This is a genomic window from Ochrobactrum sp. Q0168 (assembly GCF_016427605.1).
Classification (GTDB): domain Bacteria; phylum Pseudomonadota; class Alphaproteobacteria; order Rhizobiales; family Rhizobiaceae; genus Brucella.
On record NZ_JAELXQ010000002.1, the window covers coordinates 288358 to 403233 of the forward strand.

Consider the following 114876-nt stretch of genomic DNA (forward strand, 5'->3'; position numbering starts at 1 on the left):
GCCCAGCGCAAAGGTCACGGTCAGCTGCATGGTGCCGCTGCCAAGGCTCGAGGACTGCATGTAAAGCATGTTCTCGACGCCGTTGATCTGCTGTTCCAGCGGAGCAGCGACCGTCTGCGTCACTGTTTCCGCGCTTGCGCCCGGATAGGTCGCCGTGACCACCACCTGGGGCGGCGTCAGCTCCGGATATTGAGCGATCGGCAGGATGCGGATGCAGATAAGCCCCGCAAGCACAAGCACAATGGATATGACCGCCGCAAAAACGGGGCGGTCTACGAAAAACTTGTTCATTTGTTGCCTGCCGCCTGTTCCTTGCCAGCTTCAGCCGACGATGCTTCCTTGTTGCCGGTCGCCGCCGCGTCGACAGGCTGCACCTTGGCGCCCGGATGCGCCTTGATGACGCCTTCCGTCACAACGCGGTCACCTTCCTTGAGGCCATCGGAGATCAGCCATTCGTCGGCGAGTTCACGCGCAACCGTGACCGGACGCACCTCCACGACATCGTCCTTGTTGACGACATAGACGAATTGCAGCTGCGGGCCCTGCATCAAAGCAGCCTTCGGGATCGTGACAGCGTTTTTCACCTGGATGCCGAGAATGACGGCGCGCACGAACTGGCCTGGGATAAGGCGGCGATCCGGGTTCTGGACCACGGCACGAGCGCCGAGCGTTCCCGTTTCCGTATCCAGCGACGACGAGGTGAAGTCGATTGTGCCTTCATGATCATAGGGCTGGCCGTCGCCGAACAGGATCTTGATCTTGAGACGGTCGGCATCTTCGCCTGTGGCACCACGTTCGGCGCGCAGTTTCTGGATTTCGGCAGATTCCGTGTCGGTGAATGAGAAGTTCACATAGACCGGATCGAGCTGCGTGATCGACGTCAGCAGGCTCGACGCCGCATCCGTACCGATCAAGCTGCCCTCGGAGACCTGTTCCTGGCTTGTGATGCCGCTGATCGGCGCAGTTACCTTGGTATAGCTGAGATTGAGCTCGGCGGTGCGCAATTGGGCCTGGGCGGCTGCGACCGCAGCTTTGTTCAGATCGCGGGTCGCAAATGCGGTATCGCGAACTGCCGTGCTCTGCACCTTTTGCTGGACCAGCTGGTCGGCGCGTTCCGCATCGCGGATGGATTGCTGATACTGCGCCTGGGCCTGGGCAACCTGAGCCTGTGCCTTTTCAAGCTCGGCCTGATAGGGCGCCGGGTCGATTTCGAACAGCACTTCGCCGGCCTTCACCTCGGTGCCCTCGACGAAATTGCGGTGCAGGAGAATGCCGCCAACACGGGCGCGAACCTGCACATTGCGATAGGCGCTGATGCGCGCTGCATATTCATAGGTGACGGGCACGTCATGCGGCCTGATCGTCACGACTGCAACCTGCGCAGGCGGTGCGCCTGCCGGTGCCTGTGCAAAAACAGGCTGCCCTGCAAAAACAAGAAAAGCGGCCCCTGCCGCAAAAAGCCGAATAGAACGATGGATGGTCATAGTGGGTGTTGCCCTTGTTGTCGCCCCGGTGATGCCCATTAAGCGATGCCTATTAGGTGCGGCCAATTAAACATACATATCTGTTTGTAAACACGATTTGCGATGCTATAGTCAATAAGCTCAAAGGTAGATCACGAATGATTTATCCACGGTACAGCCGAAAAAGCAAGGAAATCCAGTCTTTTCCGGCAGATCGAGACAAAAATGCGCCGAACCAAAGCCGAAGCCGCCGAAACGCGGGAAGCCATATTGTTAGCCGCCGAACAGATGTTTCTCGAACGCGGCGTTAATCAGTCATCGCTCATGGAAATTGCATCCCATGCGGGGGTGACCCGCGGGGCAATCTATTTCCACTTTCATGACAAGCTCGACATCTTTCAGGCCATCATCGGACAGGCGCGGTTTCCGCAAGAAGAGATCATGCTGCAGGCGGCACGCGTCGACCATCCCAACCCGCTCAATGTCCTCGAACAATCCATTCTTTCGGCGCTGGAGCTGTTCGTGACGAATGAGCGTCAGCAGGTCATTTTCACCATCATCAACCAGCGCTGCGAATATGTGGGCGAAATGGCCCCCGTGGTGGAGCGCATCAAGGAAGCACGCGACAATGTGCTGTCGCTTTTCACCGGCCTTCTGGACGTTGCGGAACGGCGCGGCGAACTTTCGCCGGAATGGACGGCCAGCACCGCAGCCCCGATCTTGCTCGCAATTGTCAGCGGGCTGCTCAATGAATGGCTGCGCAGCGAAAAGAATTTCGATCTGGTGACCGGCGGCAGCAAGGCGGTCAGGACGCATATTCAGTCTTTACGAAGAAACGATTGAGACCGGCCAGACGCGAAAACGCTGCGTTTCGGCTCTCAGTATCGGCATTTTCGGGGTTGCCGACCGTGTTTTCGATACCGACGGGCAATCATAATCCAGCCATCGCTAAAGTTTTTCAGGAAGACTCGACACTGCAATATTTTACGTTTACGTCAATGTAAGCCTTGCGAAGATGTGGAAACTCGACCACATTATTCGCGAGGAAGCGACCCGGGAGGACGGGTGAGCTTGGGCGATGGGCGGGGAGCAAACCGCCAGCTACAACGGACGGAGCGATCCGGGGAGAAAAGATGGCAAAAAAAGCGACAGGGAAAAGCGCATCTGCAACCGAAGCCGTCATGGCGCAGCAAGCCGATGCTGGAACCGGACAATTGAACCGCTACTGGCTGCAATCCTATCCGGCTGGCGTCCCCTATGAAATCGAACTCAACCGCTCAACGTCCATCGGCGACATGATCACAACCGCCTGCCGCCAGTTTCCTGCCAATCCTGCCTTCGCCTGCATGGGCAAGGACCTGACCTATAAAGAGCTTGATGAGAATGCGCGGGCGCTCGCCGCATTCCTGCAATCACGCGGTCTGGTCAAGGGCGACCGAGTCGCCATCATGATGCCGAACGTGCTGCAATATCCCATTGCGATTGCCGCCGTGCTGCGCGCCGGTTTCGTGGTGGTGAATGTCAATCCGCTCTATACGCCGCGCGAACTGGAGCACCAGCTCAACGATTCCGGTGCGAAGGCACTGATCGTGCTGGAGAATTTCGCTGCGACCGTTGAGAAGACCCTGCCCTCCGTCAAGCTGTCGACCATCATCGTGGCGACCATGGGCGACATGCTGGGGCTCAAGGGCCACATCGTCAATCTGGTTGTACGCAAGGTCAAGAAGATGGTTCCGGCCTGGAACCTTCCGGGCCATGTCAGCTTCAGGGATGCGCTGGCGCAAGGCAAGTCGAAGCCCTTCAATCCGGTTCCCGTCGAGGGATCGGACCTTGCCTTCCTGCAATATACGGGCGGCACGACGGGCATTTCCAAGGGGGCGATGCTCACCCACAGCAACATCCTTGCCAATGTCGAGCAGATGGGACTTTGGACCGAAGTGGCCTTCCGCATCAAGGGCCGGCCCAAGGCGATCAACTATGTCTGCGCGCTGCCGCTCTATCACATCTTCGCGCTGACCGTGAATGCGATGCTGGGCATGAAGCTTGGCGCGCGCAACATCCTGATCCCCAATCCGCGCGACATTCCGGGCTTCGTCAAGGAACTGAAGAAATATCCGTTCCACATTTTCCCCGGCCTCAACACGCTGTTCAACGGCCTGATGAACAATCCCGATTTCAAAACGCTGGATTTCAAGCCGATGATCCTGACGCTCGGCGGCGGCATGGCGGTGCAGCGCCCGGTGGCCGAACGCTGGCAGGAAATGACTGGCTGCCTGATCACCGAAGGCTATGGCCTTTCGGAAACCTCTCCGGTCGCCAGCGCCAATGCGCTGGACGCAACCGAGTTCAGCGGCACCATCGGCCTGCCGATGCCATCGACCGATATCACCATCCGCGATGACGATGGCAATGATCTTCCGCTGGGCGAAGTCGGTGAAATCTGCGTGCGCGGCCCGCAGGTGATGAAAGGCTACTGGAACCGGCCCGACGAAACCGCGCGCGCCATCATGCCGGACGGTTTTTTTCGCACCGGCGACATGGGTTTCATGGATGAGCGCGGCTATACGAAGATCGTCGATCGCAAGAAGGATATGATCCTCGTTTCCGGTTTCAACGTCTATCCGAACGAGATCGAGGAAGTTGCGGCGGAGCATCCGGGCATTGTGGAATCAGCTGCCATCGGCGTTCCCAACGAACATTCGGGCGAAGTGGTGAAGCTCTATGTGGTGCGCCGCGATCCGAACCTGACGGCAGATGAGGTCAAGGCCTTCTGCGCCGAACGGCTGACCAACTACAAGCGCCCGCGCGAAGTGGAATTCCGCGAAAGCCTGCCGAAAAGCAATGTGGGTAAAATCCTGCGGCGCGAATTGCGCGACTGATCGCCCAAATCAACAGCCGGGGTTTTGCCCCGGCTGTTCTCTTTAGAGCGGTTCCGGTTAAAACGGAATCGTCGGAACCGCTCTAAGTCTTTATTCTTACGCATTTCCGGACACAAAACCGCTTCGCACTTTTGCTGGAAATGCTCTGGGTCACGCCGATGGCGGAGCGAGCGGCTGCACGATTTCCTGAAAGGGTGCAAGCGCCTCGCAACGCCCGGCGAGCGTTGCCAGCGCCGGATATCTCGCTGTGTCGAAGAGACGTCCATGGGCCTCGCCAAGGAAACGCAGCGCACAGGCAACCGCTATATCCGCGTGGCCGATATCGACTCCGAACCAGTAGGACGAACCCCGAGCCGAAAGCTCCTCCTCCAGACCATCGAGCACCCGCCCGATCTGCGTTTCGCAGCGCTCCACCCAGACCGGCGATTGTTCGCTGCGAAGCAAGCCCTCATAGAGAAGGCTCACCGCCTTGTCGGCAAGCCCGGTCGCCAGCGCGCAAATCTTCAGCGCCTGACGCCGCTCAATGCCGTGACCAGCAATCAGCGGCTTTCCGGCATCGGCAATCTCGTCGAGATAATCAAGGATCGCCGCGCTTTCGATCAGCACCTCGCCATCGTCGAGCAACAGGGTCGGCACGCGGCTGAGCGGGTTATATTCCGCGAGCCTGTCGCGGTCGCCGAATGTGGACCACGGCCAATGCTCGAATGGCAGGCCGTAAAGGCGCATGGCGATTGCGACCCGCCGCACGAAAGGGGAATCATATTGGCCGATAAGGATCATGGGATATAAACTCGGGTTGGATTGTAACCCGGCCATGCTACCGCAGGACCCCGCTTCCGCAAGGGTCGCCGCGGTGAATTCTTCTGAACGAAAGATCAGAAAATGGGAAGCGTTACGTTATAGCTTTCAGCAGTTGCGGCAGACCGGCAACGGAATGAAGTACCACATCGGCATGCGGTTCCAGCGCTTCGCGCGGGCTGTTGCCTGACAGGACGCCGACCGCAAGCCCCGCATCCGCCGCATGGGCGGTTTCGAGATCGTGCAGATTATCCCCCACCATGGCGATTTCGCGCGGCTGAAGCCCGAGCTTCTGTGCGAAATGCAGCAAGGGATCGGGATAGGGTTTTGGCCGCGCCGCCGTGTCATAACCGATGATCACGTCGAAGAAGCCCTCAATGCCAAGCGCCTTGGCGGTCGCATGGGCGCCCGCCTCGGAATCATTCGTCGCAATGCCCAGCCGATAGCCCATGGCGCGCAGCGCTTCCAGCGTTTCGCGCAGGCCTTCGATGGCGACCGCCGAACGCGCGCCCTCCGCCACCGCATAGCGGTCATATTCGCCAATCAGATTGCGCCGGTCACCGTCGTTGAGTTCGGGATGCCAGAGCGAAACCATGTCTTCCACCGTGCCCGCCGCAATCACCGAATTGGCGCGAAAGCGCTTTGCCGTCCAGTCATAGCCACCGGCATCGAGCAGAGAGCGCGCATGCGGTTCATCGCCCTTCGCAGAACGCTGCGCCAATGTCCATGACACTGAAAACCACGTGCGGTCGAAATCGATCAGCGTGCCGTCCTTATCGAAAAGAACGGCACGGATATCTTTCAGGCGGTCGGCGAGAAGCGTCGCGCTCATGCTTCGAGTGCGCCTGCACGCTTCTTGACAGCTGACGGCTTTGCGCCGAGCAGCTTCAGAAGATCGTCGCCGCGACGCACATAGCGCAGCGAGCGGCGCGTCAGGATGCGGCCGGCCTGCGGTGCGGTCATGACAATATCGTGCTCGGGTTCGCCCGGCACGGTGACAATCGTCACAAGCTTCGCGCCTGCTTCCACCTGATCGCCCGGCTCGACATGGAAGAACACCATGCCGCCTTGCGGCGCGCGGACCATTTCGACATGCGAGAGCGGCGAGATGAGGCCCTTATAATCAAGGTCGAGCCTGACGCTCTCCTCGCGGATGACGCCGCGATGCACGAGGAATTTGTAGAGACCTTCCGCGTCGCCCTTGCCCATATCGGCATAAACATCGGTCAGGCCGCGGAATTCCACCGTGGTCACGGCGCGGCGCTTCATGTCGCGCTTGTCCTTCGGCAGTTGCAGAACGGGATGCGCACAGGCTTCCTCGAAGGCGGCGTCCGCTGTCGTGTCCCAGGCAAGGATTGCCGTGGAATTGAGCGCGACCGCCAGATCCTTCATGTCTTCCACGAATTCATCGGCGATATAGACATAGTTTTCGCTCTCGTCGTCGCAATGCAGATCGAGCACGATATCGTTCGGCAGAGCGAGTTTCAAAAGCGTCGCCTTGAGACGCTTGGCCAGCGCTTCCGGCGCATCGGGACCAGGCAATTCCGACGTGTCGAAATCCGGCAGCAGCGGGAAAGCGCGATTGAAGTTCACCGCCGAGAACATCTCGAAACGGCCCTGATGCTGATAGGTCTGCCACTGGTTCGAACCGATCGGATTGGCCTGCGGCACCACGGTGATGTCGCCCAGAATGCGGCCTTCTTCACCAGCCTTTTTCAGCATCGGGATGAGGAAATGAAGTGCCGCCTGCCCCGGCAGTTCCGAACCGTGCAGCGAGGATTGCAGATAAGCGGTCGGCGCATCGCCACCCTTGCCCGCAAAGCGCAGCACGCGCAGTTCGATGGCATTGCCCGGTACGTCGCCCGCAAATTTGATGATCTCGGTCTTCATGTCTCGTCCCATTTCACTTTATACGAATGGAGCCGGGTCTGGTACAAACCCGGCTCCACATCATTTCTATTACGCAGGATTATGCCGTCAAGCTTTGCGTCGCGCGTGCAGATGCGCGACAAGTCCTTGCGTGGAGGCGTCGCGGGTGCCAGCCGATTCCGTGCCGGAAACCACCGGCAGCAATTCGGTCGCAAGTTCCTTGCCCAGTTCCACGCCCCACTGGTCGAAAGCATTGATGCCGAAAATCTGCGCTTCCACGAACACGCGGTGTTCATAAAGCGCGACGAGGCGACCCAGCGCATAGGGGGTGAGCATGTCGTGAACCAGCGTCAGCGACGGGCGGTTGCCGGAGAAGACGCGATGCGGCGCAATGCGTTCGACATCGGCTTGCGGCATTTTCTTCGCCTGCAACTGGGCGCGGGCTTCGTCCAGCGTGCGACCCTTCATCAGTGCTTCCGACTGCGCGAGGCAGTTGGCCAGAAGCATTTCATGCTGATGATCGAGTTCAGGCTCATGCCCCTTGGCGGCCACGATGAATTCCAGCGGAATGGTATCCGTGCCCTGATGCAGAAGCTGGAAGAAAGCGTGCTGGCCATTGGTGCCGGGCTCGCCCCAGACAACCGGACCTGTGGGGCCGGAAACCGGCTTGCCGTCAACGGTCACGCTCTTGCCGTTCGATTCCATGTCGAGCTGCTGGAAATAGGCGGCAAGGCGCGAAAGGCGCTGATCATAAGGAATGATCGCGCGGCTGCCATAGCCGCAGATCGCCCGGTGCCAATAGCCGATCAGGCCAAGCCAAAGGGGCAGGTTCTTCTCCATCGGCGCATCGCGGAAATGCACATCCATGGCGTGCGCACCGGCGAGGAACTTGCGGAAATTATCCGGGCCGACGGCGATCATCACCGGCAGGCCAATGGCCGACCATACCGAATAGCGACCGCCGACCCAATCCCAGAAACCGAACACGCGCTCTTCGGCAATGCCGAAAGCCGCAACCTTGTCGAGCGCCGTGGATACGGCGGCGAAATGCGCACCCACCGCAGCTTCGCCCAGCGCATCGGCAATCCATTTGCGCGCCGTCTGCGCATTGGTCATGGTTTCGATGGTCGTGAAGGTCTTCGAGGCGATGATGATCAGCGTCGTCGCCGGATCGAGCGGGGCCAGCGTATCGGCAATATGCGCGCCGTCGATGTTGGACACGAAATGCGCGCGCGGACCGTCATGATAAGGCGCCAGCGCCAGCGTCGCCATCACCGGGCCGAGATCGGAACCGCCAATGCCGATATTGACGATATCGGTGATCTTCTTGCCCGTCGCACCCTTCAGCGCGCCCGAACGGATGCCGTCCGCAAAGGCCGCCATGCGATCCAGAACCTGTTTCACGTCCGGCAGCACATTGTGGCCGTCAACGAGCACTTCCCTGGACGAGGTGTCGCGCAAGGCCACATGCAGCACGGCGCGGTCTTCGGTGTTGTTGATGTGCTCGCCTGCGAACATGGCGGCGCGGCGGCCTTCCACGTCGGCGGCCAGCGCCAGTTCCTTCAAAAGCGCAATGGTCTCGTCATTGACCCGACATTTCGACCAGTCGAACAAGAGATCGTCCAGCGAGAGTGAATAACGCTCGAACCGGCCCGGATCGGATTGAAATGCCGCGCGCATGTCCTGCGGGGCATTCTCCGTCCAATGCTTTTTCAGCTTGGCGACCGTTGCTTCAAGCTTCGTCGCGTCTCTTGCCATGATGCTACTCCCGAATCAAATCGATTTAATTCCGCATATTAGGGCATATTCAGAAAGAATGCGGCGATTAAATAACCGAAACTTCCTATTTGGATAGATTGCCATATACATCTTATCAATCAAATTACATTGATAGCGGCGCGTCTGGAGCAAAGCATGGACCTGACAGGTGAAGAACGTATTGCAGCGCCAAGACAGGCGGTTTGGGATGCGCTGAATGACATCGAGACGCTGAAAGACTGCATTCCCGGCTGCGAAGATATTGAGCGTCTGTCGCCAACCGAAATCCGCGCAGCGCTGAAAGTCAATCTTGGCATTGTCAAAGTCCGGTTTCACGGCATGCTGGAATTGTCCAACATGAACCCGCCCGCCTCCTATACGATTTCCGGCCATGGCGAAGGTTCGATTGCCGGTTTCGCCCATGGCGTGACCGATGTGACACTGACCGAAGATGGCAACGAAACCATCCTCTCCTATGCCATACGCGGCGATGCGGGCGGCAAGATCGCCCAGCTCGGCACCAGGCTGCTCGGCTCGGTCGCGCGCAAGGTCGCAGACCGCTTCTTCGCCAATATTGCCGAAGCCGCATCCGAAGCCTCTGCGAAAACAGCATAATTTCAAACGACTATTCAGCTTCGACCGACGTGCCTTGCAGCACCGGATTCTTGACGTCTAGTTTCATAAATTGACCAGATGATAAAAAATTTGACCTTCTGAAAAAATCTGTCATCCTACCTTAACCGGCGTAGGCAACAGCAAGATTGCAGGCCGGGCATGAGCGGCATTGCGCAAAGGGAACCCGCATGTCGCATAGAGCGCCAAGGCCTCCTCAGGGACGCACAAGGTCGCTCTGAAGCATTTCTACGCATCGTGATTTCCAAAGGTCTATCCGGACTTTTGGGCCAATACTGTAGATAAAAATGGGAGATGCGATCCATGAATCCTTCCACGAGGGGATCCGCAGGCAGTTCATCCATTGATGCAGAAGCGGGCCACACGCCTGACATTCACGGCGCGCGCCTTGCCGCCGGTGAATATGCGCATGTGTTTGACGATCTGCATCCGCCGCTGACGCGGCACGAAGCCATTGTCGAATCCGACCGTTGCTATTTCTGCTATGACGCGCCGTGCATGAATGCCTGCCCGACGGGCATCGACATTCCGCTGTTCATCCGGCAGATCAATGCGGGCAATCCGGTTGGCGCGGCCAAAACCATCCTGAGCGAAAACATTCTCGGCGGCATGTGCGCCCGCGTCTGCCCCACCGAAACGCTGTGCGAAGAAGTCTGCGTGCGCGAAACGGCAGAAGGCAAACCGGTCAAGATCGGCAATCTGCAACGCTACGCCACCGATGTTCTGATGGCCGAAGGCAAGCAGCCCTTCAAGCGCGGACCGGAAACCGGCAAGCATATCGCCGTAGTCGGCGCTGGCCCTGCCGGTCTTTCGGCAGCGCATCGTCTGGCCATGAAGGGCCATCAGGTGACGATCTTCGAAGCGCGGCCCAAGGGCGGCGGCCTCAATGAATATGGTATCGCGGCCTATAAGACCGTCAATAATTTCGCCCAGCGCGAACTGGAATTCGTGCTGGAAATCGGCGGTATCACCGTCGAATACAACCAGACACTCGGCCAGGACATCACCATCGAAGCGCTGAAGGCGGGGCATGATGCGGTGTTTCTCGGCATGGGCCTGCCCGGCGTGAACGATCTTGGCCTTGCCGGCGAAGATGCGCCCAATGTGCTCGACGCGGTCGATTACATCGCCAATCTGCGTCAGGCCAAGGACCTCTCCGCCCTCCCCGTCGGTCGCAATGTGGTCGTCATCGGCGGCGGCATGACGGCCATCGACGTCGCCATCCAGACCAAGAAGCTTGGTGCGGAAAATGTCACCGTCGTCTATCGGCGTGGTCAGGAAAGCATGAATGCCAGCGCCTATGAACAGGAACTGGCGCAGATCCACGGCGTCGTGATCCGGCACTGGCTGCAACCCCATGCGCTGGAACGCAGCGGCGACGGCACCGTTCATGCGGTGACCTTTGAATATACCGGCAATCAGGACGGCAAATTGGTCGGCATGGGCGAATATCTGACGCTGGAAGCCGATCAGGTGTTCAAGGCCATCGGCCAGACATTCGATCCAGAACCGCTGCGCGGCTCCGGCATCGGCATGGCCAAGGGCCGGATCAGCGCGGATGCGGAAGGCCGGACCACGGTTGAAGGCATATGGGCGGGGGGCGACTGCGTTGCAGGCGGCAAGGACCTGACGGTCGCATCGGTCGAGGCCGGCAAGGTTGCCGCCGAATCGATCCATGCCACGCTCATGCGGCGTCCGCAGGCCGTAGAAGGCTTTGCGGAAGCCGTGCTTTCCGGCGGTGCGCATCACACGACTGCATCCTCGCGGGACAGAAACGTCCCGTCCGATCATTGGGCAACGACCCAGCTTGGCAACGAGCAAGGCTGAGGAGGTTCAAGACATGGCTGATCTTTCAACGAATTTTCTCGGCATCAAATCACCCAATCCTTTCTGGCTGGCATCGGCCCCGCCGACCGACAAGGCCTATAATGTCGAGCGGGCCTTCAAGGCGGGCTGGGGCGGCGTCGTGTGGAAGACGCTGGGTGCCGAAGGCCCACCGGTGGTCAATGTCAACGGCCCGCGCTATGGCGCGATCCATGGCGCAGACCGGCGGCTTCTCGGCCTCAACAATATCGAGCTGATTACCGATCGCCCGCTGGAGGTCAATCTGCGCGAGATGAAAGAGGTGAAGATGCGCTGGCCCGACCGCGCGCTGATCGCCTCGATCATGGTGCCTTGCGAGGAGGAAGCTTGGAAAGCGATCCTGCCTCTGGTCGAGGAAACCGGCGCGGACGGCATCGAGCTGAACTTCGGCTGCCCGCATGGCATGAGCGAACGCGGCATGGGTGCGGCTGTCGGTCAGGTGCCGGAATATGTCGCGATGGTCGTCAAATGGTGCAAGCAGTATAGCCGCATGCCGGTGATCACCAAGCTGACGCCCAATATCACCGACATTCGCAAACCGGCCCGCGGCGCTCACGCTGCGGGTACGGATGCCGTGTCGCTGATCAACACGATCAACTCCATCGTCTCGGTCGATCTCGACCGCATGTCGCCGGTGCCCTCCATTGACGGGCGCGGCAGCCATGGCGGCTATTGCGGCCCGGCGGTGAAGCCGATCGCGCTCAACATGGTGGCGGAAATCGCCCGCGATCCAGAAACCCACGGCCTGCCGATTTCAGGCATTGGCGGCATCACGACCTGGCGCGATGCGGCGGAGTTCATCGCGCTCGGCTGCGGCACGGTGCAGGTCTGCACCGCGGCCATGACCTATGGGTTCAAGGTCGTGCAGGAAATGATCGACGGCCTGTCGGACTGGATGGATTCGAAGGGCTATGAAACGCTCGACGATTTCCGCGGCATGGCCGTGCCGCAGGTTTCCGACTGGCAGTATCTGAACCTGAACTATGTCACCAAGGCGCGCATCGATCAGGATCTCTGCATCAAATGCGGCCGCTGTCACATTGCCTGTGAGGACACCTCGCATCAGGCGATCACCAATCTCGTCAATGGCGCGCGCCATTTCGAGGTGATCGACGAGGAATGCGTCGGCTGCAATCTCTGCGTCAATGTCTGCCCGGTCGAGAACTGCATCACCATGGAGCAGATCGGCGGCGTCGATCCACGCACCAAGGCGCCGATTGCACCGGACTATGCCAACTGGACCACGCATCCGAACAATCCGATGGCGGTCAAGGAAGCGGCGGAATAAACGCTATCCAGCAAAGACAAAGCGCCGGGCAAGACCCGGCGCTTTTTTCAAGAATTAAGCCTGTTCCTGAAACTGGTCCCATGCACGCATGGCATCGGCGGCATACATCAAAGCTGGGCCGCCGCCCATGTAAACGCACATGCCCATGACTTCCGCAATCTCCTGACGCGTCGCGCCCAAATCCTTCAGCGCCTTGACGTGAAAGCCGATGCAGCCGTCGCAACGCTGGGTTACGCCAATGGCCAGCGCGATAAATTCTTTTGTCTTCTTGTTGATCTCACCATCGGCACTGGCGCTCTTTGCCAAACCGTAAAAGCCCTGCATCGTATCGGGAACCGCCTTGCGCAGCTCTGCCGTATAAGCGGAGATGTCCTTTGTTATATTGCGGTAATCCTTCGTCATGATCTCTTCCTTAATTGCGCCTTGCCTAAGGCTGATTATCAGTTTATATTTATCTCATATCATAATTTTATGAATTGTAAAGAAGGTAAAATGAACCCGAATGATCGCATGCGGTCCAAGGTCGACGATGTCGCCGGATTTCTCAAAGGTCTGGCGAGCGCGCACCGGCTGTTGATTCTGTGCTCGCTGGCCGATGGCGAAAAAAACGTCACCGCGCTGATCGAGGAAACCGGCCTCGCTCAGACGTCGATGTCGCAGCACCTGGCAAAACTAAAGGAAGAAGGCATCGTGCAGCATAGGCGTGATCACCGCACACTTTATTATTCCATCGCGCATCCGGCGGTGACGGAATTAATGTCGGTTCTCTACGATCATTTCTGCAAGGAAGACGTGGAAAAACGCGCCTGAATGCTCTGTGACAGCAGCGCCACCGGGCGCGTCAGATCGCCGGGCGGGTTCCACAGCAGTTCCTCAATCTCGCTGGATGCCACCGGCACCTGACCGTCCTTCAGGGTCAGATGGAAAAGCTCCGCTTCCACGATCGCGTCCACCTCATTGGCTGCAGGGGCCGACATCTTCGCCGCATAGCGCAACTGGCTGGCGTCGATAGGGATGCCAAGCTCTTCCTCGATCTCGCGGACAAGTGCTGCTTCGGGCTGTTCGCCCGCATCGATCTTGCCGCCGGGCTGGAAGAATATGGTGCTGCCGCGCTTGCGCACGAGCAGGAACCGGCCTGCCTCGTCGCGAATGATGGCTGCTGCAATGCGAATCGTTTTCATGATGCGGCAGATTCGTCCCGCAGGCGAATTCCGTCAAGGATGATGGCGCTGACCGCTGCCGCCGTTTCGTCGTAAAAGCCGGGCTTCTGGGTCCGGTCACCGAGAATGGCCGAAATCTGCACGGAGAAATCCGAATAATGCTGCGTCACCGCCCAGATCGTGAAGATAAGGTGGTAGGGGTCGACAGGCACGATGCGCTTTTCGGCGATCCAGCGATGAATGACGGCAGCCTTTTCATCGACGAGCTGCTTCAGATGTCCTTTCAGGAAATCGGAAATGGCAGGCGCGCCGTGCAGGATTTCATTGGCGAACAGCCGCGAGGCTTCGGGCTTTTTGGCCGAGATTTCCAGCTTCACCGCAATATAGCGGCGCAATTCATCGAGCGGATCGCCCTCCGGGTCGATATTCTCGAAAGGTTCCAGCCAGGTGGCGAGCGTGTCTTCCAGAACGGTCACATAGATGTTCTGCTTGCGTGGAAAATAATAAAGCAGGTTCGGCTTCGACATGCCCGCCTTCTCGGCGATCTGGTCGATGGTCGAACCGCGAAATCCGTAATTTGAAAACACTTCCAGCGCCGCGTCGAGAATGAGCCGACGATTGATGCCCTGAATGCGCGTCGCACCTTCCGTCTTTTCGGGAGCAGTTGGGTCTGAAGACGGGGGCGCGGATGGGGCTGTGGCCATTTGACACCTTTCGGCAGTGTAGAATTTTTCAAAAGCGCTTGACCGTCTTCGAACGCTCTTCTAGCCTGCATTTTGACCAACTAGTCAAGTTTTTGCAAATCAGCAAAAATATTGTGGCCAAAGAGCCGGGTCGCGGGAACATTATAAGCGGGTGGATACGAGCCATAGGCAGAATTGGCGCGGTATCCAACGCATCCATACAATGAGGAGGTCGAGCGCATGGTGCTCACCAGCAATCTCAGAGTCAATGGCGACCGCCTGTGGGACAGCCTGATGGACATGGCCAAGATTGGCCCGGGGCTGCGCGGCGGCAATAATCGCCAGACGCTGACCGATGAAGACGGCGAAGGCCGCAAGCTTTTCCAGTCCTGGTGCGAAAAGGCCGGACTGTCGATGACCGTCGACAGCATGGGCAACATGTTCTTCCTGCGCCCCGGCGAAGATGCCGATGCCGACCCCGTCTATATGGGCAGCCATCTCGATACGCAGCCGACCGGCGGCAAATATGACGGCGTTCTGGGTGTTTTGGGTGGCCTCGAAGTCATGCGCACGCTCAACGACATGAATATCCGCACCAAGCGTCCCATCGTGGTCACCAACTGGACCAATGAGGAAGGCACCCGTTTCGCGCCCGCCATGCTCGCATCTGGCGTCTTCGCAGGCGTTCTGGATCAGGATTGGGCCTATCAGCGCACCGACGCGAAGGGCAAGAAATTCGGCGATGAGCTGGAGCGCATCGGCTGGAAAGGCGACGAGCCCGTCGGCCAGGGGAAAATTCACGCCATGTTCGAATTGCATATCGAACAGGGACCCATCCTTGAGGCGGAAAACAAGGATATCGGCGTCGTCACCCATGGTCAGGGCCTGTGGTGGCTGCAGGTGACGCTGACGGGCAAGGAAGCGCATACCGGCTCCACGCCGATGAAAATGCGCAAGAATGCCAGCCTCGGCCTTGGCAAGATGCTGCAACTCGTCAACGACATCGCCATGGCGCATCAGCCGGATGCGGTTGGCGGCGTCGGCCATATCGACGTCTCGCCCAATTCGCGCAATGTCCTGCCGGGCACAGTTGTGTTCACGGTGGATTTCCGTTCGCCCAATCAGGCTGTGCTCGACGGCATGAAGGCGCGCTTTGAAAAGGAAGCGCCGAAGATCGCCGAGGAACTGGGCATCGGCATCGAGATCGAAGTGGCTGGCCATTTCGATCCCGTCACCTTCGACAAGGGCTGCGTGGAAGCCATCCGCAACGCGGCCGAACGGCTTGGCTACAGCCATCGCGATCTTGTTTCCGGTGCGGGCCACGATGCCTGCTGGGTCAATCGCGTCGCACCGACGGCAATGGTCATGTGCCCCTGCGTCGACGGATTGAGCCACAATGAAGATGAGGAAATCTCGAAGGAATGGGCGTCGGCTGGAACCGACGTGCTTCTGCATGCCGTATTGGAGACTGCTGAAATTGTAAGCTGATTTCACGGCCATCCAATAAGGCTTCTGTTTCGCAACAAAACCAAAAAGGGGAACGAACAGTGGCAAGTAAAGTGATCAAGGGCGGCACCGTCATCACCGCCGACCGCACCTTTAAAGCCGACGTTCTCATCGAAGGCGAGAAGATTGCTGCCGTTGGCGACAATCTGACCGGCGATGAAATTATCGACGCCACCGGCTGTTATATCATGCCAGGCGGCATCGATCCGCATACCCATCTGCAAATGCCCTTCATGGGCACCTATTCGTCCGATGATTTCGACACCGGCACGGCGGCGGCCCTTGCGGGCGGCACGACCATGGTGGTCGATTTCGTGCTGCCGGATTCCGAAGGCAATCTGCTCGACGCGCTTCAGGAATGGTTCCAGAAGGCGGGCAAGGCGCGCACCGATTATTCCTTCCACATGGCCATCACCGGCTGGAACGAGCGCACCTTCAACGAGATGGCCGAAGTGGTGAAGCGCGGCATCAACACCTTCAAGCATTTCATGGCCTATAAGGGCGCGCTGATGGTGAATGACGACGAGATGTTCGCCTCGTTCCAGCGCTGCGCGGAACTGGGCGCCATGCCGCTCGTTCACGCTGAAAACGGTGATGTCGTCGCCCATTTGCAGGCCAAGCTGATGGCCGAAGGCAATAACGGGCCGGAAGCCCATGCCTATTCGCGCCCGCCGGAAGTGGAAGGCGAAGCCACCAACCGCGCCATCATGATCGCCGATCAGGCAGGCGTGCCGCTTTATGTGGTGCATGTTTCGTGCGAGCAGAGCCATGAAGCGATCCGCCGCGCCCGGCAGAAGGGCATGCGCGTTTTCGGCGAGCCGCTGATCCAGCACCTGACGCTGGATGAAAGCGAATATCATAACAAGGACTGGGATTATGCGGCGCGCCGCGTGATGTCGCCGCCCTTCCGCGACAAGGTCAATCAGGACAGCCTGTGGGCTGGCCTTGCGGCTGGCAGCCTGCAATGTGTGGCGACCGACCATTGCGCCTTCACCACCGAGCAGAAGCGCTATGGCATTGGCAATTTCACCAAAATTCCAAATGGCACCGGCGGTCTTGAAGAACGCCTTCCGGTTCTGTGGTCGCGTGGCGTTCGCACCGGTCGCCTGACGCCGAACGAATTCGTTGCGGTGACGTCAACCAATATTGCGAAAATCCTCAACATCTATCCGCAAAAGGGCGCTGTCCTGCCGGGAGCCGATGCCGATCTGGTCATCTGGGACCCGGAAGCCACCAAGAAGGTTTCGGCCAAGACTCAGCACTCCTCCATCGATTACAATGTGTTTGAAGGTTTCGAGCTGAAGGGCCTGCCGGTCGTGACGCTCTCTCGCGGTCGCGTCGCCTTCAACAAGGGCAAGGTTACGGCCGAGCCGGGCGACGGTCGCTTCATCGAACGCGAGCCGAACGGCGCCGTGAACAAGGCATTGTCGCAGTGGAAGGAAATCGTTGCTCCGCGTAAGGTAGAACGCAGCGCAGAACATATGCCGATAGGAGTCTGACACATGGCTCTAGCTCAGCTTCGGGAACCGCGCATGAATGTGAATGACAGCATGGCCCCGGAGAGGGGCTTGAGTGATGCGCAGACGGTGATCGACATCAAGGATCTGTCATTGATTTTCGAGACCAATGATGGGCCGGTCCATGCGCTGTCCAATATCAATCTCGCCATTCAACGTGGCGAGTTCGTTTCCTTTATCGGTCCTTCGGGTTGTGGCAAGACCACGCTGATGCGTGTGGTCGCCGATCTCGAACAGCCAACTTCCGGCTCGGTCACGGTCAACGGCAAGACGCCCGCCAATGCGCGTCTCGACCGGTCCTATGGCTATGTTTTTCAGGCAGCAGCCCTGTTTCCATGGCGCACGATAGAGGACAATATCAGCCTGCCGCTGGAAATCATGGGCTATTCCCGGACGGAGCGTCAGGAGCGGATCGAGAAGAACCTCGCGCTGGTCAATCTCGCCGGCTTCGGCAAGAAATTTCCATGGCAGCTTTCCGGCGGCATGCAGCAGCGCGCCTCCATCGCGCGCGCGCTGTCTTTCGATCCCGACATGCTTTTGATGGACGAACCCTTCGGTGCGCTTGATGAAATCGTGCGCGACCACCTCAATGAACAGCTTTTGAAACTGTGGGCTGCGACCCGCAAGACCGTGATCTTCGTCACCCATTCGATCCCGGAAGCCGTATTTCTTTCCACCAAGATCGTCGTGATGAGCCCGCGTCCGGGCCGCATTCATGAAATCATCGACTGCGATCTTGGACCGGACCGGACGCTGGATATTCGTGAATCGGAAGCTTTCCTGAAAATCGCCCATCGCGTGCGCGAAGGCCTGCGGCTGGGGCATATTCATGACTAAAGCTTGCGGCCTATCACTTCAGTTGCAAATTCGTCAGGCCTTGGCGAAACGAGTGATTTTCGAGCACCGGAGCGGAGCGTACTTTTGGGTACGTGAGCACCGGCGCGCAGGAAATTGCTCGTTGCAGCCCGGCATGGCGAAGAGTGCAACTGAAGTGCCATATGCAGGAGGCCGCAGATGAACGCCTTCCTGCACGACAAATTCATTCCCGTGACGACGGTTCTCGCCGTGTTCGTCGCGCTCTGGTATGGGCTGGCCATCTTTCTGAACGCGCCTTTCGAACGCGATCAGGCCGGGCGCGCCGGAACCGAGATTTCGTTTTCCACGCTCGTCACCAATACGATGAACCAGGAGCGTCCCGTTCTGCCAGCACCCCATCAGGTGGCGCAGGAAATCTGGAAGACCGTCTTCGACGTCAAGCCCAGCTCCAAGCGCAGCCTCGTCTATCACGGCTGGGTGACGCTTTCCTCGACGCTGCTCGGCTTCGCACTGGGCTCGCTTCTCGGCATCGCGCTGGCGGTCGGCATCGTCCATTCGCGCACGCTCGACAAGAGCCTGATGCCATGGATCATCACCTCGCAGACGATCCCGATCCTCGCCATTGCGCCGATGATCATCGTGGTGCTGAACGCCATCGGCATATCGGGCCTGCTGCCGAAGGCCTTCATCTCGACCTATCTCTCCTTCTTCCCTGTGGCCGTCGGCATGGTGAAGGGGCTGCGGTCGCCCGATGTCATGCATCTCGACCTCATGCGCACCTATAATGCGTCCCGCGCGCAGGTGTTCTGGAAATTGCGCTGGCCTGCGGCCATGCCGTTTCTCTTCACATCGATGCAGATTGCCGTCGCCATCAGCCTCGTCGGCGCAATCGTCGGCGAGTTGCCGACCGGCGCCGTGGCCGGACTTGGCGCGCGCCTGCTCGCCGGCTCCTATTACGGGCAGACGGTGCAGATCTGGGCGGCGCTCATCGCCGCCGCCGTCATGGCCGGTGTGCTGGTTGCATTGGTCGGGCTGGTGGCGCGCATCGTCAACAGCCGCATGGGCGCGAAGCCGGAAAGGGCAGCGGCATGATGACCGGCATCCTCTCCGTCATAGCCATTATTGCAGTGTCGTGGGTGATTGTGGGCTGGGTTTCCAGCCTCAAGGCCCGCACCCCGCAAGGCCAGAAACTGCTCGACATTGCGGTCCCTGCCCTGTTCGGCATCGCCATGCTGGTGCTGTGGGAAGCAGGCGTCCGGCTGTTCGCCATACCGCAGGTTCTGCTGCCTGCACCTTCCGCCATCTGGGCGCGGATCGTCGATTCCGTGCCGATCCTCTGGGCGGATTTTCGCCAGACATTCATGAAGGCGGTCATCATCGGCTATATCGCCGGTTGCGGGCTGGGCTTCATCACGGCCATCGTCGCCGACCGCATTCCCTTTCTGCGCAAGGGCCTGCTGCCGCTTGGCAATCTGGCGGCGGCGCTGCCCATCGTCGGCGTCGCGCCGATCATGGTGATGTGGTTCGGTTTCGGCTGGGAGTCGAAGGCTGCCGTCGTCATCATCATGACCTTCTTCCCCATGTTGGTGAATACGGTCGCGGGCCTTGCCAGCACCGGATCGATGGAACGCGACCTGATGGAGACCTACGGCTCCAATTACTGGCAGACGCTGGTGAAGCTGCGCCTGCCCGCCGCCATGCCCTTCATCTTCAACGCGCTGAAGATCAATTCAACGCTTGCGCTGATCGGCGCTATCGTGGCCGAATTCTTCGGCACGCCGATTGTCGGTATGGGCTTCCGCATTTCCGCTGAGATCGGGCGCATGAATGTGGACATGGTCTGGGCCGAGATTTTCGTCGCCGCCCTGGCGGGATCGCTCTCTTACGGGCTGATCGCGCTGATCGAGCGCAAAGTGACATTCTGGCACCCTTCTTACAGAAGAGCTTAGCCAAAATATCCGGTATCCGCCACCATAAGGCGGGACCGTCAACCAGAGGAGAACCAAGCATGAAGAAGGCACTATCCATAGGCCTCGCAACAGCCGGACTTGCTCTCGCACTCATGAGCACGACGGCGATGGCCGCAGACAAGCTGACCTTGCAGCTCAAATGGGTCACGCAGGGCCAGTTCGCGGGCTATTACGTGGCCAAGGACAAGGGTTTTTACGAAGAAGAAAAGCTCGACGTCGAGATCAAGCCGGGCGGTCCGGACGTAGCGCCGCCGCAGGTGATCGCCGGTGGTGGTGCGGATGTGGTGGTGGACTGGATGCCGTCGGCGCTCGCCACCCGCGAAAAGGGCGTTCCGCTGGTCAACATCGCGCAACCCTTTAAAAAGTCGGGCATGATGCTGACCTGCCGCAAGGAAACCGGCATCACCAAGCCGGAAGATTTCAAGGGTCGCACGCTGGGCGTCTGGTTCGGCGGCAATGAATATCCGTTCCTGTCCTGGATGAACCATCTGAAAATCCCGACCACGGGCGGCAAGGACGGCGTTACCGTTCTGAAGCAGGGCTTCAATGTCGATCCGCTGATCCAGAAGCAGGCCGACTGCATCTCGACCATGACCTATAATGAATATTGGCAGGTGATCGATGCCGGAATTCCGGCCGACCAGCTCGTCGTCTTCCCGTATGAAGAACAGGGCGTGGCAACACTGGAAGACGGGCTTTATGTGCTTGAAAAGAGCCTCGACGATCCGGCCATGGTCGACAAGCTCGCACGCTTTGTCCGCGCTTCCATGAAGGGCTGGCAATATGCGTCCGAACATCCTGACGAAGCCGCCGACGTCATTCTCGACAATGATTCTTCCGGTGCGCAGAAGAAGGAAGTTCAGGAGCGCATGGTCAAGGAAATCGCCAAGCTGATCGACGGTTCAGACGGCACGCTCGATGTCGCCGCTGCCGACCGTACGGTCGAAACCCTGCTTGGCGGCGGTTCCGATCCGGTCATCACCAAGAAGCCGGAAGGCGCATGGACGGCCAAAGTCACCGATGCGATGAAGAAATAATCATCGCACTCTCAGAGCCTGAATCAAAAAGCGGCATGTGTGTGCGAAAGTGGTGATTTTCGAGTACCGGAGCGGAGCGTACTCAAGGTACGTGAGCACCGGAATCCTCGCATAATCCCGAAAAGTTGCAGACTTTTCGGTTCAGATTATGCGAAAGCAAATCTCAAATTGCCATTTGCAGCCACACAGGGCGACTTTTGGAACAGGCTCTCAATATGAAAAAACCCGGAAGCACGCTTCCGGGTTTTTGTTTGTCCGTCCGATTGTTCTACTTCAGCTTTTCTTCCAGAGCCACAGCTCGAACAAGCTCACGCTCCAGACGCGCTTCTTCCTCGACCTTCGGCTTGGTGAAGCGTCCAAGCAGCAGATAGGCCACCGGCGTCACATAAAGCGTGGCAATGGTTGCAAGGCCAAGACCGCCGACGATCACCCAGCCGAGCGCCACGCGGGCTTCCGCCCCGGCCCCGCTGGCCAGAACCAGCGGCACGCCGCCCAGCACGGCGCAGATCATCGTCATGCAGACCGGACGCAGGCGGATATTGGAGGCTTCCTCCACCGCCTCGCGCACGCTCAGCCCCTTGTCGCGCAGCTGATCGGCAAATTCGACGATCAGAATGCCGTTCTTGGCCATGATGCCCACCAGAAGCACAAGGCCGATCTGGCTATAGACATTGAGGCTGGTGCCGGTCAGCATCATCGCGATCACCGCACAGCCAAGACCGAGCGGCACCGTCGCCATGACGATCAGCGCACTCACGAAGCTTTCAAACTGTGCCGCCAGCACCAGCAGAATGATGATGATGGCAAAGCCGAACACCATGGCAAGACCGCTGGAGGTTTCGCTGAGCGTCGAGGCTTCGGCCAGCGGAATGATATGGCTGCCCAGCGGCAAAAGCGGTGCTGCGATTTCCTGCGCTGCCGTGAAGGCATTGCCGAGTGCAAAGTCTGCCCGCAGGCCGGTGGTGATGGCCACCGAACGCTGGCGCGTTTCACGATCGAGCTGCGGCGGCACCGCCTTTTCAACGACGGTTGCGATGGACGACATCGGCACATAGCGACCGTCGGCCGCTTTCATGAAGATGTTTTCCAGATCGGTCGGATCGTTGATCGGATTGGTCGTCGCGACGAATTTCACGTCGAAACTGCGGTCGCCGACATAGACCGAGCCGATCTTGCGCCCGTCCAGCACCGACTGCACGGCATTGGCAAGGCCGGTAATGTCGATGCCAAGATCGGAGGCGCGTTCACGGTTTATCTCGACGGAAAGCTGCGGTTGCGTCGGCTCCACCGAAAGACGTGGCTGCACAAAGCGCGGATCTTTTTCCAGCGCCGCCACAACGGCCTGCGCGGCAGGCTGAAGCTTGGCGTAATCGCTGCCGACAATGGCGAATTGCAGTCCGTTACCGGCACCGCGAATACCGAGACTGTTCGGCTGCGTTGAGAAGATGCGCACGGCTGTAATGTTCTGCACCCGCTTGGTGATATCGGCCATGATCTCCTGCTGGCTGCGGTGACGCTCCTTCCATGGGGCAAGTGTGAGCACCATGAAACCATTATTGGAGGAGCCGCCGGAACCGGCAATGGCATAGGTGGTGACAATCTCACCATCGTCGCGCAAGGGCTGGATGGCTTCCTCGATCATGTTGAGCTGCGATTGCAGGAAGTCCACGCTGATGCCTTGCGGGCCGTTGATGCGCAGCACCGCCACCGCGCGGTCTTCCGATGGCGTCAGTTCCTGCCGGATCGTGCCATAGACGATGACCGATGCGCCGCCGAAAAGCAGCGCCACCAGCACCACTACCCACGGCGCGGCGAGACAAGCATGCAGCGTCTTGCGGTAGAAACCGGCAAGCGCGCCGCCGATGCGACGCAGAAACAGCGGACCATGCGCGCCTTCGGTCTCGCCACTGCCTTCTCGCAGAAAGCGCGAGGCCAGCATCGGGCAAAGCGTCAACGCCACCACGGACGACAGCAGAACCGCAATGGCCAGCACGAAGCCGAACTCGCGGAACAGGCCGCCCGCCTGCCCCGGCAGAAACGAAATCGGCACGAACACGGCGGCGAGCGTCAGCGTGGTCGCTATGACGGCAAAGAACACTTCCTGCGTGCCGAGCACGGCGGCAGCGCGCGGACCCATGCCCTGATTGCGCCGTCGCACGACATTTTCCAGCACCACGATGGCGTCATCGACCACAAGGCCGGTGGCAAGCACCAGCGCCAGCAATGTCAGAATGTTGATGGAAAAGCCCGCAAGATAAATCGCCGCGACGGTGCCGATCAACGCCACCGGCATGGACAATGCCGGAATGAGCGTGGCGCGAATATCCCACAGGAACATGAAGATGATCGCCACCACGATGATCACCGAGGCAATCAGCGCGATCTCGACTTCATGGATAGCGCCGTTAATGAAGCTCGCATCATCGCTGGTGACGGCGATGTTGACGCCGGGCGGCAGGGTTTGCTGAAGATTGGCAACGGCAGCACGGACGCCCTGCGAAATATCGAGCGTGTTGGACTGCGCCTGACGCACGATACCCAGACCGATGGCCATCTTGCCATTGGAGCGCACTGCCGAACTTTCGACATCGGGCCCAAGCGTCACGGTGGCGACGTCACGGATCTGCGTGCGGCCCTTGATATAGACATTCTCGAAATCTTCGGGCTTTTCCAGATTGGCCGTCGCGCGCACCACGATGGCCTGATCGGAACTGCGCAGCGATCCAGCTGGCGCATCCAGCCCCATGGAATTGAGCGCGGTCGCCACATCGGCCAGCGTCAGCCCGTAGCTTGCCAGACGCGCCTGATTGATGTCGATGCGGAAAATCTTGGCGCGGTCGCCGTTGATCTGCACATCGGCCACGCCCGGCACTGCCGACAACACGTCCTGAATCTGGTCTTCGATCAGCACGGTCATGTCGTCCACGGACATGGTGTCCGAGGTCACGGCCAGTCGCATCACGGGATCGGCGTTCGAATCCGCCTTGATGATACGGGATGGATCGGCTTCTTCCGGCACCGTATTGGCGACGCGTGAAATCGCATCGCGCATATCGGCGGCGGCAACGTTGAGATCGACGCCGTCATTGAACTCGACCGTCACGCGGCTGCGCTCGAAAGACGATGTCGAGGAAATCGACTTGACGCCGGACACACGCGCAACGGCGTTTTCCAGCACCTGCGTCAGCTGCCGGTCGATGGTCTCGGCGGACGCGCCCTTGAAGTCCGTACTGATCGTGACAACCGGGCGATCCACATCGGGCAATTCGCGAATATCGACGCCGCTGACAGCGGCAAGGCCAGCCACGACTATCAGAACATTGATGACGAAGGCGAAGACGGGGCGGCGGATGAAAAGCGCCGTCGAGCCGCCGCTTCCGGCGGATGATGGTTTATGACTGCTCACCGGCGCGCCCTCAACCGGCAACAGGTTTTGCAGGCGCGGGTTCGGCGCGGGCGGTGCCCTGCGCATCCATCACGCGAACCGGTGCTTCGTCGCGAACGGTCTGGACCCCTTGCGTAACGATCATGTCGCCCTGCTTGACCGGACCGTCCAGAAGAATGCTCGTTGCATTGCGCTGCACGACCCGCACGGCGACCTTCTTCGCCAGACCGTCTTCGATACGCCAGACATAAGAACCGTCCGCACCCCACTGGATTGCCAGCGGATCAACGGAGGGAAAACGATTGCCGGGAAACAGCACCGTGACGAAGAAAGACATGCCTGCACGCAACCGGTCTTCCGAATTGTCGACCTCGGCACGCACATGCAGCGTGCGGCTCGCCTCGTCGATCATATTGTCGACAGCGTTAATTTCGCCCTTGTGGGTTTCGCCCGGAAAGGCGGTCGTTGACGCCGTCAGCGGTTGGCCCACCTTGATCTGCGGCGCAAAACGTTCCGGAACCCAGATATCGACCAGCATCTTGGAGCGGTCATCAATGCGCGCAATCGAGGTCTGGGCGGTGACATAATTGCCTGCATTGACGGGCAAAATGCCGACCACGCCGGAAATCGGCGAGCGCACCGTGCGGCGGCTCAGGGCAAGCTGCGCGTCCTTCAGGGCAAGCTGCGCATTGGCAACGGCCAATTCTGCGACAACCTCCTGAACTGCGGTGGCGGTGTTGGTCGCACGCAACCGCTCGACACGCTGGCGGGTCGTCTCGGCATCTTTAAGGGCGGTTTCAGCCTTGGCGACGACAATCGTCTCGGTATCGGAATCAAGTTCGGCAATCGGGTCGCCAGCCTTGACGGTATCGCCGGCCTTGACGAAAAGCTTATTCATATAACCGCTGGAATAAGGCGTGATCGAAACCGTGCTGAGCGCACGCGCGGAACCAATGGCGGTCAGACGATTATTGATGGTTTCTTCGCTTGCCGGTTCGACGACGACCAGCGGCGCCCTCGCGCCGGTTCTGGAAGCGGATTGCTGAGTGCGAGGCGCATCGGCACCTGCGGCGGCATTTTCCGGCGCAGCATTCTTCTGTTTATAGGCGTACCAGCCGCCCGCAGCGGCCAGAACAATAAGCAGGCAGAGTGCAATCTGCTTCCACGATTTCATTCAGCTCTCCGGCAGGCCCCGTCCCGTCGCTGCCCGACAGGTCCTGTCTTTTCAAAAATATACTTTTTTGCACGACACGTCGAATGCCTGTCTATTCGCGGCAACCGATCGGCACGATGGTTACGCCTGCCCATGACAGAGATTCGACGGAGAAATAGCTAACTCATTCCCATATGGCTTTTTTGCATCGCGCCCCCGGAAGGTCGAATTAAATTTCCGTAATCCTTGCACGCAAGATGTGACGAGCACCTTTAAATCGATACAATAAAGCCTGTTGGAAATCTGCCCCGCCACCATATATAGGAAGCTATATTTATTGCAGTATCGAGTCTCATAGGCGTATCGGGGCATATCGGGCGTATCGGACGCGCTGCACCGGCCAACAGCCCAGACGCCGTCTATTTGGAATCAGGTTATGGCGGTTTTTGAAAAGACCATAAATCCGGGCGTTGTTCCGATAGAAGCCGCTGCGCAGGACAGAAGTGCGGAGGATCGGACCTCGCCTGCGCAATTTACGCGTCTGCGCTGGCAGAACCGCCTTTCCAGCAAATTGCTTCTGCTTATCGTGCTCGCCGTTCTCGTGGCGGAAGTTCTGATTTTCGTGCCGTCCATCGCCAATATGCGCCTGCGCTGGCTGACATCGCGCCTCGATACGGTGGGCGCGGTCAGCGAAGTGCTGGCGGCAAGCGCGAATATGGACGTTCCGCGCGCCATTCAGGACAAGGTGCTTCTCGTCACCGGCACCAAGGCGATTGCGCTGCGTGAGGCCGGCGCCTCTCGCCTGCTCGCCATGTCGGAAGTGCCCGGCAAGATCGATCAGGTCATCGACCTCGATAATGTCAGTGAAGCGGCGTCCATCTGGGATGCCTTCAGCACGCTTTTCTCCGGCGGCGACAGGACGTTGCGTATCTACGGTTCGGTTTCGCCGACAGCGACGCCCGGTCGGGTGATTGAAATCGTCACTTCCGATGCGCCCATGAGGCGCGCCATGCTGATCTACGCTCGCAACGTCGCCGTCATCTCGCTGATTATCTCGGTGATTGCCGCCAGCCTGATCTATCTCATCATCCATGAAATGCTGCTGCGCCCGGTGCGCATCATGCATCGCAACATGATCGATTTCGCAACGACGCCGGATAACCCGGCGCTCATTCTGGTGCCGGAAAACCGCAAGGACGAGTTCGGCATCGCCCAGCGGCAGATTTCCCACATCCAGAGCGACCTGCAACGCACGCTGAAAGAACAGAAACATCTGGCCGATCTTGGGCTCGCCGTGTCGAAAATCAATCACGACATGCGCAACATTCTGGCCTCGGCGCAATTGATGTCGGATCATCTGTCGGACGCCAAGGACCCGATGGTGAAGCGTTTCGCGCCCAAGCTCATCCGCACGCTCAGCCGCGCCATCAGCTATTCGGAAAGCGTCATTGCTTACGGGCGCTCGCAGGAAGCGCCGCCAACGCCGCGCCGTGTCAATCTCCACGCCATCGTCACGGATGTGCAGGAAAGCCTCAATCTGGAAAGCGGAAGCGGCATCGAGTTCGACAATCGCATTCCGGATGACTTCGAACTGAACGTCGATTCGGAGCAGCTGTTCCGCGTGCTGAGCAATCTGTGCCGCAATTCGGTGCAGGCGATGGAGCGCGACGATACCGGCGGCACTGCTGCGGTGAAGCGCCTGACGCTTTCTTCCGGTCGAATCGGCACCACGGCCATCATCGGCGTCGAGGATACGGGCCCTGGCCTGCCGCAAAAGGCGCGCGATAACCTCTTCACGGCATTCAAGGGCTCGACACGCAGCGACGGCACGGGACTTGGCCTTGCGATCGCGCAGGAGCTTATCCGCGCCCATGGCGGCAGTATCGAGCTTCGGGAGGACCGTCCGATCGGCGCGCATTTCGAGATTCGCCTGCCTGATTTGCCTGTGCAGCGCGAAAGGGAACAGATGCGGCGGGAAGAAACGGCCTGACTGGGGAAAAACCTCAGGGAAAACAACGGCGAGGAAGCCCGGAAAACCGGGCTTTGACAAGAAATATTCACAGAACGGCATTTTTTTCTCAGAAGACGCTTGCATTTAGCAATGGGTCCGATTATCAACCGCCCATCGCCGCAGCGAGCGGCACAAAGGCAAGCACCCGTAGCTCAGCTGGATAGAGCACCAGACTACGAATCTGGGGGTCAGAGGTTCGAATCCTTTCGGGTGCGCCATTTCTTTTCAAGCATTTAGCGAATATTTCACGACAGACTGATCGACAGATCGGGCTTCGCTTTTTGCTTATCCGACTTCAGGTCGAGACAGTTCTCATCAAAATCATGCAGGTGAATGCAGCGCCATTACTGTGGCCGCCTACTCCACCGAATGCATAACGCGCTGATATCTTGAGCGGTAATCACGGTCAAAGTCTAAAGCGATTTCATAGCGCTCGCGCGCAAACCTGCTGTCGGAAGCGGACGGCACTTTCTCGAGAAGTCGGTCGCGGTTAAAGGCGCTCAATCGGATATGGTCAGTTCATCACGCGATGTGAAAACATCAATGACATTGTCATGGTCGCAGGCATAAGGGATATGGTCCTGATCGGCTTCAGCATGGGCCAGAGACGGCATCATGATCGATATTGCACCGACCAGCCAACGCGTCGAAAACTCCCTCCTGAGACACCGAAACGCGCCCCGCCCGAACAATGAGAGCGAACGTCCAAATCTCCCCGTTTAAGCATATCCTATCCGCAAGCCGCTTCGCTCTTTGAACTATAATCCGATTGGATGCGCGATCTTTCCACCTAGCGAACTACCAGCAATCAGTGCGAGGGAGCATAGAAGCGACCGAAGCAAAAAAGCGGACGAGCAAGCGCATTGCGCAAATAGCAGCGCCCGTCACGCAGCATTCTTTCTTGGAGAAGAAGTGGTGCCCGGAGGCGGATTCGAACCACCGACACGCGGATTTTCAATCCGCTGCTCTACCAACTGAGCTATCCGGGCATCCTGTAGCAAGCGCTTGATCTTGCCATGTGGCGGTGTTGGTGTCCGCCGGAAGTGGGTGGGTTATAGCATTAAATTTCGCGCTGTCCAGCACCGTATCGCATTTTTTATGCGCTTTTCTCACAGTTTCTCTAATGAATTGATTTCACAAGAGAAAAAGCGCCGAAAAGCCTAATTCTCGCCCTCGTCCTCTTCGCCCAGAGGCTTCCCCGGAATGACATAGCTTCCCGAAAGCCAGCGATTGAGATCGATGCTTTTGCAGCGTGGCGAACAGAAGGGATAGCTGTCACGCGCCGAAGGCTTGCCGCATTCAGGGCAAGGTCGTGTCGGGCGCAGCGGCGTCACGCGGGCGCCTGCTGCTGCGGATATGTCCTTCTTGCCGTTCATGGCTTAAACCTTAAACTTTTCCGGTGCTCCAGTTGGCATAGACCGGATAATCACCGTCAGCCAGCAGGCTTACGGTTTCCTGGAGCGGCAGGCCGACCACATTGCTGTAGGAGCCAACTAGCTTGACGACAAAACTGCCTGCAAGGCCCTGTATGGCGTAGCCGCCAGCCTTGCCGCGCCATTCCCCCGACGAGAGATAGGCGTCAATCTGCTGACGCGACAGGCGCTCGAAGCGCAGGCGCGTTTCCACCAGGGTCTGGCGCAGATTGCCGTTCGGCAAAACGAGGCAGACGCCCGTGAAGACCTTATGGGTGCGGCCCGACAGAAGACGCAGGCATTCACGCGCCTCATCGGCAGTTTCCGCCTTGGGCAGAATGCGCCGCCCGACCGCGACGACCGTATCGGCCGCGAGCAGGAAGGGCTTGTCGAAATTGGCGTCGCCTTTCAGCTGCGCCAGCGCCGCTTCGGCCTTTTCACGCGACAGACGGCGCGCCAGCGAGCGCGGATGCTCGCTACGCTGCGGCGTCTCGTCTATGTCGGCAGGCTGGATATGATCCGGCTCGATACCGGCTTGCCCCAGCAGTTCGATCCTGCGAGGCGACCCGGAAGCCAGAACCAGCTTGTGTTGCGCAACTGTCGTCAAGAACACCCCCGAAACGGCTGCCCGTGCGTGATAACCTTACTTGAAGCGGTAGGTGATGCGACCCTTGGTCAGATCGTAAGGGGTCATTTCGACCAGAACCTTGTCACCGGCCAGAACGCGGATGCGGTTCTTGCGCATACGGCCAGCCGTATGAGCGATGATTTCATGTTCGTTTTCGAGCTTCACGCGGAACATTGCATTCGGCAGCAGTTCCGTAACAACACCCGGAAATTCGAGGACTTCTTCTTTCGCCATGCGATACCTGTTTCTTTCTTCGATAAAAAGCGTCCGAAAACGGACTCTGATCCTAAATTTGGCCGGAACCTATATGATTAGGCGGCATTTGTGAACAACGGAATTCCGTGAACTTACTTCGGGCTGAATCGCTGCAAAATCTGCTTCTTCAACCGATCCCGCACATCGCGATAAGCATTCATGATCTGCTCGCGGCTGCCGGTGACGAGCGTGGGGTCCGGCGTCGGCCAATATTCCACATCCACGGAGAAACCGCGCATGCGCTCCAGCACCGTATGATGGGCAAGCGGTGTCAGCGTTACGATGAGATCGAAATAGCCGTCGGCCAGTTCTTCAATGCCCCGCGGTTGGCGGTCGTCGAGCGAAAGCCCCTCTTCCGAAAGCACGGCATCCACGAATGGATCGCGTTCGCCCCGTTTCACACCTGCGGAAGCCACATATATATTGGGCGGCAACAGCTTTCTTGCAAGAAGTTCAGCCATTGGCGAGCGGATCGCGTTCTTGCCGCAGACGAAAAGCAGGGATGACGGCAGTTTCTGTTTGGGGCCAACATCGCCCTCTCCATCATCCTGCGCGCTCACGACATCAACAGCGACCATGCAGGCTCAACCTCGCCAATGCAGTACGCAGACAAGCGTGAACAGCCGCCGCGCCGTGTCGAAATCGACTTCGATCTTGCCCTTCAGCCGCGCCTGCAAGGTTTGCGATCCTTCATTATGCAGCCCGCGCCTGCCCATATCGATGGCTTCGATCTTGCTGGGCGTCGCCGAGCGGATCGCCTGATAATAGCTTTCGCAAATCATGAAATAATCGCGCACCACGCGGCGCAGAGGGGTCAGCGACAATATATGCGTCGCCACATCGTCCCCGTTTTCACGGCTGATGGCAAAGATCAGCCGTGTTTCCATCAGCGACAGTTTCAGCCGGTAAGGACCGCCGGTCTCGTCGCCAATCGGGTGAAAGGAATTTTCCTCGATCAGATCGAAAATCGCGACCGCGCGCTCATGCTCGACGTCAGGCGTCGACCGCCCGATGGATTCATCGAGCTCGACGTCAACAAGACGGGCATTGGGAACGCCAGCGGTCATAATGCCTCATAGATTAAGCCGGATGGCGACAGACTTGGCGTGCGCATCGAGACCTTCGGCACGCGCGATTTCGATGGCCGCGGGCCCGAGAACCCGCAACTGGTCCGGGCCGAGCTTCAAAAGCGAAGTGCGTTTCATATAATCAAGCACATTGAGGCCAGACGAGAAGCGGGCCGAGCGCGCCGTCGGCAGAACGTGATTGCAGCCGCCCACATAATCGCCGATCACTTCCGGCGTGTGCGCGCCGATGAAGATGGAACCGGCATTGCGGATCTTCGGCAGCAGCGCTTCCGGGTCAGCAACGGCGATTTCCAGATGTTCGGCAGCAATACGGTTGGCGAGCGGAACCGCCGCCTCGAAATCCTCAACCAGAATGACCGCGCCGAAATCGCGCCAGCTTGCAGTGGCCGTCTCAGCACGCGGAAGCGTCAGCAGCTGACGTTCGACTGCCGCTTCCACATCCTTGGCCAGCGCTTCGTCATCGGTCATGAGGATGGATTGCGCGGCGGTGTCATGCTCTGCCTGCGCCAGCAGATCGGCAGCGATCCAATCCGGATTGTTGTCCTTATCGGCAATCACCAGCACTTCCGACGGACCGGCGATCATATCGATACCGACCGTGCCGAACACAATGCGCTTAGCAGCCGCGACATAGGCATTGCCGGGGCCGACAATCTTGGCGACCGGCTTGATGGTTTGCGTGCCATAGGCAAGCGCTGCAACCGCCTGCGCGCCGCCGACGCGATAGATTTCCGATACGCCCGCCAGGCGCGCCGCAACCAGCACAAGCGGATTGAGAATACCGTCTGGTGCTGGAACAACCATCACGATGCGCTCGACACCCGCCACCTTGGCGGGCACGGCATTCATCAGCACCGAGCTTGGATAGCTCGCCGTGCCGCCCGGCACATAAAGGCCAACCGCCTCGATTGCCGTCCAGCGCGAACCAAGCTCGACGCCGAGCGCATCGGTATAGCGATCATCCTTGGGCAATTGCCGGGCATGGTGGCTTTCAATGCGCTGATGCGCCAGTTTCAGCGCCTCGATAGTGGATGCGGGCGCAACGTCAAAAGCCGCGTCGATTTCGGCTTCCGTGACGGCAATGCCGGTCTTTTCCAGATCGATACGGTCGAAACGGCGCGAATAGTCGATCAGCGCCGCATCGCCTTCGCGGCGCACGCGCTCAACGATTTCGCGGGCTGCGCGGTCCACGTCTTCCGAAACTTCGCGCTTGCCGGACAGAAAGGCTGCGAATTGCTGTTCGAAGTTCGGATCGGTTTGTCTGAGCGTCGTGACCACGCTTTTATTCCTTTAAATAGTCCAGATAAAAGCAACCGCCCGCATGGCAGCAGACGCGATGCGTGGAAGTTACATTGTCATACGCCGTGACGCGGGAGCGATTCCGTTTCCCAGGCCGCGCCCAGATCCGTCAGCTGCGCTTCGATGCATTCCACCGAAAGACGGATAGCGGCATTTGCCGAGAATGTCAGTTCTATTGTGCCCGCAGGCGCTTCGCCGGGGACAAAACCGATGGTCAGCAGCGACAAAACATCGTCCTGCTTCTGACGGTCGATACCGGTGGCCTTGGCGGCAGTGACGCGATTGAAATGCAGGGCGGCGCGGCGGCGCTGATATTGCGGCTTGCGCAGGAATTTCGGACGCGCCTCTTCCCAGACGAAGCGGTTCGCCGTCAGCACAAAGCGCTGCTCCCTGGCGATAAATTGCAGATCGGAGACTTTTAGAACCGCGTCCTGAAGATGGGCGGACAGGACCTGCAAATCCTCTTCATCCAACGCCACAAGCTTCAACATATCCATGGTTCGCACCGATTTCCTGTCATGTTCAAACGGACCATCCAAGCTGTCTGCCCGGTGGCTTATAAAACAGTTTTGCCAAAGCAATTTTGCATGTCGGCAGAAAAAAATCGACAGGCTTTTCAAGCCTGTTGATCATTCAGTGCCCAGAATGGAAAAAGCCGGAACCTGGATTAGATCGCGTTTCGATCCGATTGCATCAGATCGGCGCTCTAATCCTTTGTCCTAACGCGCATCTTATCCGATCGAAGCAGGATCAGAAATCAGTCCAGTGAACTGATTTCCCTGCGGAGACGTTTCACACTTTTCGGGATGCGCTCTAAGTTCCGGCCTTGCCGATTATCCGCTGATGCGTTCGACATTCGCGCCGCAACGCGAGAGTTTTTCTTCCAGGCGCTCGAACCCGCGATCAAGATGATAGACGCGGTTGACGACGGTTTCGCCTTCGGCGGCAAGACCCGCTATAACCAGCGAGACCGATGCGCGCAGATCGGTCGCCATGACCTGAGCGCCCTTGAGGCGTTCCACGCCTTCGACGGTCGCAGTCTGGCCCGACAGCGAAATCTTGGCGCCGAGACGCGCCAGTTCCTGCACATGCATGAAGCGGTTTTCGAAGATCGTTTCGGTGATATGCGACGTGCCCTTGGCCTTGGTCATCAGGCCCATGAACTGCGCCTGAAGGTCGGTCGGGAAGCCGGGGAACGGATCGGTGGTGACATCGACCGGATGGATGCCGTGGCCGTTGCGCACAACGCGCAGGCCGCTATTGGTCTCGGTGATTTCCGCACCGGCCTGACGCAGCGTGTCGAGCGCCGACGAAAGCAGGCTTTCCTGCGCGCCTTCGAGCAGCACGTCACCGCCGGTCATGGCGACAGCCATGGCATAGGTGCCGGTTTCGATACGGTCAGGAATGACGCGAACGCGCGCGCCGGAAAGGCTGGTCACGCCCTGCACATGGATCGTGCCGGTGCCAGCGCCCGTGATCTTCGCGCCCATTGCATTGAGGCAATCGGCAAGATTGACGACTTCCGGCTCACGCGCCGGGTTCTCGATGATCGTTTCGCCCTTGGCGAGAACAGCGGCCATCAGCATGACATGCGTTGCGCCGACCGACACCTTCGGGAAGCGATAGCGCGCGCCAACAAGCCCACCCTTCGGCGCACGCGCCTTGGCATAGCCGTTTTCGATGTCGATTTCAGCACCCAGCGCCTGCAGGCAATCGAGCAGCAGATCGACAGGGCGCGTGCCGATGGCGCAGCCGCCCGGCAGCGACACGGTTGCTTCACCCATGCGCGCCAAAAGCGGGCCGATCACCCAGAAGCTAGCGCGCATTTTCGAGACCAGCTCATAAGGCGCGGTGGTGTCGACGATGTTGCGGGCCGTGAAATGAATGGTGCGGGAATAAGCGCCATTCTGGTGTTCGCGGCGACCATTGACCGAATAATCAACGCCGTGATTGCTGAGGATGCGGATCAGTTGCTCGACATCGGCCAGATGCGGCACATTTTCGAGCGTCAACGTATCGTCGGTTAGGAGCGAAGCGATCATCAGGGGCAAAGCGGCATTTTTTGCGCCCGAGATCGGAATGATTCCATTCAGCTTATTACCGCCGACGATTTTGATGCGATCCATGCTGTTTCCCCTTCTGGGCCGAGGCTTCTCCCCCGGTAAACGATTTGAAGCCGTTGGAACGCGTTTCGATCGGGATAATCGGATCGGCATTCCAACTGTTTGTTTTGACGCACATCTTGCCCGAAAACCGGTTCACCCTTTTCGGGATGTGCTTCTGCTGCTGCCTGAGCGGCGCGGCGGCGATACATGACAAATGACGAGTCTTGCGGCGGAATTACGTTCAAACGCGAATCGCTTTCGAACGACAATGGCAACCGAGAACAGAAATGCGCTTTTACCTTAGCCGACGTTTCTCTTCAAGAAAGGCTTTACAAGGCAGTCACTGCCTATTCCGTTTCCTTGCTGGCAGCGGAAATGCCGTCATTGCGCTCGTCCGCCTCGCCGGAGCGTCGCGAGCGCGACTGTTCCTTGCGGCGCATCAGATTCGCGCGCAGTTGATCCGCCAGCCGCTTTTTCTGGCGGTCCAGCTGGTTTTGTCGTTCCTGATTGATCGGTTTTTCGCTCATAAGCCGTGTTTACTACGAGAAAAAGCGCCCGAAAAGCGGCTTGATGCGCAGCTATCCGAAGATTTCCACATTATGTGAAAAGAAATGCATTTGGTCGCTTGCGATTTGCGCAATGATGTGTCAGAAGTCCGCCGCACTCAAGAGAATGCTGCGGTAGCTCAGTGGTAGAGCACTCCATTGGTAATGGAGAGGTCGAGAGTTCAATCCTCTCTCGCAGCACCATTCATCTCTTTGATCGAGTACGCTTTTCCTTAAAATTGCAGGCACGAACAGCCCCTTCTGTAAAAGCGGGATCCAACACCTTTGGGTGGCTTTAGCCGTCCCTAGCAGAACATGTAACCGAAACAAATCTTGCTCACGGCAGGACGCCCGATAAAAAAGCGCGAGCGAGTTTAATTCGCCGCGCTTTCCGTTATAGGGGATCACAAAAGCTTAGAACATAAACGGAATTCCGATAGCTGCAGCAGCAAGGAACGTTATGCAAGCACCAATAGCTAAAAACGAAATCATAATCGCTACTTTCGATCTCAAGTAAAGTGGATAACCAAAGAAGTTACTGTCGAAAAAACGGATGTTATCATGGCCGCCCATATGGGAGCCATTATCAGGCCTGTCATCATATTTATCCTATAGTAATTATTATACTGACTATTTCAGATTATTATTATTCTTTTTTTTATAAATAGGAAGAAGGTATTATTATTAGTTACTTTTATATCTTGTTCTATAATTTGGACCCAATATTCAGCCACCTTCTATCATACGATTTCCTTCATCTATTTGATCGAGCACCATTTCTCTGGAACCAATTTCACAATTCCCGTATTCCGCTTCATGCAAAATAAAAACGCCGCGCTTCTCAGCGCGGCGTTTTCGTGTTCGATACGGTGTTGAAACCGGCTCAGCCCTTGAATGTATAGTCCGCAATCGACTGGGGCTTCATCTCGATAGAGAAGCCCGGCAGCGACGGCGGCATATAGGCCGCGTTCTTGATGACGCATGGGTCGATGAAATGCTCGTGCAGATGATCAACATATTCGATCACACGGCCTTCCTTGGTGCCCGAAACGGCCACATAGTCGATCATCGACAGATGCTGCACATATTCGCAAAGGCCAACGCCGCCCGCATGCGGCCAGACCGGCTTGCCGAACTTCGCAGCCATCAGCAGCACGGCCAGAACTTCATTCAGGCCGCCCATGCGGCAGCTGTCGATCTGAACGATGTCGATGGCGCCTTCCGCGATGAACTGCTTGAACATGATGCGGTTCTGGCACATTTCGCCAGTCGCGACCTTCACGTCGCCAATGGCTTCGCGAATCTTGCGATGGCCTGCCACATCATCCGGGCTGGTCGGCTCTTCAATGAAGAACGGCTTCGAGAAGGCCAGCTTGTTGACCCATTCGATCGCCTGATCGACTTCCCAAACCTGATTAGCGTCGATCATCAGATAACGGTCGGGGCCGATCACTTCGCGCGCGATGGTCAGGCGACGGATATCGTCTTCGAGATCGCGGCCGACCTTCATCTTGACGTGGTGGAAGCCCTCGTCGATGGCCTCCTGGCAAAGACGGCGCAGCTTGTCGTCGTCATAACCAAGCCAACCAGCCGACGTTGTGTAGCACGCATAGCCTTCCGCTTCGAGCGTGGCGATACGTTCAGCCTTGCCGGCTTCCGCCTTGCGCAGGATCGCGACGGCTTCGTCACGCGTCAGCGCATCGGTGAGATAGCGATAATCGACGATGTCGGCGATTTCTTCCGGCGACATGTCGGCCACGAGCCGCCATACCGGCTTGCCCGCCTGCTTTGCAGCCAGGTCCCAGAAGGCGTTGACGACAGCGCCGGTGGCAAGATGCATCGCGCCCTTGTCCGGGCCGATCCAGCGCAACTGGCTGTCGCCGGTCAGGTAACGCCAGAACTTGCCGGGGGCGGCGAGGAAATCATCCATCGAAGCGCCCACGACCAGATGACGCATGGCGAGAATCGCCTGACAGCAAATGTCGTTGCCGCGTCCGATGGTGAAGGTAAGGCCGTGGCCCTTCAGCGACGCATCATCCGTATCGAGGATGACATAGGCCGCCGAATAATCCGGGTCCGGGTTCATGGCATCCGAACCGTCCAGACTTTGCGAAGTCGGGAAACGCAGGTCGAAGACGCGCAGGTCAGTGATTTTCGTCATGATATATCCGTGATCAGGGCATGATCCCAAAACATGGGAACGGTTTCGGGACCATGCGTAAACAAAGCCTAGATGTCAGCGCGCACGTTCTGTTTCTGCGTGCCGAGGCCTTCAATGCCGAGTTCGACGACATCGCCAGCCTTGAGGTAGCGTGGCGGCTTCATGCCCATGCCGACGCCGGGAGGCGTGCCGGTAGAGATGATGTCGCCCGGCTGCAGGGACATGAACTGCGAAAGGTAGGAAACGAGGTAGCGAACGCCGTAGACCATGGTCTTGGTCGAGCCGTCCTGCATGGTTTCACCATTGAGGGTGAGCCACATTTTCAGGTTCTGCGGGTCGGCAACTTCGTCCTTCGTCACCAGCCATGGGCCGGTCGGGCCGAACGTGTCGCAGGACTTGCCCTTGGTCCACTGACCGGCGCGTTCGATCTGGAAGGCACGTTCGGAAACGTCGTGCAGCGTGCAGTACCCCGCGACATAATCCAGCGCGTCTTCTTCCGACACGTATTTTGCGGTCTTGCCGATGACGATGCCGAGCTCGACTTCCCAGTCGGTCTTTTCCGAGCCGCGCGGGATGAGAACGTCATCATTCGGGCCCACGATGGCCGAGGTGGCCTTCATGAAGATAACCGGCTCAGGCGGCACAGCCATGCCGGATTCAGCCGCGTGGTCGGCATAGTTGAGGCCGATGCAGATGAACTTGCCGGTGCCAGCAACGCAAGGGCCGAGGCGCGGATTGCCTTCGACCTTCGGCAGCGAATTGACGTCGACTGCGCCAAGCTTGGCCAGTGCATCGGGAGCCAGAGCCGCGCCGGAAAGGTCGCTTACATGGGCGGAAAGATCGCGGATTGCGCCATCGGCATCGAGAATGCCCGGCTTTTCCTGACCGGCTTCACCGTAACGAAGAAATTTCATGAGTTTGCTCCTTTTGGGGATAGTCGCAGCCCGACTTAAATGGTCCAGCCGCCATCAATATTGTACGCCTGACCGGTCGTGTAGGTCGCACCGGCGAGATACACGGCGAGATCGGCGATTTCTTCCGGCTGGCCGATGCGGCCAATCGGCTGACGGGCGATAAACGCCGCGCGCTGCTCTTCATAATCGCCCTGCGAACGCAGACGGTCCTGCAAGGACGGGCTTTCGACCGTGCCGGGGCAGATCGCGTTGCAGCGGATGCCCTTGGCGACGTAATCGGCGGCGACGGCCTTGGTGAGGCCGATCACGGCAGCCTTGGTGACGCCATAGGCGAAACGGTTCGGCACGCCCTTCACGCTCGACGCGACCGAAGCCATGTTGACGATGGCGCCATCCTTGCGTTCCAGCATGCCCGGCAGCACGGCGCGGATGGTGCGGATCATCGCCTTGACGTTGAGATTGACGGCGAAGTCGAGGTCTTCGTCCTTCATTTCGAGGATGGAGCCGCCATGGACGACGCCTGCGCAATTGAACAGGATGTCCACCTGGCCGATTTCGGCTACAAGCGTGTTTACCTCAGCCTCGTCAAGCACGTTGAGCTTGCGGGTGATGATGCCGTTGACGCCTTCGATCTCCTTCAGCGCATCCATATTGATGTCGGTTGCATAAACCTTTGCGCCCGCTTCCGCGAAAGCCAGCGCGCTGGCGCGGCCAATCCCTTGGGCTGCGGCTGTCACCAGCGCGGTTTTTCCATCAAAGCGTATCGTCATTTTCAAGCCTTCCGTTCGACAAGCAGGATGTGATCGCAAGCAAGCACAACTTCATCCCGCTGATTAAGCACTTCGCAGCGTTCCGTCACGCGTCCCATAGTGGCGCGCTTGGGATCGTCTTCCTTGGCGCTGATCGTCACGCGTGTGCGGATCGTATCGCCGATATGCACCGGACGAATAAACCGCAGACGATCATAACCATAGGAAAAAGCAACCGGGTTGATCAACGTGGCCGTGAGGCCGACGCCGATGGCGAAAATCATGGTGCCATGCGCGATGCGCTGGCCGCCCGGCAAGGTCTTGGCGAATTCCGCATCCATATGATGCGGGAAGAAATCGCCCGTATGCCCGGCATGAACCACGAAATCCGTTTCCGTGATGGTGCGGCCCGAGGTGAGGCGCACATGGTTCATTTCATAGTCTTCGTAGTAGATTTTCTGTTCGGCCATGGTCAGACTTCCGGTTTTGCGGCAAGCGGCGTGGCGGGTGCGGCACTCGACTGATAGGCGGCCTCGACAAGCGCCATGGTGTGCCAGGCGTCTTCGACCGAGCCGACGAGTTCGGCATCTTCGCCGGTCGCGAAACGCTGCAACTGAGCCATGCGGTTTAAGAAAGCGTCGGGGAACCACGCGCCTTCCAGCGGCACGGAAACCCAGTCTTCGGCACCCTTGGGCTTGATCCAGAGCTCGTCCGGCTCGCCGCGCGGATAGTCGAGATTGACGCCCAGTTTCACATAGGCCGCACCCTCGGTGCCGCAGATGCGGAACTCGCAGGCCTGAAATTTGCGACCGAAATCATGGTCATGATTGACCGAAAGCGCACAACGAACGCGGTCGCCATAATCGAGAACCGCAGCCGTGCGGGTCTGAGCGACCTCGTGGTTCGGATGACCGATGGTCTTGGCGTAAACGCCAAGCGGATTGCCGAGCAGACCGCGGATAAAATCCAGATAATGGATCGAATGCATGGCGATTTCGATGCGCGGCAGACCTTTCAGGAACGGCCACAGGCCCCAAGGCGTGGCAAGCGCCAGCCAGGCGTCGAAATCCACCACTTCGCCGAGCCAGCCCTTATCGACGGCATCGTAAAGCGCGAGCATCATCGGCGCGAAACGCAGCTGGAAATTCACCGCCGCTTTCAGATTGCGCGCGCGGCAGACTTTCAGAATTTCCGTTGCGCCAGCCAAATCGCTGCCCATCGGCTTCTGGATCAGAACGGCTGCACCTTCCGGCAATTGCGACAAGAGTGCTGCATGGGCCGATGGCGGCGTGGCCAGATCGAAGATCGCGCCTTCGACGGCAATCGCTTCCTCAGCGCTGGCAAAAGCCTTGACGCCCCACTGGTCGGCAAGTTCCCGCGCCTTGTCCAGATTGGGATCGAAAATGCCCGCAACCGGAAAGCCGCCCTTCTCATAGGCGGGCAGATGCGCGTCGCCGACAATGCTGCCCGCGCCGAAGATCACGATGGGTTTTGGCTTGGACGGCTTGGCCCACCATTGACGCAAGGTCTTCGGATCGAAAGCCTCAGTCATGATGGAACACCTCTTCCATCATTGCCCACCACTCGCCCTCTTTGCGGGTTTCGAGCGGCTTCTGGCATGGCATGCAGACGGACCACCATTCCTGATTTTTCGGATTATCGGCCATCTTCTTCATGTCGGCCTCAAAATCGGTGCCGACATATTCCCATGTACCGAACAACAGGTTTTCCGGCTCTTTGAGGAAGATCGTATAGTTGGTGATGTTGCATTCGGAAATGAGCGCCAGAATTTCCGGCCACACGGCGGCATGCAACTCCTTATATTCTGCGATCTTTTCCGCATTGAGCCCGATCACCATGCCCATGCGCTGTTTTACGGGCGTGGTCATGCGGCCTCCACGATCTCGCGGGTGAATTCCGAAATCGACCGGGCGCGCACTGCGTCCCAATCCCATTCGATGCCAATACCCGGCTCGGACGGGGCAATGGCGCGACCGTCGCGGATTTCCATACCCTTGGTGGTGAGGTCGTCGAGCTGCGGAATATATTCGACATAACGACCGTTCTGCACCGCACAGACGAGGCTGACATGCAGCTCCATCAGGAAGTGCGGGCAGACCGGAATGTCGAATGTTTCCGCCGCATGGGCCACTTTCAGCCAAGGTGTGATGCCGCCGATGCGCGCCACGTCCACCTGTACGATGGAGCAAGCGCCCTTCTGCATATATTCGCGGAAATGGCGGATCGAATAGATGGATTCGCCCACCGCAATCGGCGTCGGGGTTGAGCGCGTCAGGCGGATATGGCCGTCGAGATCGTCAGCAGGAAGCGGCTCTTCGATCCAAGCCAGATCAAGCTCCTTCAGGCGCTCGGCGCGACGAATGGCTTCGTCCACAGTGAAGCCCTGATTGCAATCGGTCATGATTTCGAAGCCATCACCGAGGGCCGCGCGCACAGCGGACAGGCGCGCATAGTCTTCAGAACCGTGCGGCTTGCCGATCTTGACCTTGGAGCCGGTGAAGCCCTTGGCCTTGGCCTGCAATGCATCCTCGACCAGCGCTTCTTTCTCGATATGCAGCCAGCCACCTTCGGTGGTGTAGAGCGGGCAGCTTTCCTTGGCGCCGCCTGCGAGCTTCCAGAGCGGCAGGCCCTGCTTCTTGGCGCGCAGATCCCAAAGCGCGGTATCGACCGCGGCCAGCGCCAGCGCGGTGATCGCGCCGATGGTGGTGGCATGGGTTGCGAATTCCAGCTTGCGCCAGATGGCCTCGATGCAATCGGCATCCTCACCGATGATCAGCGGCACGAGATGGTCGCTCAACAGGCGCATGACCGACGAACCGCCAGTGCCGATCGTATAGCTGTAGCCCGTGCCGACTGCGCCGTCGCTATCGGTGATGGTGACAATCGGCGTTTCCTGGCTGACAAAGCTCTGGATCGCGTCGGTGCGCTTGACCTTCGGCGGGAGGTCGACCATGCGCAGTTCAACTTTTTCGATACGTGCCATGGTCAGATAGCCCCATTCTCGGCCAAAGTCTTGCCGCTTACGGCATCGAACAGATGCGCCTGCGACAGATCGAGTTGCATGGTGATGGTTTCGCCCGGTTGCAGGTGACGCGGGTTCAGCATGCGCGCCACCCATTCCTTGCCCGCAAATTCCACGAAAACCAGCGTTTCATTACCGAGTGGCTCGGTGATCGACACGCGCATGTCTTTTTCGTGCACGGCGTCACCGGTGGAAATACCATGGCCCTTCGGGAAGATATCGTCTGGACGCAGGCCGAACGTCACCTTGGTGCCGTCCTTGGTCTTGCCCCGGAACTGGGCAGGCAGCGGGAGGCGGTCGCCATTGGCGAAGACCAGATCGCCGCCCGTCACTGTCGCCTCGCCCATATTCATTGGCGGGGAGCCGATGAAACCGGCGACGAACTGCGTTGCCGGACGCTTGAAGACTTCATCCGGGGTTCCGGCCTGCTCGATATGGCCGTCGCGCATGATGACGATGCGGTCGGCAAGCGTCATGGCCTCGACCTGATCATGCGTCACATAGACGACCGTCGACTGCACCTTGGCATGTAGCTTCTTGATTTCAGTGCGCATCTGGGTGCGCAGCTTGGCGTCGAGGTTCGACAGTGGTTCGTCGAACAGGAACACTTCCGGGTTACGCACGATGGCGCGGCCCATGGCAACGCGCTGGCGCTGACCACCGGAGAGCTGCGCCGGGCGGCGCTCCATCAGCGCTTCCAGACCGAGAATGGCCGAGGCTTCATTGACGCGACGGTCGATTTCCGCCTGCGGTTGCTTGGCGATCTTCAGCGAGAAACCCATATTCTCGCGCACCGACATATGCGGATAAAGCGCATAGGACTGGAACACCATCGAGATGTTGCGGTCGCGCGGCGGCAGATCGTTGACTTGCTTGCCGCCGATTTCCAGCGTGCCGTCGGAAATGGATTCCAGACCCGCGATCATGCGCAGCGTCGTGGACTTGCCGCAGCCGGACGGACCGACCAGTGCCACAAATTCCTTGTCCGCGATTTCGAGATTGATGCCATGCACCACGCCGACATTGCCGTAGCGCTTGACGAGATTTTTGATGGAAAGCTGAGCCATAGTTCTATCAACCTTTAACCGCGCCGAACGTCAGACCAGCAACAAGGTGTTTCTGGACGATGAATGTGAGGGTCAGCGCCGGAATAATCATCACGACCGCCAGCGCGCACATGCCGCGCCAGTCGATGGTGAATTCAGCGGTGTAATCGAGAAGACCGACAGGAAGGGTCTTGGAATTGACGGAACGGGTGAGCTGGGAAGCCAGCGCATATTCGTTCCACGAGGTGAGGAAGGCAAAGATGCCTGCCGTCGCGATGCCCGGACCGGCCAGCGGAAATTCCACCTGCCAGAAAGCCTGCCAGCGCGTGCAGCCGTCAATCTGGGCGGCTTCCGCAAGATCCTTCGGCACCTGACGGAAGAAGCCGTCGATCAGCCAGATCGTGAATGGCACATTCAGCGCCACATAGGTGAGGATCAGGCCGAAATGGGTGTCGATGATGCCGACGCGGGAAAACACCATGAAGAGCGGCAGTGAGAGCGCGATGCCCGGCACCGAGCGCGTCAGCATGAAGCCGAGGAAGGTTGCCGACTTGCCCCAGAAGCGGAAGCGCGCGAAGGCATAACCGCCCGATACGCCGACGATCAGCGCAATCACGGTGGAGGTCACCGAGATGATGAGCGAATTGCGGAAATAATCCCAGACCGGAATACCGCCGGCGCCAGCGCCCGAGAACATGGCGCGATAAGCCTCGAAGGTGATTTCCTGGGGAATCCAGACCGGCGGTTTCGCCATGATCTCGACCGGCGGTCTGAGCGAGGAAAGCACGATCCAAAGGCCCGGCAGGCAGATGACGGTCATCGCCAGAAACAGGCCGATGAGATAGGCGATTTTCTTGAAACGGCGCAGCAGACGATGCTGGCTGTTGCTGAGTGTTGTTGTAGCCATGATTACCACTCCGCTCCAATCTGCGTGCGTGCGGACGCAAGTTTGCGGAAGAACAGGACGGTGAAGAGGATCGAGAGCAGGATCGCGACATAGGCCATGGCATTGGCCATGCCCATCTGCGCATCCGCATAGGCCGTGCGGCCAACCAGCGTCCAGATTAGTTCTGTGCGGCGCGCCGGGCCGCCATCGGTCATGATCTTCACAATGTCATAGGCGCGCGCCACATCCAGCGAACGGATGGTCATCGCGATATAGGCGAAAGGCATCAGGTAAGGCCAGATGACGTAACGGAAGGTCTGCCAGGGCGTGCAGCCATCGACGCGCGCGGCTTCCACCGGATCCTGCGGCATGGACAGAAGCCCGCCCAGAATGAGGATCGCGAAAACCGATGTGGACATCCAGACTTCCGCCAGCAAAATCGCCACCAGCGCCAGATTGCCGTCGATCAGCCAAGGAATGGCGGTATTGGTCAGGCCCAGCGACTGCAGCGCATTGTTGACCAGACCGATATTGTCATTGAACATGAACTTGAACTGGAAGCCGACGAGCACCGGCGAGAACATCATCGGGAACATCATCAGCGTGCGCAAGACGCGCTGGCCGCGCGTCGCCTTGTTGACGAGCATGGCAAGGCCGAGACCGAGCAGCATTTCCAGATTGAGCGCAATGGTTAGGAAAACCACCGTGCGAATGAAGGCCGCCCAGAACACCCAGTCGGTCAAGATGCGCTGATAGTTGCGGAAACCGATGAAGTTGAACAGGCTCTCGGGGCGCGTCAGCCGGAACGGCGTGAAGCTCGAATAAAGCGACAGCGCGAGAGGAAAGAGAACCACCGCTGCGAGGATGATAAAGGCCGGAAGCAAAAGCAGGACCGGCGGGGAAAGTCTCTTGAACATTGCTCTTCCAAATAGCGGATTGGCAAACAGTGGAATTGGCAACCGGCGAAGCCGCCTCAGCACTGCCACTGGCAAAAAAGGCCCGCCCCAAAAAGGCTTCAGGGCGGGCCCATGATTTTATCAGGCAGGATCAGAGCTCGCCGGCATCCTCAAGAATCTGCGTCGCCTTTTTGGCAGCGTCGTCGAGAGCCTGCTGGGAGGTCTTGTCGCCAAGGATCGCAGCCTGAAGCTCAGGATAGACAGCGTTGGAGATTTCGATCCAGGATGGGGTCTGCGGAACCGGGAAAGCGGTCTTTGCCGTTTCCTGGAACACCGACAGCACTTCCTTCTTGTATGGATCGGAGGCGGCCTGCTGGATGACGTAATCCCAGACAGCGGTGCGGGTCGGCAGTGTGCCCGCGGCAGATTCCTGCTTCTGCGAATCTTCGTTGGTCAGGAACCAGACGAGCGATGCAGCAGCTTCCTTCGTCGGGCAGGCTTCCGTTACCGAGAAACCATGATGACCCGACCAGCCGGTGCGCTTGCCGGACGAACCGGTCGGCGCCGGAGCGATGCCGACATTGCCAGCGGCCTTCGACGACTTCGGATCGTTGAAATAGGTCGCCCAGCCCGGCCAATCCAGATTGATTGCGATGGTGCCGGAAGCAAAGCCTGCACCCAGCTCATCCCACAGATAGTTGGTCGTACCGGCAGGAACGGCCTTGGCCTTGTAGAGATTGACGAACCAGTCGAGGGCGCGAACACCGGCTTCCGAGTTGAAAGCAGGCTTGCCGTCCTTGAGGTAATCGCCGCCTTCAGCGACCAGCATTTCATAGAAGCGGCCATTGATGGCTTCTTCCTTGCCCGCAAACTGCGTGCCGTAGAAATTCGGCGGATCGGCGAAGAAGACAGCCTGATCCGACACTTCCTTCCAGGTCTTGGCCGGCGCGAGGTCGTAGCCGTATTTTTCCTTGAAAGCCTTCTTCTTGGCTTCGTCGCTGAAAAGGCTCTTCTGATAGTAAAGCGCCGAAACGTCGAACTGCGCACGTGGCAACATGATCAGCTTGCCATCGAGCGTCGAAGCCTTGATGACCGACGGCACGAAACCGTCGATTTCGTCCTTCGGCACGAGCGCATTCAGATCGGTATACAACGTCGTATACTGCGGCGCGAAAGACGAGTGGTTGGAACCGACGCACCAGTTGATCGAACCGGAAGCGATGTCGGACTTGATTTCCTTGTCCAGCTCGAAGTGGTTCTTCTTGGAAAGGATATTGACCTTGGCGCCGGTCGCCTTTTCCCATTCGCCGATACGCGAATAGAGCGCTTCATATTGCTGACCGCCAATGAGCTTGGCGTTGATCGTCACACCTTCAAACTTGCCCGGCAGATCGGCTGCAACCGCCGGGGCCATCCCCACGGCCAGCAGCGCAACGCCTGCCAGAATGTGCGATTTGAATTTCTGCATCTCTTCTCCTCCTAAAACGGACACTCCCTGTCCGCACCCCCGGTTGTGAAGGTTGTATTTATATGCAAACATAGTATTCAAGAACGGTCAAGGCGTTTTATCGCGCATATACGACTTTCACACCTGACAATGTTTGTATATGAATTGGAAAATTCACGAAGGCCACCTTGGGGGGAACACATTTGGAAACCGATGACCGCTACCGCGCGCCCGCGCTGGACAAGGGCCTGGATATCCTCGAATTGCTGGCTGGCGTTGACGGCGGACTGACGCAGGCCGAGATCGCCAAGCATCTGGATCGCAGCCCGAACGAATTCTACCGTATGCTCGACCGGCTGGTGAAACGCGGCTATGTCACCAAGCTTGAGGGCGACCGCTATTCGCTGACGCTGAAGCTGTTCGGCCTTGCCCAGTTGCATGCGCCGGTGCGCCGTCTGGCTTCTTTTGCAACGCCCTTCATGCGCGAGCTTGCCGACCGTTCCAAGCAGGCAAACCAGCTCGCCGTGTTCGACCGCGGCTCGGTGGTGGTGATTGCGCAGCAGGAAGCGCCGGATTACTGGGGCATTTCGATCCGCGTCGGCTCGCATATCAGCCTGTTCGACACCGGGTCTGGCCATGTGCTGCTTGCCTTCCGCTCGCCGGAAGAGCGCAAGTTGATGATCGCCGAATATGACAAGGAAAGCGATCGCATCGATCTCGACGCGAGCTTCTACGAACGCCTCGACCAGATCCGCGAGCGCGGCTACGAGATGATGCCGAGTGCGCAGGTTGCGGGCGTCTATAACCTCTCCGCCCCGATTCTCGGTCCTGACGGTACCTGCATCGCGGCACTGACATGCCCTTATGTGACGCTGGTCAATTCGTCTTCCGCACCGGACATCACCCAGACAATCACCCTGTTGCAAAAGACCGTGCAGGAACTGTCGAAGCTCGTCGGCGCTGACCTTTCCACACTGGATTAGGGCTGGTTCCGTCCGGTTCGGATCACGCCTTAAATTCTTATTTGAAAACTATCTTCTTTTTTGAAAATATCGGGATAGGAGGAATCTCTATGCTGATCGATACCCATCTGCACCTGATCGACAAAAGCGCGCTCAGCTATCCATGGCTTGGCGACGTGCCGGCGCTTGATCGGGATTTTCTGTTCGACACCTACCGCCAGCAGGCGGAACGCTGCGGCATCGCCGCCGCCCTGCATATGGAAGTGGATGTCGCGCCTGAAGCCATTCAGGCTGAAACGGACCACATTCACGAACTTTCCGTCGCGAATGGCGGCTTCATCAAAGGCGCGATTGCATCCTGCCGCCCCGAGGAAGATGGCTTTGCCGCCTATTTGGAGCGCCAGCTGGCCGATCCTTTTGTCAAAGGTTTTCGACGTGTGCTGCATGTCGTGCCGGACGCCCTTTCGGAGGGCGCGTTGTTCCGCGAAAACCTGAAGCGCATGGACAATACGCGCCTGACTTTCGATCTCTGCACCCTGCCGCATCAGATCGACAAGGCCATCGCGCTTGTCGATCTCGCGCCGGGCCTGCAATTCGTGCTCGACCATTGCGGCGTGCCGGACATCAAATCGGGCGCACTGGAAAGCTGGCAGAAGGGCATCACCGAGATTGCCCGCAGGCCGAATGTGGTGGCGAAGATTTCCGGTGTGGTGGCTTATGCCGATGCTGAAAGCTGGACTGCCGAGACCATCCGCCCCTATGTCGAACATGTCATCGAGGCTTTCGGCTGGGACCGCGTGGTATGGGGCAGCGACTGGCCGGTCTGCACGCTGGCAAGCTCCGTCGATGCCGGTCTTTCGACATGGGTGGCGACGACCCACACCCTGCTTGAAGGCTGCGGCAAGGACGAAAAGGCGCGCCTTCTCTCTGAGAACGCGCGCCGTATCTGGAACCTGTAAGTAGACGAGAACAGCTTTCTCCTCGACCCTCATCCTGAGGAGGCTCCCTGAGCGAAGCTCGGGGAGACGTCTCGAAGGATCGAGGGATAGGAAACGCAGTGACTGGCTCCTCACCCTTCGAGACGCCTCCTTCGCAAGCTCAGGAGGCTCCTCAGGATGAGGGCGGAGGGGGAGACAGGTCGGCGTAGCGGTGAATACCAGCGGTCAGAAGCTTTCGCGGAACAGCCTGTTCAGATCGGCGATCACCTGTTCTGCCGATTCATTGCCCTGAAGCCCCGTGTTGATGCGCTCTGACGCCGCTTCCTGGAACGGCATATAGCCATCGTGGCGCGGGCGCACCCAAGCGCCTTCCAGCGTTGCGCGCGTATCGCGATAGAAGCCCGAGGTGGCCGCATTCACGCCCTCGTCTTCCCATGCTTCCGCATGGCCGGGCTGGCCGTTGGAGGCGGCATAAAGCCCCTTCTGCACCGCGCCGCTTGCCACCCAATAGGCAAAATCGATGGCCGCTTGCGGGTACTTCGTAAAGGCAGACACGGCAATGCCGGTGCCGCCCAGAGCCGAACCTGCAACACCCTTCACGCCTGCCGGAATATCGGCAAAGCGGATCAGACGGTCGCGGAAACCCGGCATGGCATAGTTCACATAGCCATAGATCAAAGGCGCGCAGGCAATGCCGGAATCGGGCTTTGCCATTTCTTCGAACACCGCGATCGGGTCCATAGCGAAGCATTCCGGCTTCACCAGCGCAGCGATTTCCCGCAACTGTTCAAAAGCTTTCACGCCGTCTTCAAGGCTGATCAGCTCGCCTTCGGTCGCGCAAGGCGAACCGTTATTGGCCGCCAGCGTGTAGAAAGACATCAGCGAATGCGGCGAGCGCAATGGCAACAGCACCTTGCCCGCGCGCGCCAGTTCCAGCACGTCGGCCCAGGTGGCGGCAGGCTTTCCCATCAGGTCCGGCCGCCAGGCCTGAACCTGCGTGGCCGCATCGAGCGGAAACGCCCATTGACGGCCCTGCCAGTTATAGCTCGGGAAGGATTGACCGACCGAACCGTCGGCAAGCGCTTTCAGCTCGGCTTCGCGGCCCGGCACATCCAGCGGCAGCAGGCAGCCTTCCTTGGTGATCTGCCCGACATGCGGATGATCGATCACGATCATATCGAAATTACGCGCCAGTTCCTCGACCGGAAAAGTCTCGAAATCCTGCAAGGAGCGCTTTTCCCATTCAATCTCGACGCCTTGGTCGCCCAGCCATTGCTTCGCACCGGCAACCATCGGATCATAACCGCGCGGATGGCTCCAGGTCATGCCTTTCAGCTTGATCGCACTCATAGTCCGAATTCCTCACGAATTGCCTTGCTGTTTTCACCGATGCGGGGCGCTGCTCGCTCTGTCCTGTGGCGTTGGCCGTTGATGCGCAGCGGCGAGCGGGTGGTGGTGATGGAGACATTGTCTTCACGCGTGACGGTCTGCAGCATGTCGAGAACCGAGAAACCGTCGCTGGCCAGAAGCTCTTCCCAATTGAGAACGCGGGCGCACCAGATATCCGCCGGTTCCAGAATGGCGAGCCATTCATCCACCGTCTTCTGGGCGATACGGTCCGCGATCAGGCGCTTGATTTCGTCGCGCTTGGTGAACCAGCTCGACGGATCGTCGGCATAGGGCGCCAGCGTGTCGGCTTCCAGCAGCGCCGCCAGTTTCGGGATCGGCGTCATGGCGATGGCGAGATAGGCATCCGCCGCCTGATAGACGCCGTAAGGTGCGGAAAGATAAGCATGTGCGCTGCGGAAATCGGAACGTTTTGGCAAACGGCGTCCGTCATTGAGATGGGTGGTCAGCACTTCGAACTGGAAATCGACCAGCGCTTCGAGAAGGCTGGTTTCCACATGCGCGCCCTTACCCGAAATGCCGCGCCGCACCAGTGCAGCGAGAGTACCCTGCGCCACGGCAGCGCCCGCCAGCATGTCGGCGACAGCCAGACCAAACGGCACCGGCCCCTGCCCTTCGTCGCCATTGAGCCACATCAGGCCCGAACGCGCCTGCGCCAGCAAGTCCTGTCCCGGACGCTTGACCCACGGACCTTCCTCGCCATAGCCGCTGATGGAGGCATAGACGAGACGCGGATTGATCGCCTTGGCGGATTCATAATCCAGCCCGAGGCGTTCGATGACGCCGGGACGGAAATTCTGGATCAGAACATCGGCCTTGGTAATGAGCTTCTTCAGCGCTGCGATATCGTCCGGATTTTTCAGATCGAGCGCCAGGCTGTCCTTGCCGCGATTGATGGCATGGAAAATCGTCGAATCGCCACCGATTTCCGTATCGCTCAGATAAAGCCTGCGCGACAGGTCGCCGCCGTCCGGGCGCTCGATCTTGATGACCCGCGCTCCGAGGTCCATCAGGCGCAGCGAGCAATAAGGCCCCGACAGAAACTGGCTCATATCCACAACAACGAGCCCGCTCAGCGGCAGTTCATTTTCCGGCATCGGGAAATTCCCTCCTCATGAATTTCTTATGTGAATATAGTCTTCACATATGGATTTATAGAAGGCAAGACTGAAATTGCCCTAAAACAAAAACGCCGCCCGAAACGGACGGCGTTTTGAGAAGGGAAAGTGAAGGCGTCAGTCGAAGGATCAGATTGCGAGTTCGACTTCGCGGCTTGCGGTTTCGAGCAGCGTCCAGACGTGATCGGCCAGCGAGTTCCACACTTCGACGCGGTAGTGCTCCGCATCCCATTTCAACAGGATGATCTGCACGCGGTCGAAGATGGTGCGCGCAGCACCGGGTGCCGCCATCGAAGCCAGATCGAGCGGTGAAGCAGCATTGAGCAGCCATTCGGCCTGCGGGCCGGTGATATCGATGCCGGTCTCGCGGTGGCTTACTTCAACCAGCGCATGCGGCTCGGTCTCATAGAGGCTCGCGAAAGCAGAAATGATCTCCGCGGCCTTGCTGTCGTCGGCCCAGATATACCATTCATCCGGCCCGATGCAGGCGACGGCGATCTCGCCAGTTTTCGCAAGTCCGCCGATTCTGGCGGGGATTGTTGCGCCGAGCGCCTTTTCCGCCAGCGCCAGTTTTCCCGGATTGAAGCGCAGGACAAAGCGTGCGCCCTCGGCGGCGGGGCGAATATCAAGCCGTCCCGGAATGGCAACCGCGCGGCTCGCAAAAGGGTTGGTCTGTTGCAGCATGATGCGATCCTTATCCGTTCAGCTTCTTGCCTTCCGGGTCGTAAAATACGAGCCCGGTGATTTCCGCCTCATGCACGCTGCCATCCGGCATCGGCACGTAAATGGTCTCGCCCGTGCGATCCTTGCCACCGGCGATCAGCGCCATGGCAAAGGAGCGGCCAAGCGTCTCGCTCCAATAGGACGAGGTGACGTGACCGAGCATGGTCATCGGCACGGCCTGTTTCGGATCGGCGACGATCTGCGCGCCTTCCTCCAGAACCAGTTTCGGGACTTTCGGCAGCAGGCCAACCAGATGCTTGCGATCCTTCTTCAGCATATCCGGACGCGCCAGCGAACGCTTGCCGACGAAATCGGGCTTCTGCTTGCCGATGGCCCAGCCGAGCGCGGCATCATCCGGCGTCACCGTGCCATCCGTATCCTGACCGACAATGATATAACCTTTCTCGGCGCGCAGCACGTGCATGGTCTCGGTGCCATAAGGCGTGATGTCGTATTTCTGGCCCGCTTCATAAAGCGCCTTCCACAGCGCCAGACCGTAACGCGACGGGACATTGATTTCGAAGCCCAGTTCGCCGGTAAAGCTCATGCGGAACAGACGAGCCGGTACGCCGAGGAATGTGCATTCCGCGACCGACATATGCGGGAAGGCCTCGTCGGAAATATCCACGCCCTCGACCATCGGCTCGATCAGCCTGCGCGCATTCGGTCCGTTCAGCGCCACCACGGCCCATTGTTCGGTCGTGGACGTTAGCGATACTTTCAGGTCCGGCCATTCCGTCTGGAGATAATCCTCCATCATGTTGAGAACGCGCGGCGCACCGCCGGTCGTGGTCGTGACATGGAAACGGTCCTGCGACAGCCTGCCGACCACACCATCGTCACGGATAAAGCCGTCTTCACCGAGCAGCAGACCGTAACGGCAGCGCCCGACACCGAGCTTCGTCCATGGGTTGGTGTACATGCGGTTCATGAATTCCGCCGCATCCGGACCGACCACTTCGATCTTGCCCAGCGTCGACGCATCGAACATGCCGAGGCTGGTGCGCACGGCCTTGCACTCACGCGCAACAGCCTTGTGCATGTCTTCGCCCGCCTTCGGGAAATACCATGCGCGACGCCACAGCGAGACCGGCTCGAAAGCAGCGCCCTGTTCTTCCGCCCAAGGGTCAATCGGCGTCTTGCGGGTGACGTCGAACAGCTTGCCCCGATTATAACCGCAGAAAGCGCCGAAGGTCGTCGGCGTATAGGGCGGGCGGAAGGTCGTGAGACCGACCTGCGGCGCAGGACGGTCAAGCGCGTCGGATGCAACCGCAAGACCGTTGATATTCGAGGTCTTGCCCTGATCGGTCGCCATGCCGTTGGTGGTGTAGCGCTTGATATGCTCAATGGAGCGGAAGCCCTCGCGCACAGCCAGACGAATATCCTTGGCCGTCACGTCATTCTGGAAATCGATGAAGGCCTTCGCCTTGCCGGGATCGCGATCCGTCGGCAATTCGCGGCAACTAACGCCCGCGCAGATGAAGTCGCCCGCGACCGCATATTCGGCAGCCCTGGCCTTGTATCCGGCATCGCTTGCAGCGGCAGCACCGCAGGCGGCACCTTCACGCAAGGCGGCCTGAAGATCGAAATTGCCGTTACCGGCACCGGCGCAACGGCTTTCTTCCGTGCGTTCGCCCGGCAGATAGATCTGGCGTTCCTCATCCCAGATGAGCGAACCCTTGGTGTGCGAGAACAGGTGCACGCTCGGGTTCCAGCCGCCGGACATCAGCACCACGTCGCAAGCAATGGTGCGCGCCGCACCGACCGAACCGTTTTTGACCGGATTGGCACGAACGGAGGAAACACGATGACGGCCCGCCGTATCGCTGACGGTCCAGCCGGTCAGCGTCTCGATGCCGAGCATCTTGGCACGATTCACCAGACTGTCGGCGACCTGCTCGCGCACATCGATGATGGCCGGAACCTTGACACCTGCAACCGCGAGATCGAAGGCCGTAAGCCAGGCGGAATCATGCGACGTGACGACAACAGCCTTTTCGCCGACCTTGACACCGTAGCGATTGAGATAGGTGCGTGCGGCACCGGCCAGCATCACGCCCGGACGGTCATTGCCCGCAAAGACCAGCGGCTTTTCGATTGAGCCCTGCGCCAGAACGACCTGCTTGGCACGCACCCGCCACATGCGCTCACGCGGGGCATTGGCGGCGGGCTTGGCCTGATGGTCGGTCAGGCGCTGGCAAAGGCCGACCATGTTCTGATGATAATAGCCAATCGCCGTGGTGCGCGGCAAAAGCGTGACATTCGGCAGCGAACCAAGCGTCGCCAGCGTTTCGTTCAGCCAGTCCCAGCTGGTGCGGCCATTGATGACCGGCTCCGGCTCGGACAGAAGCGAGCCGCCCATTTCCGCCTGTTCGTCGCAGAGGAAAACTTTCGCGCCGCTCTTGGCGGCTTCAAGGGCTGCGGCAAGACCGGCAGGCCCCGCCCCCACCACCAGCACGTCGCAATAGGCATAGCGGCTGGCGTAGCTGTCGGGATCGGCCTCGGATGGCGATTTGCCGAGACCGGCAGCGCCCCGGATGAAAGGCTCATAGACCTTGTTCCAGAAGCTCTTCGGCCACATGAAGGTCTTATAGTAGAAGCCTGCAGAGAAGAACATGTAGAAGGCATCGTTGACCGCGCCGACATCATGCTTGAGCGATGGCCAGTGGTTCTGGCTTTCCGCCTTCAGCCCGTCATAAAGCTCCAGCACCGTGGCGCGGGTATTCGGCTCGTAACGCCCCTCACCGCGTGAAACGCCCATCAGCGCATTCGGCTCTTCGGACCCGGCGGAAAGAATGCCGCGCGGAGGGTGATATTTGAACGAACGGCCCGCCAGATGCTCGCCATTGGCGAGAAGCGCCGACGCAAGCGTATCGCCCTCAAAACCGCCATAGGTCTTGCCGTTGAAGGAAAAGCGTACCGGCTTGGCCTTGTTGATGCGGCCTTTATTATTCAAACGCATGTCGGTCATTATTTCGTCTCCGCAGCGGGAGTTTCTGCCAGGACAGGACGCGGCTCACCGGCCTTGTAGGTCGTGACGAATTTGTCGCTCACCGTGTCGCGCACCGCATTGAAGAAGCGGCCGCAGCCATTGATGTGCCGCCAGCGCTCAAAATGCGTCCCACGCGGGTTCGAGCGGATGAACAGGAAATCGCGCCATTCATCGTCGGAATAGGTCGAAGGATCGGCAGGACGCGCAATATGCGCTTCGCCCGCATAGGCGAATTCAAGTTCCGGGCGTTCCATTTCGCAATAAGGGCAACGGATCAAAAGCATGGTGTTTCTCTTGTTTTCAACGCATTTCCGGATGGAAAACCGGTTTCCACTTTTCCTGGAATTGCTTTAGTGAGCCACGGCGGCAGCTGCCGCTTCGTCGATCAGGCGACCCGTCTTGAAACGGTCGAGCGTGAACGGCGCGTTGATCCAGTGCGGCTCGTCGCGGGCGATGGTGTGGGCAAAGACATGCGCCGAACCCGGCGTTGCCTTGAAGCCGCCCGTGCCCCAGCCACAATTGACATAGAGACCCGGAACCGGCGTCTTGCCGATGATCGGCGAGCGATCCGGGGTAACGTCGACGATGCCGCCCCATTTGCGCAGCATGCGCATCCGGGTGAAAATCGGGAAGATTTCGCAGATCGCAGCCAGCGTATGCTCGATCAGCGGCAGGCCGCCGCGCTGGCTGTAGGAGGTGTACTGGTCCGTACCGGAACCGATCACCAGCTCGCCCTTGTCGGACTGGCTGATATAGGCATGGACGGTGTTGGACATGACCACGCAGGGGAAGATCGGCTTGACCGGCTCGGACACCAGCGCCTGCAGCGGGAAGCTTTCAAGCGGCATGCGTACGCCAGCCGTATCCATGACGACCGAGGTGTTGCCAGCCGTCGAAACGGCAACCTTCTTGGCCTTGATGAAGCCGCGCGCGGTTTCTACGCCGGTCACACGGCCCGAAGCATCGCGGCGGATCGACAGAACCGGGCAATTCTGGATGATATCCACACCGCGCTGTGTCGCGCCGCGCGCATAGCCCCAGGCCACCGCATCATGACGGGCCACGCCGCCGCGCCGCTGCAAGGTTGCGCCGACCACCGGATAGCGCGCATTGGGCGAAATATCGAGCGGCGGGCAGTATTCCTTGGCTTCTTCTTTCGACAGCCATTCATTGTCGATGCCATTGAGGCGGTTGGCATGGATATGGCGCTTGAAGCTCTGCACGTCATGCACCGTATGCGCCAGCATCATGACGCCGCGCTGCGAGAACATGACATTGTAATTGAGGTCCTGGCTCAGACCTTCCCACAGCTTCACCGCATGTTCGTAGAGATGCGCGCTCTCGTCATAAAGATAGTTGGAGCGAATGATGGTGGTGTTGCGCCCCGTATTGCCGCCGCCGAGCCAGCCTTTTTCAATCACGGCGACATTGGTGATGCCGTGTTCCTTGGCCAGATAATAGGCCGCGCCCAGACCGTGCCCACCCGCGCCGACGATGATGACATCATATTCGGCCTTGGGTTCGGCATTGGGCCATTGCGGGTCCCAGTTCTTGTTTCCGGAAAGCGCGTTTTTGATAATAGAAGCTGCAGAAAAGCGGGACATGAACAACCACCAGTTTCGCGACCGCATGCACCCTGACGGCACATGCGAAGCCTTTGATGATATTTCTATTGTGTCCTGTGAAAACCCGACAGCAGGCTTGCGTCAAAAGACGCCATAAATACGACATGCGCACCATTTCGCGACATGACGAATCTGGATGACACCGGGCCAAATCTCCGCCCGATCTGGCCATCGCCAGCCCTCCTGACAGAGAGCTGTCAGGAGCCGTTTCCACCCAAGGTTTCCTTTTCGCGGTCGCGCTATAGTTTATCCCGAACACAATTCAGCAATATGGGACGAGAAAAATGTCATACCGAGGTCTTCTGAAGGGCGCAGCCGTCGCAGTCACCCTGATTACAGGCGCGACGGGACTCTCCAGTCCGGCGCAATCACAGGTTGTCGTTTCTTCCAAGATCGATACGGAAGGCGGCGTGCTGGGTAACATTATTCTTGCCGTCCTCAACGCCAACGGCATTCCGACGACCGACCGCATCCAGCTCGGCGCGACGCCGGTGGTGCGCAAGGCGATCGTGGCCGGTGAGATCGATATTTATCCGGAATATACCGGCAATGCGGCCTTTTTCTTCAACAAGGCGGATGATCCGCTCTGGAAAGACCCGGCCAAGGCCTTCGAAACCGCTAAGAAGCTCGATTACGACACCAACAAGATTGTCTGGCTGTCGCCTTCACCCGCCAACAATACCTGGGGCATTGCGCTGCGCAAGGATGTTGCGGACGAGAACAAGCTCGCGAGCCTCAGCGATTTCGGCAAATATGCGTCCGGCGGCGGCAAGGTCATTCTGGCCGCCTCGTCGGAATTCGTGAATTCGGCAGCCGCCCTGCCCGCTTTCCAGACCGCTTATGGCTTCACGCTGAAGCAGGACCAATTGATCACGCTGTCTGGCGGCGACACGGCTGCGACCATTGCCGCCGCCGCCAACCAGACCAATGGCGCGAACGCAGCAATGGTCTATGGCACCGATGGCGGCATCGCGCCATCCGGGCTTGTGGTGCTTGAAGACGACAAGCATGTGCAGCCTGTCTACCAGCCCGCCCCGATCATCCGCGAGGACGTGCTGAAAAAGAACCCGAAGATCGAAGAACTGTTGAAGCCGGTTTTCGCAAAGCTCGATCTGACCACGCTGCAGGAACTGAACGGTCGCGTGCAGCTTGGCGGTGAACCGGCCAAGGCGGTCGCCGAGGACTTCCTGAAGAAAAACGGCTTTCTGAAATAGGCGGATAAAGGCGACCCGTTGCCGAATAGAATCGCAGTCTCTCATTCCAATTCGGCGAATGCTGAAAAGGCCTCGCATGGCCTGTTCGGTCGTGTCGACAGGCTTGGTCTCGTCATAGCCGTTCTGGCCATCACCGGGCTGCTGCTGCCCTTTGCCAATTTCCGCGCCAACCGCATTGTGCAGGGCAAGCCGCGCTTTCTGCTCGACGCCTTGCCGGTCGGTGAAGCCGCTTTGCTGCTCGTCATTATCGTTGCGTGGCTGTTGGTCGCCCTGTTTGCAAAGGGCCGCATGTTGCGGCTTGGCGCGAGCCTCGTCGGCCTTGCCGCAGTCATGATCGCGATCGGGCTTGCGGCAACGCATCTGTCACCCGACGGCAATAATTATGCGCGCGTTTCACCGGCATCGGGCTTCTGGCTGCTGCTCTTCACCAGCGGCATTTCGGTTGCCGATGCTCTGGTGCGCCTGCAAGTGCGACCGCTCATGCGTGTGGCCATGCTTTTACTCGCGGCCCTTCTTCTTTATGCGCTGCTCGCTTCGGGATTTTGGGACAATCTCTCCTTCATGAAGGAATATCTCAGCCGCGCCGACAGTTTCTGGAACGAAGCCCGCCGCCATGTGGAACTGGCGCTCGGCTCGCTTGTCGCAGCAACAGTGATCGGGATTCCGCTCGGACTTGTCTGCCATCGCGTGCCAAGGCTGCGCGGTCTGGTGCTGAACAGCCTCAACATCGTGCAGACCATTCCGTCGATGGCGCTGTTCGGCCTCTTGATCGCGCCGCTCGGTTGGCTTGCGGCCAACGCACCATGGGCGGCGAGCCTCGGCATTCGCGGCATTGGGGCCGCTCCCGCTTTCGTGGCGCTGTTTCTCTATTCGCTGCTACCCATCGTCGCCAATACGGTGGCGGGGTTGGCAGAGGTGCCAGCGCCGGTCAGCGATGCCGCACGCGGCATGGGCATGACGCGGCTGCAACGGCTGTTCAAAACCGAATTTCCACTAGCCTTTCCGGTGATCCTCACCGGCATTCGCATCGTGATGGTGCAGAATATCGGCATGACCACCATAGCCGCCCTGATCGGCGGTGGTGGTTTTGGCACATTCGTCTTTCAGGGCATCGGACAGACGGCGATGGACCTCGTGCTGCTTGGCGCGCTGCCAACGGTTCTGCTCGCCTTCGGTGCTGCCGTTCTGCTCGATGCCGCCATTGAAATCGCCGGGAGAGGAACCGCGCCATGATCGAGTTCGACCGGATTACCAAACGCTATAATGGCCGGGCTGCGGTGGATGCGGTCAGCTTTTCCGTTGAGCCGCACAGTATTGCGGCCATTGTCGGCACATCCGGTTCGGGCAAGACGACCTTGCTGCGCATGGTCAACCGCCTTGTCGAGCCGACCGAAGGCCAAATCCGCATCGACGGCCATAGCAATATGGACGAGCCGGGGCACGCCTTGCGGCGGCGGATCGGTTACGTGATCCAGCAGCACGGGCTTTTCCCGCATCGCACAGTCGCAGAGAACATCGCCACCGTGCCGGTTCTGCTGGGCTGGCCGAAACAGCGCATCAACGCCCGTGTCGATGAGTTGCTCGATCTGTTTCAGCTTGAACCGGCGGATTATCGCGACCGTTATCCGCAGGAACTGTCGGGCGGCCAGCAGCAGCGCGTCGGTGTCGCGCGGGCACTGGCGGCGGAACCGAACATATTACTGATGGATGAACCTTTCGGCGCGCTCGATCCGGTGATCCGCGCCAAGGCGCAGGAAGACCTGAAAGCCATCCAGCGCCGTTTCGGCACCACGATCCTGCTCGTTACCCACGATATGGAGGAAGCGATTTCGCTTGGCGACCATATTGCGGTGATGGATGACGGGAAGCTTTTGCAATATGGCCCGCCTGCGGAAATTCTGGCGCGGCCCGCGACGGAGTTTGTCGAAAGGCTGGTCGGCACCGGCGAACGTCCGTTCCGCCTGCTCTCGCTGACCGACCTCAAGACGGTGCTGCAACCGGGCGAGGCCAGCGGTGAAGCCATGCCCGTCTCCGCCTCGCAACGTGATGCGCTGGCCGAGCTTTTATGGTCAGGGCGCAAAGCGCTACCGGTTCTGGACGCGGACGGCAGGCCGCTTGGCCGCGTGACACTGGAAAGATTGTTGCGGAAAGCGGAACGCCCGGCATGAGGCTCTTCGTTTCCTTCATCCCCCGGCTCGCGCTTCTGGCGGTGCTCGTCCTGTTTCTGATGCAGCCGCATCTGTTCGAACCCATCTTCCGCCCGCTGGTCAGCGATGGCGCACCCGTCATCTACGACCGCGCCAATCTGATGACGCTGACCTTACAGCATCTGGGACTGGTGGCGCTGGCCACCCTGATATCCACGCTGGTGGCGGTCGCCATGGCGATCTTCGTGACCAGACGGCACGGCGCGGAGTTTCTGCCGCTTTCGCGCAGTCTGGTGAATATCGGCCAGACCTTTCCGCCTGTTGCGGTTCTGGCGCTTGCCGTGCCGGTCTTTGGTTTCGGCGACAAGCCGACGCTGATCGCGCTGTTTCTCTATGGGTTGTTGCCGATCTTTGAAAACACGCTCACCGGCCTCACCACCCTGCCTGCGCCAATCGTGGAGGCGGCACGCGGCATGGGCATGACGGGAATGCAGCGTCTCCTCAAAGTGGAAATGCCGCTTGCCATGCCGGTCATCCTTGCGGGAATAAGACTGTCGGCGGTGATCGGCCTTGCCACCGCCACCATCGGCTCGACGGTCGCGGCCAGCACGCTTGGCGAAGTGATCATTGCCGGTCTCATCTCCAACAATCTTGCTTTCGTACTGCAGGGCGGCCTCGTCGTCGCAGCGCTGGCCATTTTGATCTTCGATGGATTTCAGGCTCTTGAACGTTATATCATGAAACAGGCCGGAACCGACGCCTGAACCGCTCCAGCCCCTTTGAATAGCCATATTGCATTCCTATATCGTCAGAAATGACGATTGGATGAGGAACGGAATGAATATCGGGCAGGCAGCCACAGCATCGGGCATATCGGCGAAGATGATCCGCCATTATGAAACCATCGGGCTCATCGAGGCTGCCGAACGCACGGATTCCGGCTATCGCGTCTACACGCAAAAGGATGTCGAGACGCTGCGCTTCATCCGCCGCAGCCGCGATCTCGGCTTTCAGGTCGAGCAGATCAAGGAACTGCTGGCGCTCTGGCGCGACCGCAACCGCGCATCCGCCGATGTCAAGAAGGTCGCCCTCGTTCATGTCGAGGAACTGGAAGCCAAGATGCTCCAGCTACAGGAAATGGCCGACACGCTACGTCATCTGGCGAAGAACTGTCATGGCGATAACCGTCCCGACTGCCCGATCATCCACCAGCTTGCGGAAAACGTCGCCGAGCCGCGCAAGCGCCCCGCCGCGCGCAAGGGCGAATTGCTGCACAGCAAGGTCTGACCGATCCACATCCTCAGATGAAAAACGCCGGGATTTCTCCCGGCGATTTTGTTTTGAACCCCGTTGGGAGTTAGCTCTTCGGCAGCGTATAGGCGATGACATAGTCGCCCGGCTTGGTGCCGATCGAGCCGTGCCCGCCAGCAACCATCAGCACGAATTGCTGATCGCCAACCGTATAGGACATCGGCGTCGCCTGTCCGCCTGCGGGCAGACGCGCTTCCCAAAGCACCTTGCCGGTGGTCAGGTCATAGGCGCGCAGATAATCGTCGACAGCCGCGCCAAGGAAGGCAACGCCGCCCGCCGTGATCATCGGCCCGCCAATGCCCGGCACGCCGACTTTGAACGGCAGCGGAACCGGCGCCATATCGCGAATGGTGCCGTTGCGATGCTTGTAGACGGTCTTGCCGGTGCGCAGATCGACGCCCGCGACATAGCCCCACGGCGGGGTTTGGCACGGAATGCCGAGCGGGCCGAGGAACGGTCCCATGAAGACACCGTAAGGCGCGCCGTCATTGCGGTTCAGGCCCTGTTCGCTGCCCTTTTCATCCTGCCCCTTTGGCGGAATTTCCGAACGCGGAACAAGGCGTGACGTGAAGGCCAGATAGGTCGGCATACCGAACATCACCTGCCGCACCGGATCGACCGCCACGCTGCCCCAGTTGAAGACACCGAAATTGCCTGGATAGACAATGGTGCCCTTCAGCGACGGCGGCGTGTAGCGGCCTTCATAGGCCAGTTGGTGGAATTTGATGCGGCAGGCGAGCTGATCGAACATCGTCACACCCCACATATCGCTTTCGCGCAATGCTGGCGGGCTGAAAGTCAGATCGGAGATCGGCTGCGTCGGCGAGGAATGATCTTCCGGTATGGTGCCGGTCGGTGCCGGGATTTCCTTGATCGGGATGATCGGTTCGCCGGTGCGGCGGTCGAGCACATAGAGGTCGCCCTGCTTGGTCGGACCGACCAGTGCTGGCGTGCCGTTGATGTCGAGCAGCACGGGCTGCGCCGGAACGTCCATGTCCCACAGATCATGGTGGACCGTCTGGCGCACCCACTTCACCTGACCCGTGTTCACATCGAGCGCGACGATGGAGGAGGAATATTTCTCCACATGTTCGCTGCGATCCATGCCAAGCTGGTCGGGCACCTGATTGCCGAGTGGAACGAAGATCAGGCCGAGCTTTTCGTCCACGCTGGAGACCGACCAGCTGTTGGGCGAATTGGTCGTGTAGAACTGGCCTTCCGGCAGCGGCGTCGTGACATCCGGATTGCCCGAATCCCAATTCCAGATAAGCTGGCCGGTGCGGATATCGAAAGCGCGGATGACGCCCGACTGTTCTTCCGTCGAGTAATTGTCGTTGACGGCGCCGCCGACAATGATCTTGTCGCCGACCACAGCCGGAGGCGAGGTCGAGTAGTAATAACCGGCCGGATTGAACTTCATGCCATGGCTGAGATCGAGCGTGCCGCCATTGGCGAAATCGGTGCAGATTTCACCGGTCGCCGCGTCGAGCGCAATGAGGCGGGCATCCGAGGTCGGCAGATAGACCCGCTCGGCGCATTTCGCGCCAGCCGTCGCATTGGCGTCCTTCCAGTAGCTCACGCCACGGCAGGTCTGGTGCTGGCGGTCGGTATTGAAGCCAACTTTCGGGTCGAACTTCCACTTTTCCTTGCCGGTCGCGGCGTCGAGCGCAATGGCCCAGTTGTGCGGCGTGCAGAGATAAAGCGAATCGCCGATCTTGAGCGGCGTCACCTGATAGGTGGTTTCGCCGACATCCTGCGGCTGCTTCACATCGCCGGTCTGATACTGCCAGGCCACCTGCAGTTTGGAGACATTGTCCGGCGTGATCTGCGCCAGCGGCGAATAACGCTGGCCATAGGGCGTGCGCCCATATTGGTGCCATTCACCGTCGGGCACATTGCCGCCAAGGTCGGGCGTTGCCGCAACCTTGTCTGTCGGCAGGCTGCCCGCAATATTGTAAGGATCCTGCGTCATGGAATAGCCGGCGATTGCAAGCGCTATGACGCTCGCGACCGTCAGCGGCAGACCGCCGCCACCCTTGCCGCCATTCAGCGGCTTTCTGATCCACGGGGTCAAAAGCCAGAGACCAAGCAGCACGATGATGCCGCCACGCGCGCCAAGTTGCCACCAGTCGAAGCCGACTTCATAGACAGCCCAGCCAAGCGAACCCAGTACGATCAACGCATAGAGCCACAGGGCCGAAGCGCTTCTTTTGAAGAGAAGAGCGCCTGTCAGCAAAAAGCCGACAGCGGCAATGATATAGTACCAGCTGCCCCCCAGGGTAACGAGCTGGATACCGCCCCAGCCGAGCGCCAGCCCGACCAGCACAAGAACGATGGACGTCAAGGAAATAAGCAAAATATTACCCCCTTCAAGTGTAACTGCAGACCGCCGTGCCTGAGCCGAGACGCACGGAACACATCGAATGCGAGAAGTCCTGATGGGTGGGAGCGCCGTTGCGTTTCACGCAGCGACGCTCTCTGCCTATATTAAACATTAGGCAGAAATAAAATAAATCCAGAGGAAACGAAAAAAGGCGGCTCGTGAGAGCCGCCTTTGCTTGGGAGTTGGTTTGAATTGCTGTGTTGGTCAGTCGAGCACTACAGTGGCAAACTCGTCAGGCCGTGGCGAAAAGAGTGATTTTCGAGCACCGGAGCGCAGGAAATTGCTCTTTGCAGCCCGGCATCACGAGGAATGCTACTGTGGTGCCAGAGGGCTTTGAAACCGGCGCAGCCTTAGCGCATTGCTGAGCACGAAGATGCTCGACAGCGCCATCGCACCCGCCGCCAGAACCGGCGACAGCAAAGTGCCGGTGAAGGGGTAGAGAATACCGGCCGCGACGGGAATGAGCGCTACATTATAGGCGAAGGCCCAGAAGAGGTTTTCGCTGATATTGCGGATCGTCGCCTTCGATATGGCGATGGCGTTTGCAACACCGCGCAGGTCGCCCGACATCAGCACCACATCTGCACTTTCAATCGCGATATCCGTTCCGGTGCCGATGGCGATGCCAACATCTGCCGCCGCCAGCGCCGGGGCGTCGTTGATGCCGTCGCCGACGAAAGCGATGCGCTTGCCGCCAGCCGAAAGCCGCTTCAGCGCTTCAACCTTGCCGTCCGGCAGCACTTCCGCCACCACTTCATCAATGCCGAGCCGCTTGGCGATGGCCTGCGCGGTGCGGCGGTTGTCGCCGGTGATCATCGCTACGGTAAGCCCTTGCTCGTGCAGGGCTGCGATGGCGGCAGGCGTCGTCTCCTTCATCGGATCGGCAACGGTCAGGATGGCGGCAAGCTTGCCGTCAATGGCGGCATAAAGCGGAGATTGGCCCTCATCGCCCAGACGCTTCGCATCTTCGGCAAACACCGCCACATCATGGCCGAGCTTGGCCATATAGCGGTCGGCGCCGATGGCGACTTCATGCCCTGAAACACTCGCCTTGAGACCAAAGCCCGGTACCGCCTCGAAAGCTGTCACGTCGGCAAGCTTCAGGCCCTGTTCCTTTGCAGCCGTCACGATGGCATCGGCAATCGGATGTTCGGAGCGGGCTTCGACCGATGCCACCAGAGCCAGAAGTTCCTGCCTGTCGAAACCGTCTACCGTTGCAAAATGCGCCAGTGCAGGCTTGCCCTGGGTCAGCGTGCCGGTCTTGTCGACAGCGATGATCGACGCATCACGCAGGGTTTGCAGCGCATCGCCACGGCGAAACAGAACGCCGAACTCCGCCGCACGGCCAGTACCGACCATGATCGAGGTCGGGGTGGCGAGGCCCATGGCGCATGGGCAGGCGATGATGAGAACGGCAATGGCATTGACGAGCGCGTAGCCCAGCATCGCCGTACCGCCAATGGCGAGCCAGAGCACGAAGGTCAGCGCGGCAGCGGCCATGACGGCGGGCACGAACCAGCCTGTCACCTTGTCGACCTTGGCCTGAATGGGCAGCTTGTCAGCCTGCGCATCCTCGACCATGCGGATGATCTGCGAGATCACCATGTCGTGACCCACCTTGGTGGCGCGGAAGGTGAAAGCACCCGTCTTGTTGATGGTGCCGCCGACCACTTCTGCGCCGTTATCCTTGGCGACAGGCACGGGCTCGCCCGTGATCATCGATTCATCGACATAGGACGCCCCCTCGATCACTTCACCGTCGACCGGCACTTTTTCGCCGGGGCGCACCTGCACGATATCGCCTGCGCGCACGTCTTCCAGCGGCACATCGACCGTCTCGCCATCCCGCACCACGCGCGCCGACTTGGCCTGCAAGCCGACCAGACGGCTGATCGCCGCACTGGTGCGTCCCTTGGCGCGTGCTTCAAGATAACGCCCGATCAGGATCAGTGTAACGATGACCGCCGCCGCCTCGAAATAAACATTGACCGTGCCCGCGGGCAAAACGCCCGGCAGGAAGGTTGCGACAAGCGAGAAGCCCCAGGCAGCGAGCGTGCCGACGACGACCAGCGAGTTCATATCCGGTGTTGCGCGCAGCAGCGCCGGAATGCCCTTCTTGAAAAAGCGTAGGCCCGGTCCGAACAGGACGAGCGTGGTCAGCACGAATTGCAGATACCAGCTGTTCTGCATGCCGATCCGGTCCATCACGAACATATGGACAGCGGGAATAAGATGCGACCCCATTTCCAGCACGAAGACAGGAAGGGTCAAAACTGCCGCCAGCAGAACGCTCTTCTTCAGTTCCGCAGCTTCGGCGTCGCGCTTTTCGCTTTGGGTTTCGGCTGGTGCTTCATGCTTTTTATCGTTCAGGGAACGCGCTTCGTAACCGGCCTTCTCGACGGCCTTGATAAGTTCGGATGTCTCGACCCCACCTGCCAGTTCCACATGGGCGCGTTCGGTCGCCAGATTAACGCTGGCGCGTGTCACGCCCGGCACCGCATTCAGCGCCTTTTCGACCTTGCTGACGCATGAGGCGCAACTCATGCCTTCAATGGCGAGATCGACGCTGCCCGATGGAACGTCGTAGCCCGCCTTGCGAATGGCATCGATGACAGCAGGCAGATCCGGCGCGCCCTTGAAAGTCACATCGGCGCGCTCGGTGGCGAGATTGACCGAAACCTTGTCGACGCCTGCGACCTTCGACACCGCCTTTTCAACCGAGGAAACACAGGAAGCGCAACTCATACCTTCCACGGGAACGGGAAAACTGATGGATTCGTGATCGACGGGCTTGTTCATGGCAATCCTCTTCGAGACCTTTAGCAGTCCCTTTTCACGCCTCCGGAGAGGCTAGATTTCTGAATTGCCATATAAGTAGTCCTTCCCACCGTTGGAAGGTCAAGCGCTTTTTTGAAAATGGAAATGCGGCGCTGTGAGGGCCGGGTTTCCGGCTCAGACCGGCAGCCGGTTATGCGCGGCGGGCATCGCAAGACCGGTGCCGTTATTGCTCTGGATGAAGGCCTGCACATCGCCGGCCGGCATCGGGCGTCCGGTCAGATAACCCTGTACTTCGCCGAAACGTTCGGTTCTCAGGCGTTCCAACTGCTGCGCCGTTTCCACGCCTTCGGCAGTCGTGACAATGTTGAAACCAGCGCCCAGCGTCGCTACCGCCTGTATGATGGCAAGATCGCGCGTATCCGCTTCGATGCCGGAGACGAAGCTGCGGTCGATCTTGATCTTGTCGAACGGAAAGGAGCGCAGATAGCTGAGCGACGAATAGCCGGTCCCGAAATCGTCCATGGCAATGCGGGCGCCAAGGCGGCGCAACTCGAATAGCAGTTCAATATTGTGCTTGCTGTTGGAAAGAAACACCGATTCGGTGATTTCCAGTTCCAGCCGGTTCGGCGACAGGCGGGCGGCATCCAGCGCATCGGTGACAGAGCGCAGAAGCGAGGTCTGGCTGAACTGGACCGGCGACAGATTGACCGAGACCTTGATATCTTCCGGCCAGGAAACCGCCTCACGGCAGGCGGCCAGCAGCACCCAATCGCCGATCGGGCCGATCAATCCGGTTTCTTCTGCGAGTGGAATGAATTCCGCAGGCGATACCATGCCGCGCTCGGGATGACGCCAGCGGATCAGCGCTTCGAAACCCGAGATCAACCCGCTTTCGAGATTGAAGATCGGCTGGTAATGCAGTTCGAACTGTTCAGACAGCAAGGCCTGACGCAGCTCGCTCGTCATGATGTGGCGCTTTTCGGCGGCCAGACGCAGCGAGTGCTGGTAAAAATGGAAGGTGCGCCTGCCGCTCGATTTCGACGCATTGAGCGCCAGATCCGCGTTGCGCATCAGCACATCGGAATTGTCGCCATGCAGCGGCGCTTGGGCGATCCCCATGCTGCAGGTGACGAACTCCGCGGTGTCGCAGAGTTTGAACGGTTCCTGAAACGCGGAAAGCACCCGATCCGCAAACATCGCTATCTGGCCGACGGTTCCGCTGCGATAGATGACGGCGAACTCGTCGCCGCCAAGCCGCGCGATGAACTGGTCGGCGGTGGTGATCTGGCGCAACCGCTCTGCAATCTGCTGCAAGAGCTGGTCACCCGCCTGATGACCGATATTGTCGTTGATGCTCTTGAAGTGATCGATATCAATATAAAAAAGTGCGAACGGCTCCGCATCGCCGCGCTTTTTCAACAATTCCTCCACATGATGGGAGAAAGAGGCGCGGTTGGGCAAGCGGGTGAGGCTATCATGCATGGCGATATGGGCCATGCGCTCCTCGATTTCGCGTCGTTCGGTAATATCTTCGATCAAGCCGATCAGATAACGCGGCGTGCCGCCCTCGACCGCCGGGATCGAACTTTTGATGACCCGCAAAACACGCTGCGTTCCATCATCATGCCGGGATTTATATTCGACGCTGAGCGCTTCGCCTTTACTCATCACCTGGCGATCCTGTTGCGCATATTGGCGGCGCTCCAGTTCGGTCATCAGTTCCGCATCGGTGAAACCGACCACCGCATCGACCGCCTTGCCGCTCGCCCGCGATGCCGCCTGATTGTAGAGTACATAACGCCCCTCGTCCTGCATGTCCTTGATGAACACGCCGAGCGGCAGATTGCTGACGAGGCTGTCGAGCAGCGACTGGGCATGGATTGCCTGTCGGTTGGCCTCGGCAAGCTCTGTTCGGTCCTGCACGATGGCGAGGATGGCTTCCTTGCCGTCGAACTGCACTTGTCGCCCGTAAGTCAGGACTTCAATGATTTCGCCGTTGGCGCGCCGGTGCTGCCAGCGCTCAGGCCGCTCCAGGTCGCTGCGATCCCGGACAGCGCTCAACATGCGCTCGCGCTCGGCCTGCGGGCGGATATCGAGAACTGTCATGCCCGGCAGCTCGTCGGGCGTATAGCCGTAGAGCGCATAGGCTGCGTCATTCATGATGATGAAGCCAAGCGTCTGCGGATCATAGACCCACATGGGTGTGGGATGGGTGGTGAACAGAATACGGAAATCCTGCTGGGACGTGCTCGCCATGGAGCCTCCCGCCTCTGCCGGACCGGCCTTCCGTTTCGCCATTATATACCCCTTGCCCCAAGCCGACACATGCCGTCAGTCTGAATTAGCCAACAAAACCTCACAGTGGAACATCATATTCCGCATGAGTTCATGACCAGACAGGCATGAACAAACAGGCGAGGACCGCCACCTGGACGCACTTCCCCGCAGGGACAATACGACCAATGGTTTTAACAAACCATATATGAAGGGGCTGCTCATATAAGTTTTTTCCCATGATCGCGTTTCCGGAACGCCAGACCTCGTCCGAGATGGCTTGACCACTCAAAACTTCCGGCCTATGCCTATGGATGCAAAATTCGTTGGGGTGCCTCGATAGAGGCTGAGAGGCGCGTTCTCGCGTTAACCCATTGAACCTGATCCGGGTAATACCTGCGTAGGGAACGGAGTTTGACGCGTCGCGGACGGGGTTCATCCCACTCGGAGCTTATGCTCCATACAGGTTCATGACGTCTCATCTTTCCGTTCGGAATGAGAGACGACACGATGAACCAGAAACATAGTTTCTCCCGAACTATATCAACAAGTGACCAGGCGCGTTCCGTGCCTATATGCGTCACCATTGCCGGTTCCGACAGTGGCGGGGGTGCCGGCATTCAGGCCGACCTCAAGACATTTTCCGCGCTCGGCGTTTATGGCGCGAGCGTCATTGCGGCTGTGACCGTGCAGAACACCTGCACGGTGAGCGCGGTGCACGATATCCCGCCCGCCATCGTCGCGGGCCAGATCGACGCCGTTTTCAGCGATCTCGATGTGGCGGCGGTGAAGATCGGCATGGTTTCCGTGCCTGAAACCATCGAAGCCATCGCGCGCGGGCTTGCGCATTTTTCCGGTCCTATCGTTCTCGATCCGGTGATGGTGGCCAAGTCCGGCGACCGGCTTTTGAGCGAAAACGCCATTGCTCTGCTGCGCGAGAGGTTGGTGCCGCTCGCCACCCTGCTTACGCCCAACCGGCCGGAAGCGGCCTGCCTGCTGGGCTGCGATCTGGCGTTCGACGATGCGGACGCGGAGGAACAGGGCCGCTCCCTGCTCGAACTTGGCGCGAAGGCTGTTTTGATGAAAGGCGGCCATGCGGAAGGCGAAATCTGCACCGACCTGCTGGTGCGCCGCGACCAGCCAACGCTGCGTATCGAAGCGCCGCGCATCCTGACCGGCAACACCCATGGCACAGGCTGCACGCTCTCCTCAGCCATCGCCGCGGAGCTTTCCAAGAACCTGCCGCTCGAAAAGGCCGTGCTGAATGCGCACACCTATCTGCAAGGGGCCATCCGTGCCGCCGATACTTTGAAGATCGGTCACGGCCACGGGCCGGTGCACCATTTCCATGACCTCTGGAAAACCCGAACGGAGGAGATCGCGTGATGCGCGTCACCATCATCGGAGCGGGTGTCGCCGGTCTTGCCACCGCCGCCGAGTTCACCGATCAGGGCCATGCCGTCACGGTGATTGCCCGCAGCCCGCAGATCGGTTCCGACTGCTGTTCCTGGTTTGCAGGCGGCATGCTGGCGCCATGGTGCGAGGGCGAAAGCGCCGAAGAACCGGTGGTGCGGCTGGGGAAGCAAGCCATCGGCTGGTGGGAAAAGCACGTCTCCGGCGTCAAGCGAGAAGGCACGCTGGTTCTGTCGCACAACCGCGACGCCAGCGAGTTGCGCCGTTTCGCGCGCCGCACGGAAGCCTTCGACACAATCGACTACGACCGCATCGACGCGCTGGAACCCGATCTGGCCGGACGTTTCCGGCAGGGTCTTTTCTTCGCGGGCGAGGGCCATCTCGATCCGCGCAAGACCCTTATTGAGCTGGCCGAAAACCTGCAAAGAAAGAGCGTCGTCTTTCATCTCAATACGGAAGCCAATGCAGCGAAGATCGACGCGGATATCGTGGTGGATGCGCGTGGTCTTAGCGCCCGTGATGCGCTGCCCGATCTGCGCGGCGTCAAAGGTGAAATGCTGGTTGTCCGCTCGCGCGACATCAACCTTTCCCGGCCGGTGCGCCTGCTGCATCCGCGCATTCCGCTCTATATCGTGCCGCGTGGCGACGGTGTGCACATGATCGGCGCGACGATGATCGAAAGCGGCGAGCGGTCGGGCATCAGCGTGCGCTCGACACTGGAACTTCTGAGCGCGGCCTATGCCCTGCATCCGGCATTCGGCGAGGCGGAAATTCTCGAAACCGGCGTCGATGCGCGCCCTGCTTTTCCCGACAATCTGCCCCGCGTAAGACGGCGCGGCAAAACCATCTATGTCAACGGGCTTTACCGCCATGGCTTCCTGCTCTCGCCGGCGATAGCGCGCATGGCGGTTGCGGCCGCGACCTCGCCCGAAACCAAGCCCGAATTTGTGGAGGACTATGCATGACAATCGTGCTGAACGGTGAAGTCATCACCACGGCAGCAACCAATCTGGCGGCGCTGCTCGCCGAGATCGAACTGGACGAGGCGGTTGTCGCGACCGCGCTCAACGGCGAATTCGTGGCCAGCGACGAGCGCGCAGCCGCGATCTTGTCGGCTGGCGACCGCATCGAAGTTCTGGCCCCGATGCAGGGAGGCTGAGATGCTGGAAGTCTATGGCAAGAAGTTCGAAAGCCGCTTGCTGCTCGGCACGGCGCAATATCCCTCGCCAGCTATTCTTGCCGATGCGGTGCGCGCCTCGCAGGCGGGGATCGTCACCGTGTCGCTGCGTCGCGAAAGCGGCGAGGCCCGCGCCGGACAGGATTTCTGGGCGCTGATCCGCGAACTGGGCGTCGCCGTTCTGCCCAATACGGCAGGCTGCCACACGCCGCGAGAAGCGGTGACCACCGCCAAAATGGCGCGTGAAATCTTCGGCACCAACTGGATCAAGCTGGAAGTGATCGGCGACCACGACACGTTGCAGCCCGACCCGTTCGGTCTGGTCGAAGCAGCGCGCATACTCTGCGAAGACGGTTTCGAGGTCTTTCCCTATATGAATGACGATCTGGTCGTCGCGGAAAAGCTCGTTGAGGCTGGTTGCAAGGTGCTGATGCCCTGGGGCGCGCCCATCGGCTCGGGCCGTGGCCTCAACAATCCTTATGCGCTGAAAACCATGCGGGCGCACTTCCCCGACATTCCGCTGGTGGTCGATGCCGGTATCGGCGTGCCGTCCCATGCGGCGGCTGCGATGGAACTGGGCTATGACGCCGTGCTCATCAACACCGCTGTCGCCAAGGCTGGCGATCCCGTCGCCATGGCGCGTGGTTTCGCGCTTGCCGTCGAAGCCGGGCGTCTCGCTTTCGAAGCGGACGCCATCGAAGCGCGCGATATGGCGGCACCTTCCACCCCTCTTCTCGGAAAGGCGTTTTTGTAATGGCCCTCGATCCGTTCTACCCGATCTTCGACAGCGCAAAATGGCTGGAGCGCATGGTGCCGCTGGGCGTCAGGCTGGTGCAGCTGCGCGTCAAGGATAAGGCCGAGCCGGAGCTGCGCAGTGAAATTCGCGCCGCTCGGGAAATCTGCCTTGCCCATGACTGCCAGCTGATCGTCAACGACTATTGGAAGCTGGCGCTGGTGGAAGGTTGCGACTTCATCCATCTCGGACAGGAAGACCTCCATGACGCCGATCTGGATGCCATTCGCGCCGGTGGCTTGAAACTGGGTGTTTCGAGCCATGACGAGGCGGAACTGGACCGCGCCCTGTCGGTAAAGCCTGACTATATCGCGCTCGGCCCCATCTACCCGACCATTTTGAAAAAGATGAAATGGCACGAACAGGGCCTGCCCCGCCTTGGCCAATGGAAGGCGCGGATTGGCGACATTCCACTGGTCGGGATCGGCGGTATGAGCGTCGAACGCGCACCGGGCGTTTTTGAAGCGGGTGCCGATATCGTTTCCGTCGTCACCGACATCACCCTCAATGCCGACCCCGAAAGCCGCCTGCGCCAATGGATCGAAACCACCCGCGCCTATGCAGGCCATGCTCTGGAGAAGACCCCCATGGAAAGGCAACGCAAATGAGAAAGACCACCTTCGCCGCCCTGTTCGGCCTCGCTTTCACCGCTGCCACTTCGGCTTACGCCGATGACAAGCTGAAGCTCATTCTCGACTGGTATGTAAACCCGGATCACGGTCCCATCATCGTCGCCGACAAGCTCGGCTACTTCAAGGATGCCGGGCTGGACGTGGATATCGTCGCGCCTGCCGATGCCTCGACGCCCACCAAGATGGTGGCGGCAGGACAGGCCGATCTCGCCATCTCCTATCAGCAGCAGGTGCATCTTCAGGTGCATGAAGGCCTGCCGCTTATCCGCGTCGGGACACTGATCGACTCGCCGCTCAACTGCCTGATGACCCGCGACGACGGATCGGTGAATTCCATCGCCGATCTCAAGGGCAAGAAGATCGGCTATTCGGTCGCTGGCACCGAGGAAACTTTGCTCGGCACCATACTGGGCCAGCACGGTGTCAAACTGTCGGATGTCGAACTGATCAATGTGAATTTTTCGCTGGCGCCTTCGCTGATGTCCAAGCAGGTCGATGCCGTGATGGGCGCTTACCGCAATGTCGAGCTGAACCAGATGGCCGTCGAAGGCGTGCCCGGCAAATGCTTCTTCGTCGAGGAAGAAGGCGTGCCGGTTTATGACGAGCTGGTCTATGTCGCCGCTTCCGACAAACTGGACGCGGCGGAAAAGGACAAGATTTCACGCTTCCTGTCGGCCACGGAGAAGGCCGCGCAATATATCGTCAACCACCCGGACAAGGGTTACGAGCTGTTTTCATCTTACAGCACCGAACTGAAGGACGAGCTGAACCAGCGCGCCTGGAAAGACACGGTGGCGCGCTTTTCCCGCGCGCCTGCAAGCCTCGATACTGGCCGCTGGCAGCGTTATGAGGCCTATCTCAAGGAGCACAATCTGGTGCCTTCCATCCTGCCGGTCGAGAAATTCGCCATCGACGTCAACGCGGAAGGGAGCAAGTCATGAGCCAGCCGCAGCCGCATTATTCCTCCGAACTGTTCACGCGCCTGCGCGCCGCGACACTTGCCGACTGGAAGCCCTATATCGAGCATGAATTCGTGCGCGGATTGGGCGATGGCACACTGCCGAAAGCTGCCTTCCTGCACTATCTCCGTCAGGATTATGTCTATCTGCACCACTATGCGCGCGCCTTTGCGCTTGGCGTCGTCAAGGCCAATACACTGCAGGAAACCCGGCTCTGCGCCGATATCATGCATGGTCTCGCCCATATGGAACTGCCGCTGCATGTCAGCATCTGCGCCCGCGAGGGGATCAGCGAAGACGAGCTTTACGCGACGAAGGAAGAGCCGGAAAACCTCGCCTACACGCGCTATGTGCTCGATTGCGGACAGGCGGGCGACTTCCTTGATCTGCTGACCGCGCTTGTGCCCTGCGCGCATGGCTATGGCGAGATCGGCCTCAATCTCGCCGTGACCGCCCTGCCCGGCACGCCCTATCAGGAGTGGATCGATACCTATGCAGGGGCCGAATATCAGGACATGTGCCACACGGTCGGCAAGCTGTTTGATCAGGCTGCCAAAGACCGCATCGGCGACGACTTCGAGAAAAGTCCGCGTTGGCCAAGGCTGTGCCAGATCTTTTCCACTGCAAGCAGGCTCGAAGCCGAGTTCTGGTCGATGGGGTTGAAAGCAGTTTCAGGAAAAGTGGCTTAGTTGGACGCTACGATTTCAAATCGTTCCCGCACAAGGCGCATCGCCGACGGCTTGCTGTCGGCGGCGGTGGCGCTGGCCATCTGGCAGGCGGTGGTGAGCATCGGCCAGATGCCGCGTTTCATTCTGCCCGGCCCGCTGGATGTGGTGCAGGCGCTGATCGCCAATGCCGGGCTGATCACTGAAAACGCCGCCGCCACCATCGGCGAAGTTCTGGGCGGTCTCGTCCTTGGCAGTGCGGTCGGCATCGCAACCGCGATTTGCCTGATGATGTCGCCGCTGGCGCAGCGGCTTGTCATGCCTGCCATGGTGTTCAGTCAGGCGATCCCGATCTTCGCGCTCGCCCCCATCCTGACTTTGTGGCTCGGCTACGGACCGGCATCGAAGATCGCGGTCACGGTGCTGATGATTTTCTTTCCGGTGGTTTCCACCTTCTTCGACGGGATGCGGCGCACCGATAGCAGCCTGATCGACGCAGCGGAAATTCTGGGGGCCGGACGCATGGCGATCCTGTTTCGCATCCGTATTCCGTTTGCCTTTCCCTCACTGGCGTCGGGCCTGAGCCTTGCCGCCGTCTACGCGCCCATCGGCGCAGTGGTGGGCGAATGGGTGGGCGCATCGAAGGGCCTCGGCTATCTGATGCTGCTCGCCAATGGACGCGCCAAGGTGGATCTGATGTTCGCCTGCCTGTTCGTGCTGGCGGCTTTCACCATGCTTCTGCATGGCACGGTGTCGCATTTCGCCCGCAAGCTCGCCGCCTGGCCGAAAAAAGCCGCATAAAAAAACCGGCGGAGAAACCGCCGGTTTTCACATTCCCTCAGATCAGCCTCAAGCCAATGTATAGGCTGTCTTGACCGTCGTGTAGAACTCCGCAGCATAGCGGCCCTGCTCGCGCGGACCGTAGCTCGACCCCTTGCGCCCGCCGAACGGCACGTGGAAATCGACGCCGGCGGTCGGCAGATTGACCATCACCATGCCCGCTTCCGAATTGCGCTTGAAATGGGTCGCATATTTCAGGCTCGTCGTGCAGATGCCCGACGACAGGCCGAAATTGGTATCGTTGGCGGTGGCAAGCGCTTCCTCGTAATCCTTGACCCGGATGACCGAAGCGACGGGCCCAAAAATTTCCTCACGGCTGATGCGCATCTGGTTGGTTGCCTCGGTGAAGAGGGCTGGCTGGAGATAGAAGCCCGGCGTTTCGCGGTTGAGGCGTTCGCCGCCAAAGGCAAGCTTCGCGCCTTCCTTGCGGCCAAGCTCGATATAATCCATGTCCTGCTGAAGCTGGCTTTCATCCACGACCGGACCAATATGCGTGCCCTGCTTCAAAGCGTTGTCGACCACGACGCCCTTCAGCCTTTCGATGGCGGCGGCGACGAACTTGTCGTGGATGCCTTCCGTCACGATGATGCGCGAGGATGCGGTGCAGCGCTGGCCGGTCGAGAAGAAGGCCGAATTGACCACGGATTCGACCGCGACATTGAGATCGGCATCGTCCAGAACGACAACCGGGTTCTTGCCGCCCATTTCCAGCTGGAAGCGACGGTTGTGTTCGATGGAGGCTGCGGCAACGCGCTTGCCCGTGCCGGTCGAGCCGGTGAAGGTCACGGCATTGACGTCGGCGCTGTCCAGAATGGTCTGGCCGACCACCGAACCCTTGCCCATGACGAGGTTGAGAACGCCCTTCGGCAGTCCGGCGCGATGCAGGATATCGACAATCGCCCAGGAGCAGCCCGGCACGAGGTCAGCTGGCTTGAAGACGATGGTGTTGCCGTAGCAAAGTGCCGGCGCAATCTTCCATGCCGGAATGGCGATTGGAAAATTCCACGGCGTGATGATGCCGACGACGCCAACAGCCTCACGGGTGATTTCAACGCCGATGCCCGGACGCGCCGAAGGCAGCGTTTCACCGGCGAGGCGAAGGCACTCGCCCGCGAAGAAATCGAAAATCTGGCTGGCGCGGATGGTTTCACCAATGCCTTCGGCCAGTGTCTTACCCTCTTCGCGCGACAGCAGACGGCCAAGCTCGTCCTTGCGCGCCAGAATTTCGTCGGAAGCCTTACGCAAAATGGCGTGGCGCTCCAGAATGCCGGAACGCGACCAGCCGGGGAAAGCAGCCTTCGCAGCTGCAATCGCAGCCTTGGTGTCTTCGGCCGTTGCGCGGGCATAGGTGCCCACCACATCATTGGTGTCGGATGGATTGATGTTGGCAGTGCCGTCACCGCCAACCCACTCGCCAGCAATCAGATTCTGATGAATTGTCATATGAACTCTCTCCCGGTATCAGCCGTCCGGCTCTGATATATCTCACTTTCATTCGCTTATCGAACCAGCGAATGCAAGGTTGCAACGGGCTTTTAGCAGAAAATGTGAAAAGTATTACTTTTAAAATTCAGAAATTCGCACTCTTGCAAAATTGCCACACCCGTTGCCTTGCAGACCAGAAATTGCATTTTTGGCCTTGGCAAAGGATTTTGCTCATTTATTGTGCAATCATCTGAAACACTGGCAAGAGGTATGAGATGCGTGTCCATTACCCATTCCCAATGGTGCCCAGTGTTTTCGCGGGCGCTTCCAACCGCTAGGTCCGCGGCCCACCTGGCAGGCTGACCTGTCCGCTCCTTCGGAGCATCTTTCCAAACCATCGCTGTTCGCGGTTCCTCCGGGAGCCGTCTGTTTTGTTTTCTCAATCAAGGGCCAGTTTCTGCGCGCGAGCACAGGCTGGTAATATGGATATGACTCGGTTTCGTCTCGATTTCCGGGGGCCTGCGTTCCGCAATGTCCTCGGCTACACTTTCAGCCATTGGCGAAGTCAGCCCCTGCGGCTGGCGCTGATGATAATCGGCATGCTGCTTGCAACAGCCGCAGATGTTTTGACGCCGCTCTATTCGGGGCGGCTGGTCGATGCGCTTTCGCTCGGCAATAATGGTGCATGGGATGCCGCCATTCAGGCGCTCGTCGTGCTGCTTGCGCTGGGCGCGCTGGCGCTGATCACGCGTCAGCTCACCTTCTATGTCATCACCGACTTCACCTTGAAGATCATGGGCGACATGGCGGCCAGTTCGTTCCACAAGTTGCAGCGGTTTTCGACCGACTGGCACGCCAATGCCTTTGCCGGATCGACGGTCCGCAAGGTTTCGCGCGCCATGTGGGCGCTCGATCTGCTCAATGACACGCTGATCATCGCCCTTTTGCCATCCCTGCTGATGCTGCTTGGCTCGGTTGCGCTTTTGTCGTGGTACTGGCCCCTGATGGGCTTGCTGGTTGCCATCGGCTCGGTCCTGTTCATCGTCTGCACGATTGTGATTTCGCTCGGCTTTGTTGCGCCTGCTGCAACATTGGCGAATAGCTGGGACACGCGCATGGGCGGCGCTCTGGCCGATGCCATCTCCTGCAATGCCGTCGTAAAGGCTTTCGGCGCGGAAGGCCGCGAAGACATTCGTCTTTCCAAGGTCGTTACCAAGTGGCGCAGTCGCACGCGCCGCACCTGGCTGATCGGCACGCTGAACGGCTTCATTCAGGGCGCGAACCTTCTGGTCATGCGCGGTGTTGTCATTGCCTTTGCGCTCTATCTCTGGAGCAAGGGACAGGCGACCGCTGGCGACATCACCTTCGTGCTGACGGCTTTCTTCATGCTGCAGGGCTATCTGCGCGATGTCGGCATGCACATCCGCAACCTGCAACGATCAGTCAACGACATGGAGGAACTGGTCGAGATCGAAGCCCAGCCCTACGGCATTGCCGACAAGCCCGGCGCTCCGGCCATCAAGATCGGTGCTGGCGAGATCACCTTCGATCACGTCACCTTCCATTACGGCAACCATGAAGACGCGCTTTACCGCGACTTCTCGGTCAAGATCGATGCGGGCGAGCGGGTTGGTCTTGTCGGCCATTCCGGCTCCGGCAAGACCACCTTCGTGAAACTGATCCAGCGGCTTTACGACGTCACTGACGGCGCCATCCGCATTGACGGCCAGAACATCGCCGAGGTGACGCAGGCGTCGCTGCGGTCGCAGATCGCCATCGTGCAGCAGGAACCGATCCTGTTTCACCGCACGCTGGCCGAGAACATCGCCTATGCCCGCCCCGGCGCGACACAAGCCGAGATTGAGGAAGCGGCACGCCTTGCCAGCGCGCATGATTTCATCACCCGGCTGCCGAAGGGCTATGCGACACTGGTCGGCGAACGCGGCGTGAAACTGTCGGGCGGCGAACGCCAGCGTGTGGCCATCGCACGCGCGTTTCTGGCCAATGCGCCGGTTCTGATCCTGGATGAGGCAACGTCCAGCCTCGACTCGGAATCGGAAGTGCTGATACAGCAGGCGATGGAACGGCTGATGGTCGGGCGCACCACGCTCGTCATCGCTCACCGGCTTTCAACGGTGCGCGCGCTCGACAGGCTGCTGGTCTTCGACAAGGGCCGCATCATCGAGGAAGGCGACCATGATGCGCTGATCCGCAAGCCGGACGGCATCTATCGCCGTCTGTTCGAACGGCAGGCGCTGGAGCTGACCAAGGGGCTCGAGGACGTCCTCTAAGGCTCGAATATTCAGGCTCTAGCGGCCTGCAAATGACGCTTTTCTGCGCTTCCGGTGCTCATGTACCTTTAAGTACATTGCGCTCCGGTTCTCGAAAACCATCATTTTCGGCACGCTATAACCAGAATACTTTCACTGCATAAAGAGTAGGGCCGGAATCACTTTCGGCCCTATTTTTATTGAGCTTTTTCTATTCATTGTGCGTTCAGTTCACGTCCGGTATCACCCGCCACTCAACCGTGGCTTGACATTTCCATGACAGAAATGTGACACGAAATTTCTCATATTTAGAAATAGTAGCGAGTTAAGACATGTCTGGAGTAGTGGAAAACGCGGGCGAACGTCGCTGGAGCGATGCGGCCATTTTCGGCGCTTCGCATGTCTCCTGGCCGGTGCGTGTTGTCGGGGTCGCACTTGCGTCCGTCGTGTTGTCCGTTCTTCTGGTCTTCGCCGTAGAATGGATTTTTCGCGGTTCCTTTGCCGAAACGATTGCGTTTTTCCGCACCCCGCACAAGCCTGCCTGGACCACGGTTGCCTTCTTTGTGGTGGTGCTGACCGCCAGCGACGCGCTCTTCGGGCGCGTCCATTACGGGCTTTTCGTGGTCGGACCGCTGGCGCTGATCGCCGCCGCCACCGCGCGCGAGAAAAGCCTTTATCTCGGCGATCCGCTCTATCCGAGTGATTTTCTCTATGCCCGCCAGATCGTCGATCTGCTGCCGCTTCTGGTGCGCGAGCGCCCGTGGAGCGCTGTCGGCATCGCCCTTCTCCTGATCGCCAGCGCCGCACTGCTGATTGCCGCCAGCCTTTTCTGGTGGCGTCGTTTCGATCGTATTCCCTGGAAAGGTCGTGCGCTTCGTCTGGCCTTCGCGCTGCCGCTGTTGGCATGGTTCGCCTTTATTTCCGACTATTCCAGCTTTTCGCTGGCGCGCGACCGCCTGCGCGTTCTCCCTATCATGTGGGACCAGAAGGAAAATTACGCGCATAACGGTTTCACTATGGCCTTCATTTTGAATGTGCCGATGGCGACCGTCTTTGCGCCGGAAGGCTATTCGCCGGAAGCCATTGCCGCGATTGAGCCGCCCGCGCAGCTCATCCCGGCAGCGCTTGAGACAGCCAAGCCCGATGTGATCATGATCATGAGCGAGTCGTTCTGGGACCCGACCCGCCTGCCGGGTGTGGCTTTCAGCGCCGATCCGATCCCGACCGTGCGCGCGGAACAATCCGGCTATGTATTCTCGCCGGAATTCGGCGGCATGACCGCCAATGTCGAGTTTGAAGCCCTGACCGGCTTTTCCAAGGCATTCCTGCCTTCGGGCAGCATTCCCTACCAGCAATATATTCGCCGCCCGCTGCCTTCGCTTGCAAGCTTCTTCAAGGAACAGGGCTATGCAACGCGGGCGATCCATCCCTATCGCCAGTGGTTCTGGAACCGCGGTTCCGTCTATGAAAATATGGGCTTCGACAAGTTCATGTCGGAAGAAAACATGCCGCCGTTGGAAAAGCGCGGCACGCTTGCCTCGGACGATGCGCTGACCACCGAGATCATTCGCGAGGCGGATGCGCAAGAAGATCCGTTTTTCTTCTTCGCCGTTTCGCTGCAAGGCCATGGCCCCTATGAGGCGAACCGCTATCCGGACTCCAAGCTAGATGTGCAGACCGACGCCAGCGAAGCTGTGCGCCAGTCGATCCGCAGCTATTCGCAAGGTGCAATGGATGCCGATGCCAGCCTCGCCCGTCTGATGGATTGGGCGTCGAAGCGCGAACGCGAAACCATTCTTGTCTTCTTCGGCGATCATCTGCCGCCGCTTGGCCCCGTCTATACCGAAACCGGCTTCATGCAGGCTCGTGTTGCAAGCCGCATCGCGCCTGCCGCCGACATGCTTCTCCAGCATGAAACACCGCTGGTGCTGTGGTCGAACAAGCGCGGCGCGGAACGCGGCACAGGCACCATCAGCCCGGCATTCCTGCCGATGCAGATACTCGAAATGGCCGGGATGCAGCACCCCTATTACACGGGCTTCCTGCGCCAGCTGCACGACCAATATCGCGTTGTTGATGCACATGCCGTGTTCGACGGCGATGAAAATGCCGAAGAAGGCTGGCAGCAGCGCCCGCCATTCGCGCCGCTCCTGCGCGACTATCAGATGCTGCAGTATGACATGATCTTCGGCAGCCTCTATGCGCGCGACCGATTCTTCCCGGCCCCCTCGGAAAGCTGATCGCGGTGCTTATTCCGGGGCCTTGCCGGCAGACTGGCGAATGATCAGCTTGTAGTCGATCTTTCGGGCCTTCGAGGTCTGGCCGTTCTCGATATGGTTCAACAGCATATCGGCTGCGCCCCGGGTCATTTCGAATATCGGCTGGCGAACCGTGGTGATCTGCGGCGAGACCATGCTGGCAATCGAACTGTCGTCGAAACCAACCACGGTGATATCGCCCGGCACCGACAGTTTGTGATCATGCGCCATCTGCACAACCGCCGCCGCCATATCGTCATTGGAGGCGAAGATTGCCGTCGGGCGATTTTCCAGCGACAAGAGTTTCTTTCCCGCCACAAGGCCGCTGGCAAAGCTGAAGCCGCCTTGCGCTTCATAATCGGGATTGTGCTCGATCCCCGCCGCTTCCAGCGCCCGACGATAACCGGCCACCCGCAATTCGGCGGAGCGGTGGGTCAGGTCGCCGATGATGATGGCGATCTTCCGGTGCCCGAGCTTCAGAAGATACTGCATCAAATCGACGGTTGCCGCCTCATCGTCGATAAAAACACTATCGGTCGGATGCACATTGACATCGCCCGCCACGCGCGCAAAAGGCATGGCGGAAGCTGAAAGCTCCTGCAAGATTTCCGGATCGTCCGACATGGGCGGCGTCACAATGATGCCATCCAGCCCCGATGCATGGGCGGTTTCGATCAGCGCGCCGCGAATATCGGCGCGGTTCTCGACCGGGAAGATCAGCAGGCGATAGCGCGTGCCGCGCAGGCGCTCCAGCGCGCCCATCTGCAATTCGGTCACGTAGCTGGAACTGGGGTTTTCGAAGAAAAGACCGATCAGATGCGAGCGGCGCTCCACCAGATTGCGCGCCGCCGCATTGGGCCGATAGCGCAGCTCCTGCCCCACTTCGCGCACCTTTTCGCGGATTGCCTCGCGCACATTCGGTTCGTCGTTATAAACGCGTGAAACGGTCTTGATCGACACGCCCGCCAGACGCGCCACATCATGTATCGTCGCTCTTTTGCCCGTTGCAGCCATATGGAATCGTCTTCCTCCCCGAAGAGCCTGCTTTTATTTTACGCACATCTGATCCGAAAACCGTTTCACACTTTTCGGGATGTGCTTTTGGATATCTTGTTCGTCGGATAACGAAAAGGCCAAAGCTTTCAGGGAATGGAACATATGCGGGATCGCGTCAGAAAACGCACTTCGCGCCCGTTATCGAGCGAGAACATGCCCCCGCGTCCCGGAACAACATCGATGATGAGTTCGGTGTGCTTCCAAGCTTCATATTGCGGGCCGCTGATATAAACCGGCGCGCCGCCAATCTCACCCAGTTTGACATCCGTATCGCCAATGACGAATTCGCCTTGCGGATAGCACATTGGTGAAGAACCATCGCAGCAGCCGCCCGACTGATGGAACATGATCGGCCCATATTCGGCTTGTAATTCACGAATAAGCTTGAGAGCGTCGGGCGTGGCGCTGACCTGCCCCTTGCCATTGTCCTGCTCGCCCCTTTGCGGGTTTTCCTGCAACATTGTCTCCTCCCTCGCATGAGAACGGGCGAAAACAGGTCCGCCCGCTCAAATCGTGTAAAGTCTATCCTGCACGCTTTACTGCGTCAGATCCATCACGACGCGGCCTTCGATGTTGCCCCTGCGCATGTCATCGAAGATGGAGTTGATATCTTCCAGTTTCTCGGTGCGGATGGTCGCCTTGACCTTGCCATCGGCGGCGAAGTCGAGCGATTCCTGCAAATCAAGCCGGGTGCCGACGATGGACCCGCGCACGGTGACGCCGTTCAGCACCATGTTGAAGATCGACAGCGGGAAATCGCCCGGCGGCAGGCCGTTCAGCGACACCGTGCCGCCCCGCGCCACCATGCCGAGCGCCTGTTCAAAGGCGATGGGCGATACCGCCGTCACTAGCACGCCCTGCGCGCCACCGTCGGTTTCCTTCTTAATATAGGCTGCCGGATCGTTGTTGGTCTTGGCATTGACGGTCACCGTCGCACCAAGCTTGCGGGCAAGGTCGAGTTTCTTGTCGTCGATATCGACGGCTGCAACGTTGAGCCCCATGGCCTTGGCATATTGCACCGCCATATGGCCGAGACCGCCGACGCCGGAGATCACCACCCAGTCGCCCGGCTTGGTGTCGGTCACCTTGAGGCCTTTATAGACCGTGACACCGGCACAAAGCACCGGGGCAATCTCGTTGAACTCGATATTCTTCGGCAAATGGCCGACGAAATTCGGATCGGCTACCACATATTGCCCGAAGCCGCCATTGACCGAATAGCCGGTATTGAGCTGCTCTTCGCACAGTGTTTCCCAGCCGCCGAGGCAATGGCGGCAATGGCCGCAGGCCGTATAAAGCCATGGCACGCCGACGCGGTCGCCTTCCTTCACATGCTTGACGCCCGCACCAACAGCAGACACGAAACCCACGCCTTCATGCCCAGGGATAAAGGGCGGATTGGGCTTCACCGGCCAGTCGCCTTCGGCGGCATGAAGATCGGTGTGGCAGACGCCGGAAGCCTGAATGGCAACCTGTATCTGTCCCGGTCCCGGTTCAGGTATCGGCACTTCATCGATTGTCAACGGCTTGCCGAAAGCCCTTACCACTGCCGCTTTCATTGTCTTGGCCATGAAGTCTCTCCTTCGGTATCGAATTGAGTTTCTTTCAAGCTGTTTCCCGAGACGGGACGGAAGAAATGTAGTCGGGAATATGGTGCACCCTGTTGCCGCGTCCAGCCAACCGCGTGACGGGCGGTAAGGGTCGCCCGGGCATTTTCGCCCAGGCCCCTTCGTCAGTCCCCTTGGGAGGGTGAACCGATACCGTTCTTCCAACGCTATACTAATATGGAAGAAGCAAATGCTCTTTGATTAGACGCAATGCGGAGACATTATTCTCCGCATTGCAGCTCGCCCAGCGACGAGGACAAGGGGTGATTAGATTCTGGCTATGGCGTGCCGAAAATGGTGTTCTTCGAGAACCGGAGCGGAGCGTACTTAAAGGTACGTGAGCACCGGAAGCGGAGAAGAATGCCGTTTGCAGGCCGCCATAGCCTGAATATAACGCCCCTTAGAAGAAGCCAAGTTTCTTCGGGCTATAGCTCACCAACATGTTCTTGGTGTTCTGGTAATGCTCCAGCATCTTCAGGTGGTTTTCGCGACCGATGCCCGACTGCTTGTAACCGCCGAAAGCCGCATGGGCCGGATAGGCGTGGTAGCAGTTGGTCCACACGCGGCCCGCCTGAATGGCGCGACCGAAGCGATAGGCGCGTGTACCGTCGCGGGTCCAGATACCGGCGCCGAGACCATAAAGCGTGTCATTGGCAATCGACAGCGCTTCCGCATCGTCCTTGAAGGTCGCAACAGACACGACCGGTCCAAAAATTTCTTCCTGGAAGATACGCATCTTGTTGTTGCCCTTGAACACGGTCGGCTTGACGTAATAACCGCCAGCCAGATCGCCCGGCAGAACATTGCGTTTACCGCCGGTCAGCACTTCGGCGCCTTCCTGACGGCCAATATCGAGATAGCTTAGAATCTTCTCAAGCTGCTCGCTCGACGCCTGCGCGCCGATCATCGTTGCCGGGTCGAGCGGATCGCCCTGAACGATGGCTTCCACACGCTTCAGCGCCTTTTCCATGAACTTGTCGTAGATCGATTCATGGACGAGCGCACGGCTCGGGCAGGTGCAGACTTCACCCTGATTGAGCGCGAACATGACAAAACCTTCAATGGCCTTGTCGAGGAAGTCGTCGTCTTCGGCTGCCACATCCTTGAAGAAGATGTTGGGCGACTTGCCGCCAAGTTCCAGCGTGACCGGGATGAGGTTCTGGCTGGCATATTGCATGATGAGGCGGCCAGTGGTGGTTTCGCCGGTGAAGGCGATCTTCGCGATACGCGGGCTGGACGCCAGCGGCTTGCCGGCTTCGAGACCAAAACCGTTGACGATATTGACCACGCCTGCGGGCAGCAGATCGCCGATCAGTTCCATCAGGACCAGGATCGAGGCCGGGGTCTGTTCGGCAGGCTTCAGCACCACGCAATTGCCAGCGGCCAGCGCCGGAGCGAGTTTCCACACCGCCATCAGGATCGGAAAGTTCCATGGAATGATCTGGCCGACAACGCCCAGCGGTTCATGGAAGTGATAGGCGACCGTGTCGTGGTCGATTTCCGAAATGCCGCCTTCCTGCGCGCGGATGACACCGGCGAAATAGCGGAAATGATCGACAGCCAGCGGAAGATCGGCAGCGGTGGTTTCGCGGATCGGCTTGCCATTGTCCCATGTTTCGGCAGCAGCGAGCGCGGGCAGGTTTTCTTCGATGCGGTCGGCAATGCGATTGAGGATCAACGCGCGCTCAGCGGCACTGGTGCGGCCCCATGCATCCTTGGCGGCGTGGGCGGCATCGAGAGCGGCCTCAACATCCGCCGCGTCTGAACGCGCCACTTCGCACAGTACCTGACCATTGACCGGCGAGGTATTTTCGAAATAGCGGCCAGACTTGGGCTCGACCCATTTGCCGCCGATAAAGTTTCCATAACGTTTGGCAAAAGCCGGCTTCACCGTCCGGCTGAATTCAACCTTATTCATGGTATTCTCCTCCCGAAATGACGCTGCTCCTACAGCGCTTCGACAAGGAGGATCGCGCGATAGCGGGGGAGAGTCATCCCGCGTTTTCACGCTCGCAACATCATGTGTCGCAATATTGAGACAGTTGGGTCGCGTAATTTTACAAAGCGATCAATGCGGGCGAATGATCTTGAGCCGGTTCAGCTTGCGGTGCAGCGTCGCGCGGCTGATGCCCAGAAGCACTGCGGCTGCGGAAATATTCCCTTCCGCGCGGGCCAATGCCCGAAGGATAACGCCGCGTTCCGATTCTGCCATATCCTCGCGCGGATCGGCATTCCAGCCCAGAATATCGGCAGCAGGCAAAGGGCCTGCCAGTGCCGCATCGTCAAGGCCGAGCGCTACGCGCGCAGCCCGCGTCGCGCCGATCACCAGATCGTCCTTGTCGACCGCAATCAACGCGCCGCCGCTGCGATCCACGCTGGGTGCCAGCATGATGCGGGCTTTTGGAAAAGCCTGGCGGAAATTTTCCGCCTCGATCCGGCGTGCCGCATCGATCACCGCCACGGAAATGAGCTGCGCAAAGGCTTCCGTCAGATCGGAACGACAGGATGACACATCGAGCGCGGCCATGATGCGCCCCTGGTGATCGTGGATGGGTGCCACCGTGCAGGAGAGGCCGATATTGCGCGAGTGGAAATGCTGGTCACGATGAATGGTGAGCGCGCGCTGTTCGACAATGCAGGTGCCGATGCCGTTGGTGCCTTCGCTTTCCTCGCTCCATACCGCGCCCGTCCACAGGCCCCAACGATAGAACGTGTCGTCATCACTTGTCGCCCCTCGCCGCTCGACCGGCACGCCTTCACTGTCGGCCAGAAGCACGCAACAGCCGACACCGCCGACCGCCATATAGAGGCGGTCCATGCTGGCCTGCGCCACGCTGACCAGCCGCTCCACCCGCTCATGCGCGGTGCGGAATTCGCCTTCGGAAAGCGTGCGCACGGCACCCGCATCGGCAGGATCGAGCTTGTGCAGTTCGGCGGAACGCTGCCATGACGCGACCAGCGCCGAGCGAGCCGACCCGCCGGTGTGGATTGCGGACAGAATGCGGTCCGCATGAACTGTCACTGGCATTCTCTCTGGCGGTACACCCATCTTTCTCCTCCCAGGAAGGCTGGAAACCGCTGCATTCACCTTGAATATCCCCGCATTCAGAACCGCTAAACAGTCCTGCCAGGCACATTCCCGATGATATTGGCCCAATGATAATGGCTTTTTCGCCCACAACTGGCAAGCGCATCGTCGTGGCGCGAAAAAACGGCCCGGTGGAGATGTCCGCCGGGCCGCAAAGGTCAGTTTTGGGAGGTCTGTATTGTCAGGGTTATACGCCTCGTGAGAGGCGATTGCATGAACGGTGCGGAACCGATCTATTGATTTCACCCGGACGAAAACACATTAGTCCGAGTGGTATCGGGAGGAAACGATCAGCTTCCGCACCGCATTCATAAAGTAATTCTTAAAAATTTTCAAGTATAAAAAGTTTTAAAGTACATGAGTAAACTATCACATAGAAGAATAATTGAAAATTACAATCAGTTGATTGCTATTAAACACCAGCAACAAATCGCGAGAAGGTTTGTTCTTTGTTTTGAAAGTAATTATTCAATGCTTCCGTCTCTGTTGCATTCAGACGAAGGCCAAGCTTTGTGCGCCGCCAAAGAATATCCTCCGCTGTGCAAGCCCATTCCTTTTCAATGAGATAGCTGACTTCCGCCTCATAGAGATCGGCACCGAAATGGCGACCAAGATCGGCGAGCGATGCGGCTTTGCCAAGCAGGACATGAACCCGCGTTCCATAGAGCCGGAACAGGCGACGGGCATGGGCAGGGGACAAAAACGGATAGGCCATTTGTACTTTCCGTAACTCGCCGTCGAAAGCAACGTCTTGAAAATCGCCGCCCGGCAACGGCGCGGCATGTGTCCATGGCGCGCCTTTGCTTCCGAGGTGATGTTCTATCTTTTCCAGCATATGTTCAGCAAGCTTGCGAGCCGTCGTCAGCTTGCCGCCAAAGACATTGATCAGCGGCGCAAGACCGGCTGGTGCATCGTCCTTCAAAACATAGTCGCGGGTTGCTTCCTGCGCTTTGCTGGCGCCATCATCATAGAGCGGGCGCACGCCGGAATAGGTCCAGACCACATCTTCCCACCGCACCGGCTCCGCGAAATATTCACTCGCGGCCGCGCAGAGATAATCGGTTTCCGCTTCGGTGATCGCCACCTTGGCGGGATCGCCCTTATAGTCCTGATCGGTGGTGCCGATCAGGGTGAAGTCGTCTTCATAGGGGATTGCAAAGATGATGCGCCCGTCATTGTTCTGGAAGAAATAGGAGCGCGGATCGGAAAATTTCTTGCGCACCACGATATGACTGCCCTGCACCAGACGCACATTGTGCAATTGCCTGTCGCCTTCGACACCCTGCAAAACCTTATCGGCCCACGGACCGGCGGCATTGACCAGCAGACGCGCGCGAATTTCTTCCTGCTGCCCGGTGGCTGCGTTCTCAATCGTCACCGTCCAGCCCTGACTGTCACGCCGTGCGGCTACAACCTTTGTCCGAGTGCGAATGGAAGCACCGCGGTCGTATGCATCGCACGCCGTCAGCGCCACGAACCGGGCATCATCGACCCAGCAGTCGGAATATTCGAATGCCTTGGTGAAAAGCGGCTTCAGCGGCTTTGCGGCGGCATCGGTGCGCATGTTCAGCGTGCGCGTTGCCGGAAGCTTCTTGCGTCCTCCCAGATGGTCGTAGAGGAACAGGCCAAGCCGCAGCAGCCATGCAGGCCGCACGCCGCCCTTGTGATAGGGCAGCACGAAACGCATCGGATGGATGATATGCGGTGCATTGGCCCACAGCACCTCGCGCTCCATCAGCGCCTCGCGCACCAGACGAAACTCGTAATGCTCCAGATAGCGCAGGCCGCCATGGATGAGCTTGGTGGCGCGAGAAGAGGTGCCGCTCGCCAGATCGTTCATCTCCGCCAGGAAAACGGAAAAGCCGCGCCCAACGGCGTCGCGCGCAATGCCGCATCCGTTGATGCCGCCACCAATAACGAAAATGTCGAATATGTCTTCCTGCGCCATGGCAAACCTTGAAAATGGTTTCAGAGCGCTTGCAGCAGGCCGACGCTCGAACATTCATTTTAAGGCGCGTGACAGGACGCGCCTCAGAAACACCAAAGCGAATATAAAACTATTTAATATGAAAGCAAAGCGAAAATAAACGAAACTACCCCGCTTTGGTCGCCGCCCCGCTATCATTAAGGGTTTCGATCAGCTCAACCTCATGCTCCGCGCAGAGATCGCGCAGCTGCTGCGAGGCGCAACGGTCGGTGATGAAAGTGTTGATCTGCGAAATATGGCCGATGCGCACCGGCGCGGTGCGTTCCAGCTTGGTGGAATCGGAAACAAGAATGACGTGGCGCGCGTTGGCGATGATCGCCTGCGCGACTTTCACTTCGCGAAAATCGAAGTCGAGCAGCGCGCCGTCCTCATCCATGGCCGACGCACCTATGATGGCATAATCCACCTTGAACTGGCGGATGAAATCGACCGCCGCCTCGCCCACAATACCGCCGTCGGAAGAGCGAACCACGCCGCCGGCAATGACCACTTCGATGGAAGTGTGCACGCGCAGCGTATTGGCCACGTTGATATTGTTGGTGATGACCATCAGTTCGCTGTGATCGATCAAAGCATGGCTGACCGCTTCGGTCGTTGTGCCGATATTGATGAACAGCGACGCGCCATCCGGGATAATTTCAGCCGCGGCCTTACCGATCGACTCCTTCTCGCGCGCGGCGATCCGGCGGCGCGCCTCATATTCCATATTTTCCACGCCGGACGGATAGAGCGCCCCACCATGAATGCGGCGCAGCAGCCGCGCGCGACACAGATCGTTGAGATCCTTGCGCACGGTCTGCGGCGTGACGTCAAAAGCCGCGGCCAGATCGTCCACCAGAACCTGCCCCTGTCGGCGGGCGAGTTCCAGAATGGCATTGTGACGAGGGGTAAGCTGCATTTTTTGCCCGCGCTGAGTTTGTTAGAATTGCGAGCCTGTAATGTCTCTGTTTTCGAAGAGAAAGCAACCGCCTTGCACATTTGCCGGACATCTGAAATCGCTTAATCGTCGCCGGGGCCGCTATTGTACATATTGTGCAGCTTGCAGGCCACTTCGGTCCGGTTGGCGGCGCCGATCTTACGCATGATGTTATGGACATGCGCTTTCACAGTCCCTTCACTCATGCCCAGTTCGAAAGCGATCACCTTGTTGGAACGTCCGATGCGAATGGCATGAACGACCTCGATTTCACGGGCCGTCAGCAATTCGCCCAGCGCATCCTCGTCGATATCGGGTGGCGGCGCTTTGACAGCCATGGAGGCTGGGATATACATGCCGCCCGCGCTCGCCAGATGGATTGCCTCGACGCAGACACGCACATCAACGGAGGTTGGAATATAACCCTTTGCGCCGATTTCCATGGCCCGCACGACCTGCGTCCATTCCTCCCGCTCGGCGAGAAGCACAATCGGCGATGGCGCCCACATCTCCACGAGGGATCGAATTTCTTCGGAAAAGAACGGATCGGCAAGCCGCTTGGCCCCAATATGCAGCAGAATGACAGCGCTTCCGCTGAAAAGCTTTGCCTGCTCAATGGACGCATAGCACGTCACCGGCATTTTCAGCCCGTTCATCAGGAGTCCGTTGAAAAGGCACTCCCGCTCAAGATTGCTCTTGCACACAAGCAGCAGATGGCGGTCACTGTTCGGCAGAATGCCGACACCGACCGCTCCATGGTCTCTTTCTTTTGGCACAGCCCAAAGGCTGGCCACACTGGCGTCCAACATCGGCGCGTCTCCCCGGCACGAAGGTTACTTACTCCTACACAGTGATCCGCCGTTCCCGCCGTCACAGGTTCGGTATTTAAATTATGCTTATGACTTATATTAACGAATTCCCGCCATCCAATGGGCCAATATTGCTACTACGCAGCAATCGTGTCATTAATTTATGTTAGCAAGTGCGAAAATTTATCTTATCCCTAAGAGCGACTTAAACAATAGAAAGATATAAAACTATATCTTTCGTTTAGTGCGGAAGTGTTATGCATAGTGGTAGAGGCAATGCAGCACCTTCCGTGAGGGCGCTGATCGACTTGCTGGAATCTTCACCGATTCTGGCAGAGCTCGACGCATATGCCATTGGTGCTTTGGCGTCGCTGGTCGTTACCGAGAACAGCTTTAGCCCCGACACCATCATCATCGAGCAGGGCGAGCGGGTCAGAAACGTGCATATGGTCGTGTCCGGCTGGGGCTGTGTCTATCGCGACCTGTCCGGCGGCCAAAGGCAGATCATCGACTTTCCGATGCGTTGCGATTTCGTCGGCCTTCGCACAGCCGATGGCTATAGCTACAATACGATATCAGCCATTACGCCGATGAAAGTCATAGAAATTCCAATAGCTTCGCTTGAAAGCGCCATTCGGCGCGTGCCGCGTCTGGCGATGATCTTCATCGAGCTTCTGTCACGGCAGCGCGCCATGCTGATCGAGCATCTCACCAATGTCGGACGCCGCAGCGCCTATGTCCGCACCGCGCATCTGCTCCTGGAACTATCAGACCGGGTCAAGGCCAGTCGCGTCGACGATCCGGATTCCTATTATTGTCCACTGACGCAATATCAGCTGGCCGATGCGCTCGGTCTGACGCCGATCCATCTTAATCGCATGTTGCGCGATCTGCGCGAGGAAGGGCTGGTTCTGTTCCGCTCCAACAGGGTCGAGATTCTCGATCGTGCGCGCATGGTCGCGCTCGCCGAATATGATGGCGAATTCATGCGCATGTCGGTTTTCAGCCACCAGCAATAGAAATATATGCGTGAAGGGAAGAATTTCTGGAAAATCGGGAACAGCTTCCAGCATCTGAATGGTCGGAGTGAGAGGATTCGAACCTCCGACCCCCTCGTCCCGAACGAGGTGCGCTACCAGGCTGCGCTACACTCCGAACCAGTCGGTCGCAACCTGTGGCGCAACCGTTGAGGCGGCTTATAACGCTGCATTTTTAATGCCGCAAGAGCAGGAAGCAGTTTTTTTGCCCGCATCCCTGCCGCTGCTCATAAATGTCACAGGATCAAAGCACTTCAACCGGGAAGACGGGCGTAAAGCCTGCGCCATAGGCGACGAAATGCGGATTGGCGAAGCCCTTGACGCCCTGACCGGCGCGCTCACCATAGACGAACGGCTTGCCATCAATTGTGGCGGTCATGCCGCCAGCCGAGCGCAGCACAGCGTCGCCTGCTGCCGTGTCCCATTCCATGGTCGGGGCAAAGCGCGGATAGATATCCGCCTCACCACGCGCGATCAGGCAGAACTTCAACGACGAGCCGACCGAGACGTGGCCGGAAATCTGGTTTGCCTGCAAAAAGCGCTCGGTTTCGGGCGTGTTGTGCGAACGGCTGCAAACGGCAATGCGTTGCGTGGCAACCGCACGGGCCCCGATGGCGCGCCTGTCGGCAATCTTGTGGTCCGCAGTGGTTTTCGCTTCCTCGGCACGGTTGCCCGCACCTGTGAACAGCAGATTGCGCGCGGGAGCATAAACAATGCCCGCGACCGGCACGCCATCTTCGATCAGGCCGATATTGACGGTGAAATCGCCGTTGCGCAGCAGAAATTCCCGCGTGCCATCAAGAGGATCGACCAGCAAAAAGCGCCGTCCGAGATGGACGGGAAGGCGACCGGCCGAAACCTCTTCCTCGGCCACAACCGGAATGTCGGGCGCGACCGACGCAAGGGCGGCAAGGATGATCGCCTCGGCGGCACGGTCTGCCTCGGTGACAGGCGATTGATCCTTTTTATGTTCGACGGCGCAGCCATCGACATAATGCTTCATGATGACCCGGCCAGCCTCAAGCGCTGCCTCTTCAAAAACGGCGAGCAGAGCTGCGCCGTTGGGGTCTGCTTGGGGTGAGGCTGGAATGTTCATTGCTCAGATCGACCAGGAATCGCTACCATAACTGCCGATGATACCACGTTCGGCCAGATATTTTTCTACTTCCGCGACCAGTTCGTCAACATTGCGCCCCGTCGTGTCGAGGCGCAGTTCCGGCGAGGCTGGCGCTTCATAGGGCGAATCGATGCCCGTGAAGGACTTGATTTCACCCCGCAACGCCTGCGCGTAAAGGCCCTTCGGGTCGCGCGCCATGCATTCCTCAATTGGCGTATCGACGAAGATTTCAATGAATTCCCCTTCCGGCAGGCGCGCACGCACCGTGTCGCGCTCGGAGCGGAACGGGGAAATAAACGAAACCAGCGTGATCAGCCCGGCATCGGCCATCAGGCGAGCCACTTCGCCGACGCGGCGGATATTTTCCGCCCGGTCCGCATCGGAGAAGCCGAGATCGCTGTTGAGACCATGGCGGACATTGTCGCCATCCAGCAGATAAGTGTGTTTACCGAGCGCATGAAGGCGCTGTTCCAGCCGGTTCGCGATGGTGGACTTGCCCGATCCCGAAAGACCGGTGAACCACAGCACCGCCGGCTTCTGGAATTTCTGTGCGGCCCGCGCCTTGCTGTCGAGATCGAAGGCCTGCAGATGCACATTGGTCGCCTGACGAAGCGCGCTATCGATCATGCCCGCGCCGACCGTCGCGTTGGACAGGCGGTCGATCAGCACAAAAGCGCCGGTCACGCGGTTGTCCGCGTAAGCGTCGAACACAATCGGGTCCGCCGTCTGAAGATGGCACAAGCCGATCTCGTTGAGATCGAGACGTGCCGCATCCTCGCGGGCGAATGTGTTCACATCCGTCCGATATTTGATCTCGCTGACCGTCACCGGCGTCTGGTCGGTTTCGGTGCGCAGGAGATAGGAGCGTCCGGGCTGCAAGGCATCCTCGCCGAACCAGACAATATTGGCTGCGAAACGATCCGCGACCTCGGGCCGCGCTTCCGCGCCGACCAGCATGTTGCCGCGTGAAACCTCGATCTCGTCTTCAAGCACCAGCGTAACAGCCTGACCTTCCGAGGCCCGCGGCAAATCGCCATCATAGGAGGCGATGCGTTTTACCCGCGACTGCTTGCCGGATTTGGCCACGACAACCGTGTCGCCCGCCGCAATCGAGCCGGAGGCCACCGTGCCGGAAAAGCCGCGGAAATCCAGATTGGGCCGGTTCACATATTGCACCGGGAAACGGAACGGCCTGGCTGCCGCTTCCGTATCGATGCGCACTGTTTCCAGATGTTCGAGCAGATGCGGCCCCTGATACCAGCCGATGCGAGGCGACGGCAAAGTGACATTGTCGCCGTAACGCGCCGAAAGCGGGATCGGCTGGATGCTGGCAAAGCCAAGATCCTTCGCGAAACTCATATAATCGGCAACGATGCGGTCGAAGGCCTCTTGCGAGAAATCGACAAGGTCGATCTTGTTGACCGCCAGCACGATATGACGAATGCCGAGAGCCGAGGCAATGAAGGAGTGGCGGCGGGTCTGCGTCAGCACGCCCTGCCGCGCATCGATCAGCACTACCGCCAGATCGGCGGTCGAAGCGCCCGTCGCCATATTGCGCGTATATTGCGCATGGCCCGGCGTATCGGCGACGATGAACTTGCGGCGCGGCGTTGAAAAGAACCGATAGGCGACATCAATGGTGATGCCCTGCTCGCGCTCGGCTTCCAGGCCATCGACCAGAAGCGCAAAGTCGAAATCGTCATCGGTGGTGCCGAACTTGCGGCTGTCACTTCTGAGGGCTGCAAGCTGATCCTCGAAGATCAGCTTGGTGTCATAGAGGAGACGCCCGATCAGCGTCGATTTGCCGTCATCGACGGAGCCGCAGGTCAGAAAACGCAGCAGCGTCTTGCGTTCCTGATCGGCCAGAAATTCGGTCACGGCAGCGCTGGTTACGGAAGGCTTCAACACGGCATTCATCAGAAATAGCCCTCGCGCTTCTTCTTTTCCATGGAACCGGCTTCATCGCGGTCAATGGCCCGGCCCTGACGTTCCGACGTGCGGGCGATCAGCATTTCCTCGACAATATCCGACAGGCTTGAGGCGCTGGATTCAATCGCCCCGGTCAGGGGATAGCAGCCAAGCGTGCGGAAACGCACCAGCCGCTCTTCCACCTTTTCACCATCGCGCAGTTTCATGCGGTCGTCATCGACCATGATCAGCATGCCGTCGCGCTCCACCACGGGGCGGCGGGCGGCAAAATAAAGCGGCACGATGGGGATGTTTTCCTGCAATATATATTGCCAGATATCCAACTCGGTCCAGTTCGACAGCGGAAAGACACGGATCGATTCACCCGCAGCGACACGCGTATTGTAAATCTTCCACATTTCAGGCCGCTGGTTCTTCGGGTCCCAGCCATGCTGCGCATTGCGAAACGAGAAAATGCGCTCCTTGGCGCGGGATTTTTCCTCATCGCGCCGCGCGCCGCCAAAGGCCGCATCGAACTTGTACTTGTCGAGCGCCTGCCGCAGACCCACCGTCTTCATGACATGGGTATGGACATTCGAACCGTGGGTGAACGGGCCGACGCCATCGCGCACGCCATCCTCATTAATATGCACCAGCAGCTCGAAACCCTTTTCGCGCGCCTGTGCATCACGAAACTCGATCATCTCGCGGAATTTCCAGGTCGTATCGACATGGAGAAAGGGAAAAGGCGGTGGCGCCGGATAAAACGCCTTCATCGCCAGATGCATCATGACCGACGAATCCTTGCCCACCGAATAGAGCATCACCGGATTGGAGAAGGTCGCTGCGACTTCGCGAAAAATATGGATCGCTTCTGCTTCAAGACGTTGCAGATGCGTCAAATTCTTTGTCAGGGATGCATGATGCACGACAATAACTCCCGGAAACCGGATAGAGACGAGAAAGCAGGATTACGGTTCTGACGGAGCGAAATCGGCACCCTGACTAAGTTGGCCGCATTGTCGTGAAAAGAAGTCCAAAAGTGAAAGAACGCTTTCGCGTATTAGCGAGTGCCTGCGCCAAAAACTTGCAGTCTTTCCCAAAAGGCGGGAACAAACTTGCGCCGCCAGCAAAAAGCGAAATTTCGCTTAAATGCCCGAAAATCCTACTAAATTTGTGATATTTAGCACTTTTGAAGCGATAAGGCCGGGCAAATTCTTGCTCAAATGGGCTGCGCCGCACGAACATCGTCCGTTGCGCGGGAGCAAGATGGATTGATTTTGGAAGGAGGATTTTGAAAGCACCCAACGAGCCAAACCGCCGTGGGGCTTTTAAATGGATCAGAGCAGACCGAAGGTACGCGCCTTCGCGACAGCCTGAACCTTGTTCACTGCAACGAGCTTGGTCAACACATTGCTGATATGAAAATTCACGGTACGGGTCGAAATATTGAGGATCGCCCCGATGATTTCGGCGGTTTTTCCTTCACTCGTCCAACGCAGGATTTCACGCTCCCGTGCCGTCAGACAGACTTCACTGGCGCAATTCAAACGCGGCACATTGACCAGTGTAAACATCGACAGATGCAGAAGATTGGTCACCATCTGCAACTGACGCCGCAGTGCGGTGACCTCGGCTGCGGTCAGCGGCTGGCCGCTGCGCAAGAATGTGAGCATTCCAAACACGCCCTGGGCTGCCCAGCAGGGTTGCGAAATACCGACCTTTAGTCCGAAGCTTTGCAAATCGGCCCATAATTGCGGTGTTTCGGCAAAAAGCTTCGGTGACCAGACCAGCGGCTCAATACTGTGCAGACCGAGCCGCACCAGCGGGTCGATCTCCACATATTTTTTGGCGGCATAGAGTTCGGCCCAGCCCTTCGGCATGTCCTCGTAGCGCACCCATTTGACCGCCCCATTCAAGGACGGAACCGACATGACATATGAAACATGGTCAAAGCCGATTTCGCGGGCATATTTTTTTACATATTCGAACAGTTTGTCCGCATTACCAGCGGACTGCATGGCATCGCATAATAGTTCCCATTTCATTGCTGCCATCCTAATAATGTTTTCAATAACTTACGCACAATACAACTTTTACGCTCACAAAATTTCGAACGAACAGCCTTAAATAGCATTTTCCTGTAAGCCTCTCCAGAAAGATTGCTTTCAAAAAAGCTGGAACCTTTTGAAAAACAGCCGTTTTTAAACAGGTCTGGCTGTGGTCAACAGAAAAGCGCCTAAAAATAAAAAAGGACCCCGCATCGCAGGGCCCTCTTCTTTTGGTTGTAACAGTCGTTTCGACTATGCAGCTTCCTCGGCAACATCGCCCGGAATATAATTGAGAATCGGCGCGAGCCAGCGCTCGACTTCGCCAACGCTCATGCCCTTGCGGCGCGCATAATCCTCGACCTGATCGCGCTCCACCTTGGCGACACCGAAATAATAACTTTCCGGATGGCCGATATAGAGGCCCGAAACCGAAGATCCGGGCCACATGGCGTAGCTTTCGGTCAGTTCCACGCCGGTCTCAGCCGTTGCATCGAGCAGACGGAACAGGGTGGTCTTTTCGGTATGGTCAGGCTGGGCCGGATAGCCCGGCGCCGGGCGGATGCCCTGATAAGGCTCACCGATCAGTTCTTCCGGCGTATAGGTTTCATCCGTCGCATAAGCCCAGAATTCCTTGCGCACGCGCTCGTGCATCAGTTCTGCAAAGGCTTCCGCAAAACGGTCGGCCAGCGCCTTCACCAGAATGGCGGAATAATCGTCATTGGCGCGCTCGAAACGCTCGGCAATCGCCACTTCGCCGATACCTGCCGTGACAACGAAACCACCGACATAATCCTGCTTGCCGCTTTCAACCGGCGCCACGAAATCGGACATGGCGACATTCGGGCGGCCATCGCGCTTGCTGAGCTGCTGGCGCAAGGTGAAGAAGGTGGCAAGCTCCTCTTTCCGGCTCTCGTCGGTGAAAAGCCGGATATCGTCGCCCACCGCATTGGCTGGCCAGAAGCCGACCACGGCTTTCGGCGTGAACCATTTTTCGTCGATGATCTTCTTGAGCATGGCCTGCGCATCGGACCAGAGCTGGCGCGCGGCCTCGCCCTGCTTTTCGTCCTCAAGAATCGCCGGATAACGCCCTTTCATCTCCCAGGTCTGGAAGAACGGCGTCCAATCGATATAGCGCGCGATTTCGGCCAGATCGTAATCGTCGAAAGTCTTCGTGCCGGTGAAACTCGGCTTTACCGGCGCAAAGCTGTCCCAGTCGAGTTTATGCGCATTGGCGCGGGCGCGGGCGAGCGGCAGGCGCTGCTTTTCCGCTTCGCTGCGAGCATGGGCGGCGGCAACCTTGGCATATTCATCACGAACGCCACTGACATAATCGCCCTTGGCTTCCGGCGACAGCAGGCTGGAGACGACGCCCACCGCGCGGCTGGCATCGATGACATAGACCGCCTGACCGCGCTCGTAACGCGGATGAATTTTCACCGCCGTATGAACACGGCTGGTCGTCGCCCCCCCGATCAACAGCGGAATGTCGAAACCTTCGCGTTCCATTTCCGCCGCCACATGCGCCATTTCATCGAGCGATGGCGTGATGAGGCCGGAAAGACCGATGACATCCACCTTTTCATCGCGCGCCACCTGCAGAATCTTCTGCGAAGGCACCATGACGCCGAGATCGATGATCTCGTAATTGTTGCAGGCCAGCACGACGCCGACGATATTCTTGCCGATATCGTGCACATCGCCCTTCACGGTCGCCATCAGCACCTTGCCGGCGCTCTGGCGTTCTTCGCCGCCATTGAGGCGCTTTTCCTCTTCCATGTAAGGCAGGAGAACGGCCACTGCCTGCTTCATCACGCGGGCGGACTTGACCACCTGCGGCAGGAACATCTTGCCCGCGCCGAACAGATCGCCAACCACATTCATGCCAGCCATCAGCGGGCCTTCGATGACGTGAAGCGCCCGCTCGGCGGATTGCCGCGCTTCTTCCGTATCGGCTTCGATATATTCGGTAATGCCGTTGACCAGCGCATGTTCAAGGCGCTTTTCAACCGGCCATTCGCGCCAGGCCAGATCCTGCGCCTTGGCTTCCTTCGAACCGGAATCCCGGAAACGTTCAGCGATTTCCAGCAGGCGTTCGGTCGCGTCGGAGCGGCGGTTCAGCACTACATCTTCGCAGGCTTCGCGCAGTTCCGGATCGATGGCGTCGTAAACCGCCAGCTGACCGGCATTGACGATGCCCATATCCATGCCTGCCTGAATGGCATGATAGAGGAACACGGCGTGCATCGCCTCGCGCACCGGCTCATTGCCGCGGAACGAGAATGACAGGTTCGACACGCCGCCCGAGACATGGACATGCGGCAAGGTCGTCATGATCTGCCGGGTCGCTTCGATGAAGTCGACACCGTAATTATTGTGCTCGTCGATACCCGTCGCTACCGCGAAAATATTCGGATCGAAGATGATGTCTTCCGGCGGAAAACCGACCTGCTCGGTCAGGATCTTGTAGGCACGGGTACAGATTTCGATCTTGCGTGCTTCGGTATCGGCCTGTCCGGTTTCATCAAACGCCATGACCACGACTGCCGCACCATAGGCGCGCACGAGTTTGGCGTGATGAATGAAGGCTTCCTCGCCTTCCTTCATCGAAATGGAATTGACCACCGGCTTACCCTGAACGCATTTCAGGCCAGCCTCGATGACTTCCCATTTGGAGCTGTCGATCATGATCGGCACGCGGGCTATATCCGGCTCGGCAGCGATCAGATTGAGGAATTCGACCATCGCCTTTTCGGAATCGATCAGGCCTTCATCCATATTGATGTCGATGATCTGGGCGCCATTGGCCACCTGATCGCGCGCCACATCAAGGGCCGCGGCAAAGTCACCGGCCTTGATCAGCTTGCGAAAGCGGGCGGAGCCGGTCACGTTGGTGCGCTCGCCGACATTGACGAAGGGAATGTCCTCGGTCAGCGTGAAGGGCTCAAGGCCTGAAAGACGCATCAGCGGCGCGACCTTGGCAGGCTTGCGCGGCGGGTGCTTTGCAACAGCCTCGGCAATGGCGCGGATATGGTCCGGCGTGGAGCCACAGCAGCCGCCGACCACATTGACCATGCCGTCGCGGGCAAAGCCCTCGATCTGGGCGGCCATCGCTTCCGGCGTTTCGTCATATTGACCAAACTCGTTCGGCAGGCCAGCATTCGGATAGGCGCAGATGAATGTGTCGGCGATGGTCGACAATTCATCCAGATGCGCGCGCATGGCATTGGCACCCAGCGCGCAGTTGAGGCCGATGGTGAACGGCTTGGCGTGACGCAGCGAATGCCAGAATGCCGTTGGCGTCTGACCCGACAGGGTGCGACCGGAAAGATCGGTGATCGTGCCGGAAATCATCACCGGCAGGAAAATGCCCTTCTCTTCGAACACTTGCTCCGAAGCGAAGACGGCGGCCTTCGCATTCAGCGTATCGAAGATGGTTTCGATCAGGATAATGTCGGAACCACCATCGATCAGCCCCCTGATCTGCTCGGCATAGGCGATGCGCAGATCGTCAAAGGTGACGGCGCGGAAGCCCGGATTATTGACATCCGGCGACAGCGAGGCGGTGCGGTTTGTCGGTCCAAGAGCGCCCGCGACGAAACGGCGGCGACCGTCCTTCTGTTCGGCGCGCAAGGCTGCGCGGCGCGCAAGGCGCGCACCGTCGCGGTTCAACTCGTAGACCTGCTCTTCCATGCCGTAATCGGCCTGGGCAATTGTTGTAGACGAGAATGTATTGGTTTCGAGAATATCCGCGCCAGCAATGGCATAGGCATAGTGGATTTCTTCGATAGCCTTTGGCTGGGTCAGTGTCAGAAGGTCATTATTGCCCTGAAGCTGACAGTCGCAAGCGCCGAAACGCTCGCCGCGGAAATGTTCTTCATGGAAGCCAAGCCCCTGAATTTGCGTCCCCATCGCTCCGTCGAGGATCAAAATGCGCTCGCGCGCGGCTTTGGTCAGCGCGGCCAGCACCTCCGAACCATCCGGCTTTGCCGCCGTTGCACCGAAGAGATCGTCGAGGGAAGACGCCATAAGAGTACCGCCTGTATTCTGATATGCATTATCGCAGGAGGTCGCTTAATGACATAAACATATCTTTATGTCAATTATTGATCGACCTTCAGGTCATGATATGTGCTCGCAAGAAAGAGGCCGCCCGTCAATGCGGGCAACCCGGATTCCCTCACTGATCTGTTGCCGGACAGAAGAAATCGTGACTGCTCGAAGCCACCGCTCCGCCACAATGGGCAAGCAAGATTTCCGCACGGATGATTTGCTTTCATTAGGAGAGACCTATGAAAAGGTTTGGTTATTCCCTGTTTGCCGCCTGCCTGTCGATTGGCATGGGTCTGTCCGCTGTGGCTGGTACAGCCAACGCGGCACAACCCTCGCTGTTGGTAGCACCGGCTGCCGCGTCGGCGCAGACCTCAACTCCCAATATGCAGACCGTGCAGTATTACGATTATCGCGACGACCGCCGTTATTGGCGTTACGACCGTCCTCGCTACCGGCCCTATTATCGGCCGTATTACCGTCCGGCGCCGCGTTACTGGGGACCCGGACCGGTTTATCGTCATCGTCCGGCACCAGTCTATCGCGGTGGCAACCCCCATGTACGCTGGTGCTACAACCGTTATCGGTCATACCGCGCCTATGACAACACCTTCCAGCCCAATTACGGGCCGCGCCGCCAGTGCTATTCGCCTTATCTGTAAGAGCCTGAATCAAAAAGCGGCATGTGTGTGCGAAAATGGTGATTTTCGAGTACCGGAGCGCAGCGTACTCGAGGTACGTGAGCACCGGAATGAAGAAAATTGCCATTTGCAGCCACACAGGGCGACTTTTGGAACAGGCTCTAAGGCCGCAGCCAACGAAAAAAGCCCCGCAATGCGGGGCTTTTCTCTAAACTGTTTTGGAATATTTATCGCCGCTCAGGTGACATAGGCACCGATGGAAGCCGCGACGAGGCCGATTGCAACGGCAATCATCACGCCATAAACGCGCGGCTTGTCGAAAAGAACGGCGAAAGCCGAAAACCAGCCCACCACTGCCGCCCCGAGCGCAAAGAGAAAACCCGGCTTGTCGCCATGATAAAGGTTTGCCGCCATCAGCCCGCCGATGATCAGCGCGCCGAAAACGATCATTAACCCCGTGGCATAACGCTCATAATCGTCCATTTAAATTCCTCGGTTCCGATCTCGCGAAAACTGCGACGGAAACTTATATCGACCCGTTTGGCCATTTAAGGGCATGGAATCTCTCAATGCCGCTATCCTGACCTTCCCGCTCACACAATCATTATTCGTGGCGTTCTTCAACCATTTCGCAGCGCCATTCGCTGCAAATGTTACACGTTATCGTTTGCAATCGCCGTTCAGTCGTAAAATCCGTGCTATATTGATACGCATGGAACCGTCTGGAATCACCATTTTTGAAACACCGATCGGCCCGTGCGGCATCGCCTGGCGCGGCGCAAAAGTCATTGGTGTCGAAATCGGCGATACGGACGAGAAAGAGACCCGCTACCGGCTGGGCGAGCGGATAGGCGAACAGTTTTCCGATGCACAGGCCGATGTGCCAGTCTTTGTGGCGCAAGCGATTGAAAAAGTGCGTGTGCTTCTCGATGGCGGATCGCCGGATTTTTCGCAAACGCCGCTGGCGCTCGATTCGCTCCCTGACCTTAATCGGCAGGTTTACGAGATCATTCTCGAACTGAAGGCCGGTGAAACCACCACCTATGGCGCGATTGCGAGACGGCTCGGCGATGTCAGCCTGTCACAGGCGGTTGGTTATGCGCTTGGCAAAAACCCGTTTCCGATCATCGTGCCCTGCCACCGGGTTCTCGGTTCCAACGGCAAGGTCGGCGGGTTTTCGGCGGCTGGCGGCACTGCGACGAAACTGAAGCTTCTCAATATAGAGCGCGCCAAAATCTCCAGCGAGCCCGACCTGTTTGGCGGCCTGCCGCTTCAGGAGCCACCGCAAGCGGAGTGGTAGTTAAGACCGGTCCGTCACCACATCAGCGGAAAAACGCAATTCGCGCATCGGGCGCACCAGTTGCGTCGTGGCGTCATAGGTCGGATGTTTCTTGAAAGCGAAAAGCGCTTCTTCATCCTTGAACTCGGCATAGACCACGAGATCGATATGATCGCACATCGGATCGACCTTGGAATTCGGCAGGACTTCGAAAACTTCGGAATGCGGGATGGTTGCAAGCTGCTCCAGCCCCTTCTTGACGGTCTCGATATCCTGACCTTCCTTAACGCTGAAAAAAACAATGTGCCGGATCACGCCTCGACTCCCTTAAACTGACGAGGCGTATCTAGCGCATCAAGACAGCCAAAAAAATGGCAAGTTTGAGCGATATGTCTAACTTGCCTTGACGCGACGCCAGGCAAACCCGCCCTCTTCCGGCACGGAACCGCGCCCCGGCTGATAATAGCCGGGTGTGTCGACCAGACGGTTTTCGCCAAGACGGCTCTGGGCGACCTTGTTGGTCACCTGAAGACTGTCGAAGCCGGTGCGCAACATCAGCGCAGCCTGATCGATAAGCACGTCACCGACGGCGCGCAACTCGCCCGCAAAACCTTCGCGGCGCAAAATCTCGGCCTTGGAATAGGAGCGCCCATCGTTGAAAGCCGGGAACTGCAAGGCGATCAACGGCAGGCTGTCCAGCTCGTTGAGAAGCGGTTCAATGGCTTCGCCCGGCGCAACCGTAACACCAATCCGGCGATTGGAGGCGCGGCGGCGCTCTTCATCCAGTCCGAGCCAAACGGCGAGCGGAATGATGATCGCCGGGGCGTCGCCCGCCGCTTCAAGATCGTCGGCAAAGACATAATCGTCTTCGCGAAAGCCATCGGCAGACCAGAGTTTGGTTTCGTTGATATCGCTCATTTCCGGTCCACGGCTCCCAGTGTCTTAAGGCTATCGGCAAGGCCAGTCAGATGGATGCCGCATTCTGTCTTTTCCGATCCCGCCCAGCGTCCGGCACGCTGGTCTTCGCCATCGTTCACGGGCCGCGTGCAGGGCATGCAGCCGATGGAACGGTAGCCCTGCGCCGTTAGGGGGTGCGGCGGCAGATCATGCTTTTCAGCATAGGCCTTGAGATCGACTGCCTGCAAACGCGCCAGCGGATTGATACGAATGCGCGGGCCGACGGATTCAAACACCGGCAAGCTTTCGCGCGTCGATGCCTGAAACTGCTTGCGGCCCGTCATCCATGCGCGATAAGGAGCCACGGCACGCGCCATCGGCTCCACCTTGCGGATGAAGCAGCAGCGGTCCTTGTCGGTCATCGACAACGCGCCGAACGGGTCTTCCGTCTTGAGACTATCCTCCAGCGGCAGGATATCCTGCACATCGGTCAACCCCAGCCGGTCCACCAGATCGTGCCGATAATCGAGCGTCGCCCGAAAATGCTTGCCCGTATCGAGAAACAGCACCGGTGTCGCGGGGTCGATTTCCGAGATCATGTGCAGAAGCACTGCCGATTCCGCCCCGAAGGAAGACACCACCGCGATCTGCCCCTCATAGAGTTCGCGCGTGACGAGCGCGATCACATCCTGCGGGGTAGACGCGCCGTGGCTGGCCTCCAGAAGGCGGGCTTCGGCGGCAGCACTTTCTTCAGCATCAAGCTGCACGGCTTATTTCTCCATAAAGCGCGCGTTTGAACGGTTCCATGCCAACGCGGCGATAGGCAGCGAGGAAGTTTTCCTCCGGGCTTTCGCGCAAGGCGAGATAGGTATCGACCACCGTTTCGATGGCATCCACCACTTCTTCCGACGAGAAGCCGCGACCGGTGATCTCGCCGATGGCCGAATGCTCGTCCGCCGAACCGCCAAGCGTGATCTGATAGAGTTCCTCACCCTTCTTCTCAACGCCCAGAATGCCGATATGACCGACATGGTGGTGGCCGCAGGCATTGATGCAGCCGGAAATCTTGATCTTGAGATCGCCGATTTCAAGCTGGCGCTGCTGGTCGCCGAAGCGCTCGGAAATGCGCTGCGCCACCGGAATGGAGCGCGCATTGGCAAGGGCGCAATAATCGAGGCCCGGGCAGGCGATGATGTCGGTGATGAGACCGGCATTGGGCGTCACCAGACCATCCGATTGCAGGAGATCGTAGACGGCTGCGAGATCGGCCTTGGCCACATGCGGCAGAACCAGATTCTGCTCGTGGCTGACGCGGATTTCATCGAAGGAATAGGTTTCCGCAATATCCGCCACCAGTTCCATCTGTTCAGCACTTGCGTCCCCCGGAATGCCGCCGATAGGCTTCAGCGAAATGGTGACGACCGCATAATCCGGGTGCTTGTGCGGCGTGACATTGCGCGCCACCCAGCTTGCAAATTCCGCATCGGCCTTCTGGGTTACGGCCAGCACTTCCCAGCCTTCCGGCCGTTGCGGCAGGTTCGGCATGCGGAAATAGCTTTCAATGGCGTCGATATCGCGCTGCGGCAGCTTCAGCTCGCCGTTGCGGATTTCTTCCCATTCAGCGTCGATCTCGCGGGTCAGTTCTTCAACGCCGGTTTCATGGACGAGAATCTTGATGCGCGCCTTATATTTGTTGTCGCGACGGCCATGCAAATTATAGACGCGCACGATGGCCGTCACATAGGTCAGCATGTCCTCGATGGGCAGGAAGTCGCGGATTTTCTTGGCCACCATCGGCGTGCGACCCTGACCACCGCCAATATAGACGGCCAGCCCCAGATCGCCCGCCTCGTTCTTCTTCAGCTGCAAGCCGATGTCATGCACCTGAATGGCGGCGCGGTCATGCTCCGAGCCGACAATGGCGATCTTGAACTTGCGCGGCAGATAGGAAAACTCCGGATGCAGCGACGACCACTGGCGCAGAATTTCGGCGAAGGGGCGCGGATCGGCCACTTCGTCGGCGGCAGCGCCCGCGAAATGATCAGCGGTCACGTTTCGAATGCAATTGCCGGAGGTCTGGATGGCGTGCATCTCGACTTCCGCCAGCTCTTCCAGAATGCGCGGCACGTCCTTCAGGGCAGGCCAGTTATACTGGATGTTCTGGCGCGTGGTGAAATGGCCAAAGCCGCGATCATAGACGCGGGCGATGTGGCCGAGCTTACGCAGCTGGCGGCCCGACAGGGTGCCATAGGGGATGGCCACGCGCAGCATATAGGCGTGCAATTGCAGATAAAGGCCGTTCATCAGGCGCAGCGGACGGAACTGTTCTTCCGTCAGCTCTCCGGTCAGGCGGCGCTCGACCTGATCCTTGAACTGGGCAACGCGGGCCGCAACGAAATCGCGGTCGAATTCATCATAACGATACATAGTCTAATTCCAGTTCAGAGCATTTCCACCAAAAGGGAGAACCGGTTTTGCGTCCGGAAATGCGGCAACAGATATTACGAGGCGCGCTTCAAGGCGGGCTTGTCGAGGGGCAAATCGCCGAACGTGACGATGGTCGGGCCGGAAAGGCGGATGCGCTCGCGCAGGCGGATCGGGTAAAGCCCCTCCTCGCGCTCCTCGACATCGATCACATTCACATCGACAACCAGATTGGCTTTCGCTGCAACCTTGCCCGCCTCTTCGAGCGCCGTCACGGCTTCCGCATGGCGAGCAACCAGCGCGCCGTCGATGGTCTCCTGCCACGAACCGTCGGCACCGAGCCACACGGCCTGCCCGTCGATCAGCCGGTTTGCAGTGAGAACTTTTACGACCATTTCCAAACTCCAAACTTTTGTTAACCGCGCATCCTGCGGGTTTAGGCTGCGACGGAAACCGGCTTGAGGGCCAGCGCTTCGGCTTTGTCGATTGCGGCACCGGCGACGGCATCGCCAATGATCACCATGACCGGGCCGGAAAGCTCCTTGCGGTTTTCCAGATCCGGCAAATCCTTCAGCGTGCCGTGGAACAGGCGCTTGTCCTGCCGGCTCGCATTTTCCACCACCGCAACCGCGGTATCTTCGTGCAGACCCGCAGCAATCAGGCGCGCGGCAACCGATGCCGCGACCGTCGAGCCCATATAGACCGCAATGGTTGCGCCGGAGACGGCGAGCTTCGCCCATCCCGGCAGCACGTCGCCGGTCATGTCATGGCCGGTGGTGAACACCAGCGACGAAGCAACACCGCGCAGCGTCAGTGGCAGTTCCATGTCGGCAGCGGCGGCAAAGGCCGAGGTGATGCCGGGCACGATTTCGAACCCGATACCGGCAGCACGCAGCGCCGCCATTTCCTCGCCTGCGCGTCCGAACACCAGCGGATCGCCGGATTTCAGCCGCACAACGCGCTTGCCTTCCCGCCCCAGCGAAACCAGCAGGCGGTTGATCTCTTCCTGACTTTTGGAATGGCAGCCCTTGCGCTTGCCGACGGCAAGGCGCTCGGCGTCACGCCGCCCCATGGCGATCACGCCTTCGGGCACCAGCGCATCATGCACGATCACATCGGCTTCCATCAAAGCGCGATGTGCGCGCAGGGTCAGCAGGTCTTCGGCACCCGGACCGGCGCCGACCAGCCAGACATAACCGGCCGCATTGTCACGCTGCTCGATCAGGTCGCTCGCAGCCTTGTAGGCTTCCACGCGATGGCCATTTTCGATGGCGCTGGCGACACGGCCTGAAAAGAACCCGCGCCAGAAGCTGCGGCGCGCCAGACCTTTTGGCAATGCGCGCTCGACCAGCGGACGCCAGCTTTCCGCGAAATGCGCAAGCTCGCCAAGGCGCGGCGAAAAGGCGGCATCGATGCGCGCACGAACCATCTGCGCCAGTACCGGAGCACTTCCTTCCGAACCAATGGCAATCGTCAGCGGCGCACGGTTGACGATGGCAGGCGTCAGAAAATCGCAAAGAGCGGGACGGTCAACGACATTGACCGGAACCTTCTCAGCCTTGACCACCGCGGCAATGGCGCGGTCCTGCGCTTCATCGCCGGTCGCCACGAAGACCAGCTTTGCACCCGCGACATGTTCCGGCGCAAATGGTGCCGCCACATGCTCCGCACCATGGCTTGCGATGAAATTAGCCAGATGATGTTCCGGTTCTTCGGCAATGATGCGCAGGCGTGCGGATGTCTGCGCCACGAGGCGCGCCTTGTTCAAGGCTTCCTCGCCGCCGCCAACGACGACTACCACCTCTTCCGACACCCGGAAGAAGGCAGGAAAATCAGCCAGTAAACGCTTTTGCGGTAGAGACACGATGCCATCCTTGAGAGCATTTCCAGCGAAAGTGGATACCGGTTTCGCGTGCGGAAATACGCCTTGTGAAAGTTGGCGCCATTATCCATGGAGAGCGGAAGATTTATAAGAAACGGGCTTGCGCGTGAAAATGACGGCGAGCATCACTTTTTCTCAAAACAGCCGATTGCGGGATTTTAATTTCCCGTAAGGCCGAAAATATATCCTACAATTTTTATAGGGTTTACATAGGCTTATCGGTAATCGCCGCTCGTGAAGAAGGCCGGAACATGTTTAGGCCAACGGCGCGGCAGCACGGCAATCAGGTCGAAACGCAGCGACAGACGGTCATGGTCGGGCTGGCGTTGCAGCCAGAGATCAGCTGCGGCTTCGATGCGATGCATGGCCTGCGGCGTGACGGCGAGATATGCGGCTTCAAGGCTGCTGCGCGCCTTGACCTCGACGATGAGCACCAGATTGCCCCGCCGGGCGATCAGATCGATTTCGCCGAGCCGTGTCCGATAGCGCCGCGCGACAACGCGAAAGCCTTTCAAAAGAAGCACCATCGCCGCAAAGCGTTCGGCGCTGTGTCCGCGAAAGAAAGCGCTGCGCTTTTTCTCGCGGAGGTCTATCATCGCTGATCCGATTTCAGTTGCATAAGGCGCTGATAGAGAACCGATTTCTGCCCGCCGGTCATGCGCGCCGCCTCGCCTGCGGCCTTGGATGGCGGCAGTTCGGCGGCAAGCGACAGAAGCAGCTTGTCGATATCTTCCTCGCTTTGCGGAATGGTGTTGCCTGTCGGCGGACCGACCAGCAGAACCACTTCCCCGCGAATGCGATCCTCGCCGTCAAACTCCGCTGCAAGCTCGCCCAGCGGCGCAGTGCGAATGGTCTCATAGGCCTTGGTCAGTTCGCGGCAGAGCGCGCCCAGACGATCCGGCCCGAACACTTGGGCCATTTCGGCCAGCGTCGCCGCTGTCCGGTTTGGCGATTCATAAAACACCAGCGTTGCGTCGATGCCCTTGAGGCTTTCGAGCTTCGTCTGCTTTTGCCCATGCTTGGATGGAAGAAAGCCGCAGAACATGAAGGCGTCGGTCGGCAGGCCAGAAGCGGCAAGTGCGGCCAGAACGGCAGAAGCGCCCGGAATGGGGACGACGCGAATACCCGCCTCGCGGGCTTCGCCAACCAGACGAAAGCCCGGATCGGAAACGAGCGGCGTACCCGCATCGGACACCAGTGCAACGCTTTTGCCCGCCGACAGTGCGGCAATCAGCTTTTCTCCGGCTTCGGCGGCATTGTGCTCGTGATAGCTGATCGGACGGCGGGAAATGCCGTAGCGGTCGAGGAGAACGCGGGTCACACGCGTATCCTCGCAGGCGAGAACATCGGCTGCGGCGAGCGTTTCGATGCCGCGCAGCGTCATGTCGCCAAGATTACCAATCGGCGTCGAGACGATATAAAGGGCTGGCTCAAGCGGTCGGGCGCGCATCGTCGTGCCGCCCACCACATATTCCCGTCGCCCATCGCCGATGTTCTGGGCGCCTGTTTCTTCCGTCATTCTACGTCCTTCAGTGTCTGAATCAAAAAGCGGCAGGCTGTGGCGAAAATGGTGATTTCGAGAACCGGAGCGCAGCGTACATTAAGGTACGTGAGCACCGGAAGCGCAGAAATTGCCATTTGCAGCCCGGCATGGCGTCTTTTGGATCAGACACTCATGCAGCCAGATCGGCAACCAGCGCATCCAGCACCAATGCACCGTCCGGCGTTGCGCGAATGATGCTGCCACCCATTGGTTCGATCATGCCCTCGGTGATCAGTTTCGCCAGACGCTTCTGGTCAACGCTCTGGCCCGACAGCCGCTTGTAGCGATCCAGATCGATGCCTTCGCGCAGACGAAGCCCCATCATCAGGAACTCGTCGCCCTCTTGCCCGCCATCGAGATATTCTTCCTCGACAATGCCGTGGCCGCGCCGTTCAACGTGATCGAGCCAGGTTTCCGGATGTTTTTCGGTCATCGTCACCGTGCGCACATCGTTTTCCACGAAACGCCCATGCGCGCCGGGGCCAATGCCGACATATTGCCCATAGCGCCAATAGACCAGATTGTGCTGCGACTCGCGCCCCGGCACCGCATGATTGGAAATCTCATAGGCCGGGAGACCATGCTCCGCCGTCACCCGTTGCGTTTCTTCATAAAGCGCTGCGGCGTGATCCGGCTCCGGCGTGGTCAGCTTTCCGGCCTTCCAGAGATTGTAGAACTGTGTGCCTTCCTCGATAGTCAGCTGATAGAGCGAGAGGTGATCGGCAGCCAGTCCGATTGCCTCCTTCAGCTCTTCGCGCCAAGCCTCGATGCTCTGGTTCGGGCGCGCATAGATCAAATCGAAGGAGAGGCGCGGGAAAATCTCACGCGCCAAGCGGATAGCCGCCTTGGCTTCCTCGACCGAATGCATGCGCCCGAGACGGCGCAGATCTGGATCGTTCAGAGCCTGAATGCCGAGCGACACGCGATTGACGCCTGCCGCGCGATAGCCGCGAAAACGGTCGGCCTCCACACTGGTCGGATTGGCTTCCAGCGTCACTTCAATGTCGGGCGCGACAGACCAATGCGACGCAATATTATCGAGCAGAGCGCCCACCGTTTCGGGCTGCATCAGCGAGGGCGTGCCGCCGCCCAGAAAAATGCTGGTGACGGTGCGCGGGCCGGTGCGCTCGCGCAGCGTTTCCATCTCGCGCCGGAACGCTTCGGAAAACCGCGCCTGATCCACCGGCTTGTGGCGGACGTGGCTGTTGAAATCGCAATAAGGGCATTTGGCCAGACAGAACGGCCAGTGCACATAAACGCCGAACGCGGTTTCCCCATTCGCACGCGCGATGGGAATCGTGCTCACGCCGTCCGCTAACGCCTGTGAAGAGGGAAACAGCCTGTTCATTCTGCTGGCGCCGATACCACGTTGAGCGCCTTTTCGGCAAAAAGCTTGAAGGCGCGGGCGCGGTGCGACAGGGCGTCCGCGTCGCCGGGCTTCCAGCCGTGCTTCTCGTCGGCGGTCATTTCGCCAAAGGTTTTTTCATGGCCGTCCGGCAGGAACACCGGATCATAGCCGAAGCCGGTCGTGCCGCGGGGTGGCCAGATCAGCACGCCTTCCACTTCGCCGCGGAAATATTCCGCTTCGCCATCCGGCCACGCAAGACAGATGACGGAGACAAAACGCGCGCCGCGCTTGTCTGCAGTCGTCGCGCCCTTTTTCTGCAAAAGATCTTCGACCTTGCGCATCGCCATGTTGAAATCGCGCGTGCCGTCTTCGGTCTCGGCCCAATTGGCCGTGTAGACGCCAGGCTCGCCGTCCAGCGCATCGACCATCAGGCCGGAATCGTCGGACAATGCGGGCAAGCCGGTGGCTTCTGCCGCTGCAAGCGCCTTGATATAGGCGTTTTCCTCAAACGTGGTGCCGGTCTCGTCCGGCTCCGGCAGGCCCAGTGCCGCGACCGAGCTGACATCGAAGCCGAACGGGCCGATCAGCCCGTCGAATTCCTTCAGCTTGCCTGCATTGTGCGAGGCGACAATCAGCTTGCCCTTTTCCAGCGTTCTCATTTTCAGTTCCACAGTTTAGGTTCGGCAATCTCCAGCGAATTGCCGGATGGATCGCGGAAATAAATCGAATGTGCGCCATTGGGCCAATCGAAATCGGCCTCGATGGCGACGCCATGCTTTTCCAGATGTTTCCGCCAGCCCTCGATCTCGGTACGGCTTGCGGCAAAACATACATGACCCGGCCCCGTCGTGCCATGCGGCGGCACAGGCAGATGGCCGGGCAAAGGCGGCTTCAACGTTTCTTCCGCCTTGAAGAGCAGCAAAATGCCCTCACCACAGCGGAAGAAGGCGTTGCGCTCGCTGAGCTGGCCCACCGGCTCCAGCCCCATCGTGTTGCGATAGAATTCTACCGCCTCGGCGACGTCGCGAACATAGAGTGCCGTTTCAAGAATACGTGCAGCGCGCATGGATTTCCCTTCGGTTGCGACGCATCCGATACGGTATGCGGTTCAGTGAGATTCCGGTTATGGCGAGCCGAAAATGATGGTCTTTAAGACCCGGCGCGGAGTGTACTTAAAGTACATGAGCACCGGAAGCGAAAAAGACCGCCATTTGCAGGCCGCCAGAGCCGGAATAACGCGAACCGTCAGGCTACAGCCATCTTCTGCAGGGAGACAAGACGATCGACGCCGCTGCGTGCGAGCTTCATCAGGTTCAGGAATTCTTCTTCCGAGAAAGGCGTGCCTTCGGCGGTGCCCTGAATTTCAACAATGCCGCCGGTGCCGGTCATGACGAAATTGCTGTCGGTCTGGGCGACGGAATCTTCCGCATAGTCCAGATCGAGAACAGGAGCGCCTTCATAGATGCCGCAGGAAATGGCGGCGACATGGTCCTTCAAAACCTTCTCGACCCGCACCATCTGGCGCGCTTCCATCCAGCGCAGGCATTCATGCAGGGCCACCCAGCCGCCGGTGATGGCTGCCGTGCGCGTGCCGCCATCGGCCTGAATGACATCGCAGTCCACCGTGATCTGCACTTCGCCAAGCGCCTGCATGTCCAAGACGGCGCGCAAGGATCGTCCGATCAGACGCTGGATTTCCTGCGTGCGTCCGCCCTGCTTGCCAGTGGCGGCTTCACGGCGCATGCGGTCGCCGGTCGAACGCGGCAGCATGCCGTATTCAGCCGTGACCCAGCCCTTGCCGGTGTTGCGCATCCAGCCCGGCACTTTTTCTTCAAGGCTTGCCGTGCACAGAACATGGGTGTCGCCGAATTTGACCAGGCAGGAGCCTTCCGCATGTTTGGAGATGCCGCGCTCGAAAGAAACGGCGCGCATTTCGTCGGCAGCACGCTTGGATGGACGCATATAGTAAATTCCTTGATCGGTTTTTGAGCTTCAAAGTTTTCCGTGCGGCTTTTTAGGCCCGACGGACGCAAATAGAAAGGCATTTCACATCGGTCCGCAGCCAAAGATATGTTGAGAGGATTGCCAGTGTGAGGCTAAAGCCTTTGACGCTTCGCGCAGCGACCTTATATTTAGGGCAAGCAATCAACAGGTTCGCCGCTCTATCATGATGAAATCGCCTGAACATCAGCTTTTGAATTCGCTCGACCAGCGGTCGCGCGAAATTTTCCGGCTGGTCGTCGAGAGCTATCTCAACGATGGTGACCCGGTCGGATCGCGCAATCTGTCCCGCCTGCTGCCGCATTCGCTCTCACCCGCCACCATTCGCAATGTGATGAGCGATCTGGAGCATCTGGGCCTGATCTATGCGCCGCATGTGTCGGCGGGTCGTCTGCCGACGCAGATTGGCCTGCGCTTTTTTGTCGACGCCTTTCTGGAAGTCGGCGATCTGCCGCCGGAAGAACGCTCGTCGATTGACGCGCAGGTGCGCGCCGCCGGAAACAGCAATTCGGTGGAAAGCGTGCTGACAGAGGCAAGCCAGGTCCTGTCGGGCCTGTCGCGCGGCGCGGGCCTCGTACTCGCCGCCAAGACGGAAGGCGCGCTGAAACATATCGAATTCGTGCGGCTTGAGCCGACCCGCGCGCTTGCCGTGCTCGTGATGCAGAATGGCGACGTGGAAAACCGCGTCATCAATCTGCCGGTCGGCATCAGCGCATCGCAACTGGTCGAAGCCTCGAATTTCCTCAACGCCCATATTCACGGCCACACACTTTCCGAAGCCAAGGCCGAGCTGAAGGTGCTGATGGAGGAAACCCGTCAGGAACTGGACCAGCTTTCGCAGGAACTTGTCGAACAGGGCCTCGCGGTCTGGGGCGGCACCGGCTCCGACCAGCCGTCGCGGCTGATTGTGCGCGGCCGCGCCAATCTGCTGGAAAACATTCACGCCCAGGAAGATATCGAACGCCTGCGCCATCTCTTCGACGATCTGGAAACCAAGGACGGCATGGTGCAGCTTCTGGATCTGGCCGAAACAGGTTCAGGCGTGCGCATTTTTATCGGCTCGGAAAACAAGCTGTTTTCGCTGTCCGGCTCGTCACTGGTGGTCGCGCCCTATCGCGACAGCGAACAGCGGGTCATCGGGGCGCTTGGCGTCATCGGCCCGACCCGGCTTAATTATGCGCGTATCGTTCCGATGGTGGACTATACGGCGCAGATCGTGTCTAGACTTTTGCGGTGATGTGTCAATCTTACCGGGTCAGCGGAAATTAAGCCTTGATTTTAATGGCATGAAACTCGATATCCGCCCCAGACGATATTCAAGACGGAAGAAGCACTATGTCTGACGAAAAGAACAAAACCGAGAACCCCGATCTTGAGCAGCGCGACATCAACAATCCACGGGATCGTGAGGCGCTGAACCGGGCTGCCGCCGATTTCCTGAAAGCGCGCAAGGCGGAAGCCAGCGCCGAGGTTGCGGAAGACGAAGCGGAAAACACTGCCGACGAAACCGCCAACCGGATTCTCGCGCTCGAAGCCGATAATAAGGAACTCAAGGATCAGGTTCTGCGGGTTGCCGCCGAAATGGAAAACCTGCGCAAGCGCACCCAGCGCGACGTGCAGGATGCCCGCACCTATGCGGTGACCAATTTCGCCCGCGACATGCTGTCGGTTTCAGACAATCTGCGCCGCGCGATCGAGACCATTCCGGTGGACGCGCTGGAAACCGACGCCAGCCTGAAGTCGCTGGCCGAAGGCGTGGAAATGACCGAACGCGCCATGCTGCAGGCGCTGGAACGCCACGGCGTCACCAAGCTTGATCCGGAAGGCCAGAAGTTCGATCCGAACTTCCATCAGGCCATGTTCGAAGTGCCGAACCCGGATCTGCCGAACAACACCGTCGTGCAGGTCGTGCAGGCCGGTTACGCCATTGGCGACCGGGTGTTGCGCCCGGCCATGGTCGGCGTTTCCAAGGGCGGTCCGAAGGCTGCCGCCGAGAATGGCGGCGCAGAGGCCAACAGCTGAGAGGCTGATCGGAATGAGATGACAAAGAGAGCGGCGGCCCACCCGCCGCTTTTTTGTATCCGCTGAACTGCGATCATACAGGCATATTGCCAACGCGCGCAGAGCAATGGAAAATCGCGTCACATATCTTACTGGGGGGGAGCCCGCGTGACCATCGTACAGTTTCTGAACTTTGCGGGTGTTTTCGTCTTCGCGGCAACCGGAGCGCTTGCTGCCTCGCGGCGACAGCTCGACATTATGGGCTTCATCTTTCTTGCCAATATCACCGGCATCGGCGGCGGAACGCTGCGCGATCTGATGCTGAGCACGCCGGTTTTCTGGGTTCAGGAACCGATCTATCTGCTCGCGGGCACGCTGGCCGCCTTCGCGGTCTATTTCACCGCCCATATGGTGGAATCACGCTATCGCGTGCTGCTCTGGCTCGATGCCATCGGCATGTCGGCCTATACGGTCATGGGCGCAGCCAAGGGACTTGCGCTCGGCGTCAGCGCGCCGGTGGCCATCGTCACAGGCATTTTCACCGCCACGCTCGGCGGCATCCTGCGCGATATGGTGGCGGGAGAGCCATCCGTGATCATGCGACGAGAAATCTACATCACGGCGGCGCTGGCTGGTGCCTGCCTCTATGTCGGGCTGGCGCGCCTTGATG

103 protein-coding genes, 4 tRNA genes, 1 pseudogene and 1 riboswitch (2 of these 109 cut by a window edge) are annotated in these 114876 nt (G+C 59.0%); of the genes and pseudogenes, 38 read left to right on the forward strand and 70 right to left on the reverse strand.

Annotation, left to right across the window (positions count from 1 at the left end; translation table 11 throughout):
• Together JAU75_RS05685 and JAU75_RS05690 are read right to left on the reverse strand one after the other, a co-directional pair.
• Positions 1 to 291, reverse strand: partial view of an efflux RND transporter permease subunit gene (locus JAU75_RS05685; RefSeq protein WP_199055393.1) — the 5' end (the start) only. Its footprint begins 2880 nt before the window's first position; the window shows 291 of its 3171 coding nt (coding positions 1-291); its start codon is at positions 289 to 291; its stop codon lies off the left edge, out of view.
• Positions 288 to 1484 (reverse strand): efflux RND transporter periplasmic adaptor subunit, encoded by a 1197-nt coding sequence (locus JAU75_RS05690; protein WP_199055394.1) that lies wholly within the window; start codon positions 1482 to 1484, stop codon positions 288 to 290. Before JAU75_RS05690 ends, JAU75_RS05685 begins: the two co-directional genes overlap by 4 nt.
• Before the next feature lie 204 nt (positions 1485 to 1688).
• On the opposite strand from JAU75_RS05690, the gene JAU75_RS05695 reads away from it, so the two are divergent.
• Positions 1689 to 2306, forward strand: a complete 618-nt coding sequence (locus JAU75_RS05695) for a TetR family transcriptional regulator (RefSeq protein WP_199055395.1) — start codon at positions 1689 to 1691, stop codon at positions 2304 to 2306.
• 290 nt (positions 2307 to 2596) lie between these two features.
• Positions 2597 to 4342, forward strand: a complete 1746-nt coding sequence (locus JAU75_RS05700; protein WP_199055396.1) for a long-chain fatty acid--CoA ligase — start codon at positions 2597 to 2599, stop codon at positions 4340 to 4342.
• Positions 4343 to 4492: 150 nt separating this feature from the next.
• Here the strand turns inward: JAU75_RS05700 and JAU75_RS05705 are convergent, their stop codons facing one another.
• The 4 genes from JAU75_RS05705 to pgi all read right to left on the reverse strand — a co-directional run bounded on the left by JAU75_RS05705 (position 4493) and on the right by pgi (position 8767).
• A complete protein-coding gene (locus tag JAU75_RS05705; RefSeq protein WP_199055397.1) occupies positions 4493 to 5122 on the reverse strand; it encodes a glutathione S-transferase family protein in 630 nt (209 codons plus the stop codon).
• A 112-nt stretch (positions 5123 to 5234) separates the two neighbouring features.
• On the reverse strand, positions 5235 to 5972 hold the full coding sequence (locus JAU75_RS05710; RefSeq protein WP_199055398.1) for an HAD family hydrolase: 738 nt from the start codon (positions 5970 to 5972) through the stop codon (positions 5235 to 5237).
• Complete coding sequence (locus JAU75_RS05715; RefSeq protein WP_199055399.1) at positions 5969 to 7030, reverse strand: succinylglutamate desuccinylase/aspartoacylase family protein; 1062 nt, start codon at positions 7028 to 7030, stop codon at positions 5969 to 5971. The genes JAU75_RS05710 and JAU75_RS05715 overlap by 4 nt, the downstream gene beginning before the upstream one ends.
• Before the next feature lie 87 nt (positions 7031 to 7117).
• Complete coding sequence (gene pgi, locus JAU75_RS05720) at positions 7118 to 8767, reverse strand: glucose-6-phosphate isomerase (protein ID WP_199055400.1); 1650 nt, start codon at positions 8765 to 8767, stop codon at positions 7118 to 7120.
• 156 nt (positions 8768 to 8923) lie between these two features.
• Here pgi and JAU75_RS05725 point away from each other — a divergent pair, with 156 nt between their 5' ends.
• From JAU75_RS05725 to preA, 3 genes are all read left to right on the forward strand, one after another.
• The gene (locus JAU75_RS05725) at positions 8924 to 9382 is read left to right on the forward strand and encodes a carbon monoxide dehydrogenase subunit G (RefSeq protein WP_199055402.1); all 459 of its coding nucleotides are present in this window, start codon (positions 8924 to 8926) and stop codon (positions 9380 to 9382) included.
• A gap of 321 nt (positions 9383 to 9703) precedes the next feature.
• Complete coding sequence (locus JAU75_RS05730; RefSeq protein ID WP_371836116.1) at positions 9704 to 11227, forward strand: NAD(P)-dependent oxidoreductase; 1524 nt, start codon at positions 9704 to 9706, stop codon at positions 11225 to 11227.
• A 13-nt stretch (positions 11228 to 11240) separates the two neighbouring features.
• On the forward strand, positions 11241 to 12551 hold the full coding sequence (gene preA / locus JAU75_RS05735) for an NAD-dependent dihydropyrimidine dehydrogenase subunit PreA (protein WP_199055406.1): 1311 nt from the start codon (positions 11241 to 11243) through the stop codon (positions 12549 to 12551).
• Positions 12552 to 12605: 54 nt separating this feature from the next.
• On the opposite strand, the gene JAU75_RS05740 is transcribed toward preA, so the two are convergent.
• Positions 12606 to 12953, reverse strand: a complete 348-nt coding sequence (locus JAU75_RS05740) for a carboxymuconolactone decarboxylase family protein (RefSeq protein WP_199055408.1) — start codon at positions 12951 to 12953, stop codon at positions 12606 to 12608.
• Positions 12954 to 13043: 90 nt separating this feature from the next.
• On the opposite strand from JAU75_RS05740, the gene JAU75_RS05745 reads away from it, so the two are divergent.
• Positions 13044 to 13361, forward strand: coding sequence for a metalloregulator ArsR/SmtB family transcription factor (locus JAU75_RS05745; protein WP_199055409.1), 318 nt, complete (start codon positions 13044 to 13046; stop codon positions 13359 to 13361).
• Here JAU75_RS05745 and JAU75_RS05750 read toward each other — a convergent pair.
• Both JAU75_RS05750 and JAU75_RS05755 read right to left on the reverse strand, forming a co-directional pair.
• Entirely contained in the window at positions 13325 to 13732 is a 408-nt protein-coding gene (locus JAU75_RS05750; protein WP_199055410.1) for an NUDIX domain-containing protein, read from the reverse strand. The genes JAU75_RS05745 and JAU75_RS05750 overlap by 37 nt on opposite strands.
• Positions 13729 to 14415 (reverse strand): TetR family transcriptional regulator C-terminal domain-containing protein, encoded by a 687-nt coding sequence (locus JAU75_RS05755; protein WP_199055411.1) that lies wholly within the window; start codon positions 14413 to 14415, stop codon positions 13729 to 13731. Before JAU75_RS05755 ends, JAU75_RS05750 begins: the two co-directional genes overlap by 4 nt.
• Positions 14416 to 14634: 219 nt before the next feature.
• Between JAU75_RS05755 and JAU75_RS05760 the strand changes: the two genes are divergently transcribed.
• The 6 genes from JAU75_RS05760 to JAU75_RS05785 all read left to right on the forward strand — a co-directional run bounded on the left by JAU75_RS05760 (position 14635) and on the right by JAU75_RS05785 (position 21240).
• The gene (locus tag JAU75_RS05760) at positions 14635 to 15882 is read left to right on the forward strand and encodes a Zn-dependent hydrolase (protein ID WP_199055412.1); all 1248 of its coding nucleotides are present in this window, start codon (positions 14635 to 14637) and stop codon (positions 15880 to 15882) included.
• A gap of 59 nt (positions 15883 to 15941) precedes the next feature.
• On the forward strand, positions 15942 to 17399 hold the full coding sequence (gene hydA / locus JAU75_RS05765) for a dihydropyrimidinase (RefSeq protein ID WP_199055413.1): 1458 nt from the start codon (positions 15942 to 15944) through the stop codon (positions 17397 to 17399).
• A 3-nt stretch (positions 17400 to 17402) separates the two neighbouring features.
• A complete protein-coding gene (locus tag JAU75_RS05770) occupies positions 17403 to 18254 on the forward strand; it encodes an ABC transporter ATP-binding protein (protein WP_371836117.1) in 852 nt (283 codons plus the stop codon).
• Between the two features lie 177 nt (positions 18255 to 18431).
• The gene (locus JAU75_RS05775; protein ID WP_199055414.1) at positions 18432 to 19325 is read left to right on the forward strand and encodes an ABC transporter permease; all 894 of its coding nucleotides are present in this window, start codon (positions 18432 to 18434) and stop codon (positions 19323 to 19325) included.
• On the forward strand, positions 19322 to 20182 hold the full coding sequence (locus tag JAU75_RS05780) for an ABC transporter permease (RefSeq protein ID WP_199055416.1): 861 nt from the start codon (positions 19322 to 19324) through the stop codon (positions 20180 to 20182). Before JAU75_RS05775 ends, JAU75_RS05780 begins: the two co-directional genes overlap by 4 nt.
• 59 nt (positions 20183 to 20241) lie before the next feature.
• Positions 20242 to 21240, forward strand: coding sequence for an ABC transporter substrate-binding protein (locus tag JAU75_RS05785; RefSeq protein WP_199055418.1), 999 nt, complete (start codon positions 20242 to 20244; stop codon positions 21238 to 21240).
• A 268-nt stretch (positions 21241 to 21508) separates the two neighbouring features.
• Here the strand turns inward: JAU75_RS05785 and JAU75_RS05790 are convergent, their stop codons facing one another.
• Positions 21509 to 24712 carry an efflux RND transporter permease subunit gene (locus JAU75_RS05790; protein ID WP_247880401.1) on the reverse strand — a complete coding sequence of 1068 codons (3204 nt, stop codon included), beginning with the start codon at positions 24710 to 24712 and terminating at the stop codon, positions 21509 to 21511.
• A complete protein-coding gene (locus tag JAU75_RS05795; protein WP_199055421.1) occupies positions 24657 to 25799 on the reverse strand; it encodes an efflux RND transporter periplasmic adaptor subunit in 1143 nt (380 codons plus the stop codon). The genes JAU75_RS05790 and JAU75_RS05795 overlap by 56 nt, the downstream gene beginning before the upstream one ends.
• 415 nt (positions 25800 to 26214) lie before the next feature.
• Here JAU75_RS05795 and JAU75_RS05800 point away from each other — a divergent pair, with 415 nt between their 5' ends.
• The gene (locus JAU75_RS05800) at positions 26215 to 27768 is read left to right on the forward strand and encodes a HAMP domain-containing sensor histidine kinase (RefSeq protein ID WP_199055423.1); all 1554 of its coding nucleotides are present in this window, start codon (positions 26215 to 26217) and stop codon (positions 27766 to 27768) included.
• Positions 27769 to 27930: 162 nt separating this feature from the next.
• A tRNA-Arg gene (locus JAU75_RS05805) sits at positions 27931 to 28007 on the forward strand.
• A gap of 695 nt (positions 28008 to 28702) precedes the next feature.
• Here JAU75_RS05805 and JAU75_RS05810 read toward each other — a convergent pair.
• From JAU75_RS05810 to JAU75_RS05855, 10 genes are all read right to left on the reverse strand, one after another.
• A tRNA-Phe gene (locus JAU75_RS05810) sits at positions 28703 to 28778 on the reverse strand.
• Positions 28779 to 28949: 171 nt separating this feature from the next.
• Positions 28950 to 29165 (reverse strand): DNA gyrase inhibitor YacG, encoded by a 216-nt coding sequence (yacG, locus tag JAU75_RS05815; protein WP_182519259.1) that lies wholly within the window; start codon positions 29163 to 29165, stop codon positions 28950 to 28952.
• 10 nt (positions 29166 to 29175) lie between these two features.
• Positions 29176 to 29808 (reverse strand): Maf-like protein, encoded by a 633-nt coding sequence (locus JAU75_RS05820; RefSeq protein ID WP_199055425.1) that lies wholly within the window; start codon positions 29806 to 29808, stop codon positions 29176 to 29178.
• Between the two features lie 36 nt (positions 29809 to 29844).
• Positions 29845 to 30063 (reverse strand): translation initiation factor IF-1, encoded by a 219-nt coding sequence (infA, locus tag JAU75_RS05825; protein ID WP_002965531.1) that lies wholly within the window; start codon positions 30061 to 30063, stop codon positions 29845 to 29847.
• Between the two features lie 113 nt (positions 30064 to 30176).
• The gene (locus JAU75_RS05830; protein WP_247880402.1) at positions 30177 to 30662 is read right to left on the reverse strand and encodes a low molecular weight phosphatase family protein; all 486 of its coding nucleotides are present in this window, start codon (positions 30660 to 30662) and stop codon (positions 30177 to 30179) included.
• A 6-nt stretch (positions 30663 to 30668) separates the two neighbouring features.
• Positions 30669 to 31151 (reverse strand): UPF0262 family protein, encoded by a 483-nt coding sequence (locus JAU75_RS05835; RefSeq protein WP_199055427.1) that lies wholly within the window; start codon positions 31149 to 31151, stop codon positions 30669 to 30671.
• A gap of 6 nt (positions 31152 to 31157) precedes the next feature.
• Positions 31158 to 32450, reverse strand: a complete 1293-nt coding sequence (gene hisD / locus JAU75_RS05840; protein ID WP_199055429.1) for a histidinol dehydrogenase — start codon at positions 32448 to 32450, stop codon at positions 31158 to 31160.
• A 77-nt stretch (positions 32451 to 32527) separates the two neighbouring features.
• Positions 32528 to 32968 (reverse strand): DUF2948 family protein, encoded by a 441-nt coding sequence (locus tag JAU75_RS05845; protein ID WP_199055431.1) that lies wholly within the window; start codon positions 32966 to 32968, stop codon positions 32528 to 32530.
• A gap of 336 nt (positions 32969 to 33304) precedes the next feature.
• Positions 33305 to 34597 (reverse strand): UDP-N-acetylglucosamine 1-carboxyvinyltransferase, encoded by a 1293-nt coding sequence (gene murA / locus JAU75_RS05850; RefSeq protein WP_199055433.1) that lies wholly within the window; start codon positions 34595 to 34597, stop codon positions 33305 to 33307.
• A 326-nt stretch (positions 34598 to 34923) separates the two neighbouring features.
• Entirely contained in the window at positions 34924 to 35103 is a 180-nt protein-coding gene (locus JAU75_RS05855; protein WP_199055435.1) for a hypothetical protein, read from the reverse strand.
• Between the two features lie 147 nt (positions 35104 to 35250).
• Here JAU75_RS05855 and JAU75_RS05860 point away from each other — a divergent pair.
• Positions 35251 to 35325, forward strand: a tRNA-Thr gene (locus JAU75_RS05860).
• A gap of 679 nt (positions 35326 to 36004) precedes the next feature.
• On the opposite strand, the gene JAU75_RS05865 is transcribed toward JAU75_RS05860, so the two are convergent.
• The 11 genes from JAU75_RS05865 to JAU75_RS05915 all read right to left on the reverse strand — a co-directional run bounded on the left by JAU75_RS05865 (position 36005) and on the right by JAU75_RS05915 (position 46284).
• Positions 36005 to 37282 (reverse strand): L-fuconate dehydratase, encoded by a 1278-nt coding sequence (locus tag JAU75_RS05865; protein WP_121537206.1) that lies wholly within the window; start codon positions 37280 to 37282, stop codon positions 36005 to 36007.
• A 68-nt stretch (positions 37283 to 37350) separates the two neighbouring features.
• A complete protein-coding gene (locus JAU75_RS05870) occupies positions 37351 to 38196 on the reverse strand; it encodes a fumarylacetoacetate hydrolase family protein (protein WP_140024411.1) in 846 nt (281 codons plus the stop codon).
• A 35-nt stretch (positions 38197 to 38231) separates the two neighbouring features.
• Positions 38232 to 38966, reverse strand: coding sequence for an SDR family oxidoreductase (locus tag JAU75_RS05875; protein ID WP_199055436.1), 735 nt, complete (start codon positions 38964 to 38966; stop codon positions 38232 to 38234).
• Between the two features lie 2 nt (positions 38967 to 38968).
• Positions 38969 to 39415: a MaoC/PaaZ C-terminal domain-containing protein gene (locus JAU75_RS05880; RefSeq protein ID WP_199055437.1), complete on the reverse strand. Its 447-nt coding sequence runs from the start codon at positions 39413 to 39415 to the stop codon at positions 38969 to 38971.
• A 2-nt stretch (positions 39416 to 39417) separates the two neighbouring features.
• Positions 39418 to 40497, reverse strand: coding sequence for a Gfo/Idh/MocA family protein (locus JAU75_RS05885; RefSeq protein ID WP_199055438.1), 1080 nt, complete (start codon positions 40495 to 40497; stop codon positions 39418 to 39420).
• A complete protein-coding gene (locus tag JAU75_RS05890; RefSeq protein ID WP_199055439.1) occupies positions 40490 to 40834 on the reverse strand; it encodes an L-rhamnose mutarotase in 345 nt (114 codons plus the stop codon). The genes JAU75_RS05885 and JAU75_RS05890 overlap by 8 nt, the downstream gene beginning before the upstream one ends.
• Entirely contained in the window at positions 40831 to 41949 is a 1119-nt protein-coding gene (locus tag JAU75_RS05895) for a mandelate racemase/muconate lactonizing enzyme family protein (protein WP_199055440.1), read from the reverse strand. Before JAU75_RS05895 ends, JAU75_RS05890 begins: the two co-directional genes overlap by 4 nt.
• A gap of 2 nt (positions 41950 to 41951) precedes the next feature.
• Positions 41952 to 43055 carry a sn-glycerol-3-phosphate ABC transporter ATP-binding protein UgpC gene (locus JAU75_RS05900; protein WP_199055441.1) on the reverse strand — a complete coding sequence of 368 codons (1104 nt, stop codon included), beginning with the start codon at positions 43053 to 43055 and terminating at the stop codon, positions 41952 to 41954.
• 7 nt (positions 43056 to 43062) lie between these two features.
• The gene (locus JAU75_RS05905; protein WP_199055442.1) at positions 43063 to 43941 is read right to left on the reverse strand and encodes a carbohydrate ABC transporter permease; all 879 of its coding nucleotides are present in this window, start codon (positions 43939 to 43941) and stop codon (positions 43063 to 43065) included.
• A gap of 2 nt (positions 43942 to 43943) precedes the next feature.
• Positions 43944 to 44837, reverse strand: coding sequence for a carbohydrate ABC transporter permease (locus JAU75_RS05910; RefSeq protein ID WP_199055444.1), 894 nt, complete (start codon positions 44835 to 44837; stop codon positions 43944 to 43946).
• A gap of 130 nt (positions 44838 to 44967) precedes the next feature.
• On the reverse strand, positions 44968 to 46284 hold the full coding sequence (locus JAU75_RS05915; protein ID WP_199055445.1) for a sugar ABC transporter substrate-binding protein: 1317 nt from the start codon (positions 46282 to 46284) through the stop codon (positions 44968 to 44970).
• Positions 46285 to 46466: 182 nt separating this feature from the next.
• Here JAU75_RS05915 and JAU75_RS05920 point away from each other — a divergent pair, with 182 nt between their 5' ends.
• Together JAU75_RS05920 and JAU75_RS05925 are read left to right on the forward strand one after the other, a co-directional pair.
• A complete protein-coding gene (locus JAU75_RS05920) occupies positions 46467 to 47246 on the forward strand; it encodes an IclR family transcriptional regulator (protein WP_199055447.1) in 780 nt (259 codons plus the stop codon).
• 89 nt (positions 47247 to 47335) lie between these two features.
• The gene (locus JAU75_RS05925; protein ID WP_199055449.1) at positions 47336 to 48184 is read left to right on the forward strand and encodes an amidohydrolase; all 849 of its coding nucleotides are present in this window, start codon (positions 47336 to 47338) and stop codon (positions 48182 to 48184) included.
• A 204-nt stretch (positions 48185 to 48388) separates the two neighbouring features.
• Here the strand turns inward: JAU75_RS05925 and JAU75_RS05930 are convergent, their stop codons facing one another.
• The 6 genes from JAU75_RS05930 to JAU75_RS05955 form a co-directional block, all read right to left on the reverse strand.
• Complete coding sequence (locus JAU75_RS05930) at positions 48389 to 49513, reverse strand: extracellular solute-binding protein (RefSeq protein ID WP_199055450.1); 1125 nt, start codon at positions 49511 to 49513, stop codon at positions 48389 to 48391.
• Positions 49510 to 50667 (reverse strand): CaiB/BaiF CoA-transferase family protein, encoded by a 1158-nt coding sequence (locus JAU75_RS05935; RefSeq protein ID WP_199055452.1) that lies wholly within the window; start codon positions 50665 to 50667, stop codon positions 49510 to 49512. Before JAU75_RS05935 ends, JAU75_RS05930 begins: the two co-directional genes overlap by 4 nt.
• A 150-nt stretch (positions 50668 to 50817) precedes the next feature.
• Positions 50818 to 51372, reverse strand: coding sequence for a sarcosine oxidase subunit gamma (locus tag JAU75_RS05940; RefSeq protein ID WP_199055454.1), 555 nt, complete (start codon positions 51370 to 51372; stop codon positions 50818 to 50820).
• 10 nt (positions 51373 to 51382) lie between these two features.
• Positions 51383 to 54382: a sarcosine oxidase subunit alpha gene (locus tag JAU75_RS05945; RefSeq protein WP_199055456.1), complete on the reverse strand. Its 3000-nt coding sequence runs from the start codon at positions 54380 to 54382 to the stop codon at positions 51383 to 51385.
• Positions 54382 to 54687, reverse strand: a complete 306-nt coding sequence (locus tag JAU75_RS05950) for a sarcosine oxidase subunit delta (RefSeq protein ID WP_199055458.1) — start codon at positions 54685 to 54687, stop codon at positions 54382 to 54384. The genes JAU75_RS05945 and JAU75_RS05950 overlap by 1 nt, the downstream gene beginning before the upstream one ends.
• A 66-nt stretch (positions 54688 to 54753) precedes the next feature.
• On the reverse strand, positions 54754 to 56007 hold the full coding sequence (locus JAU75_RS05955) for a sarcosine oxidase subunit beta family protein (protein WP_109368235.1): 1254 nt from the start codon (positions 56005 to 56007) through the stop codon (positions 54754 to 54756).
• Positions 56008 to 56312: 305 nt separating this feature from the next.
• Between JAU75_RS05955 and JAU75_RS05960 the strand changes: the two genes are divergently transcribed.
• The 5 genes from JAU75_RS05960 to cueR all read left to right on the forward strand — a co-directional run bounded on the left by JAU75_RS05960 (position 56313) and on the right by cueR (position 60676).
• The gene (locus JAU75_RS05960) at positions 56313 to 57242 is read left to right on the forward strand and encodes an ABC transporter substrate-binding protein (protein ID WP_199055460.1); all 930 of its coding nucleotides are present in this window, start codon (positions 56313 to 56315) and stop codon (positions 57240 to 57242) included.
• A 30-nt stretch (positions 57243 to 57272) separates the two neighbouring features.
• Positions 57273 to 58475, forward strand: coding sequence for an ABC transporter permease (locus JAU75_RS05965; protein WP_371836126.1), 1203 nt, complete (start codon positions 57273 to 57275; stop codon positions 58473 to 58475).
• Positions 58472 to 59410, forward strand: a complete 939-nt coding sequence (locus tag JAU75_RS05970; protein ID WP_199055464.1) for an ABC transporter ATP-binding protein — start codon at positions 58472 to 58474, stop codon at positions 59408 to 59410. Before JAU75_RS05965 ends, JAU75_RS05970 begins: the two co-directional genes overlap by 4 nt.
• On the forward strand, positions 59407 to 60153 hold the full coding sequence (locus tag JAU75_RS05975; RefSeq protein ID WP_199055466.1) for an ABC transporter permease: 747 nt from the start codon (positions 59407 to 59409) through the stop codon (positions 60151 to 60153). Before JAU75_RS05970 ends, JAU75_RS05975 begins: the two co-directional genes overlap by 4 nt.
• 73 nt (positions 60154 to 60226) lie before the next feature.
• Complete coding sequence (gene cueR, locus JAU75_RS05980; protein ID WP_199055468.1) at positions 60227 to 60676, forward strand: Cu(I)-responsive transcriptional regulator; 450 nt, start codon at positions 60227 to 60229, stop codon at positions 60674 to 60676.
• A 70-nt stretch (positions 60677 to 60746) separates the two neighbouring features.
• On the opposite strand, the gene JAU75_RS05985 is transcribed toward cueR, so the two are convergent.
• The 3 genes from JAU75_RS05985 to JAU75_RS05995 all read right to left on the reverse strand — a co-directional run bounded on the left by JAU75_RS05985 (position 60747) and on the right by JAU75_RS05995 (position 68159).
• On the reverse strand, positions 60747 to 63056 hold the full coding sequence (locus tag JAU75_RS05985; protein ID WP_199055470.1) for a glucose/quinate/shikimate family membrane-bound PQQ-dependent dehydrogenase: 2310 nt from the start codon (positions 63054 to 63056) through the stop codon (positions 60747 to 60749).
• Between the two features lie 339 nt (positions 63057 to 63395).
• Positions 63396 to 65882 carry a heavy metal translocating P-type ATPase gene (locus tag JAU75_RS05990; RefSeq protein WP_199055472.1) on the reverse strand — a complete coding sequence of 829 codons (2487 nt, stop codon included), beginning with the start codon at positions 65880 to 65882 and terminating at the stop codon, positions 63396 to 63398.
• Positions 65883 to 66035: 153 nt separating this feature from the next.
• Positions 66036 to 68159 (reverse strand): bifunctional diguanylate cyclase/phosphodiesterase, encoded by a 2124-nt coding sequence (locus tag JAU75_RS05995; protein WP_199055474.1) that lies wholly within the window; start codon positions 68157 to 68159, stop codon positions 66036 to 66038.
• A gap of 293 nt (positions 68160 to 68452) precedes the next feature.
• Positions 68453 to 68559, forward strand: a riboswitch (TPP riboswitch).
• Positions 68560 to 68645: 86 nt separating this feature from the next.
• Here JAU75_RS05995 and thiD point away from each other — a divergent pair.
• From thiD to JAU75_RS06035, 8 genes are read left to right on the forward strand one after another with little or no spacing between them, the layout of a single operon-like run.
• The gene (thiD, locus tag JAU75_RS06000) at positions 68646 to 69521 is read left to right on the forward strand and encodes a bifunctional hydroxymethylpyrimidine kinase/phosphomethylpyrimidine kinase (RefSeq protein WP_199055476.1); all 876 of its coding nucleotides are present in this window, start codon (positions 68646 to 68648) and stop codon (positions 69519 to 69521) included.
• Positions 69521 to 70513, forward strand: a complete 993-nt coding sequence (gene thiO / locus JAU75_RS06005) for a glycine oxidase ThiO (protein WP_199055478.1) — start codon at positions 69521 to 69523, stop codon at positions 70511 to 70513. The genes thiD and thiO overlap by 1 nt, the downstream gene beginning before the upstream one ends.
• The gene (gene thiS, locus JAU75_RS06010; RefSeq protein ID WP_104754685.1) at positions 70510 to 70707 is read left to right on the forward strand and encodes a sulfur carrier protein ThiS; all 198 of its coding nucleotides are present in this window, start codon (positions 70510 to 70512) and stop codon (positions 70705 to 70707) included. Before thiO ends, thiS begins: the two co-directional genes overlap by 4 nt.
• Before the next feature lies 1 nt (position 70708).
• Positions 70709 to 71479, forward strand: coding sequence for a thiazole synthase (locus tag JAU75_RS06015; RefSeq protein WP_199055480.1), 771 nt, complete (start codon positions 70709 to 70711; stop codon positions 71477 to 71479).
• Positions 71479 to 72126 carry a thiamine phosphate synthase gene (locus tag JAU75_RS06020; protein WP_199055482.1) on the forward strand — a complete coding sequence of 216 codons (648 nt, stop codon included), beginning with the start codon at positions 71479 to 71481 and terminating at the stop codon, positions 72124 to 72126. Before JAU75_RS06015 ends, JAU75_RS06020 begins: the two co-directional genes overlap by 1 nt.
• Positions 72123 to 73091, forward strand: coding sequence for an ABC transporter substrate-binding protein (locus tag JAU75_RS06025; protein WP_199055484.1), 969 nt, complete (start codon positions 72123 to 72125; stop codon positions 73089 to 73091). Before JAU75_RS06020 ends, JAU75_RS06025 begins: the two co-directional genes overlap by 4 nt.
• Positions 73088 to 73798, forward strand: a complete 711-nt coding sequence (tenA, locus tag JAU75_RS06030; RefSeq protein ID WP_199055486.1) for a thiaminase II — start codon at positions 73088 to 73090, stop codon at positions 73796 to 73798. The genes JAU75_RS06025 and tenA overlap by 4 nt, the downstream gene beginning before the upstream one ends.
• Positions 73799 to 74575, forward strand: coding sequence for an ABC transporter permease (locus JAU75_RS06035; protein WP_199055488.1), 777 nt, complete (start codon positions 73799 to 73801; stop codon positions 74573 to 74575).
• Between the two features lie 48 nt (positions 74576 to 74623).
• Here the strand turns inward: JAU75_RS06035 and JAU75_RS06040 are convergent, their stop codons facing one another.
• On the reverse strand, positions 74624 to 76057 hold the full coding sequence (locus JAU75_RS06040) for an aldehyde dehydrogenase family protein (protein ID WP_199055490.1): 1434 nt from the start codon (positions 76055 to 76057) through the stop codon (positions 74624 to 74626).
• 470 nt (positions 76058 to 76527) lie between these two features.
• On the opposite strand from JAU75_RS06040, the gene JAU75_RS06045 reads away from it, so the two are divergent.
• Both JAU75_RS06045 and JAU75_RS06050 read left to right on the forward strand, forming a co-directional pair.
• Positions 76528 to 78330, forward strand: coding sequence for an ABC transporter ATP-binding protein (locus JAU75_RS06045; protein WP_199056014.1), 1803 nt, complete (start codon positions 76528 to 76530; stop codon positions 78328 to 78330).
• Between the two features lie 311 nt (positions 78331 to 78641).
• Positions 78642 to 80549, forward strand: a complete 1908-nt coding sequence (locus JAU75_RS06050) for an LTA synthase family protein (RefSeq protein ID WP_199055492.1) — start codon at positions 78642 to 78644, stop codon at positions 80547 to 80549.
• Positions 80550 to 80558: 9 nt separating this feature from the next.
• Here the strand turns inward: JAU75_RS06050 and JAU75_RS06055 are convergent, their stop codons facing one another.
• The 8 genes from JAU75_RS06055 to JAU75_RS06090 form a co-directional block, all read right to left on the reverse strand.
• On the reverse strand, positions 80559 to 81581 hold the full coding sequence (locus JAU75_RS06055) for a LacI family DNA-binding transcriptional regulator (RefSeq protein WP_199055494.1): 1023 nt from the start codon (positions 81579 to 81581) through the stop codon (positions 80559 to 80561).
• A 128-nt stretch (positions 81582 to 81709) separates the two neighbouring features.
• Positions 81710 to 82084 (reverse strand): DUF779 domain-containing protein, encoded by a 375-nt coding sequence (locus JAU75_RS06060; RefSeq protein ID WP_199055496.1) that lies wholly within the window; start codon positions 82082 to 82084, stop codon positions 81710 to 81712.
• Positions 82085 to 82159: 75 nt separating this feature from the next.
• Positions 82160 to 83194: an alcohol dehydrogenase AdhP gene (gene adhP, locus JAU75_RS06065; protein WP_199055498.1), complete on the reverse strand. Its 1035-nt coding sequence runs from the start codon at positions 83192 to 83194 to the stop codon at positions 82160 to 82162.
• 436 nt (positions 83195 to 83630) lie between these two features.
• Positions 83631 to 85148, reverse strand: a complete 1518-nt coding sequence (gene adh / locus JAU75_RS06070; RefSeq protein WP_199055500.1) for an aldehyde dehydrogenase — start codon at positions 85146 to 85148, stop codon at positions 83631 to 83633.
• 150 nt (positions 85149 to 85298) lie between these two features.
• Positions 85299 to 86258, reverse strand: coding sequence for a GAF domain-containing protein (locus JAU75_RS06075; RefSeq protein WP_371836127.1), 960 nt, complete (start codon positions 86256 to 86258; stop codon positions 85299 to 85301).
• Between the two features lie 472 nt (positions 86259 to 86730).
• On the reverse strand, positions 86731 to 88266 hold the full coding sequence (gene glpD, locus JAU75_RS06080; protein ID WP_199055502.1) for a glycerol-3-phosphate dehydrogenase: 1536 nt from the start codon (positions 88264 to 88266) through the stop codon (positions 86731 to 86733).
• Positions 88267 to 88411: 145 nt separating this feature from the next.
• Positions 88412 to 89203 carry a DeoR/GlpR family DNA-binding transcription regulator gene (locus JAU75_RS06085; RefSeq protein ID WP_199055503.1) on the reverse strand — a complete coding sequence of 264 codons (792 nt, stop codon included), beginning with the start codon at positions 89201 to 89203 and terminating at the stop codon, positions 88412 to 88414.
• A gap of 101 nt (positions 89204 to 89304) precedes the next feature.
• Positions 89305 to 90030 (reverse strand): response regulator transcription factor, encoded by a 726-nt coding sequence (locus JAU75_RS06090; protein WP_199055504.1) that lies wholly within the window; start codon positions 90028 to 90030, stop codon positions 89305 to 89307.
• Between the two features lie 257 nt (positions 90031 to 90287).
• Here JAU75_RS06090 and JAU75_RS06095 point away from each other — a divergent pair, with 257 nt between their 5' ends.
• On the forward strand, positions 90288 to 91049 hold the full coding sequence (locus JAU75_RS06095; protein ID WP_199055505.1) for a Crp/Fnr family transcriptional regulator: 762 nt from the start codon (positions 90288 to 90290) through the stop codon (positions 91047 to 91049).
• Positions 91050 to 91108: 59 nt separating this feature from the next.
• On the opposite strand, the gene JAU75_RS06100 is transcribed toward JAU75_RS06095, so the two are convergent.
• The 6 genes from JAU75_RS06100 to metH form a co-directional block, all read right to left on the reverse strand.
• A tRNA-Pro gene (locus JAU75_RS06100) sits at positions 91109 to 91185 on the reverse strand.
• Between the two features lie 126 nt (positions 91186 to 91311).
• Entirely contained in the window at positions 91312 to 92163 is an 852-nt protein-coding gene (gene cysQ / locus JAU75_RS06105; protein WP_199055506.1) for a 3'(2'),5'-bisphosphate nucleotidase CysQ, read from the reverse strand.
• Between the two features lie 3 nt (positions 92164 to 92166).
• Positions 92167 to 94101 (reverse strand): sulfate adenylyltransferase subunit CysN, encoded by a 1935-nt coding sequence (gene cysN / locus JAU75_RS06110; RefSeq protein ID WP_199055507.1) that lies wholly within the window; start codon positions 94099 to 94101, stop codon positions 92167 to 92169.
• Positions 94101 to 95021, reverse strand: coding sequence for a sulfate adenylyltransferase subunit CysD (cysD, locus tag JAU75_RS06115; RefSeq protein ID WP_199055509.1), 921 nt, complete (start codon positions 95019 to 95021; stop codon positions 94101 to 94103). The genes cysN and cysD overlap by 1 nt, the downstream gene beginning before the upstream one ends.
• Positions 95022 to 95432: 411 nt before the next feature.
• Positions 95433 to 96140, reverse strand: a complete 708-nt coding sequence (locus JAU75_RS06120; RefSeq protein WP_199055511.1) for a LuxR family transcriptional regulator — start codon at positions 96138 to 96140, stop codon at positions 95433 to 95435.
• 255 nt (positions 96141 to 96395) lie between these two features.
• The gene (metH, locus tag JAU75_RS06125) at positions 96396 to 100169 is read right to left on the reverse strand and encodes a methionine synthase (protein ID WP_199055519.1); all 3774 of its coding nucleotides are present in this window, start codon (positions 100167 to 100169) and stop codon (positions 96396 to 96398) included.
• Between the two features lie 263 nt (positions 100170 to 100432).
• Between metH and JAU75_RS06130 the strand changes: the two genes are divergently transcribed.
• The gene (locus JAU75_RS06130; protein WP_199055521.1) at positions 100433 to 100852 is read left to right on the forward strand and encodes a BA14K family protein; all 420 of its coding nucleotides are present in this window, start codon (positions 100433 to 100435) and stop codon (positions 100850 to 100852) included.
• On the opposite strand, the pseudogene JAU75_RS06135 reads toward JAU75_RS06130, so the two are convergent.
• Together JAU75_RS06135 and JAU75_RS06140 are read right to left on the reverse strand one after the other, a co-directional pair.
• Positions 100851 to 100958, reverse strand: a pseudogene (locus tag JAU75_RS06135) (flagellar basal body P-ring protein FlgI); the annotation flags it as partial. The gene JAU75_RS06130 and the pseudogene JAU75_RS06135 sit on opposite strands and share 2 nt — an antisense overlap.
• Positions 100959 to 101068: 110 nt before the next feature.
• Complete coding sequence (locus tag JAU75_RS06140) at positions 101069 to 101314, reverse strand: hypothetical protein (protein ID WP_006465911.1); 246 nt, start codon at positions 101312 to 101314, stop codon at positions 101069 to 101071.
• Positions 101315 to 101543: 229 nt separating this feature from the next.
• On the opposite strand from JAU75_RS06140, the gene JAU75_RS06145 reads away from it, so the two are divergent.
• Complete coding sequence (locus JAU75_RS06145) at positions 101544 to 102131, forward strand: methylated-DNA--[protein]-cysteine S-methyltransferase (protein WP_199055523.1); 588 nt, start codon at positions 101544 to 101546, stop codon at positions 102129 to 102131.
• Here the strand turns inward: JAU75_RS06145 and JAU75_RS06150 are convergent, their stop codons facing one another.
• The 12 genes from JAU75_RS06150 to rph form a co-directional block, all read right to left on the reverse strand.
• A complete protein-coding gene (locus JAU75_RS06150) occupies positions 102132 to 102425 on the reverse strand; it encodes a Dabb family protein (protein WP_199055525.1) in 294 nt (97 codons plus the stop codon).
• A 78-nt stretch (positions 102426 to 102503) separates the two neighbouring features.
• Positions 102504 to 103028, reverse strand: coding sequence for a DUF934 domain-containing protein (locus tag JAU75_RS06155; RefSeq protein WP_199055527.1), 525 nt, complete (start codon positions 103026 to 103028; stop codon positions 102504 to 102506).
• Complete coding sequence (locus tag JAU75_RS06160; RefSeq protein WP_199055529.1) at positions 103025 to 103774, reverse strand: phosphoadenylyl-sulfate reductase; 750 nt, start codon at positions 103772 to 103774, stop codon at positions 103025 to 103027. The genes JAU75_RS06155 and JAU75_RS06160 overlap by 4 nt, the downstream gene beginning before the upstream one ends.
• Entirely contained in the window at positions 103764 to 105434 is a 1671-nt protein-coding gene (locus JAU75_RS06165; RefSeq protein ID WP_199055532.1) for a nitrite/sulfite reductase, read from the reverse strand. Before JAU75_RS06165 ends, JAU75_RS06160 begins: the two co-directional genes overlap by 11 nt.
• A 74-nt stretch (positions 105435 to 105508) precedes the next feature.
• Entirely contained in the window at positions 105509 to 105826 is a 318-nt protein-coding gene (locus JAU75_RS06170; protein WP_199055534.1) for a DUF2849 domain-containing protein, read from the reverse strand.
• Positions 105827 to 105867: 41 nt separating this feature from the next.
• Positions 105868 to 107295 (reverse strand): siroheme synthase CysG, encoded by a 1428-nt coding sequence (gene cysG / locus JAU75_RS06175; protein WP_199055535.1) that lies wholly within the window; start codon positions 107293 to 107295, stop codon positions 105868 to 105870.
• A 233-nt stretch (positions 107296 to 107528) separates the two neighbouring features.
• Positions 107529 to 107909 (reverse strand): YraN family protein, encoded by a 381-nt coding sequence (locus tag JAU75_RS06180; RefSeq protein WP_199055536.1) that lies wholly within the window; start codon positions 107907 to 107909, stop codon positions 107529 to 107531.
• Complete coding sequence (rsmI, locus tag JAU75_RS06185; protein WP_199055537.1) at positions 107906 to 108832, reverse strand: 16S rRNA (cytidine(1402)-2'-O)-methyltransferase; 927 nt, start codon at positions 108830 to 108832, stop codon at positions 107906 to 107908. The genes JAU75_RS06180 and rsmI overlap by 4 nt, the downstream gene beginning before the upstream one ends.
• 154 nt (positions 108833 to 108986) lie before the next feature.
• A complete protein-coding gene (hemW, locus tag JAU75_RS06190) occupies positions 108987 to 110204 on the reverse strand; it encodes a radical SAM family heme chaperone HemW (RefSeq protein ID WP_199055538.1) in 1218 nt (405 codons plus the stop codon).
• Positions 110201 to 110863 (reverse strand): RdgB/HAM1 family non-canonical purine NTP pyrophosphatase, encoded by a 663-nt coding sequence (gene rdgB / locus JAU75_RS06195; RefSeq protein WP_199055539.1) that lies wholly within the window; start codon positions 110861 to 110863, stop codon positions 110201 to 110203. Before rdgB ends, hemW begins: the two co-directional genes overlap by 4 nt.
• 2 nt (positions 110864 to 110865) lie before the next feature.
• On the reverse strand, positions 110866 to 111270 hold the full coding sequence (locus JAU75_RS06200; protein WP_199055540.1) for a VOC family protein: 405 nt from the start codon (positions 111268 to 111270) through the stop codon (positions 110866 to 110868).
• Positions 111271 to 111449: 179 nt separating this feature from the next.
• Positions 111450 to 112166: a ribonuclease PH gene (gene rph / locus JAU75_RS06205; protein WP_199055541.1), complete on the reverse strand. Its 717-nt coding sequence runs from the start codon at positions 112164 to 112166 to the stop codon at positions 111450 to 111452.
• Positions 112167 to 112371: 205 nt separating this feature from the next.
• Here rph and hrcA point away from each other — a divergent pair, with 205 nt between their 5' ends.
• The 3 genes from hrcA to JAU75_RS06220 all read left to right on the forward strand — a co-directional run.
• The gene (hrcA, locus tag JAU75_RS06210; RefSeq protein ID WP_199055543.1) at positions 112372 to 113442 is read left to right on the forward strand and encodes a heat-inducible transcriptional repressor HrcA; all 1071 of its coding nucleotides are present in this window, start codon (positions 112372 to 112374) and stop codon (positions 113440 to 113442) included.
• A 98-nt stretch (positions 113443 to 113540) separates the two neighbouring features.
• Positions 113541 to 114227, forward strand: a complete 687-nt coding sequence (gene grpE, locus JAU75_RS06215; RefSeq protein WP_199055545.1) for a nucleotide exchange factor GrpE — start codon at positions 113541 to 113543, stop codon at positions 114225 to 114227.
• Between the two features lie 147 nt (positions 114228 to 114374).
• A protein-coding gene (locus JAU75_RS06220) for a trimeric intracellular cation channel family protein (protein WP_199055547.1) crosses the window boundary here: on the forward strand, positions 114375 to 114876 show its 5' portion. The gene runs 155 nt beyond the window's last position; only the first 502 of its 657 coding nucleotides appear in the window; it begins with the start codon at positions 114375 to 114377; its stop codon lies beyond the right edge, outside the window.

What these genes read in the sequence shown, in the direction of transcription:
- JAU75_RS05690 (WP_199055394.1), bottom strand. Translation starts at nt 1,484, where the DNA reads ATGACCATCCATCGTTCTATTCGGCTTTTTGCGGCAGGGGCCGCTTTT.
- JAU75_RS05695 (WP_199055395.1), top strand. Translation starts at nt 1,689, where the DNA reads ATGCGCCGAACCAAAGCCGAAGCCGCCGAAACGCGGGAAGCCATATTG.
- JAU75_RS05700 (WP_199055396.1), top strand. Translation starts at nt 2,597, where the DNA reads ATGGCAAAAAAAGCGACAGGGAAAAGCGCATCTGCAACCGAAGCCGTC.
- JAU75_RS05705 (WP_199055397.1), bottom strand. Translation starts at nt 5,122, where the DNA reads ATGATCCTTATCGGCCAATATGATTCCCCTTTCGTGCGGCGGGTCGCA.
- JAU75_RS05710 (WP_199055398.1), bottom strand. Translation starts at nt 5,972, where the DNA reads ATGAGCGCGACGCTTCTCGCCGACCGCCTGAAAGATATCCGTGCCGTT.
- JAU75_RS05715 (WP_199055399.1), bottom strand. Translation starts at nt 7,030, where the DNA reads ATGAAGACCGAGATCATCAAATTTGCGGGCGACGTACCGGGCAATGCC.
- pgi (WP_199055400.1), bottom strand. Translation starts at nt 8,767, where the DNA reads ATGGCAAGAGACGCGACGAAGCTTGAAGCAACGGTCGCCAAGCTGAAA.
- JAU75_RS05725 (WP_199055402.1), top strand. Translation starts at nt 8,924, where the DNA reads ATGGACCTGACAGGTGAAGAACGTATTGCAGCGCCAAGACAGGCGGTT.
- JAU75_RS05730 (WP_371836116.1), top strand. Translation starts at nt 9,704, where the DNA reads ATGAATCCTTCCACGAGGGGATCCGCAGGCAGTTCATCCATTGATGCA.
- preA (WP_199055406.1), top strand. Translation starts at nt 11,241, where the DNA reads ATGGCTGATCTTTCAACGAATTTTCTCGGCATCAAATCACCCAATCCT.
- JAU75_RS05740 (WP_199055408.1), bottom strand. Translation starts at nt 12,953, where the DNA reads ATGACGAAGGATTACCGCAATATAACAAAGGACATCTCCGCTTATACG.
- JAU75_RS05745 (WP_199055409.1), top strand. Translation starts at nt 13,044, where the DNA reads ATGAACCCGAATGATCGCATGCGGTCCAAGGTCGACGATGTCGCCGGA.
- JAU75_RS05750 (WP_199055410.1), bottom strand. Translation starts at nt 13,732, where the DNA reads ATGAAAACGATTCGCATTGCAGCAGCCATCATTCGCGACGAGGCAGGC.
- JAU75_RS05755 (WP_199055411.1), bottom strand. Translation starts at nt 14,415, where the DNA reads ATGGCCACAGCCCCATCCGCGCCCCCGTCTTCAGACCCAACTGCTCCC.
- JAU75_RS05760 (WP_199055412.1), top strand. Translation starts at nt 14,635, where the DNA reads ATGGTGCTCACCAGCAATCTCAGAGTCAATGGCGACCGCCTGTGGGAC.
- JAU75_RS05770 (WP_371836117.1), top strand. Translation starts at nt 17,403, where the DNA reads ATGGCTCTAGCTCAGCTTCGGGAACCGCGCATGAATGTGAATGACAGC.
- JAU75_RS05775 (WP_199055414.1), top strand. Translation starts at nt 18,432, where the DNA reads ATGAACGCCTTCCTGCACGACAAATTCATTCCCGTGACGACGGTTCTC.
- JAU75_RS05780 (WP_199055416.1), top strand. Translation starts at nt 19,322, where the DNA reads ATGATGACCGGCATCCTCTCCGTCATAGCCATTATTGCAGTGTCGTGG.
- JAU75_RS05785 (WP_199055418.1), top strand. Translation starts at nt 20,242, where the DNA reads ATGAAGAAGGCACTATCCATAGGCCTCGCAACAGCCGGACTTGCTCTC.
- JAU75_RS05790 (WP_247880401.1), bottom strand. Translation starts at nt 24,712, where the DNA reads ATGCGCAGGGCACCGCCCGCGCCGAACCCGCGCCTGCAAAACCTGTTG.
- JAU75_RS05795 (WP_199055421.1), bottom strand. Translation starts at nt 25,799, where the DNA reads ATGAAATCGTGGAAGCAGATTGCACTCTGCCTGCTTATTGTTCTGGCC.
- JAU75_RS05800 (WP_199055423.1), top strand. Translation starts at nt 26,215, where the DNA reads ATGGCGGTTTTTGAAAAGACCATAAATCCGGGCGTTGTTCCGATAGAA.
- yacG (WP_182519259.1), bottom strand. Translation starts at nt 29,165, where the DNA reads ATGAACGGCAAGAAGGACATATCCGCAGCAGCAGGCGCCCGCGTGACG.
- infA (WP_002965531.1), bottom strand. Translation starts at nt 30,063, where the DNA reads ATGGCGAAAGAAGAAGTCCTCGAATTTCCGGGTGTTGTTACGGAACTG.
- JAU75_RS05830 (WP_247880402.1), bottom strand. Translation starts at nt 30,662, where the DNA reads ATGGTCGCTGTTGATGTCGTGAGCGCGCAGGATGATGGAGAGGGCGAT.
- JAU75_RS05835 (WP_199055427.1), bottom strand. Translation starts at nt 31,151, where the DNA reads ATGACCGCTGGCGTTCCCAATGCCCGTCTTGTTGACGTCGAGCTCGAT.
- JAU75_RS05845 (WP_199055431.1), bottom strand. Translation starts at nt 32,968, where the DNA reads ATGGATATGTTGAAGCTTGTGGCGTTGGATGAAGAGGATTTGCAGGTC.
- murA (WP_199055433.1), bottom strand. Translation starts at nt 34,597, where the DNA reads ATGGATCGCATCAAAATCGTCGGCGGTAATAAGCTGAATGGAATCATT.
- JAU75_RS05855 (WP_199055435.1), bottom strand. Translation starts at nt 35,103, where the DNA reads ATGAGCGAAAAACCGATCAATCAGGAACGACAAAACCAGCTGGACCGC.
- JAU75_RS05865 (WP_121537206.1), bottom strand. Translation starts at nt 37,282, where the DNA reads ATGACGAAAATCACTGACCTGCGCGTCTTCGACCTGCGTTTCCCGACT.
- JAU75_RS05870 (WP_140024411.1), bottom strand. Translation starts at nt 38,196, where the DNA reads ATGAAATTTCTTCGTTACGGTGAAGCCGGTCAGGAAAAGCCGGGCATT.
- JAU75_RS05875 (WP_199055436.1), bottom strand. Translation starts at nt 38,966, where the DNA reads ATGACGATACGCTTTGATGGAAAAACCGCGCTGGTGACAGCCGCAGCC.
- JAU75_RS05880 (WP_199055437.1), bottom strand. Translation starts at nt 39,415, where the DNA reads ATGGCCGAACAGAAAATCTACTACGAAGACTATGAAATGAACCATGTG.
- JAU75_RS05885 (WP_199055438.1), bottom strand. Translation starts at nt 40,497, where the DNA reads ATGACTGAGGCTTTCGATCCGAAGACCTTGCGTCAATGGTGGGCCAAG.
- JAU75_RS05890 (WP_199055439.1), bottom strand. Translation starts at nt 40,834, where the DNA reads ATGACCACGCCCGTAAAACAGCGCATGGGCATGGTGATCGGGCTCAAT.
- JAU75_RS05895 (WP_199055440.1), bottom strand. Translation starts at nt 41,949, where the DNA reads ATGGCACGTATCGAAAAAGTTGAACTGCGCATGGTCGACCTCCCGCCG.
- JAU75_RS05900 (WP_199055441.1), bottom strand. Translation starts at nt 43,055, where the DNA reads ATGGCTCAGCTTTCCATCAAAAATCTCGTCAAGCGCTACGGCAATGTC.
- JAU75_RS05905 (WP_199055442.1), bottom strand. Translation starts at nt 43,941, where the DNA reads ATGGCTACAACAACACTCAGCAACAGCCAGCATCGTCTGCTGCGCCGT.
- JAU75_RS05910 (WP_199055444.1), bottom strand. Translation starts at nt 44,837, where the DNA reads ATGTTCAAGAGACTTTCCCCGCCGGTCCTGCTTTTGCTTCCGGCCTTT.
- JAU75_RS05915 (WP_199055445.1), bottom strand. Translation starts at nt 46,284, where the DNA reads ATGCAGAAATTCAAATCGCACATTCTGGCAGGCGTTGCGCTGCTGGCC.
- JAU75_RS05925 (WP_199055449.1), top strand. Translation starts at nt 47,336, where the DNA reads ATGCTGATCGATACCCATCTGCACCTGATCGACAAAAGCGCGCTCAGC.
- JAU75_RS05930 (WP_199055450.1), bottom strand. Translation starts at nt 49,513, where the DNA reads ATGAGTGCGATCAAGCTGAAAGGCATGACCTGGAGCCATCCGCGCGGT.
- JAU75_RS05935 (WP_199055452.1), bottom strand. Translation starts at nt 50,667, where the DNA reads ATGCCGGAAAATGAACTGCCGCTGAGCGGGCTCGTTGTTGTGGATATG.
- JAU75_RS05940 (WP_199055454.1), bottom strand. Translation starts at nt 51,372, where the DNA reads ATGCTGCAACAGACCAACCCTTTTGCGAGCCGCGCGGTTGCCATTCCG.
- JAU75_RS05945 (WP_199055456.1), bottom strand. Translation starts at nt 54,382, where the DNA reads ATGACCGACATGCGTTTGAATAATAAAGGCCGCATCAACAAGGCCAAG.
- JAU75_RS05950 (WP_199055458.1), bottom strand. Translation starts at nt 54,687, where the DNA reads ATGCTTTTGATCCGTTGCCCTTATTGCGAAATGGAACGCCCGGAACTT.
- JAU75_RS05955 (WP_109368235.1), bottom strand. Translation starts at nt 56,007, where the DNA reads ATGTCCCGCTTTTCTGCAGCTTCTATTATCAAAAACGCGCTTTCCGGA.
- JAU75_RS05960 (WP_199055460.1), top strand. Translation starts at nt 56,313, where the DNA reads ATGTCATACCGAGGTCTTCTGAAGGGCGCAGCCGTCGCAGTCACCCTG.
- JAU75_RS05970 (WP_199055464.1), top strand. Translation starts at nt 58,472, where the DNA reads ATGATCGAGTTCGACCGGATTACCAAACGCTATAATGGCCGGGCTGCG.
- JAU75_RS05975 (WP_199055466.1), top strand. Translation starts at nt 59,407, where the DNA reads ATGAGGCTCTTCGTTTCCTTCATCCCCCGGCTCGCGCTTCTGGCGGTG.
- cueR (WP_199055468.1), top strand. Translation starts at nt 60,227, where the DNA reads ATGAATATCGGGCAGGCAGCCACAGCATCGGGCATATCGGCGAAGATG.
- JAU75_RS05990 (WP_199055472.1), bottom strand. Translation starts at nt 65,882, where the DNA reads ATGAACAAGCCCGTCGATCACGAATCCATCAGTTTTCCCGTTCCCGTG.
- JAU75_RS05995 (WP_199055474.1), bottom strand. Translation starts at nt 68,159, where the DNA reads ATGGCGAAACGGAAGGCCGGTCCGGCAGAGGCGGGAGGCTCCATGGCG.
- thiD (WP_199055476.1), top strand. Translation starts at nt 68,646, where the DNA reads ATGAACCAGAAACATAGTTTCTCCCGAACTATATCAACAAGTGACCAG.
- thiO (WP_199055478.1), top strand. Translation starts at nt 69,521, where the DNA reads ATGCGCGTCACCATCATCGGAGCGGGTGTCGCCGGTCTTGCCACCGCC.
- thiS (WP_104754685.1), top strand. Translation starts at nt 70,510, where the DNA reads ATGACAATCGTGCTGAACGGTGAAGTCATCACCACGGCAGCAACCAAT.
- JAU75_RS06015 (WP_199055480.1), top strand. Translation starts at nt 70,709, where the DNA reads ATGCTGGAAGTCTATGGCAAGAAGTTCGAAAGCCGCTTGCTGCTCGGC.
- JAU75_RS06020 (WP_199055482.1), top strand. Translation starts at nt 71,479, where the DNA reads ATGGCCCTCGATCCGTTCTACCCGATCTTCGACAGCGCAAAATGGCTG.
- JAU75_RS06025 (WP_199055484.1), top strand. Translation starts at nt 72,123, where the DNA reads ATGAGAAAGACCACCTTCGCCGCCCTGTTCGGCCTCGCTTTCACCGCT.
- tenA (WP_199055486.1), top strand. Translation starts at nt 73,088, where the DNA reads ATGAGCCAGCCGCAGCCGCATTATTCCTCCGAACTGTTCACGCGCCTG.
- JAU75_RS06040 (WP_199055490.1), bottom strand. Translation starts at nt 76,057, where the DNA reads ATGACAATTCATCAGAATCTGATTGCTGGCGAGTGGGTTGGCGGTGAC.
- JAU75_RS06045 (WP_199056014.1), top strand. Translation starts at nt 76,528, where the DNA reads ATGACTCGGTTTCGTCTCGATTTCCGGGGGCCTGCGTTCCGCAATGTC.
- JAU75_RS06050 (WP_199055492.1), top strand. Translation starts at nt 78,642, where the DNA reads ATGTCTGGAGTAGTGGAAAACGCGGGCGAACGTCGCTGGAGCGATGCG.
- JAU75_RS06055 (WP_199055494.1), bottom strand. Translation starts at nt 81,581, where the DNA reads ATGGCTGCAACGGGCAAAAGAGCGACGATACATGATGTGGCGCGTCTG.
- JAU75_RS06060 (WP_199055496.1), bottom strand. Translation starts at nt 82,084, where the DNA reads ATGTTGCAGGAAAACCCGCAAAGGGGCGAGCAGGACAATGGCAAGGGG.
- adhP (WP_199055498.1), bottom strand. Translation starts at nt 83,194, where the DNA reads ATGGCCAAGACAATGAAAGCGGCAGTGGTAAGGGCTTTCGGCAAGCCG.
- adh (WP_199055500.1), bottom strand. Translation starts at nt 85,148, where the DNA reads ATGAATAAGGTTGAATTCAGCCGGACGGTGAAGCCGGCTTTTGCCAAA.
- JAU75_RS06075 (WP_371836127.1), bottom strand. Translation starts at nt 86,258, where the DNA reads ATGCCAGTGACAGTTCATGCGGACCGCATTCTGTCCGCAATCCACACC.
- glpD (WP_199055502.1), bottom strand. Translation starts at nt 88,266, where the DNA reads ATGGCGCAGGAAGACATATTCGACATTTTCGTTATTGGTGGCGGCATC.
- JAU75_RS06085 (WP_199055503.1), bottom strand. Translation starts at nt 89,203, where the DNA reads ATGCAGCTTACCCCTCGTCACAATGCCATTCTGGAACTCGCCCGCCGA.
- JAU75_RS06090 (WP_199055504.1), bottom strand. Translation starts at nt 90,030, where the DNA reads ATGTTGGACGCCAGTGTGGCCAGCCTTTGGGCTGTGCCAAAAGAAAGA.
- JAU75_RS06095 (WP_199055505.1), top strand. Translation starts at nt 90,288, where the DNA reads ATGCATAGTGGTAGAGGCAATGCAGCACCTTCCGTGAGGGCGCTGATC.
- cysQ (WP_199055506.1), bottom strand. Translation starts at nt 92,163, where the DNA reads ATGAACATTCCAGCCTCACCCCAAGCAGACCCCAACGGCGCAGCTCTG.
- cysN (WP_199055507.1), bottom strand. Translation starts at nt 94,101, where the DNA reads ATGAATGCCGTGTTGAAGCCTTCCGTAACCAGCGCTGCCGTGACCGAA.
- JAU75_RS06120 (WP_199055511.1), bottom strand. Translation starts at nt 96,140, where the DNA reads ATGAAATGGGAACTATTATGCGATGCCATGCAGTCCGCTGGTAATGCG.
- metH (WP_199055519.1), bottom strand. Translation starts at nt 100,169, where the DNA reads ATGGCGTCTTCCCTCGACGATCTCTTCGGTGCAACGGCGGCAAAGCCG.
- JAU75_RS06130 (WP_199055521.1), top strand. Translation starts at nt 100,433, where the DNA reads ATGAAAAGGTTTGGTTATTCCCTGTTTGCCGCCTGCCTGTCGATTGGC.
- JAU75_RS06140 (WP_006465911.1), bottom strand. Translation starts at nt 101,314, where the DNA reads ATGGACGATTATGAGCGTTATGCCACGGGGTTAATGATCGTTTTCGGC.
- JAU75_RS06145 (WP_199055523.1), top strand. Translation starts at nt 101,544, where the DNA reads ATGGAACCGTCTGGAATCACCATTTTTGAAACACCGATCGGCCCGTGC.
- JAU75_RS06155 (WP_199055527.1), bottom strand. Translation starts at nt 103,028, where the DNA reads ATGAGCGATATCAACGAAACCAAACTCTGGTCTGCCGATGGCTTTCGC.
- JAU75_RS06165 (WP_199055532.1), bottom strand. Translation starts at nt 105,434, where the DNA reads ATGTATCGTTATGATGAATTCGACCGCGATTTCGTTGCGGCCCGCGTT.
- JAU75_RS06170 (WP_199055534.1), bottom strand. Translation starts at nt 105,826, where the DNA reads ATGGTCGTAAAAGTTCTCACTGCAAACCGGCTGATCGACGGGCAGGCC.
- JAU75_RS06180 (WP_199055536.1), bottom strand. Translation starts at nt 107,909, where the DNA reads ATGATAGACCTCCGCGAGAAAAAGCGCAGCGCTTTCTTTCGCGGACAC.
- rsmI (WP_199055537.1), bottom strand. Translation starts at nt 108,832, where the DNA reads ATGACGGAAGAAACAGGCGCCCAGAACATCGGCGATGGGCGACGGGAA.
- hemW (WP_199055538.1), bottom strand. Translation starts at nt 110,204, where the DNA reads ATGAACAGGCTGTTTCCCTCTTCACAGGCGTTAGCGGACGGCGTGAGC.
- rdgB (WP_199055539.1), bottom strand. Translation starts at nt 110,863, where the DNA reads ATGAGAACGCTGGAAAAGGGCAAGCTGATTGTCGCCTCGCACAATGCA.
- JAU75_RS06200 (WP_199055540.1), bottom strand. Translation starts at nt 111,270, where the DNA reads ATGCGCGCTGCACGTATTCTTGAAACGGCACTCTATGTTCGCGACGTC.
- rph (WP_199055541.1), bottom strand. Translation starts at nt 112,166, where the DNA reads ATGCGTCCATCCAAGCGTGCTGCCGACGAAATGCGCGCCGTTTCTTTC.
- hrcA (WP_199055543.1), top strand. Translation starts at nt 112,372, where the DNA reads ATGATGAAATCGCCTGAACATCAGCTTTTGAATTCGCTCGACCAGCGG.
- grpE (WP_199055545.1), top strand. Translation starts at nt 113,541, where the DNA reads ATGTCTGACGAAAAGAACAAAACCGAGAACCCCGATCTTGAGCAGCGC.